Source organism: Psychrobacillus sp., from assembly GCF_032154225.1.
GTDB lineage: Bacteria > Bacillota > Bacilli > Bacillales_A > Planococcaceae > Psychrobacillus.
In genome coordinates, this window is record NZ_JALDYF010000015.1 from 1 (window position 1) to 96,077 (window position 96,077).

At 35.7% G+C, this 96,077-nt stretch carries 87 protein-coding genes, 1 other RNA gene and 2 pseudogenes; 28 read left to right on the top strand and 62 right to left on the bottom strand.

Annotation, left to right across the window (positions count from 1 at the left end):
* Positions 1-615: 615 nt before the first annotated feature.
* The 3 genes from RUH95_RS16175 to RUH95_RS16185 form a co-directional block, all read right to left on the bottom strand.
* Positions 616-756, bottom strand: coding sequence for a hypothetical protein (locus tag RUH95_RS16175; protein WP_313893933.1), 141 nt, complete (start codon positions 754-756; stop codon positions 616-618).
* 136 nt (positions 757-892) lie between these two features.
* Entirely contained in the window at positions 893-1,768 is an 876-nt protein-coding gene (locus RUH95_RS16180; protein WP_313893934.1) for a GNAT family N-acetyltransferase, read from the bottom strand.
* A 257-nt stretch (positions 1,769-2,025) separates the two neighbouring features.
* A complete protein-coding gene (locus RUH95_RS16185) occupies positions 2,026-2,460 on the bottom strand; it encodes a hypothetical protein (protein WP_313893935.1) in 435 nt (144 codons plus the stop codon).
* A 147-nt stretch (positions 2,461-2,607) separates the two neighbouring features.
* Between RUH95_RS16185 and RUH95_RS16190 the strand changes: the two are divergent.
* Positions 2,608-3,442, top strand: a pseudogene (locus tag RUH95_RS16190) (tyrosine-type recombinase/integrase).
* A gap of 76 nt (positions 3,443-3,518) precedes the next feature.
* Here RUH95_RS16190 and RUH95_RS16195 read toward each other — a convergent pair.
* Positions 3,519-4,139: a class I SAM-dependent methyltransferase gene (locus RUH95_RS16195; protein WP_313893936.1), complete on the bottom strand. Its 621-nt coding sequence runs from the start codon at positions 4,137-4,139 to the stop codon at positions 3,519-3,521.
* 191 nt (positions 4,140-4,330) lie between these two features.
* Here RUH95_RS16195 and RUH95_RS16200 point away from each other — a divergent pair, with 191 nt between their 5' ends.
* Entirely contained in the window at positions 4,331-4,909 is a 579-nt protein-coding gene (locus tag RUH95_RS16200; RefSeq protein WP_313893937.1) for a hypothetical protein, read from the top strand.
* Positions 4,910-5,188: 279 nt separating this feature from the next.
* Here RUH95_RS16200 and RUH95_RS16205 read toward each other — a convergent pair whose 3' ends face one another.
* The 7 genes from RUH95_RS16205 to RUH95_RS16235 all read right to left on the bottom strand — a co-directional run bounded on the left by RUH95_RS16205 (position 5,189) and on the right by RUH95_RS16235 (position 8,528).
* Positions 5,189-5,341, bottom strand: coding sequence for a hypothetical protein (locus tag RUH95_RS16205; protein WP_313893938.1), 153 nt, complete (start codon positions 5,339-5,341; stop codon positions 5,189-5,191).
* Between the two features lie 116 nt (positions 5,342-5,457).
* Positions 5,458-6,150 (bottom strand): DUF5694 domain-containing protein, encoded by a 693-nt coding sequence (locus RUH95_RS16210; protein WP_313893939.1) that lies wholly within the window; start codon positions 6,148-6,150, stop codon positions 5,458-5,460.
* Between the two features lie 164 nt (positions 6,151-6,314).
* Positions 6,315-6,851, bottom strand: a complete 537-nt coding sequence (locus RUH95_RS16215; RefSeq protein ID WP_313893940.1) for a nucleoside/nucleotide kinase family protein — start codon at positions 6,849-6,851, stop codon at positions 6,315-6,317.
* A 113-nt stretch (positions 6,852-6,964) separates the two neighbouring features.
* Positions 6,965-7,222 carry a hypothetical protein gene (locus tag RUH95_RS16220; protein WP_313893941.1) on the bottom strand — a complete coding sequence of 86 codons (258 nt, stop codon included), beginning with the start codon at positions 7,220-7,222 and terminating at the stop codon, positions 6,965-6,967.
* Between the two features lie 85 nt (positions 7,223-7,307).
* Positions 7,308-7,556 carry a hypothetical protein gene (locus RUH95_RS16225; RefSeq protein WP_313893942.1) on the bottom strand — a complete coding sequence of 83 codons (249 nt, stop codon included), beginning with the start codon at positions 7,554-7,556 and terminating at the stop codon, positions 7,308-7,310.
* 114 nt (positions 7,557-7,670) lie between these two features.
* Complete coding sequence (locus RUH95_RS16230) at positions 7,671-7,907, bottom strand: ATPase (RefSeq protein ID WP_313893943.1); 237 nt, start codon at positions 7,905-7,907, stop codon at positions 7,671-7,673.
* A 186-nt stretch (positions 7,908-8,093) separates the two neighbouring features.
* On the bottom strand, positions 8,094-8,528 hold the full coding sequence (locus tag RUH95_RS16235; protein ID WP_313893944.1) for a hypothetical protein: 435 nt from the start codon (positions 8,526-8,528) through the stop codon (positions 8,094-8,096).
* A gap of 911 nt (positions 8,529-9,439) precedes the next feature.
* On the opposite strand from RUH95_RS16235, the gene RUH95_RS16240 reads away from it, so the two are divergent.
* On the top strand, positions 9,440-10,219 hold the full coding sequence (locus tag RUH95_RS16240; protein WP_313893945.1) for an acetoin reductase: 780 nt from the start codon (positions 9,440-9,442) through the stop codon (positions 10,217-10,219).
* 219 nt (positions 10,220-10,438) lie between these two features.
* The gene (locus tag RUH95_RS16245; protein ID WP_313893946.1) at positions 10,439-11,077 is read left to right on the top strand and encodes a GntR family transcriptional regulator; all 639 of its coding nucleotides are present in this window, start codon (positions 10,439-10,441) and stop codon (positions 11,075-11,077) included.
* 538 nt (positions 11,078-11,615) lie between these two features.
* Here RUH95_RS16245 and RUH95_RS16250 read toward each other — a convergent pair.
* From RUH95_RS16250 to RUH95_RS16265, 4 genes are all read right to left on the bottom strand, one after another.
* Positions 11,616-12,398 (bottom strand): MBL fold metallo-hydrolase, encoded by a 783-nt coding sequence (locus RUH95_RS16250; RefSeq protein ID WP_313893947.1) that lies wholly within the window; start codon positions 12,396-12,398, stop codon positions 11,616-11,618.
* Positions 12,399-12,590: 192 nt separating this feature from the next.
* Entirely contained in the window at positions 12,591-13,520 is a 930-nt protein-coding gene (locus RUH95_RS16255) for an alpha/beta fold hydrolase (protein ID WP_313893948.1), read from the bottom strand.
* Positions 13,521-13,773: 253 nt separating this feature from the next.
* Positions 13,774-13,941 (bottom strand): hypothetical protein, encoded by a 168-nt coding sequence (locus RUH95_RS16260; RefSeq protein ID WP_313893949.1) that lies wholly within the window; start codon positions 13,939-13,941, stop codon positions 13,774-13,776.
* Between the two features lie 544 nt (positions 13,942-14,485).
* Entirely contained in the window at positions 14,486-15,385 is a 900-nt protein-coding gene (locus tag RUH95_RS16265) for a DMT family transporter (protein WP_313893950.1), read from the bottom strand.
* Positions 15,386-15,522: 137 nt separating this feature from the next.
* Here RUH95_RS16265 and RUH95_RS16270 point away from each other — a divergent pair, with 137 nt between their 5' ends.
* Positions 15,523-16,209 carry an ArsR/SmtB family transcription factor gene (locus RUH95_RS16270; protein ID WP_313893951.1) on the top strand — a complete coding sequence of 229 codons (687 nt, stop codon included), beginning with the start codon at positions 15,523-15,525 and terminating at the stop codon, positions 16,207-16,209.
* A 339-nt stretch (positions 16,210-16,548) separates the two neighbouring features.
* Here RUH95_RS16270 and RUH95_RS16275 read toward each other — a convergent pair whose 3' ends face one another.
* The 5 genes from RUH95_RS16275 to RUH95_RS16295 form a co-directional block, all read right to left on the bottom strand.
* Positions 16,549-17,025, bottom strand: coding sequence for a hypothetical protein (locus RUH95_RS16275; RefSeq protein WP_313893952.1), 477 nt, complete (start codon positions 17,023-17,025; stop codon positions 16,549-16,551).
* 63 nt (positions 17,026-17,088) lie between these two features.
* Complete coding sequence (locus RUH95_RS16280) at positions 17,089-17,370, bottom strand: colicin immunity domain-containing protein (protein ID WP_313893953.1); 282 nt, start codon at positions 17,368-17,370, stop codon at positions 17,089-17,091.
* Between the two features lie 117 nt (positions 17,371-17,487).
* Positions 17,488-17,712 (bottom strand): hypothetical protein, encoded by a 225-nt coding sequence (locus tag RUH95_RS16285; RefSeq protein ID WP_313893954.1) that lies wholly within the window; start codon positions 17,710-17,712, stop codon positions 17,488-17,490.
* Between the two features lie 299 nt (positions 17,713-18,011).
* On the bottom strand, positions 18,012-18,338 hold the full coding sequence (locus RUH95_RS16290) for a hypothetical protein (protein WP_313893955.1): 327 nt from the start codon (positions 18,336-18,338) through the stop codon (positions 18,012-18,014).
* 491 nt (positions 18,339-18,829) lie between these two features.
* Entirely contained in the window at positions 18,830-19,708 is an 879-nt protein-coding gene (locus RUH95_RS16295) for a DUF4349 domain-containing protein (protein WP_313893956.1), read from the bottom strand.
* 192 nt (positions 19,709-19,900) lie between these two features.
* On the opposite strand from RUH95_RS16295, the gene hutU reads away from it, so the two are divergent.
* From hutU to hutH, 4 genes are read left to right on the top strand one after another with little or no spacing between them, the layout of a single operon-like run.
* Positions 19,901-21,568 carry a urocanate hydratase gene (gene hutU / locus RUH95_RS16300; protein ID WP_313893957.1) on the top strand — a complete coding sequence of 556 codons (1,668 nt, stop codon included), beginning with the start codon at positions 19,901-19,903 and terminating at the stop codon, positions 21,566-21,568.
* Between the two features lie 6 nt (positions 21,569-21,574).
* The gene (hutI, locus tag RUH95_RS16305) at positions 21,575-22,834 is read left to right on the top strand and encodes an imidazolonepropionase (protein WP_313893958.1); all 1,260 of its coding nucleotides are present in this window, start codon (positions 21,575-21,577) and stop codon (positions 22,832-22,834) included.
* A gap of 1 nt (position 22,835) precedes the next feature.
* Positions 22,836-23,813, top strand: coding sequence for an agmatinase family protein (locus RUH95_RS16310; protein WP_313893959.1), 978 nt, complete (start codon positions 22,836-22,838; stop codon positions 23,811-23,813).
* On the top strand, positions 23,806-25,305 hold the full coding sequence (gene hutH / locus RUH95_RS16315; RefSeq protein ID WP_313893960.1) for a histidine ammonia-lyase: 1,500 nt from the start codon (positions 23,806-23,808) through the stop codon (positions 25,303-25,305). Before RUH95_RS16310 ends, hutH begins: the two co-directional genes overlap by 8 nt.
* A gap of 67 nt (positions 25,306-25,372) precedes the next feature.
* Here the strand turns inward: hutH and RUH95_RS16320 are convergent, their stop codons facing one another.
* The 4 genes from RUH95_RS16320 to RUH95_RS16335 all read right to left on the bottom strand — a co-directional run bounded on the left by RUH95_RS16320 (position 25,373) and on the right by RUH95_RS16335 (position 30,146).
* Positions 25,373-26,419 (bottom strand): ABC transporter ATP-binding protein, encoded by a 1,047-nt coding sequence (locus RUH95_RS16320; protein WP_313893961.1) that lies wholly within the window; start codon positions 26,417-26,419, stop codon positions 25,373-25,375.
* Positions 26,420-26,431: 12 nt separating this feature from the next.
* Positions 26,432-27,490 (bottom strand): oligopeptide ABC transporter permease, encoded by a 1,059-nt coding sequence (gene opp3C / locus RUH95_RS16325; RefSeq protein WP_313893962.1) that lies wholly within the window; start codon positions 27,488-27,490, stop codon positions 26,432-26,434.
* The gene (gene opp3b / locus RUH95_RS16330; RefSeq protein ID WP_313893963.1) at positions 27,487-28,416 is read right to left on the bottom strand and encodes an oligopeptide ABC transporter permease; all 930 of its coding nucleotides are present in this window, start codon (positions 28,414-28,416) and stop codon (positions 27,487-27,489) included. Before opp3b ends, opp3C begins: the two co-directional genes overlap by 4 nt.
* A 104-nt stretch (positions 28,417-28,520) precedes the next feature.
* Positions 28,521-30,146 carry a peptide ABC transporter substrate-binding protein gene (locus RUH95_RS16335; RefSeq protein ID WP_313893964.1) on the bottom strand — a complete coding sequence of 542 codons (1,626 nt, stop codon included), beginning with the start codon at positions 30,144-30,146 and terminating at the stop codon, positions 28,521-28,523.
* A 138-nt stretch (positions 30,147-30,284) separates the two neighbouring features.
* Here RUH95_RS16335 and RUH95_RS16340 point away from each other — a divergent pair, with 138 nt between their 5' ends.
* A complete protein-coding gene (locus tag RUH95_RS16340) occupies positions 30,285-30,659 on the top strand; it encodes a DUF3899 domain-containing protein (RefSeq protein WP_313893965.1) in 375 nt (124 codons plus the stop codon).
* Here the strand turns inward: RUH95_RS16340 and RUH95_RS16345 are convergent.
* The 12 genes from RUH95_RS16345 to RUH95_RS16400 form a co-directional block, all read right to left on the bottom strand.
* Positions 30,644-31,570, bottom strand: a complete 927-nt coding sequence (locus RUH95_RS16345) for a dipeptidase (protein ID WP_313893966.1) — start codon at positions 31,568-31,570, stop codon at positions 30,644-30,646. The two genes, RUH95_RS16340 and RUH95_RS16345, sit on opposite strands and share 16 nt — an antisense overlap.
* Before the next feature lie 484 nt (positions 31,571-32,054).
* Positions 32,055-32,957, bottom strand: coding sequence for a diguanylate cyclase domain-containing protein (locus RUH95_RS16350; RefSeq protein WP_313893967.1), 903 nt, complete (start codon positions 32,955-32,957; stop codon positions 32,055-32,057).
* The gene (locus RUH95_RS16355; protein ID WP_313893968.1) at positions 32,950-33,582 is read right to left on the bottom strand and encodes a chemotaxis protein CheC; all 633 of its coding nucleotides are present in this window, start codon (positions 33,580-33,582) and stop codon (positions 32,950-32,952) included. The genes RUH95_RS16350 and RUH95_RS16355 overlap by 8 nt, the downstream gene beginning before the upstream one ends.
* Positions 33,583-33,587: 5 nt before the next feature.
* Positions 33,588-33,947 (bottom strand): response regulator, encoded by a 360-nt coding sequence (locus RUH95_RS16360; protein WP_313893969.1) that lies wholly within the window; start codon positions 33,945-33,947, stop codon positions 33,588-33,590.
* Between the two features lie 183 nt (positions 33,948-34,130).
* On the bottom strand, positions 34,131-35,081 hold the full coding sequence (locus tag RUH95_RS16365) for a hypothetical protein (RefSeq protein WP_313893970.1): 951 nt from the start codon (positions 35,079-35,081) through the stop codon (positions 34,131-34,133).
* A 97-nt stretch (positions 35,082-35,178) separates the two neighbouring features.
* Positions 35,179-36,888: an adenine deaminase C-terminal domain-containing protein gene (locus tag RUH95_RS16370; protein ID WP_313893971.1), complete on the bottom strand. Its 1,710-nt coding sequence runs from the start codon at positions 36,886-36,888 to the stop codon at positions 35,179-35,181.
* 16 nt (positions 36,889-36,904) lie between these two features.
* A complete protein-coding gene (locus tag RUH95_RS16375; protein WP_313894017.1) occupies positions 36,905-37,969 on the bottom strand; it encodes an ABC transporter ATP-binding protein in 1,065 nt (354 codons plus the stop codon).
* Positions 37,970-37,985: 16 nt separating this feature from the next.
* Entirely contained in the window at positions 37,986-38,774 is a 789-nt protein-coding gene (locus RUH95_RS16380) for an ABC transporter permease (protein WP_313893972.1), read from the bottom strand.
* A gap of 6 nt (positions 38,775-38,780) precedes the next feature.
* A complete protein-coding gene (locus RUH95_RS16385) occupies positions 38,781-39,602 on the bottom strand; it encodes an ABC transporter permease (RefSeq protein ID WP_313893973.1) in 822 nt (273 codons plus the stop codon).
* A 23-nt stretch (positions 39,603-39,625) separates the two neighbouring features.
* The gene (locus tag RUH95_RS16390) at positions 39,626-40,555 is read right to left on the bottom strand and encodes a nucleoside hydrolase (RefSeq protein WP_313893974.1); all 930 of its coding nucleotides are present in this window, start codon (positions 40,553-40,555) and stop codon (positions 39,626-39,628) included.
* A gap of 208 nt (positions 40,556-40,763) precedes the next feature.
* Positions 40,764-41,813 (bottom strand): ABC transporter substrate-binding protein, encoded by a 1,050-nt coding sequence (locus RUH95_RS16395; protein WP_313893975.1) that lies wholly within the window; start codon positions 41,811-41,813, stop codon positions 40,764-40,766.
* 175 nt (positions 41,814-41,988) lie between these two features.
* On the bottom strand, positions 41,989-42,330 hold the full coding sequence (locus tag RUH95_RS16400) for a DUF2294 domain-containing protein (RefSeq protein WP_313894018.1): 342 nt from the start codon (positions 42,328-42,330) through the stop codon (positions 41,989-41,991).
* Between the two features lie 346 nt (positions 42,331-42,676).
* On the opposite strand from RUH95_RS16400, the gene RUH95_RS16405 reads away from it, so the two are divergent.
* Complete coding sequence (locus RUH95_RS16405; protein WP_313893976.1) at positions 42,677-44,650, top strand: methyl-accepting chemotaxis protein; 1,974 nt, start codon at positions 42,677-42,679, stop codon at positions 44,648-44,650.
* A gap of 55 nt (positions 44,651-44,705) precedes the next feature.
* Here the strand turns inward: RUH95_RS16405 and RUH95_RS16410 are convergent, their stop codons facing one another.
* The 4 genes and pseudogenes from RUH95_RS16410 to RUH95_RS16425 all read right to left on the bottom strand — a co-directional run bounded on the left by RUH95_RS16410 (position 44,706) and on the right by RUH95_RS16425 (position 50,055).
* On the bottom strand, positions 44,706-46,748 hold the full coding sequence (locus RUH95_RS16410) for a Na+/H+ antiporter (protein WP_313893977.1): 2,043 nt from the start codon (positions 46,746-46,748) through the stop codon (positions 44,706-44,708).
* Positions 46,749-46,793: 45 nt separating this feature from the next.
* Positions 46,794-47,729: pseudogene (locus RUH95_RS16415) on the bottom strand (MBL fold metallo-hydrolase).
* Between the two features lie 173 nt (positions 47,730-47,902).
* Positions 47,903-48,955: a calcium/proton exchanger gene (gene cax / locus RUH95_RS16420; RefSeq protein ID WP_313893978.1), complete on the bottom strand. Its 1,053-nt coding sequence runs from the start codon at positions 48,953-48,955 to the stop codon at positions 47,903-47,905.
* Positions 48,956-49,119: 164 nt separating this feature from the next.
* On the bottom strand, positions 49,120-50,055 hold the full coding sequence (locus RUH95_RS16425; RefSeq protein ID WP_313893979.1) for an HD-GYP domain-containing protein: 936 nt from the start codon (positions 50,053-50,055) through the stop codon (positions 49,120-49,122).
* A 141-nt stretch (positions 50,056-50,196) separates the two neighbouring features.
* Here RUH95_RS16425 and RUH95_RS16430 point away from each other — a divergent pair, with 141 nt between their 5' ends.
* The 7 genes from RUH95_RS16430 to RUH95_RS16460 all read left to right on the top strand — a co-directional run bounded on the left by RUH95_RS16430 (position 50,197) and on the right by RUH95_RS16460 (position 57,355).
* Positions 50,197-50,499 (top strand): YunC family protein, encoded by a 303-nt coding sequence (locus tag RUH95_RS16430; protein WP_313893980.1) that lies wholly within the window; start codon positions 50,197-50,199, stop codon positions 50,497-50,499.
* 87 nt (positions 50,500-50,586) lie between these two features.
* Entirely contained in the window at positions 50,587-50,955 is a 369-nt protein-coding gene (locus RUH95_RS16435) for a hypothetical protein (RefSeq protein WP_313893981.1), read from the top strand.
* 161 nt (positions 50,956-51,116) lie between these two features.
* Complete coding sequence (locus tag RUH95_RS16440; protein WP_313893982.1) at positions 51,117-51,800, top strand: hypothetical protein; 684 nt, start codon at positions 51,117-51,119, stop codon at positions 51,798-51,800.
* Between the two features lie 485 nt (positions 51,801-52,285).
* Positions 52,286-52,507, top strand: coding sequence for a small, acid-soluble spore protein tlp (locus RUH95_RS16445; RefSeq protein WP_313893983.1), 222 nt, complete (start codon positions 52,286-52,288; stop codon positions 52,505-52,507).
* 789 nt (positions 52,508-53,296) lie between these two features.
* Positions 53,297-53,782 (top strand): MarR family winged helix-turn-helix transcriptional regulator, encoded by a 486-nt coding sequence (locus RUH95_RS16450; RefSeq protein WP_313893984.1) that lies wholly within the window; start codon positions 53,297-53,299, stop codon positions 53,780-53,782.
* Positions 53,775-55,499 carry an ABC transporter ATP-binding protein gene (locus RUH95_RS16455; protein WP_313893985.1) on the top strand — a complete coding sequence of 575 codons (1,725 nt, stop codon included), beginning with the start codon at positions 53,775-53,777 and terminating at the stop codon, positions 55,497-55,499. Before RUH95_RS16450 ends, RUH95_RS16455 begins: the two co-directional genes overlap by 8 nt.
* Positions 55,496-57,355, top strand: coding sequence for an ABC transporter ATP-binding protein (locus tag RUH95_RS16460; protein ID WP_313893986.1), 1,860 nt, complete (start codon positions 55,496-55,498; stop codon positions 57,353-57,355). Before RUH95_RS16455 ends, RUH95_RS16460 begins: the two co-directional genes overlap by 4 nt.
* A gap of 58 nt (positions 57,356-57,413) precedes the next feature.
* Here the strand turns inward: RUH95_RS16460 and RUH95_RS16465 are convergent, their stop codons facing one another.
* Positions 57,414-58,109, bottom strand: a complete 696-nt coding sequence (locus RUH95_RS16465) for a YqjF family protein (protein WP_313893987.1) — start codon at positions 58,107-58,109, stop codon at positions 57,414-57,416.
* Positions 58,110-58,922: 813 nt separating this feature from the next.
* Here RUH95_RS16465 and qoxA point away from each other — a divergent pair.
* From qoxA to qoxD, 4 genes are all read left to right on the top strand, one after another.
* Positions 58,923-59,834, top strand: a complete 912-nt coding sequence (qoxA, locus tag RUH95_RS16470; RefSeq protein ID WP_313894019.1) for a cytochrome aa3 quinol oxidase subunit II — start codon at positions 58,923-58,925, stop codon at positions 59,832-59,834.
* Between the two features lie 63 nt (positions 59,835-59,897).
* Entirely contained in the window at positions 59,898-61,847 is a 1,950-nt protein-coding gene (qoxB, locus tag RUH95_RS16475; RefSeq protein WP_313893988.1) for a cytochrome aa3 quinol oxidase subunit I, read from the top strand.
* Positions 61,844-62,440, top strand: coding sequence for a cytochrome aa3 quinol oxidase subunit III (qoxC, locus tag RUH95_RS16480; RefSeq protein WP_313893989.1), 597 nt, complete (start codon positions 61,844-61,846; stop codon positions 62,438-62,440). The genes qoxB and qoxC overlap by 4 nt, the downstream gene beginning before the upstream one ends.
* 2 nt (positions 62,441-62,442) lie before the next feature.
* Positions 62,443-62,724 carry a cytochrome aa3 quinol oxidase subunit IV gene (gene qoxD / locus RUH95_RS16485; protein ID WP_313893990.1) on the top strand — a complete coding sequence of 94 codons (282 nt, stop codon included), beginning with the start codon at positions 62,443-62,445 and terminating at the stop codon, positions 62,722-62,724.
* A 27-nt stretch (positions 62,725-62,751) separates the two neighbouring features.
* On the opposite strand, the gene RUH95_RS16490 is transcribed toward qoxD, so the two are convergent.
* Both RUH95_RS16490 and RUH95_RS16495 read right to left on the bottom strand, forming a co-directional pair.
* Complete coding sequence (locus RUH95_RS16490; RefSeq protein WP_313893991.1) at positions 62,752-62,985, bottom strand: hypothetical protein; 234 nt, start codon at positions 62,983-62,985, stop codon at positions 62,752-62,754.
* Between the two features lie 75 nt (positions 62,986-63,060).
* Positions 63,061-64,527: a hypothetical protein gene (locus tag RUH95_RS16495; protein WP_313893992.1), complete on the bottom strand. Its 1,467-nt coding sequence runs from the start codon at positions 64,525-64,527 to the stop codon at positions 63,061-63,063.
* A gap of 159 nt (positions 64,528-64,686) precedes the next feature.
* On the opposite strand from RUH95_RS16495, the gene RUH95_RS16500 reads away from it, so the two are divergent.
* Positions 64,687-65,481, top strand: coding sequence for a VLRF1 family aeRF1-type release factor (locus RUH95_RS16500; RefSeq protein WP_313893993.1), 795 nt, complete (start codon positions 64,687-64,689; stop codon positions 65,479-65,481).
* A gap of 117 nt (positions 65,482-65,598) precedes the next feature.
* On the top strand, positions 65,599-66,432 hold the full coding sequence (locus tag RUH95_RS16505) for a S1C family serine protease (RefSeq protein ID WP_313893994.1): 834 nt from the start codon (positions 65,599-65,601) through the stop codon (positions 66,430-66,432).
* Between the two features lie 49 nt (positions 66,433-66,481).
* Here RUH95_RS16505 and RUH95_RS16510 read toward each other — a convergent pair whose 3' ends face one another.
* The 12 genes from RUH95_RS16510 to RUH95_RS16565 form a co-directional block, all read right to left on the bottom strand.
* The gene (locus tag RUH95_RS16510; RefSeq protein ID WP_313893995.1) at positions 66,482-67,240 is read right to left on the bottom strand and encodes a hypothetical protein; all 759 of its coding nucleotides are present in this window, start codon (positions 67,238-67,240) and stop codon (positions 66,482-66,484) included.
* Between the two features lies 1 nt (position 67,241).
* Positions 67,242-71,042: a DEAD/DEAH box helicase gene (locus RUH95_RS16515; protein WP_313893996.1), complete on the bottom strand. Its 3,801-nt coding sequence runs from the start codon at positions 71,040-71,042 to the stop codon at positions 67,242-67,244.
* A gap of 270 nt (positions 71,043-71,312) precedes the next feature.
* Positions 71,313-72,737, bottom strand: a complete 1,425-nt coding sequence (locus tag RUH95_RS16520; protein ID WP_313893997.1) for an NAD-dependent succinate-semialdehyde dehydrogenase — start codon at positions 72,735-72,737, stop codon at positions 71,313-71,315.
* A 30-nt stretch (positions 72,738-72,767) separates the two neighbouring features.
* The gene (locus RUH95_RS16525; RefSeq protein WP_313893998.1) at positions 72,768-73,985 is read right to left on the bottom strand and encodes an iron-containing alcohol dehydrogenase family protein; all 1,218 of its coding nucleotides are present in this window, start codon (positions 73,983-73,985) and stop codon (positions 72,768-72,770) included.
* Positions 73,951-74,886, bottom strand: a complete 936-nt coding sequence (locus RUH95_RS16530; protein ID WP_313893999.1) for a 3-hydroxyacyl-CoA dehydrogenase NAD-binding domain-containing protein — start codon at positions 74,884-74,886, stop codon at positions 73,951-73,953. Before RUH95_RS16530 ends, RUH95_RS16525 begins: the two co-directional genes overlap by 35 nt.
* An 18-nt stretch (positions 74,887-74,904) precedes the next feature.
* A complete protein-coding gene (locus RUH95_RS16535) occupies positions 74,905-76,179 on the bottom strand; it encodes a TRAP transporter large permease (RefSeq protein WP_313894000.1) in 1,275 nt (424 codons plus the stop codon).
* Positions 76,180-76,674 carry a TRAP transporter small permease gene (locus tag RUH95_RS16540; protein WP_313894001.1) on the bottom strand — a complete coding sequence of 165 codons (495 nt, stop codon included), beginning with the start codon at positions 76,672-76,674 and terminating at the stop codon, positions 76,180-76,182. It lies immediately after the preceding gene.
* A gap of 225 nt (positions 76,675-76,899) precedes the next feature.
* Positions 76,900-77,922, bottom strand: a complete 1,023-nt coding sequence (locus tag RUH95_RS16545; RefSeq protein ID WP_313894002.1) for a TRAP transporter substrate-binding protein — start codon at positions 77,920-77,922, stop codon at positions 76,900-76,902.
* Between the two features lie 408 nt (positions 77,923-78,330).
* A complete protein-coding gene (locus tag RUH95_RS16550; RefSeq protein WP_313894003.1) occupies positions 78,331-79,284 on the bottom strand; it encodes a transketolase family protein in 954 nt (317 codons plus the stop codon).
* Positions 79,284-80,126, bottom strand: coding sequence for a transketolase (locus tag RUH95_RS16555; protein ID WP_313894004.1), 843 nt, complete (start codon positions 80,124-80,126; stop codon positions 79,284-79,286). The genes RUH95_RS16550 and RUH95_RS16555 overlap by 1 nt, the downstream gene beginning before the upstream one ends.
* Before the next feature lie 110 nt (positions 80,127-80,236).
* Positions 80,237-81,457 (bottom strand): diphosphate--fructose-6-phosphate 1-phosphotransferase, encoded by a 1,221-nt coding sequence (locus tag RUH95_RS16560; protein WP_313894005.1) that lies wholly within the window; start codon positions 81,455-81,457, stop codon positions 80,237-80,239.
* A 68-nt stretch (positions 81,458-81,525) separates the two neighbouring features.
* Complete coding sequence (locus RUH95_RS16565) at positions 81,526-82,521, bottom strand: LacI family DNA-binding transcriptional regulator (RefSeq protein WP_313894006.1); 996 nt, start codon at positions 82,519-82,521, stop codon at positions 81,526-81,528.
* A gap of 263 nt (positions 82,522-82,784) precedes the next feature.
* Here RUH95_RS16565 and RUH95_RS16570 point away from each other — a divergent pair, with 263 nt between their 5' ends.
* The 4 genes from RUH95_RS16570 (at position 82,785) to RUH95_RS16585 (ending at position 87,499) form a co-directional block, all read left to right on the top strand.
* A complete protein-coding gene (locus RUH95_RS16570; protein WP_313894007.1) occupies positions 82,785-84,215 on the top strand; it encodes an NAD-dependent succinate-semialdehyde dehydrogenase in 1,431 nt (476 codons plus the stop codon).
* A 142-nt stretch (positions 84,216-84,357) separates the two neighbouring features.
* Positions 84,358-85,353, top strand: coding sequence for a zinc-dependent alcohol dehydrogenase (locus RUH95_RS16575; RefSeq protein WP_313894008.1), 996 nt, complete (start codon positions 84,358-84,360; stop codon positions 85,351-85,353).
* A gap of 6 nt (positions 85,354-85,359) precedes the next feature.
* Entirely contained in the window at positions 85,360-86,397 is a 1,038-nt protein-coding gene (locus tag RUH95_RS16580) for an NAD(P)-dependent alcohol dehydrogenase (RefSeq protein ID WP_313894009.1), read from the top strand.
* Positions 86,398-86,434: 37 nt separating this feature from the next.
* Positions 86,435-87,499 (top strand): tartrate dehydrogenase, encoded by a 1,065-nt coding sequence (locus tag RUH95_RS16585; RefSeq protein ID WP_313894010.1) that lies wholly within the window; start codon positions 86,435-86,437, stop codon positions 87,497-87,499.
* Between the two features lie 401 nt (positions 87,500-87,900).
* Here RUH95_RS16585 and RUH95_RS16590 read toward each other — a convergent pair whose 3' ends face one another.
* The 7 genes from RUH95_RS16590 to RUH95_RS16620 all read right to left on the bottom strand — a co-directional run bounded on the left by RUH95_RS16590 (position 87,901) and on the right by RUH95_RS16620 (position 95,767).
* Positions 87,901-89,757 carry a hemoblobin-interacting domain-containing protein gene (locus RUH95_RS16590; RefSeq protein WP_313894011.1) on the bottom strand — a complete coding sequence of 619 codons (1,857 nt, stop codon included), beginning with the start codon at positions 89,755-89,757 and terminating at the stop codon, positions 87,901-87,903.
* 352 nt (positions 89,758-90,109) lie between these two features.
* Positions 90,110-90,304: non-coding RNA, 6S RNA (gene ssrS / locus RUH95_RS16595), on the bottom strand.
* Positions 90,305-90,371: 67 nt separating this feature from the next.
* Entirely contained in the window at positions 90,372-90,860 is a 489-nt protein-coding gene (locus RUH95_RS16600; RefSeq protein ID WP_313894012.1) for a YhcN/YlaJ family sporulation lipoprotein, read from the bottom strand.
* A gap of 112 nt (positions 90,861-90,972) precedes the next feature.
* Complete coding sequence (gene glpK, locus RUH95_RS16605) at positions 90,973-92,466, bottom strand: glycerol kinase GlpK (protein ID WP_313894013.1); 1,494 nt, start codon at positions 92,464-92,466, stop codon at positions 90,973-90,975.
* Between the two features lie 25 nt (positions 92,467-92,491).
* Positions 92,492-93,322, bottom strand: a complete 831-nt coding sequence (locus RUH95_RS16610; RefSeq protein WP_313894014.1) for an MIP/aquaporin family protein — start codon at positions 93,320-93,322, stop codon at positions 92,492-92,494.
* A 207-nt stretch (positions 93,323-93,529) separates the two neighbouring features.
* Positions 93,530-94,084 carry a glycerol-3-phosphate responsive antiterminator gene (locus RUH95_RS16615; protein WP_313894015.1) on the bottom strand — a complete coding sequence of 185 codons (555 nt, stop codon included), beginning with the start codon at positions 94,082-94,084 and terminating at the stop codon, positions 93,530-93,532.
* A gap of 45 nt (positions 94,085-94,129) precedes the next feature.
* Positions 94,130-95,767 carry a glycerol-3-phosphate dehydrogenase/oxidase gene (locus RUH95_RS16620; protein ID WP_313894016.1) on the bottom strand — a complete coding sequence of 546 codons (1,638 nt, stop codon included), beginning with the start codon at positions 95,765-95,767 and terminating at the stop codon, positions 94,130-94,132.
* Positions 95,768-96,077: the final 310 nt, after the last annotated feature.

Here is a 96,077-nt window from a genome sequence, read left to right on the forward strand (position 1 = left end):
GGTTAAAATGGCTTCAGCAAGTGGCGAATCGATGAAATCCAGGTTCACAAATAACGAAATTCAAACCATGTTAGAAGAATCAGGTTTGCTTATTTAAGAACATTTGACACCTAATGCAATACAGGAACTTTTCTTTAGAGATCGTACAGATTATTTATGTGCTTTTGAGACAGTCCATTTTATCCATGCTGTAAAGAGGTAATATATAATTTTAAATACTTTTCATTGCCTCAATTATTGAGCGGTATTTTTTGTTTTTCTTATTGAAGTAAAGCCCCTGTTAGTTTAAGTACATCTCTTCACAAACTCTGTAAATTAAGCCAGCTATTCTCCATTTGTATATCTATTGTCTCCCATCATTTAGTTAGAACTTTCTCCTGGTTTTGCATTTGAATTAACTGCTTTCTAACTATTGTTATTAATTTTCTTATTTCTCCTGTCAACTAATAAAGCAAAGGCGATAATAATAAAAAGAATAATAAGAATTATTAACCAAATCAAACTTATCTCTCCTTTATTGACAGTATATTCGAACTTAAAAATACAATCATTTTAAAGGATTTTCTTATTCAACTAAAACGTTGCGCTAGTTGAACAAGAATAGCTTAAAAGCAATCATTGTTTTCTTTTTCTAAATAGTATTAGCCCCATAATAATTAGAATAATAGAAATTAATAAGGCTTGACCAATTCCAATTGGTGTAAAAAAACTTAAAAGTAAAATAAGAATTCCTAGTATGATTAATCCGATACCCATTAAATTTTTCCACCTCTTCTCTTTTTTTGCTACCATTATCACACAAAAGATTCTTCAACTAAACTGCACCGTTAGTAAAAAAGCTTTACTTCTTATTGAAGTAAAGCACCCTCTAGTTGAAGAAGAAAAGCGAAGTTTATAAAGAATTTTTAAGACGATGAAATGATTTTGTTTGAGCAAATGGTTCAAACCCAATAGACTTGTAAAATTCATATGTTTTAGGAGAAGTACAAACAACAATGGCCGTGTTTGCTCCCTTATCACGCAAAGCATTAAGAGCTAGCTTACAAACGGAACTGCCTAATCCCATTCTCCAAAATCTCGGATCCGTTCCCACAGGCTCCAGTAAACCTACTTTATTAATTTCATCAAACCAAATTAAACAAAATGCTGCGAACTCACCATTAGGGGATTCTATTACCCAATCAAGAGAAGAATCGTAAGGATATGTATTCATAACATTCCGGTAGCTTTCTTCTGTGACTCTTGATCCCGAGAATGAAGCCCTCTGTACTCCCACTCTATTTGTTAAATCCCCGCCCCCCTTGATATGTCGTGCTTTAAATTCATTTGGCAAATTTACAGGGAAATGACAACTATCTAATGAAATTTTTGAGAGGACTTCAGGAGTTTCTTCTAATGGGTTGAATAAAGAATCTTCTAAGGCTGAAATAAGATGAGACTCCGTTTCAAGAACGGTTACCCTTTGTTCATTGGTTTCAGTTATTTTTTTAAACCAACTAATTACATCCTTGGATAATTCAGTGAAATTAGGGTCAACTTGAAACATTAAACTGCCAGGTAGTTTTACCCATCCCCAAGCCACTGGTTTTTCATCCATCTCCCAAATTGCAGTAATCCATTCATCTTCACGCCCAGCGTGTCGATGGCGTTGCCAAGCTAAATCGCCAATATGGTAATTAGATTCCAGTGTCCATATAGCTTGTGTAAGTTTCTGCATTCGTTTTAAATCACTTGAATCTTTATAAGTTCGAATTACAGGTTTACTCATTTATTTAATCTCCTCGATTCTTCTTGGTATTTGTAACCAGCTTTTCGATATTCCCCCTTTTGTCTTCCCTGTAAAAAAATCGTATTTAATCATCTTAAACTTACTACTGATGGCTGCTAAAGATTTCTTACTAATGCCTTACTTTAACAAGATAAGAGTAGACCCTTTATTAAACTAAACTGCTGCGTTAGTTTAATAAGAGAGAAGACCTATCTAAGTAGCTCAATGATCTTCAAGTAAAGCACCGTTCAACAAAGTTACTTACTATTATTATGCAGATCAATTGACTCTTCAAAGTCATCCCATTTTACATTTACCTTTATAACTTCATCTTCATGTACTTTTGCCCCGCCTCTTGAACTACCTGAAGACGAGAATGTTCCTGATGATGGAGGTTCCGTAAACTCTTCAATGCCACTCCCATGACCACTATTGGTTTCATAGGAGTATTCAAGTTTTTGTAATGAAGACAACTCTTCTAAGGAACCTTTGTATTTTAATATAAACCTAAAGTCATCTTCGTTCGCATAAGTTTTTTGTCCGTCTCTTTCTCCCCATTTTTCTGTCCCATTATAGGTGTATTCAGCTTCCCAATGCTCACTTTCCCCACTAAATATATAAGCAATGAATGTTGTTTCTGAACAAGATGTTAAAAGCATTAGTGTAAATATTAAAGTAATTATTTTCTTCAAATCAACTCTCCCCCTAATGAACATTAAATTGAATTATCTCCATGACACACTTCTAAAAATACCTCTTATTTAAAATACATCCTATGTCTATAATTCTATTAAGTTGGCAATAATCCTTTTAATATTACTATTTTAGGGGGAATCGAATTGTTACTGTCAAAAGCATGGTCCTCGTTTGAAGCGGATGAACGAATAGAGGGCTTTTCACTACAAACGTTAAAAGCCTACGGGTTACAATTTTTGCTACTAATCGATTATTTTAAGTATAGAGAAATAGAATCACTGGATACAAATCAACTGAAGGAATATCTCTCTATAGCCGGCAAACATTTAAAACCGGCCAGTCTTGCACACCGAATCCGCTTTATGAAATAATTTTCCCGTTGGTCCCATGAAGAAGGCCACCTGAGTAAAAATCCAACTTCCAAAATTAAAGAACCCAAAGCAGGTAAACGGATACCCAAGTATTTGACTGAAACGGGAGATAGAACACCTTCGTGAATCTTGTCATTCTCCTATGGAAAAAGCGATTTTTGAATTCATGTTTTCTACTGGTTGTCGTATCGGAGAAATAGTTGCGTTAGAAAAGAACCATATTAATTGGTCCAATCAATCTGCTATTGTTAGAGGAAAAGGAGACAAGGGAAGGGAGGTATATTTTAATACACGCTGTGATATATGGCTTAAACGCTATATTGAAAGTCGTTATGACCATAATTCAGCTATCTTTGTCACAGCAAGACAACTACATAAAATGAGTGTCGCTCAAATGCGATACATCATTAAACGAATCTCTAATCGTGCAGAAATTAATAAAGAGATTCACCCACATCAACTTAGACACAGCTACGCAACTCATTTGATGAATAATGGAGCCCCTATTGAAGTCATACAAAGTCTTATGGGGCATGAGAAAAGTGAAACGACTAGGATCTATGCTCAATTAAGCGGAAGGTTAAAGAAAGAGTATTATCAGAAATAATTTTATATATAAAGGAGTAACGTCATTATGACGTTGCTCCTTTTGACAAACGCACCCGTTAGTTGAAGAAGAACAATCAATTTATTTTAGAAATTATTATTTTTCTATACATTCCATTCATCATAATTGGTATATCTTCTTCTACTTTTATGCTTTTATTTTTTTTAGGGATTAATTCTTCAAAACTCCGACCAATGTCCGTTCCTAATACTTCAATAATTGGTCTTAATATCGTCTTTAGTAACGAAAGTTTTTTATTTTTAGGTGCAAATTTATCAAAAATGATTATTTTTCCTTCGTGTTTTAAAACCCTTGTGATTTCTTGGAAACACTTATTAGCATCAGGTACAACCGAAAGGATAAGACTTGCTACCACATAGTCGAAGGAATCGTTGTCAAAATCCATATTTTGAGCATCCATTTCCAAAAATTTTATCGTAGTATCCTTGAACTTTATTTTTGCCTTTCCAAGCATATCTGGCGAGTAATCAATTGCTGTTATATCTAAGTTAGAAAAATTGATTAACTCTAAATCAGCACCCGTTCCTACACCAACAAACAAGATTTTTTGTTTATTATCGAATGGGATTGTTTGGAATATTTGTTTTCGAGCACTTAGAAATATACCTGAATTAAAAAACTTATCATAAATTGGAGAACCAATCTTATAAATAATTTTATTCCATGAATTGTTCAAATCACTACACCCCCATTTTTTTCTTGTTCAACTAAACTGCACCGTTAGTTTAAGTGTAACATTTCACAAACAAAACAATCTCACGAAAAATCAACCCTAGCCTTTAACATAGCCATTATAAAAAGAAAATATTAGGTTTGGATGAATCTAATTATAAGTGAGAATAATTATTATAGAAAGTAGGGGATAATATGAAAAAAGGTTTAATGGTTATACCCATGGTTTTACTAATTGCTGCAGGTTGTAGTGACGAAACGGTAGATGTGGTAGAACAAAGCAATAAAAAAGAGGACACAGTGGTGGTAGAAAAAGAAACTCCAAAAGAAACAACAACTGTTGAATCTGGTACGACGAAGAAAGTAGCGAAAGATGAACCAAAAGAAGTGACGCCAGCTACAGGTAGCGTAGAAGATGGCGAACCGATGGATGACATTTCAGAAGAGGACTACCTTAAATCTTATTATGACTCAGCAGAAAAAGTGGGGTACGTTACCAACATCGAAAAAACGAATGCTGGAAACCAATTAACAGTGGACTTTGCTGAGTTTGTTATTGATAACTCACATGATGTTGGTTTTTATGTTGCAAATAAAGAAGTAGGGAAAGTTATAGTCATTGTGGGAGATAATGTTCAGTTGTATGTGTTGAACGGAACTGAGCTATCAGTTACTTCAATTGAAAATATAGCAAATAAAAAAGGAGCGCTTTTTGCGTTTCTTTATGATGATGCTAATAAACTGTTCATGATAGAAGAAAAATATTTACCTTAAGTACTAAAAAAGACCTTTATGGTCTTTTTTCTATAACCAACAACTTATATAAGAAAGAGAAATATTTTTCTGGAATTCTATTAATAAAAAGTTATGTTAAAGGTAAAGGTTGATTTTAAATACACATAATAAATGAGCTAGGATATTTTCTCCTGGCTCATTTTACTTTGATATTGTTTTTTACTAAAGCACCCGTTAGTTGAATAAGCACTTTCTCATTTATTACACGTTATGGTCGAAATGTGTCCATAGTTTACTTCATCGTTTACTTTGTATTTTTTATTTTTTATTTTTTCTAAATAAAAATGTAATTATTATACCTACAATAAGAATCATAATAGCCGCTTTTTCGCCAACAATATTTTGTCCATACAAGAGAACTGGACTAGCAACCATAAGTATACCAATAAATCTAACAATACTATTAATCATCTATCGTTTCACTCCCATTTTCTTCATAAACTAACCTGCCCCATTAGTAAAAAAGGCTCTACTCCTTCTTGAAGTAAAGCACCCGTTAGTTGAAGAAACACTTTACTTTTTCTTCATCAATGAACACTGTTTTGAAATGGATTTATTACATTCCAACCATTTCCCTCGAAAAATTTCTTTAGCATCCATAAATGGTCCATTCCAACTATAAGTAAAATGCGCTCTTCTGTATCAATTGCTATCTCAGTAACGTTTTTAAAAATTATTAATTCTCTCTCAATCCACTTGTTTAAATAGGAAACACCAATAAATTCATTGTTATTTTCAACAGTTACGTAAGACAGATATATTTTTTCTGTTTCTTGAACTAGTGCTTCATCGTTTATTTTCTTATATGTATTTAATAGATTCGAATTCAAAATAATATCTGTTAATTTTTCGCTATAAGTACTGAATTTATCACTAATATTTGGATAATCACTTAGAATTGCTTCGTTAATACTTATTACATCTTCCTGAGTGAGCTTACCTTCCCAATTTACCGCAAATATTTCTTGATGTTGAAGTTTTCGGGCAATTCTAAATCCTAATTGTTCAATTTCATTTATTGCATAATCCCCATTTTGCTTTTTATACAAATCATTTAATTGTTGTTGTTCTTTTCTTTCATACTCAACGGCAATCTTTGTTGGTTTATATTCACTTAAGAAGTCGACTATTTCTAGAACTTCTTCTCCTTTTCCCTCTATTACTTGTTGCAATGCTTCGAAATGAAACGTTCCCACAAGCAAGATTTCTTTCTTACCCATTTTATTCCTCCTATCTAATAATTATCCTATCACTCATTGATCCTCTTGTTTCACTAACCTGCCCCGTTAGTAAAAAAGGCTTTACTTTTTCTTGAAGTAAAGCACCAGTTAGCACAATTACCAACCACCAAGAAAGTAGTCGTATTAAATCAAGTTTTTCCTATTTACTCCAAACTATTAGAGATAATATTTACAATTTCAGATATGGATAAAGTCCCATCGACAATGATTTCAGAATTTGGTTTTATCGTTATTAACATCTCAAGATAACCCCGTCTTCCTTGCGAAATATAATTTTTCATATCCATCAAAATATTCTCAACAGAATTATTCTTAAAATCTCTAGTTACTCGACGTGCCATTGCGATATCCAAAGGAGTATCAATAAACACAGCTAAATCAATGAATTTACTTGTTTTAGAGTGTTTATAAGCAAACGGAAAGTCCAGCACAATGTAATCTAGCGATTCAGTAAGTAACGTCTCTAAATCCCTAATAAAAGGAGCCAAGTTCCACTCGTCATAATTAGCTCCATTGTCAACCCAATCTATAATGTCATCAGGACCATCAAAATCATAGTCATCAAAAAAAAGTGTTTTAGAATTTTGTAATCTTTCGTTTAGGTGTGTCGCTATTGTCGTTTTTCCTCCACCAGAAACCGAAGCTATGGCAATAACAAGTGGTAGTTTTCCTTTTTTCATAAAATCCCCCTCATTCTCAAATGGTCTTCTTTCACTAAACTGCTTCGTTAGTAAAAAAGGCTCTACCCCTTATTGAAGTAAAGCACCCGTTAGTGAAATAAGAATAACTTATATTATTTCTTCTTATTAGGATAAATTAAGTTATTTTCTACAAAAATCCTACAGTTAATTTTAAAAAAACCACCCATAGCTACTTTAATACTTTTTCTTTCATCATTACTTTTTAGTTCACCATTTAAAATAGCTCTTAAAGCAAGTCCAAGATTTTCATCCTGTAATTGTCCGTTTACATATAGCTTTTCTCCTGAAAACCAGCTGTTCACCACTTGAATATGGTGACCATCGTGCATAACTTCAAATGTTTTTTTCATATTAATATTAACCTCCTTAAAGTATCTTCAAGTAAAGTATTAAATTTCCTTGTTAAACTAAGCACTCGTTAGTTAAACAAACCATCTAACCTAAATATACAATTTCGCCATTTTCTTTTTTTGCACGAATCGTGATTTTCCCAACACACTGCTCTGGATTGTTATAACCACTTTCAACTTCTTCAAATAACGTAGATAATAGAGTTTCTATTTCACCTAGTGTTGTATCTTTAGAAAGTTTATGTACACCCATTAGTTCAACACCTTTAAAAGCGTCTTCTATACCCTGAACTTCAATTCCTCCAAATGCTTTAACTTCAATTTCTATTTTCATGTATATTACCTCCTTAGAACTTTAATACATTTACGAATTAACTTTAAAATTGTTTCACTACCCTATAGTTCATAAAGAAAAAAGGCTTTACTCCTTCTTGAAGTAAAGCACCCGTTAGTTCAATTTCTTGTTTCTTATTTTAACGATTCGTTCCACACTAAATCCAACTACTAACCCGATAGCAATTGGAAGTAATGCAATTTCTGCATCAAGAATCGAACCGTCTTTTAATGGCTCATTTTGAAACACTTTGAACTCTAATGCAGCTATATTAAATATAAAGCCTATTACATAAAGTAATACCATTGTTCCTAATGATGATAATAGTGGAAGCAATAAACTTTTATTCATAAAAGACCTCCTTTTTATTAAATAAACCTGCATAGTTAGTTTACCGTGAAAAGCTTCTCTAAATGGTGCCCCTTGTTCTACTAAAGCACCCGTTAGTTTAACAACATTTATTTACAAACTGAAGTATCTATCAAGGGTAAAAAGAAGGTAATTACATCTTTTTTTATTTATAACTGTAAACATAGGCTATTTACTTGTTAATATTAACTTTCGTGTTTTAGCATCATATATTTTATAACTAATTTCAAACATATGGTCTTTTGTAACTGTCACCTCACAATAATAAGGGATTGACTTTCCATAAGCATCAAGTGCAGGAATATCTCTGAAACTAAACACTTCATCTGTATTAAGCATTTTAAAGTCCGCTTCAGAAGTACGACCTGATGAATCTATTTCGATAACACATTTCCCACTGACGACATCATATTCCTTTAGCACAACATATTTAAGGCTTGGGAGAGTAATCACTAAACATAAAACACCAAGTGATAAGGCTACAAGGATTTTACCTACATTTAATATTGTGTAATCTTTACCACTATACATAGCAATAAATGTAAATACTGCAACTATTAATAACAAAACCCCAGTAATTAGTATCGCATAATACATTAACATTTTTTCACTTCCTTTAACAATTAAATGGAATATTATATTACCTCTTCTTCCACTAAACTGCGGCGTTAGTTCAATAAGAAAAAGAGTTACCTATGGCAACGCCATTCTCTTTTACTAAAGTGCACCGTTAGTTTACCAAAACTACTTGTTTATTTTTCATCAAATCATTGATTTTTATTTTTTCTACTTAAACCAAATACTGTGGAAGAGAAAATAAATATGGCTGTACATAACCACATAGTAATTCCGTTCCATTGTCCACCAAAAAGAGTTATATTAGTTAAAATTATAATTTGCATCAAACAAATTGAAATATATAAAATTATGTTATATCGAATATGTTTATCCCCCTTAAATTTTATACGATTAAGAAGAGAATAAGTTACATTTTTAATTCAAAAAATACATATCTGCTTATTGAACTAAACTTCTGCGTTAGTTCAATAACTTCAACAAAAAAACGAATTCCACATCGGGAATTCGTTCTTTTTTCATTATACTAATTCCAACCACGCCACAGCTTCCCAATGCCATGAGTGCTGAGCATGGACAATTTCAAACAAGAAGATGTAGTAGAATCGCCTTACTCATTTTAAATTACGTAAAAAGAGTTTATCCTTTAACCGTTCACTTTTACCTAACATAAATTAAATTTCAAAAAAAATAAAGATTAAGAAAATTTGGTAAGTTAATTAATAGGTATTATTTTAACAATTGCAGTGAAACAAAACAATTGAAAATATAGTCATTCTATATTACTATTTAGATGTTATAGATTATCGATAATATTTTATGTATTAAAGTTTTACTTTAGCAATAGTTAATAATTTGCCCATTATGTCGATTATCGAGTAGTTTTTAGTTATGTAATCTTATAACATCATATTTTTTATTTTGGGGAGGATATATCCATGAGTAATCAAAAAGTAGCTGTAATCACAGGTTCTGCACAAGGTATTGGTAAAGGTATTGCTGTGCAATTAGCAAAAGACGGCTTCGCTATCGTACTAAGCGACTTAAACGAAGAAGTTTTAAAAGCAACAGAACAAGAGTTTAAAGATCAAGGAGTTAACGTAACTTCATTCGTAGGTAACGTAACTAAACCAGAAGATCAAGAAGGCTTAGTTCAACACGCTGTAATCACATTCGGTAACCTTGATGTATTTATTAACAATGCAGGTGTAGAAGGACAAGTTGCTCCTTTAACAGCCGTAGATCCTAAAGCTGTAGACTTTACTTTAGATGTAAATATTAAAGGTGTAATTTACGGTATTCAAGCTGCTGCTAACCAAATGAAAAAACAAGGTACTGGCGGTAAAATCATTAACGCTTGTTCGATTGCAGGTCAACAAGGCTTCGAAATGTTAGGTGTATATTCAGCTACAAAGTTCGCAGTTAAAGGGTTAACTCAAACTGCCGCAAAAGAACTTGCACCATTCAAAATCAATGTAAACTCTTATTGCCCTGGTATCGTAGGAACAGGTATGTGGGAACGCCTTGACGAAAAAATGATGGAGCATATGGGTACGAAAAAAGGTGAAGCTTTCGAGAAATTCACTCAAGGTATCGCATTAGGCCGTCCTCAAACTACTGAAGATGTAGCTCATTTAGTATCATTCTTAGCGTCATCAAAAGCAGACTACATTACTGGTCAAAACATCTTAACTGATGGCGGTATGATCTACAATTAATCATTTTGTTTGTAGTATTGAACGAATAAATATTGTTTTCTTTAAATAACTCTCTTGCTTTAGACAGCAAAAATAAAAACGGATGTGGAAACAAGCAGTTTTCCACATCCGTTTTTTTGTATAAACATTTGACAATACTTTCAATAACAATTTTAGCTACCACATCTCTACACTGAAATATGTTAAAATAAACGATAATAAGTTTATTGGAGTGGTTTAATGGGGGTTAATGAAAATCCTATTTCGAAAAAAACAATTTCGGACCAAATAGCAGAAAAATTATTATTTCGTATATTTTCTGGTTACTATGAACAAGGTCAGCGCTTAGTAGAAGCGGAAATCGCAAAGGAGTTACAAGTAAGTCATGCACCTGTGCGTGAAGCTCTTTACTTGTTACAAAAAGATGGTGTAGTGGAAAAGGTACAGCATAAAGGAGTAAGGGTAAAGACAATCTCTGACCAGGAGTTGAAAGATTATTTAGAAACACTTTATGCCCTATTAGATGTTGCACTTACAAAGTGTGAACCAAAATGGACAAGTGATATACAAAGCGAATTGTTACTTCGTTTTGAAGAGATGAAGCAAAAAAAATCTGCTGAAAATATTTACGAATATGTCCTTTCGTTAGCTCACTTGTTAAAACTGTTTTTCGAAGTTACAAACAATATTGCAATGCTACGATTCTTTAACGAAACGATTTTCGTTACAAACGTTGCTGCACAGACAAAATGGAAAATAGAACTTCTCGAATCTTACCACCATTCTATACATACGTTCGTTCAATGTATAGAACTGTCGGATTTTGAAAAAGCCCGCGCTGCTATTAAAGACGTCATTTTATGGCACCATTTCGATTAATTTTAAATAATTTAAAAAGCATAGCTAATAAGGTGCTAAACCTCCTAGCCATGCTTTTTTTATGTTAACTTTGAAATTAATTATAGTTTGATTGGCTCCTGAACTAGCTTGTCTGTTCGTACAGCTTATCCGTTATATAGGAAAGTGCTTGAAAATATCTTCAAATATCACTCTATTTCTCAATCTAATAAAACGTCATTACTTCACTCTTCATTAAAAAAGACCAAACCCTCTAAATTTAAGTTTGATCTTTTCATAAATATTAAACTAACTCCAGCCAAGCCACCGCTTCACAATGTGGTGAGTGCTGATGGTGGACAAACTATAATTCAATTAGATGTATTAGAGTTCACCTTACTACCGATTAAATCTGGTACATCTACTTCATTAAATCCTTCCCTATTTAAAAAAGCTATGTTAAAGGTAAAGGATGATTTAAAATGCACATAAAAAACGAGCTGGGAAATGCATCTCCAAGCTCATTGTATTTAGATTTTCGTATCTTTACTAAAGCACACCGTTAGTGAAATAAGTACGGTTAAAAATGCACACTAAATCCATTGAATTTATGAATACCTGTACCAAATTTAGTTAATTCATTTTCTCTCAAAAACTTAACTGCATTTTTTACTTCCTTTAAAATTTTTGGCTCAAGCCCTAAAGTGTTATGTGAACCATAAACCATCGAAACGTTTGGAATCTCTGATATTCTTTCCAATGAATTTACTAAATCATAAGGATTTGTAGAAGGATAAAAAGCATATATAGGGGTTTCATCATAAAGTAAATCTCCCGTAAACAAATACCCGTTTGTTTCATCGAAAATGGATATATGACCAGGAGAATGCCCTGGAGTATGATAAATAATTAATCTTCTATTCCCCAATTCAATTACATCGCCATCTTTCAATAAGCCTGTAGGTTCACCTTGAAATGGTTGATATTTATCGGGATTAAACGTTTCTGGTGTAGGCAATGTTATATCTCTACTAATATCTTTTCTTATTTGTTCTATTGACAAGCCTTTAATTCCATTCACTAACCAATCTTTATCGCTTTCATGGACATAAATTATTTCATATTGTTCATGACTTCCGATATGGTCAGTGTGAACATGAGTAGTGATGACTTCAATTGGTAAAGTAGTTAATTGGTCTGTTATTCTTTTTATATTATCGATTCCAAGTCCTGTATCGATTAGTACCGCTTTCTCTGTACCCAATAATAAAAATGAATGTACTTTCTCCCAATGTCCGTATTCACTGATTGCGTATGAATTTTCATCCAATTGTTTAATTGTAAACCACAAGTCATTAATCATTAATAGCCTCCAAAATGTTATGTCGTCGCTTTCTTACTTCTTCTTCAAAACAATCCAATAATCCTTTGCAAATAAGATAGCTTCTTAAACTAAACTGCTGCGTTAGTAAAAAATGCTCAACTCCTTATTGAAGTAAAGCACCCGTTAGTTTAAGTACAATCATTCACAATCTATCAACGATTTCAGTAATTTCTATAAAAATCTTTTTAAACCCTGAATTACTATATCAGGTCTATCGAGATGAATACCATGGTCACTATGGTCTGCTATGATAAGTTCTCCTTTAGTAGATAATTGAGATAATCCTATTTGCAGTTCTCTCCAAACCTTTTCATATTTTACTGCCTCTTCTTCTGGAATATTATATTGAACAAAGGCATTAACCGAAGCCTCTATGTCTCTTGCTATAACTGTTAGTGGAATGTTAGGGAACTCACCAAGTTCTTTTATACTTTCACTACTTGATTCCCAGTTTTGGAACTCTTCTGCAACAGTTTTAAACATATTAGGATTAGTGATAAATTCCTCAAATCTAATCACTTCATTCTTGGTAAGTATGACGTGACAATCATCAATTGACTGATTATAAAGATTTCTAAGTTCCTCTTTTGATTTATATGAATTGTCCAGATTACTTTGTACCATTTGGTCTATTGATATTAGAGAATTCATTACTGGAATATCAAGATTATATAAACGATTAAAATTTGGTGAAGTTGAATCCAATAAAATTAGTCCATTAACTTTATCTGGGAAAAGCATTACATAATGTAATGCACATAGTCCTCCAAAAGAATGTCCCATTATAGTGACCTTTTCCTTTATACCTAATGACTCAATAAATTTGTTTAACTCGTATGATATATTTTTAGTTGTCCTTGGATTTTTTGAAATCATACTACTACCATAACCAGCCCTGTGATACATAATTATAGTAAAGTCTTTCATTATGTTTTTAACAAAGGGAAACCAGTTGTAAATTGAACTTCCTATTCCTATTTCTATAAGGAGAATCTTCTCCCCCGTGCCAAAAACTTTATATTCTAAATCTAATTCAGCATTTTCTAATTTCTCCAAAACTACACCCCTTTTTAACCACACTTTTTCAATATCCTTGTTCAACTAAACTGCTACTTTAGATCAATAAGAAAAACGCTTTACTCCTTATTGAAGTAAAGCACCCGTTAGTTGAAATAGAAATATTTTATATTTCCACTTTACTTGAAGCCATTTACCCAAAACCAATAACGACCAGTATTTTTTTGTTGTTTGCAATAAACATTATAATAGGAATAATTAATAATATAAGATATAAAGCGATAAATGAAGATGATTGAAGAATTTTCTTCATCTCAACTATTGTCATACAAATCATTCACATTCCTAAAAATAAATAAGGAAAAATTAACCCTTTCTGATAAGACTGAAACTTTTCCTCTCCTAAAAGAACTTTAGTTTTTTCAGGTAAAAAGTAATCCTTTTTCATTAGGTAGCTAAACCCCATAATTAGCACCGGAATTCCAAAGAATATACCAAGCATCATTTAAATCCCCCCTTCTTTTGAATAACCAATAGCTTTAATTCAATAACAAAATACTCCATTCCTTCTTAAAGTAAAGCACCCGTTAGCACAATAAGGGGGATATTCAGACTTATGCGGATTTACAAAGATAAGGCTTCAATTTTTAGACACGATTTTATTCATCAAAGACGATGGTGCAACATTACTTCAAATACTTCAAAACCTTTGCTATTACTGACTTTTAACAAGAGTGCATAAAACAACGCATAAACAATGTTCATAAGAACAGCCACGAACGTTGATTTCAAAACATTCGTGGCTGTTTGGTGTATTTCCAATCTTTCATTTGGGAACGTTATTAAGTTTATTTATGTATACGTTATAATCTTTGTTGTATTAAAGAAATCGTTTCTTTACAAACTTGTCCTTTTAAATTATAAGTATATCGCTCTGCTCCTATAAAGAATGTGATGTCTTACTTATTCAACTTTAACTTTTCCATTCAAAAGAAGACTCTCATTCCATATCCATTTATCTTTGCTGGCACTTCAATGTAAATTTTTTATTACTTTGTTTTATTTAGAAGATAGCCAGAATTGTCTACCACATCTTTTTTATAATTGTTATTTACAAGATAGATACCGATCAAAATAAATATTCCCCCAGCTATAAGAGAAGAAGATATAGGTTCATTTAGCAATAAACTTCCAGTCAAAACACCAAAAAATGGAGCTAAAAATAAATAAGAACTTGTTTTACCTGGATCGCCCTTCTGTAAAAGGAAATACCAAACCGCAAATTGAACAATAGAAGACATTATGCTTAACCATAAGAGAATAAGTAATGAATGTTTATTAATATGAAAGAATGGTTCTTCAAGTAATAGACTTAAAAATATAAGAATGCCCCCGCCAAATAGCATTTGATATGCAGAAAGTACCCATGTGTCAAAATGTTCTCCCCATCTATTAACTAATAACGTGGAAATAGCCCAAAAAACAGATGAAGCTGCACCAAACGCTATACCTATTCTAAAATCATTTATTCCTCCTAACGTAATTCCTACACCTATGAAGCCTAAAACAACTCCAATCCATTGATACCATCTATAACGGTTTCCCATAAAAACAGTTCCCAAAATAATGACTAGTAACGGATTCATAAAAGTTAAAATGGAAGATTCGCTGGCTGTTATAGTTCTTAGACTTAGAAATATACATCCCATTACTCCTGCCGTTTGTAAAGTTCCTATAATCGCCGCTCTTCCCCAATTTTTCATACCACTAGGGTGTGTTCTTTTTAGTACCTTCACGATAATAGCCATAATAAATCCTGCCAAAAAGAAACGTATTCCAGCCAATAACAAAGGAGAAGAGTAGATTAATCCTATCTTACCTATGGCAAAAGATGAACCCATTAAAAAAGTAGTTAATATAACTAATGTAAAAAAGATAGATTTTTTCATATATACCGAACCTCCCAATCAAATTTTCCTTTAAAATTAAAAATTTCCACCTCACTTGCGAAGAGGTTTCTTTAGTATTATTATAAAGGCAATATAATACGATATTCATCGAAGTATGGATTACAGAGGTGTTCAAAATGAGTACATATCCGAATATTTCAGCACTGACTGCTCTGCTAACAGAAAAGTCAAGAGCAGCCATACTGGCAGCTTTAATGGATGGGAAATTCCATACAGCAAGTGAACTAGCATATATGGCTTCCATTAAACCCCAAACAGCTAGTTTTCACCTTGCAAAACTAGAAGAAAATAACCTTGTAATTTGTGAAAAAAATGGACGGTTTCGATATTTTCGATTAGCAAATGACGAGGTAGCAAATACCCTGGAGATATTTATGTCCATATCTCCTCCACCTGAAGTTCGATCTTTAACCCAATCTAGTCAATTAAAACGATTAGAAAATGCAAGAACTTGTTATGACCATTTAGCTGGACGTGTAGGTGTTAACATAACAAATTTAATGCAAGAGGCAGGATATATAGAGAGAAACAATAACAAATTTATTGTAACAGCAAAGGGAGAACTCTTTTTTAGAGACTTAGGAGTAGATTTAGTTGGTTTATCTAAAAAGCGTCGTTCTTTTTCTCATGCGTGTCTTGACTGGAGTGAACGTACTCATCATATAGGGGGTGCTTTAGGAAATGGTTTATTTGAAAGGTATATTGAATTGGGTTGGATAGAAACTAAAGCAAATTCTCGAGAAATCATTATTACTCCCCGAGGAAAATCTGGCTTTAAAGACTTTTTCGGACTAAAAATTTAGATTTGAACCCCCTTGTTTAGCACCAATATTTTACAGACAATAAAAAACACTCTTTTTATGAAGGTGTCGTACTTTCTTTATAACATTCTAGTTAATGCTTATTACGCTAATTTGCCCCGTTAGCCATCCATGAAGCACAAGAATCACCACTTCACCACAGAAAATGAAAGATTATAATGTTCTTTCATGGGAGTAGAAGAAAAAAGCTACCAAAGCGTCGTTTGGTAGCTTTTCTTAACTTAGCGTTGTAAATCCCCATAATTTTGAAGGTACTCCTTGTTGCACTAAACTGCTGCGTTAGTAAAAAAGGCTTTACTCCTTATTGAAGTAAAGCACCCGTTAGTTCAATAAGAAGTTACATTTTAATTGTTTTTTCGCTTCTTTTACGATGGTTGTAATTAGAGATTCCCTTGTAATTCCCTCTACATTATCGCCATATCGATAGTCGCCTATCATTTCACTAATCTCATACCATACATTTAATTCTTCGCTAACAAATTCTTCACGAACTACCTGATAAATTTCATATGCATAGTTAATTGCATTAGATTCATTATCTATTATTTGTTTTAGCAAATACCAGAAGTAATACTTAGAACACTCAACCTGTGAAGGTTCTTCCATACCTAATTCTCTTACTGCCCTATAAAAATAATCTTCTACCTCAAAAATATTTAGAGTTTCACTTAGGGAAGAAAGTATATTTAGGGATGTAGATGTATCACTATTTTCTAACATTTTGATAGCCCAATTAACATAATCGACAGGTTCCACTTTCTTTTCGAATATTTTATAATACAACATTTTAGTTTCCATCACTTACTCCTTTTATTTTCCTCTTCTTATTGAACTAAACTGCTGCGTTAGTTCAAAAAAACTTTAAGGGTTATTCATTAAACTATTTAATTTAACCAATGCATCACTTACTTCTCTTCTTAGTTGTTGTTCGGAAATTTCAAAGGCAGTTTCTTGTCCAGGAAGGCATTCGTGCCAATAACAATCAACTGCTTCAAAAACTCCATTTAAGACTTCGAATAGCGTGTTACCCATTCTTTCTGTCTCGTTTTTAAATGTATATAGGTAGTCACGTTCAAAATCTTCAACAGTAATTATTTCATTTATAAAATCCTCCATTAACCTTTTATACTTATAAGCAAACATTTCTTTACCTCTTTTATAGATTTTTTTTGAACCCATTCTAACGAGATTCCTTTTCCAAGTAAACTGCGGCGTTAGTTGAATAAAAACAAAGTTATGTTCTTATTGAGGAATCGCCTGCTAATCTTGTGTAAGTATTAAAATAATAATAACAAACGTCATTCCTATAACACTGATTAAGGATGCAACTTTTATATAACGAATTGCACCATCAGAAATTTCAGGTTCTTCTTGGTACATCCACCGTTTTCCCCAAAATAAACTTTCTTTTGGATTGAAATAACTCCAGATTAACACCCCATATAATGGAATAATTATAATAAAACCTATAATTATATCTCCCATCTTCACATCTCCCTCCAAAAATCAAAAATTAATATACGATTGAATTTTCTGATGGTTTCAAAACACTTATCTGTACTTGAACTATTCCTACATAGAGCATCCATATATATACATGCTTATTCAACTAAACTGCTTCGTTAGTTTAAGTGCATTCTTTCACAATCTTTATAGTGGTCGTAACATAAGTTTCCATTAAATCCACACTTTATTCAGGTTCAACTTTACCGAAAATAACCGATTATCAGTCGTTTTGCATTAATCCTCCTTGGATCAACAGCCCGATTAAAAGAAAAAGATATTCATTCACCTGGCATATGTCCAATTACTTCATTAGTGTCAGTGTCGACGAATATTAATGGTGAAGCTACTCTATCTTCTAAAGAAACAATTAATATTTCTTTCCCTATATAATTTATATCTAGAGTTTTATAGCTATCATCAGCAATCGTTTTCCTTATTGATGCACTTTCCCAGTCTTCTTTAGAATAACTCCATCCTTGCTCATCGCTGAAATTCCACACAGTTGCTCTTATCTCTTCATAAACCTCATTGTCTTCATTGTTATTCGAACAACCGACAATTAGCAGTGACGAAATAATTATTAAAAATATAAATTTAATCCTCAAACTTTTCCTCCTTTTATTGAGCTAGCCAGCTAAACTCCTTACCTTCTATCTCCTAATTTTATCTATTTCAATAAAATCCTTTAATTCGCAAAAAAACACCACTATCATAGCGATAGTGGTGTAAACTATAATGCACTGTTACTAGTTTCATTTTCAGGTTTTGAAAATATATATCCTGAGATCGAAACCAAAGCGACAAGTATAGATAAAAACATTACAAGAAGTATTTCTTCTATTTGCATAAAAGGACTTATTCCAAAAATAATTAAGAACGATAAAATCATTACGACAAGGAAAAATAGGTTATATCTCTTTTGTTTTTCAGTCGGTACAAAATAAAAGATAGGCCCAAAAATAAGAGAACTAACGCAAAAGAATAGAATGAATAAAATATACATAATTTCCTCCTAGATATTCTGAATTTCACACTCCCTAGTTCTTAATATATGCATAGATTACCTTGGTTAATTCAATAGATTTGAGATTATATATTATTTTTTTTGCTCGGACATTCTTCTTTTAACAACCCAATACACAACATACCCAACACCAGCTAAAATAAGAAGCACTGGTAAATTCCCAAGGAAAAACACAATAATTGCTGACCCTGTGGCTAACAGTCTGTTTGTACTTGTCACGAATTGCTTTTTCGTTTTCTCCCAAGTGTTCAATTCTTCATTGTCTAGCTTCGGAACAATTACCCGGCTTTCAATCATAAACAGTTCAACCGTCGAAAAAGACGTCTGATTTTCAAGGTATTTTATCTGCCCAACCATCACTTCAATTTCTTCTTGTACCTTTGCCAAGTCGGCAGAAATTTTCAGTAAATCCTCTGTTTTCTCTGCATTTTTCATAAATTCAAGCAATCTTTCCTCAACCGCACGTTTCGATTTCAAACGCGATGACAAATCTACATATTGCTCCGTAACGTCTTGCCCTGTCACATTGCGTTCCAATATTTTAGAGACTCCTTCCTCTGCATCTGATAGAAATGCCTCAAAATGCTTCTCAGGTATTCGAACAGTCATCTGTCCGCTCTTCGTTTGCTCATCTTCTTGAAACGTATTTGACTCGACTATATAACCACCATACTTTTTCACTTTTTGTTCGATATTACTTTGTGCTTTTGAAAGCTCTTTTACATTTGCTCTTATCGTTGCTTGATGAATAATCATGCGCTCAGTAGTAGTGACCCCATCTGAAACAACAGATTCCTCTACAGGAGCTTCTTCCCTCTCCATTGCCATTTCATTCGAAAGTTGCTCAGAGTCTTCCGATTTCTGCTCCATAGCCTTTTCAGAATCACTACTGCAAGCAGCCAATAAAACAAACAAACTTCCAAGCAATAAATAACAAAACACCTTCTTCATACTCCATCTCCCCTTTTAAATAAGCAGACGACTCTACACAACAAAAGTTACAATTTTCTGAAATTCATTACTCTACTACGCTAATAAAGCATCTAATTAGCAGATGAGAAATTTTTACTTTTTTCTCAAAAACGCTTAAATTTTTAGAAAGTTTCGATAGAATAGAGTTATAAATTGAAGGAGGGGTCTACAGTGGGAAAAGCAAATGAAAAAATTATTCGATATCGTGGAACAGAGTTAAATACAAAAGGGTGGCTTCAGGAAGCTGCACTTCGAATGCTGATGAACAACTTAGATGCAGAAGTGGCAGAGCATCCAGATGAGCTTGTTGTGTACGGTGGAATTGGGAAAGCTGCACGTAATTGGGAAGCATTCGATGCAATCGTTCGCTCGTTAAAAGAACTTGAAAACGACGAAACATTACTCGTGCAATCTGGAAAACCTGTTGCCGTATTCAAATCTCACGCAGATGCACCTCGCGTACTTATTGCAAATTCAAACCTAGTACCTGCCTTCGCCACATGGGATCATTTTCATGAACTCGATAAAAAAGGGCTTATGATGTACGGACAAATGACGGCTGGTAGTTGGATTTATATTGGCTCTCAAGGAATTGTACAAGGAACATACGAAACATTTGCCGAGTTAGCAAAACAGCATTTCAATGGCTCTTTAAAAAATACGATTACACTTACTGCTGGATTAGGAGGAATGGGTGCTGCTCAACCACTTGCTGTAACAATGAATGGTGGAGTTTGTATTGGTATTGATGTGGATGAAACACGTATCGACCGCCGCATCGAAACACGCTACACAGATGTGAAAACGCATACATTGGACGAAGCCATTCGCTTAGCAGAAGAAGCAAAACAAGAAGGTAAAGCTCTTTCAATTGGGCTAGTAGGGAATGCATCGGATATTTTACCTGAAATGATTGCACGTGGTTTTATTCCTGACGTATTAACTGACCAGACATCTGCTCATGATCCGTTAAATGGCTATGTACCATCACAAATGAGCTTAGTAGACGCATTGAAATTACGAACAGAAAATCCTGAGAAATACGTAACTTTATCAAAAGCATCGATGGATAAACATGTGCGTGCAATGGTAGACATGATGGATAAAGGTGCAGTGACATTCGATTATGGGAATAATATTCGCCAAGTTGCAAAAGATGAAGGATTTGAGCGTGCATTCGATTTCCCTGGATTTGTTCCTGCATACATTCGTCCACAGTTTTGCGAAGGAAAAGGACCTTTCCGTTGGGTAGCATTATCAGGTGATCCTGAGGATATTTATAAAACAGACGAAGTAATTTTACGTGAATTTAGCTATAACACTCATTTATGTAACTGGATTAAAATGGCGCGTGAAAAAATCGAATTCCAAGGGCTTCCTTCTCGTATTTGTTGGTTAGGTTACGGTGAGCGTGCTCGCTTTGGAAAAATCATTAATGATATGGTCGCTTCTGGTGAATTAAAAGCACCAATTGTTATTGGGCGAGACCATCTCGATTCAGGTTCAGTAGCTTCCCCAAATCGTGAAACAGAAGCGATGAAAGATGGCTCTGATGCAGTTGCCGACTGGCCAATTTTAAACGCAATGATCAACGCTGTTGGCGGAGCAACATGGGTTTCTGTTCATCACGGTGGTGGCGTTGGAATGGGCTACTCCATCCATGCAGGAATGGTCATTGTCGCAGACGGCACAAAAGAAGCAGAAGCTCGACTTGAGCGAGTATTAACTTCAGATCCTGGAATGGGCATTGTACGTCACTTCGACGCTGGATATGAGCTTGCAGAAAAAACAGCGCGAGAAAAAGGTGTTCACATTCCGATGATGGAACAGGAGGGTTAAGAAGTAATGACAAAACCTATTTGGATTAAGCATGCAGCGCAGCTCGTCACATTGCAACATGAATTAGCTGGCCCTCGCATAAAAGAAGCGATGAGTCATTTAGCTATCATTGAAGACGGAAGTGTATGGCTCGAGGACGGCATCATTCAAGCAGTTGGTACTACTAAAGAGCTTGAAGAAACATATACAGCTCGTTCCGATGAAGCAGAAATCGTTGATGCAACAGGTCATCTCGTAACACCAGGTCTTGTTGACCCCCACACTCATGTAGCATTTGGTGGAAGCCGCGAGCGAGAGTTTGAAATGCGCTTAGAGGGCGCAACATACATGGACATCATGAATGCTGGTGGCGGAATTCACGCAACAACTCGAATGACACGCACTGCAACGGAAGATGAACTAGTTCGCCAAACGACTAAAAGATTAGATTCATTTTTAGCACACGGCGTGACAACTGTCGAAGGAAAAAGCGGCTACGGTCTTGATTTAGAAACAGAGCTAAAGCAATTACGTGTGATGAAACGATTGCAAGCCGAACATCCAATGGATATCGTCCCAACGTTTATGGGTGCTCACGCTGTTCCAACTGAGTATAAAGGACGAGAAGAGGAATATGTAGATCTCATTATTAATGAAATGCTACCAGTTGTTGCAAAAGAAAATCTCGCAAAGTTTAATGATGTGTTTTGTGAGGTAGGTGTTTTCACTCCTGAACAGTCCGAGCGCATTTTAGAAGCTGGCAAATTGCATGGGCTTGTTCCTAAAATACATGCGGATGAAATTGAACCTTATCAAGGGGCAGAGCTTGCTGCAAAGGTTGGGGCTGTTTCTGCAGAGCATTTATTAAAAGCTTCAGATGAAGGTATTCAAGCAATGGCGGAACAAGGTGTTATCGCTTGTTTATTGCCAGCCACTGCACTTTATTTAAGAGAAACAGCAGCAAGAGGAAGAGTAATGATTGATGCAGGAGTACCCGTTGCGATTTCTACAGATTGCAACCCAGGTTCTTCCCCTACAACTTCTATGCCTCTTGTGATGAACTTAGCATGTATTTCTATGCGTTTAACACCTGCTGAAAGCTTGTGCGCAGCAACTTATAACGCAGCATGTGCTATTCAAATGGAAGATAAAGTCGGTTCTCTCGAAGTTGGAAAGCAGGCAGATATCGTTCTTTGGAGCGTTCAAAACTATCAAGAATTACAGTATTTATTTGGTGTGAATCATGTACAGTCTGTTTGGAAAAAAGGAGTAAAGGTGGTCGGTTAATATGAAGCTTGTTCAACCTGAATGGCAATGGAAAAAAGAACAAGGCACCGGCGTTCATCAATGGATCGAACAAAATACATCTCCAGAAAACCCGGATGTTGTCTTGTTTACAGCTCCTATTTCACGTTCATCGATAAGCGTGTCCGGTGCGTCTCAATATCCAGACGCATTTAGACGCGGCTGGAAAGGCTTTAGTGTGTATAATCTCGATGAAAATATCGATTTGTCTACCCTTCAAGTGACCGATTTAGGCGATGTTCCGATGCACACAACCGATATTATCGAATCACATCGACGAATCGAAGCTGCCGCTGAACATATATCAACAACTTACTCAAACAAGCATATTTGCTTAATCGGTGGAGATCATTCTGTTACCGCCTGCTCCATTCGAGGAGTTCAAAAAGCTTTTCCAAATGAAAAAATTGGTATTATTCAGCTAGACACTCATTTAGATGTTCGAGATCCTGCAGAACTTGGACCAGCAAATGGGACACCAATTCGCCAATTAATTGAGGGCGGCATTGTAGAAGGAAAACATATTTACAATATTGGGTTACATGGCTTTTTTAATGCACCAGAACTTGTACAGTACGCAAACGCGCATGGCATCCATATGATTACGTTACGAGCAGCACGCAAACAAGGAATTATCCAGACGATTCGTGAAGTAATGGAAGCTTTAAATGAATCAGTTGATCACATTTATGTCACTGTCGATATGGATGTGTTAGATATATCCGTTGCGCCAGGTGTTCCTGCATCCACACCTGGTGGAATGACCGCATACGAACTGTTTGACGCATTACTCGAAATTGGGCAGGCAGAAAAAGCAAAACATATTGACTTCGTTTGCTTAGACCCTACAAGAGATACACTCGCACAGGCAACAGTAAAAATAGGGGTATATACATTTTTGCAATGGCTTACAGGTATTCAATTAATCCGACAACGTAAAGGGAGTAATAGCAATGATTAGTTTAAAAGGACATGGACTTACGCTAGAAAACATGCGTGCCATCTTATATAGAAATGAAGAAATCACACTAGATAACCAAGCAATAGAAGCCGTTATAAAAAGTCGCAAAGCAGTAGAAAAAATCGTAAAAGAAAATCGCACAGTATACGGTATTAATACTGGCTTCGGAAAATTTAGCGATGTAAGTATTGAAGAAGCAGATGTACACGCACTTCAACTTCATCTTATTCGCTCACATGCATGCGGCATCGGCCAACCATTTGAAGAAATCGTTTCACGCGCAATGGTCGTTCTTCGACTTAATGCATTATTAAAAGGATTTTCAGGAATCCGTTTAGAAGTGCTTGAACGACTTACATTCATGGTCAACAATCATATTCATCCTGTTATTCCACAACAAGGATCACTTGGAGCATCAGGCGATTTAGCTCCTCTCTCCCATCTAGCATTAGTACTAATTGGAGAAGGTCTTGTCTGGAATGGCGAAAAACATATTCCTGCTAATGAAATATGGGAAAAGCATAAATTAACACCAATTGTTCTAGAAGCAAAAGAAGGACTTGCACTTATTAATGGCACACAAGCGATGACTGCTCAAGGCGTTGTAAACTGGTTAGAATCAGAAACACTTAGCTATCAAAGTGAATGGATTGCCTCCATGACAATGGAAGCATTACACGGAATCAGAGATGCTTTCCATCCCGCTATTCACGAAGCACGCGGCTATCCAGAACAAGTGGCTGTCGCTGGGCGTGTACTAGATTGGCTCGAGGGAAGTAAACTTGTGACGAAACAAGGAGAGAAGCGTGTGCAAGATGCATACTCTCTACGTTGTATACCACAAATTCACGGTGCTAGCTGGCAAGTGCTTGCCTATGTAAAAGAGAAATTAGAAATTGAAATGAATGCGGCAACAGATAATCCATTAATCGTAGAAGATGGAGAAGTCGTTATTTCAGGTGGAAACTTCCATGGTCAACCGATTGCTTTTGCAATGGACTTTTTGAAAATTGGTGTTGCGGAGCTTGCAAGCGTATCTGAAAGACGTATCGAACGCTTAGTCAATCCACAGTTAAACGAAGGCCTGCCACCTTTTTTAAGTCCACAACCTGGACTCCAATCAGGCGCAATGATTTTACAATACGCAGCAGCAAGTTTAGTATCTGAAAATAAAACACTTGCGCATCCTGCTTCTGTCGATTCGATTCCTTCTTCTGCAAATCAAGAAGATCATGTAAGCATGGGGACAATTGGAGCAAGGCATGCTTCTCAAATCATTCAAAATGTACGCAGAGTTGTTGCAATCGAAGCACTTTGTGCAATGCAAGGTGTAGAATATCGCGGAGTAGAACTCATGTCACCGGCACTTTCGGAAAAATGGCATGAAATGAGAAAGTTTATTCCATCCATTACAGAAGATCGTGTTTTTAGTATAGATGTAGAGAAATTGAATAGTTATTTGAAAGAAGAAACCGCAAAAAAAAGAGCTTGAATCTAGTATTTCTCACATTGAACTTAATCTCTTTTAATATTATTAAAAGGAACCCCGGTTAAATTTCTTAACTTGAGGGTTCTCTTTTTTGGAGTGGTTTCTTAGCTTCAACCATTGCAGAAAGGTATTGCTTAGGTGTTCGTGTATCTTGTAACCAACACGCAACGGTATGTGTATCACATACGACCAAATCCTTTGGCGTAAAGGAATGACATACCTTCATTGTTTGAGGGCATCGTGCAGCAAATGAACAGCCTTCTCCCAGTGTAACTAAGTCGGGTGGGGATCCTAAAATTGGTATCAACGGTAAGGATTTGTCCTCATTTAGATTAGGCATTGAACGCAGTAGTCCCAAGGTATACGGATGCTGTGGATTATAAAAAATTTCATCAAGTGTCCCTTGCTCCACAATTTTCCCCGCGTACATAACCGCTACACGATCTGCCATATTTGCAACTACTCCTAAGTCATGGGTTATAAGAATAATGGAGGTATCCATTTTTTGCTGCAAATTTTTCATCAAATCTAAAATCTGCGCTTGAATAGTAACATCCAGTGCAGTCGTAGGTTCATCTGCGATTAAAATCTTTGGATTACAAGCAAGTGCCATCGCAATAACAACACGTTGTCGCATTCCCCCTGAAAATTGGTGTGGGTAATCAACTAATCTTACTTCTGCATTAGGTATTCCAACCAACTTCAACATTTGAAGTGCCCGTTCTCGTGCTTGCGCTTTCGTTAACTTTTGATGTTTTTGTAGACCTTCCATGATTTGTTTTCCAACTTTCATCGTTGGGTTTAGGGATGTCATCGGGTCTTGGAAAACCATCGATATTTCAGCCCCCCGAATATTCGACATGTCTTTAATTGAAAGATCTAGTAACCCCTTTTCTCCATAAACAATCTTACCTTCCGTAATTTCAGTATTATGTTTTGGTAATAAGCGCATAATTGATTTTGCTGTGACAGATTTACCCGATCCAGATTCACCAACGATTGCGAGTGTCTCTCCTTTGTTTAACTCAAAGGTAACTCCCCTAACTGCTTTAATGCTCCCTGTTTGGGTCTTGAATGATATATGCAAGTTATCAACCGTTAAGATTTTTCTATTCACCTTTAACCCTCCCTATTTTTTCATCTTAGGATCTAGTGCATCTCGCAATCCGTCTGCTAGTAAGTTAAAACAAATCATAATCGTACTAATGATAAGCGCGGGAAAAATTAGCTTATAAGAGAAATAACGCATTGACTTATAACCATCCTCGATTAATACACCTAGTGAAGCAAGTGGTGCTTGTAAACCAAGCCCAATAAAACTTAGAAACGCTTCAAAAAAAATAGCGGTAGGAATTGTAAACATAACCGTGACAATAATCGGGCCCATAACATTTGGTAGCAAGTGTTTCCAAATAAGCCGTGGGTTAGATGCTCCAAGCGTCCTTGAGGCTAACACAAACTCTTGCCCTTTCAATTGCAGTACTTGTCCTCTTACAACTCGAGCCATACCGACCCACCCGGTAATAATCATAGCTAAAATAATCGACCTCACACCAGGTTCCATAATGAGGATAAAGAGAATAATGATGATTAAATTCGGTATCCCCATAAGTACTTCAATAACCCGTTGCATGATGTTATCGATACGTCCACCATAAAATGAGGAAATCCCACCGTAAAGTACACCGATGATTAAATCAAGAAAAGCAGCGACCAAAGCAATAAAAAGAGATATTTGAGTACCTTTCCATGCTCTCGTCCATATATCACGACCAAATTCATCAGTTCCAAACCAGTAATTCGTTTGGATTTCTCTTTTTGCATATTGATCTATTCCTTTTGAATCCTTTCCATCGAGACCTAACCACTCTAAGGCCTGCACTTTTGGTGGTAAATTGGAGTGTTCAATATTTTGGCTTCGATAAGTAAAGTCATTAAAACTTGGACCTATGATTGCCAAAATGATTAATAAAATAAGTAGAATGAGAGATATCATTGCACCTTTATTTTTAACTAATCTCCGAAATGCTTCTCTCCAGAATGAAACAGAAGGTGTACCAATTTCCTCACTCTTCTTTTGATCGAGTGGGGCTTTCACAAAAAGATCAGCTGTAATCTCATTTGGGATAGGATCATTTTTCAAATTGAAATCCTGTTGAATCTGAACTATTTTTCCTCCCTCTTTCATACCGATTCCCCCTTATAGTTAATGCGGGGATCTAATAACCCATAAATAATATCAACTATGAACACTACAAAAATGAATAATGCACTGTAAAAAATGGTAACACCCATAATGACGCTATAGTCTAAAACTAGAATAGAAAGTGTAAATTGTTCACCGAGACCTGGTACAGCAAAAATCTTTTCAATCACTAACGTCCCTGTCATAATGGATACGGCAAGCGGCCCTAACATCGTAACAACTGGAATAAGCGCGTTTCTAATAACATGCTTTACAATAACTCGCTGTTCCATTATCCCTTTTGCTCTCGCGGTAACTACATAATCTTGTCCGAGGACTTCCAACATTTCGCTTCGAATAAACCTGGCAACAGTTGCTGTAACTGTTACGGACAAGGCAAACGAAGGTAGTATTGTACTGGAATATCCCTCCCACAAAGCTACAGGTAGCCATTCTAACTTTACACCTATATAATACTGGAGCAGAGCTGCAAAAACGAAGGATGGTATAGACATTCCCAAAACAGCAATGGTAACTGAGCCGTAGTCTAAAATTGAATTGTGTTTTAATGCTGATACAATACCAAGTAATAAACCAATAATAGTCCCAAACACTAGTGCTTGCAGACCGATAAAAGCAGAAGGACCAATGCGATCGCTAATCATACTTGAAACAGTTCTACCTTCATGTTGGAAGGAATAACCCAGATCCCCTTGAATCAAATTCCCAAGGTAACGTATGTATTGAATTCCTACTGGTTTATCGAGCCCATATTTTGCATCTAATATTTCAAGTTGATGCTCTGTTAATTTTTCAGGGTTAGTAAAAGGGGTACCAGGTAGAAGTTGCATGAGAAAGAAAGTAATTGTGACAATTACAAAAAGCGTTAATAACATATAACCGGTTCGCCGTAATAGGTATCGCTTCATTCGAACGCCTCATTTCTCTAAGTTTCCTAAACTTCTAAATGAAAAAGTACGAGGATGCCAAAACACAGCTATACCCTCGTACTTATAGCTTTATGACCTTTTAATTACTCTTCAATAGAAGTCCATTTATAAGAAAACGATGCTCCTGTTGGATGTACTAGTAGCTTTTTGATTTTATTTCTCATCAATATTGCAGTACCTTCTTGGTAAAGTGGAGCAATCGCTGCATCCTCAACTAATAGGATTTTTTCTAGTTCTAATAGCATTCCATATCGTTTTGAAAGATCCGTCTCATTTCTCGCTTCTGCAACTAATGCATCTAACTTCGGATTGTAGTAATCCATACGGTTAGCCGAACCACCCTTAAGCCACATATCAAGGTAGGTCATCGGATCACTATAATCAGGCCCCCAAGAAGAAAGAGATATATCGTATTCTATTGCTTTTTCAATAGTAAGTCGTTGAGCAAAAGGAACGGCTTTTATTTCTAATTTAAGACCAGGTAAATTGTCTTCAAGCTGCGCTTGAATGTATTCAGCAACTTTTTTATGATCATCTGAATCCGCAATATTAATAGAAACCGTTACTTCAGTTTGACCAGTTTCTTTTAAACCTTTCTCCCATAACTTTTTAGCCTCTTCAATTGTCCCGGTATTAATATCACCATTTAGTTCACGGAAATCTTTTCCGTCTGGTGATTTAAAGAAGCCCGCTGGAACCACTCCATTTACTGCTGTAGAACCGTCTTTTAATATAACTTCAACCAAGCTTTTTTTATCAATTGCCATATTAATAGCTCTACGAATATCCTTGTTTCCTAATACTGGATGATTATGATTGAAACGTAAAAAGATAATTTCTGGTTCTAACAAGTTTGCAAAATTCTCATCATCTTTATATTCATCGACTAAAGCAGAAGTTAGCGTGACACGATCTACTTTATTCGTTTCATACAAGTTCACTCCAGTTGATGGATCTTTTACTACGTATACATTGATCTTATCCAATTTAACTGAATCTGCATCCCAATACTCATCATTTTTTTCATACTTCCAGCCTTGCTCATGTGTCCATTCAATTAGTTTAAAAGGACCGTTGAACAAAATATCTCCAGCTTCAAGAGCATATTGATCTCCTTTTTCTTCCACATACTTTTGGTTTTGGGGCAAAAATGTTGGAAATGTCAGTAACATTTGGAACAATGGATTTGCACTTTCTAATGTTACTTCAAGTGTTTTTTCGTCTATCGCTTTAACCCCAAGTTCATCTGCATCTTTTTCTTCATTCATAATTGCTTCGGCATTTTTTATACCAGCAGTTACGAACATATAATTATAAGGAGAGGCATCCCTCATTACACGCTTCCAAGCAAATTCGAAATCTTGTGCTGTGACAGAATCTCCGTTACTCCACTTTGAATCACGCAATGTAAATGTGTGTACAATTTTGTCTTCGCTTTCTTTATGTTCTGTAGCTAATGCTTTAATCGGCATATGATTTTCATCTTGGCGATATAATCCTTCATTAACATTATTCAATACTGTAAACGCTATACCATCATGTGCTTTTGTAGAGTCGAGCGTAGGGATATCCGCTGCAACCGAAACATTCAATACTTGATTGGTCTTTTTATCTTCTGTTTTTTCTGAATTACTAAAGTTGCATCCCGATAGTATTAGTACCATGGCCAAAAAGACCAATAGTACCTTCGTCTTTATCATTCTTCTCATATACCTGCCCCCTAATTAATTTATATATTTTCTTTTAATCATGATTTTAGTAAAATTCAAGACATTTAAAATTGAATATTCGGAAAATTTTCGTGATATAATAGTCTTAAAGAATAAAAACAGAAGGGAAAACACTTCATGAAATCTAGAAATATACTATTACTAACTTCATTATTAGGTTCATTTTTACTATCTTTCTTCCTTCATCAATCTTGGAACTTCAATAGCTGGCTAGATACACTTTTTTTAGTCGGCCTTTTACTTTTAGTAATCACTGCAATCATGGTTTTGGTAGAGGTAGAATTTTTTGTTACATTCATTAATAGTTTTACCTACTTTTTTGGACGAATAAATAAAAAAGAACAAATCATACTAGAAAGCGAAAAACGTACACACGAAAGAATCAACTATCAAAAGAACTTTCCATCCAGAAAACCACTCTTTCAGATTGGCATTCTACTATGTGTTATTAGTTTACTCATTTCAACAACCATATATTACTTTGGAAGGTGACTTACAAAGTTGTTATACGCAAAGCCCTTCACTTGATCTTCCGAATAACTTTTTAATAGTTCGTTTAGTAGATTTTGCTGCATAGAAGCATCTTCCAAATTAATAATTTTAGCTTCAATTCCATCAAAATCAGAGCCGAGACCGATATTTTTCTCCCCACCTAACGAGCAAAAATGATCAATATGTTCTATTAAGTGACCAAGCGTGACATTCTCATTACCTTTCACGAACTCTGGACAATATACCATATGAACCATCGCGTCCTTTTCAAACATCGCTTTTGCTTGCTCATCCGATAAGTTTCTTACATGATCCATGATAAATCTAGAGTTAGAATGACTTGCTACTGGATATTTCGCAACTTCTATCACATCCCAAAATGCTCTTTCACATAAATGGGAAACATCCGTTAACATCTTATGTTCATTATTAAATGCTACTACTTCTTGCCCAAATGAGGTTAGACCCGCACCTCGCCTTTCCCCAGCTCCATCAGCTGCTAAATTGGCGTTATTCCATGTCAGACCTACAGAGCGAACACCCAACTGGTGCAAAATAGAGATTTTGTGCAAATCATTGCCGATAGCATCTACTCCCTCAAGCGTTAGCAAAGCACCAATCTCATCCTCTTTTAAGCTTTCAATATCAGACCACTCTTTTATTAGTTTCATATCTGGATTATTTCCTAGAACATCTGTGTAAAAATAATGAATTTGATCAAGTGCTACTTGAAATTTTTGATCATCTTTTATACTCGGATAAACAAAAATTGCAAAAGCTTGAACTTTAACTCTTCCTTTTTTTAACCTTTCCTTATTAGCCTCAAGCTCTTTAGCATCTTTAAACTTAAGCTTTCCACGTGATTCATAAAGCTTCATTAATACGTCGCAATGCAAATCAATAACGTTCAATTGACCATCCTCTTCCTCAGACTTTTTTATTAATTACAGAAATGTTTCTTCTGATATTCCATAAACCATAACTAAGGTAGCTTTATTTCATATAGGAATTGTACATTAAATAAAATAAATACTCAATAAATAAAATAAATATTCCGAACATTCAAAATAAAATAAAGACACTTGAAATAATTATACAAAAATAAGAAAAGCCAAGCGGAAATTTCTTAACTACGCAGTTTCCAGCTCGCTTCCAAAATCCATATTGAGCTACACGATAAATGGTTAAAATCTTTTAGCTTCTCGGAAGTGGCCGCACCTCCTTGCAATCTCTTATGCGACGAGTAACCGAAGAAACAAGTTTGTAGAAAGAGATTCTTCTTATTGTGTAGTAAAAAACCGAGCATTTATCGTTTAAAATAGTTTTCCAACTAAAAAATAGTTTTTCCTATACACAATACAAAACCCACTTTCTCTAAAAAAGTGGGTTCATCTATTATAACTTTGCATTCTTCTTATCCATATACATTCTACGATCTGCCGTATTTAGCAACTGTTTAGAAGTTATACCATCATGTGGAAAACATGCATAACCAATACTAGCTGTGACTGAAACAAATTTATCATCAACTTCGAATGGCTCTTGCATCAAATTATTTATACCCAAAATATGTTGTTCGATTTCGTCTACAGAGTTAATATTTTCTACTAGTAGTACGAACTCGTCCCCACCAAGACGTGCAAAAACGTCTTGCTTTCGCACAAGCCGATTAAAACGCTCCGCAAACATTTGGAGTAGCTGATCTCCTTGAACATGTCCATATTGATCGTTCACATCTTTGAACCCATTCAAGTCCAAAAATAGCAATGAAAATACGGCTTCTTTTTTTTCAATTAAGCCTTCCAAACGATCTGTAACAAATTTACGATTTGGTATGTTTGTTAAGTTGTCATAATAAGCAAACCTTTTCAACCTTTTCGTAAATTCGATTGAGTCCTGCAAAGATTTGTTCAGTTTTTGAATTCGTTCATAATGATTCGCCACATCATGTATTTCAATCATTAAATATATTTTGTTCTCGAATTCCAAATGACGTATTCCCATGTTTTGTCTTGGCGGTTTTACATCTTTGTAGCTATACTCGACGAAGTATTGGTGCATTGCCGCTGAGCAAAAACTTCTCTGTCCATTCAAGATAGCTTTACTGAACATATACGCATAAATATTCTTATCTAAACGTGGAATTACCTCCGTTATTCGTAAACCCTTTACATCTTCCTCCGATTTACCTGTATATCGGGCAAGCCAATCATTCCACATAAAAATTTTTAATTGATCATCCAATAAAATAACACCATTGTCTAGTTGATTGACAATCGACAAATATAAATTATTCATTTACACCCCTACTTATCTCATCAACTTTCTGCAATAAAAACTCTACAGACTCCAATGTAAACTTGATCAAGATTAATCCGATTACTTTCGATTCATCAATACTAAAATTTACATAGAGTAACAATAAGTGACTTTCATTTGAATCAAAAAAGGTTTTTCCATATTCTTCTGCACCGTGTAAAATCACTTGTGGCACATCATACTCTAACTTCATTTCAAGTATATTACCCATACCACCCATGATCGAATTTAATATAATATTGCCTATTTCTTTTACCACATCAAAATCTTCATCATCAAATGATGACTCTTGGACTTCCAACGTGTATTCTTCCCCTAGACAAAGAGCAGTAACGTATTTAATCTGTTCTGTTGGAAATACAAATTCTGCGCTACCCGAAAAAATATTACCAAACTTCAAAGAAGTAGATAATATTGTTCCGTTTAGTATGGGATCAAGATTTGCTTGTTCAATTACATTTAATCCATTTAAAGAAAGTAATTTCACTTCTGGAACAGATAAATAAATTCTTTTTTGAAGAATTTCTGATAATAAGTTAGCAGCTTCTCCAACAAATACATTATATAACTCTTTCATTATGTCTTCTTGTGTGGCCGTAAGCATTTACATCACCTCTCCATCAACAATTCAATCTCCTTGAGTTTGTCGGAATTTATTGGTTTATTTATAAACTGCAATGCTCCTGCACTCAAAACTTCTTCCCGAACTGTTGATTGTACATCGGCAGAAAGTACAATAATTTTTGCATCTGGATAATTACTAATAATATGCACGATTGTATCTTGCCCGTTCATATTCGGCATCAATAAATCCATGAATACAAGATTTGGTTGAATAGCTTCAAATGCTTTTATTCCTTCAATACCATCATTTGCAGTTACATACTCAGCATCTGGATAGATTGTTTTCAATATTTTAATCGTTGTTTTTTGTGAGAATACGGAATCATCAACTACTAATATTTTCATAAAACTTCCCCACCTTCATCAAAGAAAAATAAGTACAATTTATTTTTAGGGCATATTTACTCCATTGTACGCTAAAAAAAAAATCATCTCATGAATAATTCTATCTATAAACGAAAAATTGATAAAATGATAATAGTACCAATACCTAGTGGCTGCTGTTAAAAATCCAGTTATAACTTGCGCTTATCGCTCTAATATTTGTTCAATATCACTTTCCACTTTTCCCCGTTTCGCTTCACTCTCGTTCTTCATTTCTTCTAACTGATTACAAATTTTACTTAGTTCACTTACGGTACGTTCAATACGATCGACGGAAGCATGTATTTTAGAATGTATCGACCATGCAGAAAAAATATCGTCAAATACATAATCTGCAAACGTGACAAAAGTATCTCTTTCTACCATCAAATTAGTAGCCTGTATCTGTTGCACATCCAATAGCTCCGTTTGAAATCTTTGTAGCGCTAACTGCGCCTCATGAATTGCATTTTCCGATTCATTTAGTTCACTATGTTTAAGTGCCGTAGCTAATAAACCCCCGCCCAAAAATGTGTCCCATGTTGAATATCCTTCCGCATTATCAAGTGATTTCAATGCTTTCTTTAACGCCATTTTCGCTTTTTTTCCTGCTACAAGTGCCTCTTCTACTTCTCGGATACTCGTCACAACTATCGTTTTTTCTTCATAGAGTTGCTCTAATTTCCTTCCCTCTTCTTCGTTATTCTGAAAGATCCATTGCTCTTTTTCCTTTATAAGCTGCTCCCATTGAAGATCAAGTAATTGCCAATCCAACTTTTGCAATTCTGTTTCATTGTCTCGGACGTCACTTTCTAAGTCAGCTAACATTTTTTCCACTTCACGAAACTTCGCTTCTACAGTAGCAAGCTCTAATAATTCTTTTTCTCGAACCTCATCTTGTTTTCCTGTCCACGTTCGAATCATATTTATAATAGAAAAGTGATCTAAACTATTAACATCTTTTTGCTCTGCTTTTAATTCTTTTAAATATCTTCTCTTTTTATCCAAGACAGTTTCTAATTGTTCCTCTAATACCTTTTGTTTTCTAAGCTCTTTGTCTCTTTTATTTATTTCAAACTTTAAAGTCGCTTGTCTTTCTTGTAATTGTGTCCACATGATAATAAATAGCCCCCTTTTTTTAGAATACGGACTGTAATGGAAATAGTTTCAAAAAAATAGCCGCCTCAGTAATAAATACTGAAGCGACTATTTTCTATTCAACTATAAACGGTACTATTTTACCTTCGTTCACCTGAATCAAGCCTTGATCCGTTATTTTTAAAGCTGGACTAACCGGCAAGGAAAGTGTACTTAACGACATGATAACGTTATAATGATCATAACCTAAGGATTTAAGATTTTTTGTAAAGTGTTCTACTTCATCCGCAATAATTTCAAGCGGCGCTTCTGATAGAATGCCCCCAACAGGAAGTGGTACTATAGAGAGAATTTCACCATCTACAACACAACACATTCCACCTTGGCCTTTAATTACTTCATTTGCAGCAATGAGCATATCTTGTTTATTGCGACCAACAACAAGAAGATTGTGGTTATCATGTGAATAAGTCGTAGCTACAGCACCTTTTTTTAATATATCTCCTGTAATAAGACCATGTGAACGATTGCAGTTCTTTCCATAACGCTCGAAAGTAGCGATCATAGCATGTGGGCTTTCTTCCCAAAGAGGCTTATTACTTTTAACTTGTAGCTCTTCATGAAGTTCTTCCGTAAACGTTGATCCATTCTGGACCTTCATCACACGAAACGTATGTGAACCATCTTCCGCTTTGACTTTCACATCAAAGTCAGATGCCTCTAACTGTTCCAGTTTTACACTTTCATAGAATGAAGCAGGAAATTGACGACCAGTTACTTGCTGTTCATACTCCTGTGAAGCATCAAAAACAAGCTTACCGTTTTTATAAACACAATCAATCGACAAACTTTCCACATCCGACACAAGAAGGAAATCAGCTATTTTACCTGGAGCAATTGAACCACGATCATATAGCTTCATCCTTTTTGCTGGAGTATAGGTGCATGCGTAAATTGCCTTTTCCGCAGACATTCCCATACCAATTGCCTTTTTCAAAATATTATTCAACTGACCTCTTTCCCGGAAATCATCCGTCATGATGTCATCGGTAATAAAGCAGAAATGCTCGTCTACTTGCATTTCGTTCAAGTAATCCATTACTTCACGCGTCATCGATTTTTCTTGAATTTCAACAAACATTCCAGCGGCAATTCGTTGTGCCATGCCTTCTACTGTTTGATGCGTGTGATCAGAATCTACACCTGCAAAAATGATTCGTTGCAACTCTAAATCTAGAAGCTTCGGTACATGTCCTTCGATAATAAGATCTGGATATTGTTTGCGAATATGAGAAAGAATATGGTTGGTTTTACTGTCTGGTTTCGAAATAACATCGTAAAAGTTCATGATTTCACCAAGACACGCAATGTTTTCCGTTCGCAGCAGCTCATCCATATCTTCTATTTCAATAGATCCACCAGTAGTCTCCATTGATGTTGCAGGAACAGAGCTTGGAATTGCATAGAACATATCAGCGACACAATTTTTACTCGCCTTAATCATTTCTTGAACGCCTACTAAACCAAATACATTCGCCATCTCATGAGGTTCCGGAACAATAGTCGTTACGCCATTTTTTATCAAACCATATGAAAATGTAGAAGGTGTCACCATCGTGCTTTCGATATGCAAATGAATGTCAATAAGTCCAGGAATCATATACTTCCCTTTCCCTTCAACTATTTGCACTGTTTCAAACGTCTCAAGTCCACGCTCACCAATATATAAAAACTTCTCATCTACTACAGCTACATTACCTTTAATAAACTTTTTAAAAGCGCTGTTATATACGTGTACATCTTTAATAAGTAAATCAATTTTCACGCAAGCATCTCCTCACTTAATCGACTAACACCATTTCATTTTTTGGGAATTCTAGTATTACTTCTTGGCCCATACTTAGTGGCTGAGCCATTTCTTGATTGACTACAAAATCACCAATTTCCGTTCCAACAACGTATTGATAACTTCTACCAAGGAAAGTTGTTACATTCACACGTCCAAAAAGACCATTTTGAGGCAATGTATCAACAGAATCTTTTGCACGTATCTTCAAGTTATCTGGACGAATCGCTCCAGTTTTCCCTGTCGTATTTTTCATTTGTTCATCCTTTTGAATAACAAATGCATAATCGCCTTTTTTCATTTCAATTTGATTGCCTTTTACTTCTACTGTGTCAAAATCGATAAAGTTTTTAAATCCTATAAAATCAGCTACAAATTTCGTTGAAGGATATTTATAAATCGTCGCTGGATCACTTAATTGCTCGATAACACCTTTGTTCATAATTGCAACTTGATCGGAAATAGAAAAACATTCTTCCTGGTCATGCGATACATAAACCGTTGTAATCCCAAGCTCTTGCTGTATACGACGAATTTCTACGCGCATACTTTCTCTTAAATTTGCATCCAAGTTACTAAGGGGTTCATCAAATAATAGAAGATCCGGTTCAATAACAAGCGCACGTGCAATTGCTACACGCTGCTTTTGACCACCAGATAGCTCTTTTGGATATCTTTTCTCAAAGCCTTGTAGATTCACGATATCAAGGACATTCATGACACGTCTTTCAATATCGGCTTTCCCAACTTTTCGCAACTTCAGTCCAAAAGCAACATTATCGAATATCGTTAAATGTGGAAACAAAGCATAGTTTTGAAATACAAAACCAAAGTTTCGTTTGTTTACCGGAACTTTCGTATAATCTTTCTCTTGGAATAAAAACTTTCCTTCATCTGACTGCAAAAAACCAGCAATTAAACGAAGCGTTGTCGTTTTCCCGCAACCACTTGGTCCAAGAAGAGAAACTAACTTCCCTTTTTCAATTTCCAAATTAAAATCTTTTAATACATGCTGTTTATTATAAGAAACTGCTATATTTTCTAAAGTGAATAAAGACATCACTCATCGCCCTCCATTATCGTTTTGTAAAGTAAGACAGACCCATTAACCGTTCAACCGCAAACATAAAGATTGCTGTAATAATCATCAGTAAAACGGAAATCGCTGCAATCGTTGGATCAAAATAATTTTCCACATACGTCAGCATTTGAATCGGTAATGTACTTACGCCAGGACCAGTCATAAACACGGAAATATCAACATTATTGAAAGACTCCAAAAATGCGATCATAACAGCTGCAATGATTCCTGATTTAATATTTGGAAGAACAACCTTGAAAAATGCCCCGACCTTACTTTGCCCCAAACTTTGAGCCGCTTCCTCGATTGAAAAGTCAAAGTTCGCCAAACTCGACGAAATAACTCGAACAACAAATGGAAGCATAATAATTGTATGACCTATGAATAAACTTGTATAAATCGAAAACTCGTAAGCAACTACAACATAACGCAGTAAAGCAAAACCTAGAACAATCCCAGGAATTAAAATCGGGGAAACGAATATTAAATTCAAAATGGCCTTCCCTCTAAACTCATATCTACTTAACGCATAAGCTGCTGGTATACCAAGCAATAGTGCAAGCAAATTCCCTGCAAGTGATACAAAAATGGAAGTCTTAAACGTGATGAAAAACATTTTTACTTTAAATATATTTTCGTACCATCTAAATGAAAATTCCTCTGGTGGAAACTTTAATATATTGCCACCTTCAAATGATGTGATTGATATGATAAGCAAAGGCCCCAGTAAAAACAAAAATACTAGGAATGTAAACAGGGCCAGTCCTCTATTTTTATCCTGCATACACCTCTACCCCTTCGGATTTAATTTTCTTGCTAATAAATTCATAAGCGAAATTATGACAACCGTAACAACAATCATAATAACCGCAACAATAGACGCCACTTGCCATTCATTTAACGTAATCGCATTTTGATACAAGAAGGTCGATATTACTCGCTGCTTGCCCCCAAGAAGGGCTGGCGTTGTATACGCGGTAAAACTTCCTACAAACACTAGAATACTTCCGATAACAAGACCTGGAACACAAAGAGGAATAACCACTTTGGTAAACACTCCTATTTTAGAAGCACCTAAGCTTTCCGCAGCTGTTAACAAATCAGGTTCGATATTTTCCATTACCCCAACGAGTGTAATAATAATTAGTGGGAGGAATAAGTGAACAAGTCCAATAATAATAGCAGTTGGTGTGTACAAAATGGAAATAGGCTCATTGATTATGCCGATACCAGTTAACACATTATTCAGCACACCATTTTTACCTAGAATAATCATCCAGCTAAAAGAGCGTACAACCGGACTTGTTAATAGCGGGAAAATTGTTAATAAAAGAAGAAGCGCTTTTTTGCGAGGCCCAACTTTAGAAACAAAATAAGCAGCTGGGAATCCTAATATAATACAAATAATCGTTGTAATGATACTCACTCGAAGTGTCGTAAGTAAAATCCCCATAAAATAAGGATCACTAAAAAATTGTAAATAGCCTTGTACCGTAAACCCGTCTTCTGTAAAAAATGTAGTTCCCATTGTCATAAAAATAGGAACAAGCATAAATACCGTTAAAAACAGAACACCCGGTAAAAGGAGTAAATAAACATACCCTTTTTTCATAATAAACCCCCTGTTCGTTGAATTTATGAGTTGATAATGCGAATAAACAGGTCAAAGAATGCTTTTTCATCCACATCGACACACACATCTAAATTAGCAGGTTGTTGCAGTCTGTTCTGAAAATCACAAACTAACTGTCCATCACAAAGTTCACTTTTTGTTTCAACATCTACAAAATAGCGCTCTGTCTTCACAAGACTTTTTTGTATTGCAACTCCTACTGCCAATGGATCATGCATAGCACAACCAGATACACGATTGCGCTCGAAGTATTTTTTACGATAATCTGCTGTACTTTCATTTATGTAGGAAGCAAGCGTTTCATTCTCCAACGCTTCTATATGCTCATCTTTTAAAAGAACATTTCTCGTTACATCCAATCCAACTTGGATAATTGATTCAAAACCAGCTTTTAATACGACTTTTGCTGCTTCTGGATCAACATATACGTTATATTCAGCGGTTGGAGTAACATTTCCTGGACCTTTAACAACGCCACCCATAAAAATAACTTCCTTCACATGCTTCACCATTTCAGGACATTTCTTAATAGCAATCGCTAAGTTCGTTAATGGACCAGTCATAACTAAAGTTACTTCCCCAGGGAATCCCAAAACAGAATGAATAATAAAATCAGGAGCGAATCCTTCATCTGGCTTCTTTTTAGGTTCAACATCTTTCAATGCCCCACCTAATCCATCCTCACCGTGCACCGCATGTTCAAAATAAGTTTCCCGAACAAATGGCGTATTCATTCCTTTAATTACTGGGATATGTTGCTCATCTAGCAAATCCAAAATTTTGCATGTGTTGCGTGTTGCTGTTTCAAGAGACACATTTCCATTTACTGTCGTGATGCCAAGAATATCAAACTGGCGACTTTTTACAGCAAGGATGATGCCAATCGCATCATCCAGTCCAGTATCCACATCAAGAATCATTTTTTGCTTCATAATCGAACACCTCTTCTTTAGCTAATTAGAAAGTATAAGCTTTCATACTTAGTAGTTGTCTAGCTTCAGCGCCCAGCCCCTCGGGTCAAATGTGAAAAATCTACGGTGGCTGGAAAGCTACCTCCTCGCTTTTCCCCATTTTGCTCCTGCGGATACTCGTCGAAGAAGAACGTGCCTACCGGGGCTGACATAGGCGCTTACGCTTTTCTTACTGAACTAATTCTCTATTCCATCGGTCAATCCAAGTTTTTGATTGTTCATTTACATACTTCATATCTAGTGTATTTAAGCTTTTAATAAGTTCTTCACCATAAGTCATATTTACTGCTTCTTCCTCCGTTAAAACAACTTCCGTATTAACTGGAGAATCCACTTTCTCTTTTGCGGATTTTTCTTGTACTTCTTTACTCAACATATAGTTAACGAATTCTTGTGCTAGATCTTTTTGATCACTATCTTTTACAACGTTTACCGTATTCATTACTGCATATCCACCTTCAGATGGCGTAACAAATTTTGCATTCGGCACCGCTTCTTGTAAACTTGCGAAGTACATACCCATAATTGGTCCAGCTACTATTTCGCCTTGCGAGAACATATTAACGAATTCAGAAGTTTGTCCATATTCTTTCACTACATTTGGCATTACTTTTTTCATCTCATTAAATGCTTTATCCTCATCAAATTCTTTAATTCCAGTAATTTTAGAAGCAGCATCTAAAAACATAGGTCCTGTCGTAGATGTGATGCTCGGAATTGTAATTTTGTTTTTCAAATCTTTATCCCATAAGTTTTCCCATGAAGTAATGGGTTGTTTCACTTCATCCGCATTATAAGCAATTCCGAACTGAGCAATTGTATAAGCAGGTCCGTATCCTTCACCGACTGGAGCTTTTGCTACATCATATATTTTCTCTAGGTTCGGTATTTTGCTACTATCAAGTTTTTCAAACAAATCTTCTGTAACACCTTGTTGTGCGTAGTAATCAGACAAGAAAATGATATCTACATCCGTATTACCTTGACGAACTTTATTTAAACGATCTGCATTGTTTCCTGTATCCAAAACGATTTTAACATTATGCTCTTTTTCAAAAGGCTCATAAATATTGGCACGGAAGAAGTCCTCCGAGAATCCCCAAGTTGAAACGATCAGTTCCGCTTTCTTATTTCCTTTCGTCTCTTCTTTCGAAGAACAAGCTGCAAGAACTAACATTAATATAGATAGTACTAAAAAACTCTTCATAACTTTTTTCATTAATAAAACCTCCATTTTTAAAATTAGTTTGTGCTAAAAAATGAAAAAAAGACAATCTCAAATAGACCATACATGTCTACCTAAGATCATCTTTTCTTTGTAAACAAAGATAAATGCATCCCGATGGTTATATTTTTTGGCGTTCCTCCAGATAGATCCGAAAAAAATCCAAAAGCTACTCTTTTATAACAATATTGGTAAATGCCAGTTGCGTAGGAGAATCATAATCTCTCAGCACAGCTTCAATTTGCCAACTCATTTCTTCTTCTAATTTTTGCTTCAACTTCTTTTTAAACAAAAGAGACATATGAAAATCGACCTCCAGCTTTAAGCTAGGAACTTCACCCTCTAAAGCAGTAGATCTAGGAGCACGTCGATGTTTGGCTTGAAACGTAATCACATTATTCTCCATCGTCACCTTTAATAACGAAGTACCAAATCCAAAAAGTTCCTTCGACACATCATTGTAGATATGTGAAATTTTTTTCTTCGTTTCATTAACGTCTAATGAATTGATTAGAGTCACCACCAATCTCATTTATAATTCAAGATTATACATACTATTTATCATTTTCACAACACATTATTCGGATTTAGGTCTTAAAAATTTTTTATTCCCATAAAATAACCATGACTTAGAACAATATCCGAACTATCATATATAATACTCGACTTCACTTGCAAGTTACCTACACGCGACTTTTCACAAAATAGACACAAAATACCTATGTCATATTAATCAAATTAAATGTAAAATAATCATTATTCATATTATAGGTACAAAGATGCTTATTTTAGGATAATTTTTTAATTAAATTGGACCGTTTTACTTTTACTTACAATTAGAAATGGGGGGTTTCTACATGAAGAAAAGATTTATGCTATTCAAAAGTTTAAAAGGAAAACTAATATCATCTTTTTCATTAATGTTAATCATTCCATCGATAATTATTGGAACTCTTTCTTATACAACCGCCAAAGAGGCTGTTAGTACGGAAATAATTTCTGGAATTGAGCAAAACATTAACTTGTTAAGTTCTACCATCGACAACACGATCACGACTAAAATGTACGACGTTAACATTTTAGCGGAAAAAGTAACATCGAGTCAGTATATGAGCGAGAGTAGCCCTGACGTACGAAAACAATTTGTTCAATACAGCTTACTACATCCGGAATCAGAAGCCGTTTATTTAGGTACAAACACCGGATTATTCATATTAGAACCGGCAGCACCTCTACCAGACGGATATGATCCGAGAGAAAGAGACTGGTACAAAGATGCGATTGCTCAAAAAGGAAAAGCAATTATTTCTGATCCGTACGTTTCCGCATCCACAAAAAATATCGTTGTAACTATTTCTCAAACGACTAAAGACGGATCTGGCGTTATTGCTATTGATATTGCCTTAAATCATATTCAACAACTTGTAAACCAAGTAAAAATCGGAGATACAGGCTATGCTCTTCTTCTGGATGGACAAAAGAACTTTCTAGCCCACCCTACTGCTGAAATCGGAAGTGCAGCAGATGGTTTCTACGATAAAATGTATAAGCAAAGCAATGGAGAATTTGGATATTCCATAGATGGACAAGATAAAATAATGGATTTTATAACAAATGAATTAACCGGTTGGAAAATAGGAGCAAATGTATTTGTTTCTGAAATCAATGAAGCTGCTGCTCCTATTTTACAAAAAACGATTATTGTTATCTTAGTTGCATTTCTTATAGGTAGTGCGGCCATTTTCTTCATCATCAAGTCTATTATTCAACCGATTAAAATGCTACAGGAAAAAGCAATTACGATTAGTAATGGCGATTTGACACAGCAGATTACTATACAGTCTGACGATGAAATCGGACATTTAGGTCAAGCATTCAACGATATGCAGCAAAATCTGCGGAATTTAATCCAAAAAGTAGAACAGAATGCAGAATTAGTAGCTTCTTCTTCTGAACAATTATCTGCAAGCGCAGAGCAAACAAGCAGCGCTACAGAGATGGTAGCGACTTCAATTCAAGAAGTAGCTAGAAGTGCAGAAAAACAAACAGATGCTGTTGATACAAATGCTCAATCTTTGGCCGAAGTATCGAAAGGTGTATCTCGAATTGCGGAACATTCTTTAAAAGTATCAGAGCTAACATATGAAACGACTACGCAAGCAGAGATAGGCGGACAAGCAGTTACAAATACCGTGAACCAAATGACGTCGATCCACGCTTCTGTTATTGAATCTAACACGAAAATAAACTCTTTGTCGGAACGCTCAAAAGAAGTACGTTCTATTTTAAATGTTATTACAGGAATAGCAGAGCAAACAAATCTACTTGCTTTAAACGCAGCTATAGAAGCTGCTAGAGCTGGAGAGCATGGCAAAGGATTTGCAGTCGTTGCTGATGAAGTAAGAAAACTAGCCGAGCAATCGCAACAATCTGCTAAAGAAATTCATGAAATTGTTATTGGAATTCAAGAAGATACAGAAAGCTCCGTCCAAATCATGGAACAAGTAACGAACGATGTACAATCTGGAGTAGAAATTTCAAATGAGGCAATTGATAAATTTAATCTAATCGTCCAAAGCATGAAAGCAATTACTCCTCAAATGGAAGAAGTTTCTGCCACTGCACAACAAGTGTCGGCAGCTATTCAAGAAACTACCGTTTCTGCAAATGATATAGCTATTATAGCCCAAGGAAATGCGGCAACATCGGAGGAAGTAGCTGCTTCTGCCGAAGAACAATTAGCGTCTATGGAAGAAATCTCCTCCTCTGCTCAAGCACTTTCCTTTATGGCAGATGAATTAAAAGAATTACTATCTCAGTTTAAATACTAAAAGCTAAAGGTACCGACTTCTAAAAACTAAGAAGGCGGTACCTTTAATCCTGTGTTTATGAATGAGAATGAACACTATTTTCTTCCATCCAATAGGCTTCTCTGATATTAATCTGCTTACGAATTTTCCGCGTTACTTCTAATGTAATTTCTCCACTTTCAAATAAGCTTTGTATTTCATCACGTTCTACTTGAAAAGCCTTGTCCTGTAATTCTCTTTGTAGTTGAGAATAATTTGCTTTACCTCTACTTTTATCTGAAATTTTGAACTTCATAATCATTTCATTATATTCACCAATGATCAGCAAACAAATCTCTTCATTCTCTGGGGTCATTTGATCCTTCAAATACTGTATAGCTACTTCTGCCATCTCAATTTTCAGTTGAATTATCTTTTTATTTTTTGTGCGTATATTTTTGATTCGTTTCTGGTTTTTAGGTGAAAAAAGATGGAAAAGATTGTGCACACTTCTTTTTGCTATAGTCCAAATGAACAAACCCCTATATTGCATTCGATTTGTTACCGCCACTTTCATACGATGAATATGTTCTTCCAATAAATAAATAATATCACGGTCGACCTGTCCAGCGTCTTTCAGTTTCCTTATATAACTGCCTTCCTCATCAAGTGCATTTATCCTAATGTTCATTTCTAATAATTTCAAACGACTCGTGTCTATCTCACTCAGTTGATGCAATCGATTTCGGATTTGATTATAGGACGTAATGACAGACACCGCTGCTTCTCGGTTGTCATCATTCATCAGTTCACGTATGGAACCAATCGCAGCATCAATCGATCGTACTAAAGCAATTCTTTCCATTTCCTCTTTTAGCCCTTCCGTATTTCCTTTTTCTGATTCTGCAAGTAACGGCAACAGAATACTCGCTAATACTAATGTAACTAGGATAACCCCTGCAGCAATAAAGATGATTAACGATCGTTCAGGAAATGGATTTCCATTCGCTAAAAAATATGGAATAGTAAAAGCTCCAGCTAATGTAACTGCACCTCTTACTCCTGATATTGTCGTAATACTAATAAATCTCAAAGTTGGCTTCGGAAGTTGCAGCTTTTTAAGCAACCAGCCACTCCACCAAACCGCATAAATCCAAACGAAGCGAAGAATTAAAAGTGCAGCTGTAATAATTAGTATGAACTTAGTTACTTCATAATTATTAAACATTGGACTTTCAAAAATTTCACTCATGACGCTTGGAATTTGGAGCCCTAACAATACAAACACTAAGCCATTCAAAATATAAATTAGTACAGACCATGTACTTTTAGAAACGACCTGTAACTGCATCGAGGGAGATTGTTCGCGATCTCGATAAATAGCATGAACAATTCCTGCTGCTACTACTGATAAAATTCCGGAAAGATGAAAATGCTCCACTATGTAAAAAATTACGAATGGAGTTAAAATCTGAATAAGCATATGAAGTGTTACATCTTCCATGCCAAGTCGTCGAATAAATATCTTCAATCGAATAATAATATAAGCAAGAACTGCACCACCTACAAATCCACCAATAGCAATAACTAGAAAGCTCCAGCTTGCTTCTGCCAATGAAAAAACTCCTGTTACAGTTTCAGCTACCGCAAACTTAAATGCAACTAAACCAGAGGCATCGTTCATAAGCCCTTCCCCTTCAAGGACATGCATAATCGTCTTCGGCATCTTCACTCGGCTAGAAATAGCTCCCACAGCAACAACATCTGTCGGAGAAAGAATCGCTGCTAAAGCAAAAGCGGCAGATAGAGGCACGGACGGTATAAGCCAATGAATTAAGTAACCTACAGCAAATACAGTAATAAATACAAGGCCAAGAGCAAGGAATAATATAGGTTTTCGTAGTTTCCATAGCGCATGCCTCGAAACGTTTTTCCCATCATGAAATAGTAATGGAGCAATAAATAAAACAAAAAACAATTCTGGCTCCATAGGTACGTGAATTCCTAATGGTAACCACGCAAGTAAAATACCCAGTCCTATTTGAATAAGCGGCACCGGTATGTATGGTACAAAGTGATTGATAAAATTGGAGAGCCCTATAATTCCAAGTAACATAAGTATGATTAAAAATAGCTCCATCCCGTGTCTCCTCTCCATTCTTCCTAATCCCGAATAAGCATCCTATTATTTCTTTAAATAATCCATCATTCCCATTGCACTAACTTCTATGTCTAATTCAATTACTTCATATATTGGATGATTATCTGAGATATTTTTTTCTAAGATGCTTTCTAACTGCGCCTAGTAATCGCTGAACTAACTCATCCTGCCCTTTTCTTTCGGCATAGACACTTCTCGCTTCCATTACGAAAATATCTAACCAGTTAGCTACTTGTCGAAGTGCTTCATTCGGATTATCAGTCATACCGTAATGTCCAAAGCAAATGAAATCCAACTCTATTTCTTTCATACGCTCAATCGGACTTTGCATTGCTTCTGGGTCAAATTGGTTTGGTAAAGTAGAAGGCAACAATAAATGAACTTCATTACTGATCAATTGTTCATAGCGTACTCCAACTGTGCCGCCCGTAAACATGCCATTACTAATTGGATCATAAATACTAAAATGATGCTTTGCATGTCCTGGGGTATCTAAAAACTCTAATGCGCATGTTGGTCCTATTTTCAAAGTATCCCCCTCATTTTTAATGAGTAATCGATCCTATAGGATAGGAACAATTGGTTCAAATAACTCGGAAAACCTTTCTCCATACACCGCTTTTGCACCAGCTACTAATCTTTCAGGATTTGCTTGATGCCTTGCTCCTTTTGGATGTACAACTACTTTCGCATTTGGACATTCTTTTATAAGAAGACCGCTCCTCCTGCATGATCTAGATGTATATGTGTCACGATTATGTATTTCACTTGATCTAACGAAACTCCTAGTGCTTCCAGTCCTTCTTTCGCATACTTCACAGATGGACTCGGACCAGTTTCTACTATTATAATGTCTTCTTCCTGAATAACATATGTTCCTGTCCGTTCAACCATACCTAGGTCATAGCAATCGATTAAGTGGATTCTTTCATTTAATTGGATAGGATTCTTTGGTTGCATTATGCATTCCTCCGTAGTAACGAATGTAAGATTGCAGGGTATTCCACTAATACACCTCTATTGACTATCTTATCATCCCTAAAATATATAACCAAAATCCAAGTTCTTTTGAACAAATGAAAAAGCCAGCATTCATCTTTCGAATGCTAGCCTTCTTTATTAAACGAAACGTATCAAAGAAGAAAAAAACCTAATCCCATAATTAAATACGCTGCGAAAAGAGTTAATCCTTCAAACCAATTCGATTCGCCATCGTTCGAAAGATTAATAACAAGAAGTGCCGCCGTAATCATCGCAACCAATTCAGGCAGTGTAAAAACGAGTACCATTGGTTCTGACATGAAAAGAGACAAAATAACAAGTATCGGCGTTACAAACATAGCTATTTGCAGCGTCGAACCAACTGCAATCTCCACAGAAATGTCCATTTTATTTTTGACTGCCATCGTAATAGCAGAGACATGCTCTGCAGCATTTCCGACGATTGCGACAATAATGACACCGATAAATAGCTCCGTCCAACCAAATTTATCACCGAGCATTTCAAATGTATGAACTAACTGTTCTGACACAAATGCAACAACTGAAGTTGCCAGTAAAAGTATCCAAATTGATTTACCTTTCGTCCACTCAGGCACCTCTGCTTCGATTTCAGGTTGATCAGAGGAGGCAAATACACCACGATGAGTGACAAGTTTAAAAAATAATCCAGCAAGATACAAGGCAATCAAAACGGTTGAAATACCAAGACTTAAGTATAATGTCTTCTGAGGATTCATCGTCATCGAAAAAATTTCCGGAATAACGAATGCTACAATGATTGCAAAGATTAGTAATCCTGAGTTGTATCTTGCATCATGAACACTAAATTTTTGACGTTTAAATTTGATTCCACCCGCAAAAAACGAAAGCCCAAGTACAAGCAGCAAATTTCCAAGAACAGAACCAGTTAGCGAAGCTAGAACAATACCAACCATCCCAGCCTTCAATGTGAATATGGAAATAATTAGCTCAACTGCATTTCCGAAAGTGGCATTCAACAACCCACCGATTCTTGGTCCACTTACAATGGCAAGACTTTCTGTTGCCCTCCCTATATATCCAGAAAGCCCAATAATACTTGCACAGCAGAGAAAGAACATCCACATATCCGACCAACGAAAAAATGCACCTGCGAGGACTAACGGGACACCTACATAAACAAGAAAGGCAAATAACTTATTCAAACCAACCACCTCTTAGAAAATGAGTTACTCTCCTTATCTTTCCCTTTTTAGAAAATAAGAAACCCCATTCCATTAGAAACTTTCAGCTAATAATTATCTCCCCAAAAAATAAAGGAATAGCAGATGCCTCGAGCTAGCCAATTACATCTACTTTTACCATCTCACTACCATTTAAATTGTTTTTCCTGTAATAGTTTTATAAACTCATCCACTACATGCGGATGAAACTGAGTACCCCGTCCATTTCCAAGTTCCTCTACTGCCTGTTCTATCGTCAATGCCCTCCTATAAACTCGATCAGTCGTCATGGCATCAAAAGAATCAACAACTGAAACAATCGATGCTTCAATTGAAATTTCATCACCCTTTAAACCAAACGGATATCCTTTTCCATCGTATCGTTCATGATGCTGTTCTATTATAAAAGCAGAGTCACGCAACCACTCGATTTCATGATTCCGTATCATTTCAGCACCCTTAGTCGTATGTGCCTTCATAATTTCCCATTCATCAGCGGTAAGTTTTTCTTCTTTATTGAGAATTTCTAAAGGAACTGCCAACTTCCCTATGTCATGGAAGTAAGCACCCCATCGTAACATTCCGGAACGCTCAACAGGTTGCCCCAATCTTTTCCACAATTCAATAGAGTAATCCTTAATCCTAGCGCTATGTAAATAGGTATACCCATCTACTTTTTCTATCTCTTTCGCATCACGCTGTATCACTTCGGTATCATTAAAATTTTCATCGTATATTTCCGTAGTCATTTCTATTAAAATGTCCATTTCATCTTCGACATAAAAGGATAGTAATTGGGAGTACTCAGAAGCATCAATACATTCTCCAGCATTCACTACAAACTTTCGTCCTTCATATTCAACCGCTAACTCTCCATTTAATACCGTATACTTCTCCACAATATCCTTTCCTACTTGACTTGTATAACGCACCCAAAAAAGACTCTTCGATTTTACCGTAAATAAACTATAAGCAATATCCGAAGTCTTCCCAATATACGTATTAATTGCATGACCAACATCATTCCGAAACAAAGAATCTTTATTTTTAATATCTATTATTTGATGAAGTTCTAATGTCATAAATACCTCCAATAAGTACCTATATTAAGGACTATTAACCTAATTTCACTGTATCGCTTATTCTCATTTTTGTCATCATTAAACACGTTTTTTCTACCACTAACATAAAATATGTAGTGAATGAAAGGGGTGATGGATAAAATGATGAATTTGAAGCCTATCTCGATCGAAGGCTATACCTTTTTAGCTATTTCTGTTGAATTACCGAAAACAAATTTACTCGTCGTTACCAATGACAATGGATACATTATGTGTGGTGCACTAGATGTTGCATTGCTCAATGAAAAATTGAAAGACCGTAAAGTGATTGCAGGAAGAGCAGTAGGTGTGAAAACTATTGACCAACTTCTCGATGCACCATTAGAATCAATCACATATGAAGCCGAAGATCGTGGAATTACCAAAGGTATGACTGGTAGAGAAGCACTGTTGAAAATGATTTAACTAATATAGAAGCTTTTAAATTAACTAGTAATAATCTCTCCATTCCATCTATATACTAACTATAGATTCAGTTTGGGGGGCTTTTTTTTGAACAAAGTAGAATTTAAGAAAGACTTTGAGATTGGTTACGACAAAATGGAGTTTTCAGCAAATGATGATCAAACGTTTATTTCTATTGAAAATAAATATTCCGTCCCATCTTCCATGGTATCCCCTACTATCGTCCATATTAAAGGTTCATTATTCGAAGAGCGAAGATGGGGTTGGATATTCACCGATTTAGTAGAAGTTGAATCGGATATTAATGCACCTGTTTCTATTAAGTTGGACAGGTTTGAAATTGACGCAGAAAACTTTAATGAAGAATCTTTTGTCCAGCATTTAATAGAAGAAGCAACTGAAAAGATTAAGGAATCCAACTACAACACAAGCCTTAAAACAATGACAATCATTTAATTACACTCCTTCGACCTAGTGCTACTTATTCAAAAGTTCTTTGCTAATCCTGATTCGGAATGAATTAGTCACCTCAATGGTTAAATGAGAGTATCTTAGCATAAGACCTTTTCAATGTAGATCAGCAGAGAAATAAAAGATAAAGGGAGTGGATTTTTTTAATGAATCCTTATTCAAATGGATTTTTTATTTATCCTCAAGAACCTGCAACTCACTTTTTCCCTAGGAATTGGCATCCGTATCATACTGTACCCACCATGTACTTTTCGAATCAACTACCTAACCCTTGCATAAGCGAAGCTGAGTTTGATTTTATTAGTATGAATCGACTTCTATGGATGGAGCATATCAACTGGACTAGGTTGACGATCACAAGTATCGTATTCAACTTACCCAACTTACCATCTGTTCAAGCACGTCTATTAAAAAATGCTCCTGATTTAGGGAATTCCATCCGACCTTATTACGGTGATCAAATTGCAGATCGGTATACCGAACTCATGATGGAACATTTAGTGCTTGCAGCCGAATTAGTAACGGCTGCTGTAAATGGGGACACAAAAAAAGCAGCAGAAAAGGAGAAAGAATGGTATCGTAATGCAGATAATATTGCACTTTTTTTAAGTAGCATTAATCCTTATTTAGGAATAGAAGAAGTTCGAAAAATGTTCTATGAACACTTGGCATTAACTAAACTTGAAGCAGTATATATGATCCAGAAAAACTATCCCAAGGATATAGAGATGTTTGATAAAATCCAAGCTGAAGCCTTAGCAATGTCCGATATGATAGCAAAAGCCATTGTCATACAATTTCCTTATAAGTTTCAAAAAAATGGAGGTTAGTCATTTAACTATGAAAAATCTGCATTTTTTCCATACTGTATAAACTGCAATAGCTTACATTTCTGTCTAATGTAATTTGTTAAGTTTCTCTTTACTTTCATTTAACTGCTCTTGAAGTGTGGTAATTGGCTCCAAGTTCCCTCTACTTTCGATAGCCATTATGAACCGAACGATCTGCACATTCGATCATATTTTAGGCATTTTCAATGGAATGTTCCGTGGGATTAGTTAAAGCTTGCCCTACAGCCAACGTGACATTATCCACGGAATTGTGTAATTGAGAGATTACATTATCTTCTTTCCAACTCATTTGTGTGTGATCTTCCATAACATCGTTCTCTTTAGTAACTTTTAATAATCAATTCATCTTTACTATGGAAAAACGAAACTATTTGTATACGTTAGAAATATAATCCTCCTATATTTTTTATGGTTTTGGGAACAATATCTCAAGAAAGACTATAAACAATGAAGGAGGACAAATGATGTCTATACACAAACCAGGTCCAAATGATTCTGCTAGTAATAAAAATAGGCTAAAGAAAACAATCAATAATATGGAAGCCGCTGAAGAAGCAATGGAGTTTGCAGAAGGCAAAGAGCTTGCCGCTATCAAGGAGAAAAACGCACGACGTGAAGAAAGCATTGAAGGCTTGCGAGCTGAAATACTCGCAGAAGCTAAATCTCGAATAAACGGGTATTTGTAAAAAAGCTGCTTTATCTTTACTATCTACATTATTAAATCATTCATACATGCAGACATTTTGTATTATCAAAATGTCTGCATTTTTTTAAGTAAGTATATAAAAATATTCCATGAACACAGGGTTTGCAGTACATATAGAAGAAAAGAGAGTATATAGATTGGCGGAGTGAATTTCGTTACAAGCGGACGTGTTCGGCGAGCGTTTCACTACATTCCTCCTGTTTATGAGAGTATATTCATGTTCTTACTACTTAAGCTCTTTTATGTATTTGGAAGAGAAAAAATTCATCTGCACTTCTAGGTAGTAATAGACCGACAATTTTCGAACCAAGTAAATTTGTCATCGATTCCTCCACTTTATAACCAAATGTAGTAGTGTCACTTTCTAAAAAACTACAAAGAGTTGCCAAAATTTTATCTTTGGCGACCATCAAAGAATATAGAAAGAGACTTGCTTCTCCTATCCCCAAAAATATTTAATTACTTAGCAAGAAAGTTTCTGGCGAGCGGAAGTCGAACATTTGCCATACGATGAACGAAGTAAAAGCTTGTTGGAAGCGGCGCATCCACTTCCAACAAGCTTTTAAGATTTTACCGTTCATCGTATAGCTCAATGAAAAGCATGAAGCGATCTAGAAACTGGGTCGCTAAGATGTTTTTGGCTTTAAAGGACCGTGGATTTTTTATGCAATACTTAAACCTTGACACTATTTATAAACAAGAGTAAATTTAACTTACATTTAAGAACTGTTCATAAATGAACTATTCAAAACAGAACGGAGGCATAACAATGAAAGACCATAACCATTTAGAACTTAAATCATCTACATTCCTTCATTCATTTTGGCGAGTTAACAGAAGCATGATGCGATTTGCACATAAAACTGCTTTAGAAAACGATTTATCTATGCCACAATATTCTGTCCTAATGATCATCGCTCCACAAAAAGAAATGACACAAAAACAGCTTGGTGAAATATTACAAATGCCCAAAAGCACCTTAAGTCAAGCTGTCGATGGTCTAGTACAAAGCGAGTGGATTCAACGAAAACCAGTTGAAGACAATCGCCGTGAAATGCACTTAATACTTAGCGAAAAGGGCATTTCATTGTTTAATCAAATAAAATCACACAAAAATAGCATCCACCAAACACTTGAATCTATTATCAGTACGATGGATACAAAAAGATACGAAGAACTACAAGCAACACTTACACATATTGCCGATTTACTAGAAAGTGAAACACATACGAAAGGGTGCAAAAAAAATGATTAAAATATTAAAGCATCTATCTGTATATAAATGGATTGTCCTCGCAATCGTTGGATTAGTTTTCATCCAATCTATGACCGACCTTTATTTGCCAACTCTTATGTCAGATATTATTGATAAAGGTGTAGTACCTGGTGACATTCCTTACATTTGGAAAATCGGTGGATTCATGCTTTTAGTTGCCGCACTCGGCGCAGTTGCATCTATTATTGTTAGTTTTTATTCTTCTAAAGTTGCAATGGGGCTTGGGAGAGATATTCGCCGCAAAGTATTCAATCACGTCGAACAATTTTCTTTACAGGATTTCGATAAGATTGGAACAGCTTCACTTATTACAAGAACAACGAATGATATTAACCAAGTACAACAAGTAGTCATAATGATGCTTCGCATGGTCATCAGTGCCCCATTAATGTTTGCTGGTGGGATTATTATGGCAGTTTCCAAAGATGCTAAATTATCGCTTGTCATCGTTCTTACAATGCCTGTGTTAGTAGCAGCCGTTTTATTAATACTTTACAAAGGTGTACCCCTTTTCAAAACTGTCCAAACACGACTCGATCGCCTAAACCTTGTCATGCGTGAAAACTTAACAGGAATTCGTGTTATTCGTGCTTTCAATCGGGAAAAACAAGAAAAATCGCGTTTGCAAAAAGCAAACAAAGATTTGACCGATGTTTCTATTAAAGTAAACAAAGTTATGGCATTTTTAATGCCAGTAATGATGCTGGTGATGAATATAACCGTCGTATTAATCATTTGGTTTGGTGGAATTCGCATAGATGGTGGAGCTATGCAGATTGGTGATTTGATGGCCTTTATTCAATACGTTATGCAAATTATGTTCGCGCTTGTTATGGCATCTATGATGTTCGTCATGATTCCTAGAGCCGCCGTTTCAGCAAACCGTATTAATGAGGTACTTGATATGAAAGCAAATGTATTAAATGAAGGAACACAAACAGCTACGAAAGAACGTGGAACACTTGAATTTGATAACGTATCTTTTAGCTACCCTGGAGCAGAAGAAGCAGCATTATCAAATATTAGTTTCCGTGCAAAATCAGGAGAAATTACCGCTATCATCGGAGGAACCGGTGCCGGGAAATCAACACTCATCAATTTAATCCCTCGTTTTTATGAAGTGACGAGCGGTGCGATCCGAGTTAACGGAGTCGATATTCGGGACGTTTCACAAGACGAAGTACGCTCGAAAATTGGATTTGTTCCACAAAAAGCATTACTCTTTTCTGGAACAATTAAAGAAAATATTCTTTTCGGAAAACAAGATGCAACAGATGCAGAAATCGAACATGCCGCACGTATAGCACAAGCAGAAGATTTCATCCTCCGAATGAACGATGGATACGATTCAGTCATTGCACAGGGTGGTTCAAATGTATCTGGAGGACAAAAACAACGCCTTTCTATTGCAAGAGCACTCATCCGAAAACCAGACGTTTATATTTTCGATGATAGTTTTTCAGCACTAGATTTCAAAACAGATGCGCAGCTTCGAGCAGCATTGAAAGATGAAACGAAAAATGCAACGACAGTTATTGTTGCTCAGCGTGTAAGTACAGTAGTCGATGCTGATCAAATCATCGTGCTTGAAAAAGGTGAAATCGCAGGAATTGGTACACATAAAGAACTTCTTGAAAATAACCCTGTGTATCGCGAAATCGTCGAATCACAGCTCTCAGAGGAGGAAATCGCATGAGTGAGCAAAAAAAATCGCAACCTCAAGGCGGCGGAATGGGTCCTGGCGGAGGAAATATGATGATGATGACGGGACAGAAGGCGAAAAACTTTAAAGGAACATTAAAACGTCTTCTTTCTTACTTAAAACCGCGTCGTACTTCATTAATCGCAGTATTTATCGCTGCTATTTTAAGTACCGTATTTTCCATTGTAGGACCAAAAGTTATGGGTAACGCTATTACAGAACTATTTGAAGGTGCGTATGGTAAGTTTACAGGAGTTCCAGGTGCAGCAATTGATTTCGATGCAATTGGCAGACTTTTGCTGCTCCTAGCAGGCTTATATGTTGTCAGTAGCTTGTTTAGCTATATTCAACAATATATTATGTCGAGTGTCGCTCAAAAAACGGTGTATGATTTACGAGAAGACATCAATCAAAAACTAGAAAAACTACCACTCAAATATTATGACGGGCGTCCAAACGGTGAAACATTAAGCCGCGTAACGAATGATATTGATACAATCGGAAGCACGCTCCAACAAAGTTTGACACAATTTATCACTTCCGTTGTCACGATAATCGGTATTATCATTATGATGCTTACAATAAGTCCGATTTTAACGCTAATCTCTATTATTAGCTTACCATTATCAATATTTGTCATTCGACCAGTTTTAAAAAGATCACAAAAACATTTTGCCGATCAACAACGCACTTTAGGTCAATTAAATGGACATATCGAGGAAATGTATACAGGACATGAAGTTGTAAAAGTATTTGGTCATGAGAAAAAGGCGATTGCCCAGTTCGATGAAGTAAATGAAGAATTGTATGAAGCTGGTCGTAAAGCTCAATTTATCTCGGGTATCATTATGCCGATGATGTCTTTAATCGGGAATTTAAGCTATGTCCTAATAAGTGTTGTCGGTGGTATATTAGTGACACAACGAGCTATTTCGATAGGTGATATCCAAGCCTTTATTACGTATACTCGCCAATTTACACAACCAGTTATGCAAACGGCAAACATTGCGAACATCGTGCAGTCAACCGTTGCTGCTGCTGAACGTGTCTTTGAATTACTCGATGAAGAGGAAGAAGTAAAAGAAGTAACTGTCGAAAGCTTAACTGCCCCAAAAGGAGCTGTTACATTCGAACATGTTGACTTTGGCTATGGAGATGAACTCTTAATAGAAGACATGAATATCGACGTGTTGCCTGGTCAAACAGTTGCAATTGTTGGACCAACTGGGGCCGGTAAAACGACGCTCATTAATTTATTGATGAGATTTTATGAATTAAACAATGGGAAAATAACAATCGACGGACATGATACGAACCAAATTTCTCGCACTGATCTACGCACAACGTTTGGCATGGTGCTTCAAGAAACATGGCTCTTTAATGGGACGATTAAAGACAATATCGCTTTTGGTAAAGATGGAGCTTCCGACGAAGAGATTTTCGCCGCCGCTAAAACTGCCCGTGCAGACCATTTTATCCGTACATTGCCAGATGGCTACAATACTGTATTAAACGAAGAAGCATCTAATATTTCACAGGGACAAAAACAGCTTTTAACAATTGCACGAGCTGTTCTTGCAAATCCACCTATTATGATTTTAGATGAAGCTACTTCTAGTGTGGATACACGTACAGAATTGCTTATTCAACAAGCGATGAAACGCTTAATGGAAGGACGAACAAGCTTTGTCATTGCACATCGCCTATCAACTATCCGAGATGCCGATTTAATCTTGGTGATGGATCAAGGGAAAGTAATAGAACAAGGAACTCATCACGAGCTATTAAAAGATAACGGCTTCTACGCTGATCTTTACAATAGCCAGTTCTCCAATACAACAGCTATTTAATTAAAAAAGGTATCAGCCTTGAAACAATTTCTAATTGTGACATTGCTTGATACCTTTTTTATTTTTCTATAACTGGTAAAAAAAAATGGGCTTTTTTCCATTTTGAATAACGAGCAATCGGATGACCTATAAGAAAATCTCTCTTTATAAAAGAAGCCATTGTATTTTCATTAATTGTTCCGGTGACTTTTTGCAAGACCCATGGTGAATGACTTATATCTATTCGAAATAAACGACCTTTCGCTTTCGTCCATAAATGATAACGTTCCGTCAGCCACCCTTCGAACTGATCACTTTCAATCAGATCGGACTTTGGTTCAAACATAGTAATAAGTGTTTCAGTAAATATTTCTCTTCCTATATATTTACTCAGCATTGTAAATGTATTCTCTTCTCTTATTAAGTCCATCTTTGCCTGACGATAAGGTAGAAAGTCACCAAGAGTAGTCACTTTCACAATTAAAGGGTTACTAGCATCTAAGCTAAAGAAATGGACACCTACCTTCCCTTTAAAGGTGACATATGTACGAACATTAAGTTGTAAAAATGAACTTACCCCAGGTACTGGCGGAGTAAATCTTGTACGATTCCCTTTCACTTTGAAAAATACTAAACTAATCCACGCCATATCATTGTAAAGATCGAGTTCTAACTCTAAAGGGACATGTTCACGCACAGCATTCGGAAGAACCGGCCAATGTAAAAATAATACATCATGCCACTCCTGTGTCATTACCCAAGGTCTTTTGTACAATTTAATCCCTCTTCCTTTAACATACTAATACTTATTGTTTCCTAAAGCAGGTATATTCAAACAAAACTGGTATACCATTGTGCTACAGTTTCCGACTCGTTTCAGGCTTCACACTAGGCTATACAATGAACGCGGAAAATTTAAAAGAGTGTTGGAAGTGGCTTCGCCCCTTCCAACACTCTTTTTGTTCGGTCATCGTATGGCAAATGCTCACCTTCAACTTCCACGCCAAGTAGTTAAATGCTTTTGGCAATAGGAGAAGCAAGGTGTATTCTAACTCATTTGAAGCCGCCAAAGATGCAATTTTGGCAGCTCTTGTGTTTTTTACAAAGAGATTCGATTCGTTGCTTACTGTTTAAAAATAGAGAAATAAGTACTTCATAAAAATACTAGAAAGAATATGATTACATTCTTCTAAACTAGCTGTGTGGAGTGGAATCCATTTTATCCACTCATTTACCTTTTACCACTTAAAATACCCCTAAACTCAGTATTCTTCGTACATTTTCATATACTTTCTTATTCTTTTAAGAAATACGGAAGCACCCTTTACTTCTAATACTATTACACAAATTATTATGTTGGGTTTAAATGAATATTTACCCATTATAGTGTCAATTCATTGACGTTCATTACAATTTGGTGAACTAATAGTGAACTAAATAAGGCAACAAGATGAACGTTGTGTGAAGCCGACTATCTAGCTATTGTTTTATAAAAAGTTCGTAATAAGATAATAGGTGCTAGCCAAATACAAATGACTATGTGCTTGCTTACCAAGCTTAATTAATTGAAAGGGGTACAACTATGAAGATGAAATTGAAAGCATCTTTTCTTTTAATGGTTTTCACTATACTAACTGTGCTAACAGGTTGTGAACCATTACTAGTTTTAGATCCGAAAGGACCTCAGGCAAAAACACAAGCAGATGACATCATGTTATCTATTTGGACAATGGGCATAATTGTCGTTGTTGTGTTTGCCATTTTAATATTTGTGTTAATTAAGTACCGTGCTTCAAAACAAAGTGAAGATTACGAACCTCCTCATATAGAAGGAAGTCCACTTGTAGAAGCAATTTGTATAGGAATTCCGGTAATAATCGTAATTTTCCTTTCTATTGTTTCAGTCAAAAGTAACTATGAAGTAGAAACAATTCCAGCAGGATACGAAGACCAGGAACCATTAATTATCTACGCTTCTTCTTCCAACTGGAAATGGCATTTTAGTTATCCAGAACAAGATATTGAGACTGTGAACTACTTGTATATTCCAGCAGGACGTGCCATTGAATTTAAACTATATTCTTATGGACCGATTACAAGTTTTTGGATTCCACAACTTGGAGGACAAAAATATGCAATGTCTGATATGGTCACTACTTTACACTTAGCAGCAGATTCCCCAGGAGAGTTCATGGGAAGAAATGCAAACTTCAGTGGTTCAGGATTCGCTGAAAATATATTTGACGTTACAGCAATGTCTTCAGCCAAATTTGATGAATGGGTAACGGAAGTACATGACACTGCCAAACCTCTAACAGAAGAGAAGTTTGAAGAATTGTTAGAACCAGGACATCTCGGACGTTCGACATATACTGGAACACATTTAGAATTCTCACCTGCACCTGATCATAACCACGGTTCTACCGAAACAGAACAATCAGAACATGATAATCATGAAATGAATAATTCAGATGAGGATTCAAATCACACTCAACACTGATAACACATTTACAAATATAACTAGAGTGACAAGCAATATATTCCCGAAAGGAGTTACAAAAGTATGGATTTCTTCCAACGCTTTGCTGTACCACATCCAAGCTTTTTAATATACGGAGCAATGGTTAGTATTGCTCTAACAATGATTGCCCTCGTCATCGGTATCACGTACTTTAAGAAATGGGGATACCTTTGGCGTGAATGGATCACTACAGTAGATCATAAACGAATTGGTATTATGTATTTAGTCATTGCCCTTCTTATGCTATTCCGCGGAGGAGTGGATGCAGTAATGATGCGTTATCAGCTATCAATGCCTGATAACACATTTCTAGATTCACAGCATTATAATGAAGTTTTCACAACACACGGAATCGTAATGATTCTATTTATGGCTATGCCATTCATCACCTTCTTCTTTAACTATCTTATTCCGTTACAAATCGGGGCTCGTGATGTAGCATTCCCTCGTTTAAATGCATTAAGTTTTTGGTTATTCTTTATGGGTATGGGATTATTCAATATCTCATTCATAGTTGGTGGATCACCTGATGCAGGTTGGACCTCTTATTTCCCACTTGCAGGAAATGAATTTAGTTCATCAGTAGGTACGAACTATTACATGATAGCTATTCAAATAGCTGGTATGGGGACATTAATATCTGGTATTAACTTTATAACGACTGTTCTTAAAATGAGAGCACCTGGTATGAAGTTAATGAAAATGCCAATGTTCACATGGTCTGCATTTATCGCGAACGTAATCGTTGTTTTTGCTTTCCCTGTATTAACAGTACTTCTTGCTATGGGGACAATGGATCGATTATTTGGAACTAACTTCTTTACAACCGTCAATGGTGGTATGGATATGCTATGGGCTAACTTGTTCTGGGTTTGGGGACACCCTGAGGTATATATCCTAATCTTACCGGCATTCGGTCTTTACAGTGAAATAATCTCTACCTTTGCACGTCGTAATCTTTATGGCTATAAGTCAATGGTTGCTTCTATGGTAGTCATTTCAGTATTTTCATTTTTAGTTTGGGCTCACCATTTCTTCACAATGGGTCAAGGTCCATTATCTAATAGTATTTTTTCTATCACAACAATGGCGATAGCAGTTCCAACCGGAGTTAAAATATTTAACTGGTTATTCACGCTTTGGAAAGGCAAAATTGTATTCACAACGCCAATGCTATACTCTATGCTCTTCATTCCATTGTTCACATTAGGTGGAGTTACTGGAGTTATGCTTGCAATGTCGGCTGCAGATTACCAATATCATAATACGATGTTCTTAGTTGCTCACTTCCATAACGTAATTATTCCTGGAGTAGTTTACGCTATGATTGCAGGACTGACTTTCTATTGGCCAAAAATGTTTGGCTTCATGTTAAATGAGAGAATTGGCAAATGGACAGCATGGTTGATGTCAGTTGGGTTCGTGTTAGCCTTTATTCCAATGTATATTACTGGATTAGATGGTCAGGCACGGCGTATGTACACATATTCTGAGTCTACTGGCTTTAGTTTATTGAATATGGTTTCATTTATCGGTGCAGGAATTATGGCAATTAGTTTTGCTTTACTTGTTTACAATATTTACTATAGTATTCGTTATGCTTCAAGAGATATTGGCAATGACCCATGGGATGCACGTTCGCTTGAATGGGCAACTCATACTCCAGTACCTGAATATAACTTTGCAATTCTTCCACAAGCTACATCAACACAACCGTTTTGGGATGCAAAGAAAAATGGTCATGAAATATTTAATGGTAAAATAGAAAAAATTCATATGCCGAATAATAGTGGCTGGCCATTTATTATGAGTTGTATCTTCTTTGTTTTTGGATTTGCAATGGTATTTAGCATATGGCCTCTTGCCATCGTCTCATTAATCGGTGTTTTAGGTTGTATGGTTTATCGTTCGTTTGAGAAGGATCATGGTCGATATATCTCAGTTGAAGAAATTGAAGCAACTGAAGCAAAATTGCGAGGTGCTAAAAAATGAAGGTAGATAACTCGCTTCCGCTTGAATATAGTACGGAAGAAAATAACTTAAAAATCTTAGGTTTTTGGATTTTCCTTGGTGCTGAAATAATGCTTTTTGCAACACTGTTTGCAGCGTATTTCACATTAGAAAATCGTATTGGCAATGGACCATCTGGCGCAGAAATTTTTGAAATTACTCCTGTATTAGTTGAAACATTTCTACTATTAAGTAGTAGTTTTACTATCGGTCTTGCGATACATGCTATGCGTTTAGGTAAGAAAAAAGCTATGATGACTTTCTTTTCAATTACCCTACTACTTGGAGCTGGATTCTTAGGGTTTGAAATATATGAATTCATTCACTATGTTCATGTAGGTGCAACACTACAAACTAGTGCATTTACTGCTGCACTATTAACTACACTTGGGACACACGGACTTCACGTAACACTTGGTTTATTTTGGGGATTATTTATCCTAATGCAAATTAAAAAACGTGGATTAACACCTGAAACAGCTAATAAATCATTTATTTTCTCTCTTTATTGGCATTTCTTAGATATCGTGTGGATTTTCATCTTTAGCTTCATTTACTTGAAAGGAATGATGTAATTATGAAAGAATTATTCCCGCTTAAACAAGTAATGGGCTTTGTATTTTCCCTAGTTCTTACTGCAGTGGCACTTCTAGTTTACTTTACTGATATGCCATTTGCAGTTGGTATGACTATTCTTCTCATAACTGCATTCATACAAGCTGGTCTTCAGCTAATTGTGTTCATGCATGCTGGTGAAACGAATGATAAAAACTCCATCTATACAAACGTATACTACGGTTTACTTATTGCGTTAATTACCGTTTTCGGTACACTATTGATATTAGTTTGGGATATGTAAATAAAAAGTATTGAAGAGAGTGTCTTTTTAGACACTCTCTTTTTCACATTTTCTTGAGTTAGCAATCATTTCTTCAGAAGCAACTAAAAATAAACCAATTACAAAGATAAAGACAGCCCCCATTACCGTTCCAATACCAACACCAACTAATGTATTAAAGTCACTTACAAGAAATCCATATAGAAAAATCGCAATTCCAATTGTTAGTACAGTGCCGGCTACGTATCTTGTAGCAGTTAGCATATTTGAGTATGATTCCATTTCCAACACCCCTTCTTATCATCTATTATTCACCCTGTTCACAAAATTGTCAAACAAAATTTCGATAGATGACCTTTATCCTTGACAAGTAGGGAGAGGTAAATCTTCACCAAATATAGCTACGCTCTGCCTATCTGTCACAAATTCATAACCATTCCATTGCAATACATTTTCCACATATCCTAATCCGTCTGCATGATATCTTCCCGCAATTTTCTGTAACGCCATAAGCTCATACGTACCGCTTCTTGCATAGTCAACTGGATACAAACCACCAACTGGGTCTACCCAGCCTTCAATTGGGTCTTTAAGTGTTCCGTTTTCATTGTAAATCTCGGATAAATATTCCTTCCCTTTGTACATTAAATCCAATGTGTACTTCTTACTTGGACTTGCACTAACGACAGTTGCTTTGAAATTATTTTGATAGTTAACCTCGTATTTATGCCTTTCATTGTACGCATCTACATCAAATACTTGCTGCATTTTTCCTTCCAAAAAGGAAAACACATATGCGTAAATTATGCCTCCGCTTCCGCCTGTATCTATAACGATAAGAATGTCATCTACATGATTTCCTGTAAAATCACCAAGGAATATAGTTGGGTTATAGCCAGCATTTTCTTTAAGTGGAATGCTCTCATGCAAATTCGTTCTTTCATTCATAATAACTAGCGTAATGTTTTGCCAAAATGGGCTTTCTTCCGTCTTATCACCCATGAGATAAATAATGTCTCTGAAACCATCGCCAGTCACATCTCCTCTTTTACTATCTATAATAGTTTGAGTAGTTGACTCCAAATCGTTTAAAACTTGCTCCCTTTTGCTCAGTAACATCTCTTTCGAAGGATAAGGAGAGCGAAATGACAGGGCTTTATCAACGGAAAATAAATCCTCCTCTAAATCGCCTGATTTCTTTTGTGCATCTGATAAATAATACCAATAAAAAGAAAAATCATTAGTCTGCAATAATTTTTGATAGTATGCTGCAACCTTTTTAAAATAATATGGATAAACATCCTTCGCTAAGACGAGCCCCGTTTCACTAAAACGATACACCTCTACTTTATATGCCTCGCCTGTGTCATGTATCCAAACAGCCATTTCATATTGCCCATCTTGACCATATTGCCCTGGCATATCTTCTACTTCCAATTTGCTGTAAACCATATTATTCGTTGGCAACTTTACAAATCCACTGTCTGTCCATTGCAATAAATCTAATTCCGACCACATGCTACCGATTTGCCAGCCCACTACCAGTGTATTCACCCAACTGTTTGTGATAGGCACTGCCAATAAATCTGTTATTCCATACCCTCCTCCTTTTATATGGATTAGAGGAAGCCATTGATTATTACTGCTTTTTAATATCAAAATGTAGTTTTGCTCTTCATATTTGTACACACCGATTAATTCTTCCACTAGATCTCCGTCTATGTCCGCCAGCAATATTGCTGCACCTCCTTGAGGCTGCTGCAATTCCAAAATAGTTGCCGATTGTGGTAAAAAATTTTTCAGTACATTCACATAGTCGTTCATTATAAACCCCCAAATAAATTCTTTCTAACCTATCATATGTTTTATTTTTCACACACTATGCTTCAGTTAAAAACATTTGCACACATAATATTTCGTATTATTTAATACGTTTAAGGGGAATGCTATTAATGTGTGAAGATGAAGGAGGTTATAGGATATATGACAATAAGCGAAGAACTACAATCTTTAAAAGCATATCGCTATAGCAGTCGTTGTGTATTGAGCATTTATTTAAACACAAACCCAACTGACCCTGAACAATTTAAAGGCGCTTGGAGAATTGAGTTAAAACATGGCATGAAGCGGATCCGAGAATATTTAACTGCTTCTGGTAACGAAGAAGAAGTAAAAGCATTTAACAAAGTCATGAAAAAGGTCATGAATGAAATTGAAGCAAATCATAAGGAATTACGAAAAGGAGTTATCATTTTTGCCTCTGCAAAAGAGGATTTATGGTCAGTACATTACGTGCAAGTACCGGTAAAAACAAACTTTTACTTTGAAAATCACCCTGTAACAGAACAAATGGAATATATGTACAAAGCTTACCCCGAAGCAGGAATAATCATGCCTAGCTTCGGTGAAATCCGCATATTGGATACGGCAATGGGATTTGTCAGAGATGAGTTAACTTACAAATTTGATCCAGTAACAGAAGTTTGGAAAGAGCTGAAAAAAACGGATTCAACCGTTCAAAATGCATTAGAAAAAAAGAAAACCGCAGCATTGGAACCGCGACAATTATTTAATGTGAGTAGCTTCTTTAGAGGAATGGATACTACTGTAAAAAATCTAAAATTAAAGCGTGGCTGGACACAATTTCACATAGCAGGGGAAGCGGAAATGGCGAACGCATTTGCCGATTCTTTAAGAGAAATTCCTACAAGCTGCATTTACAAAAATTTAAATAATAGCAAGACAAGCGAGATCGTCAACCAAGTTTTAGAAAAATAAAAACAAATAGGTGCCGTGTATAAAATTCATACATGGCACCTATTTTAATCAAAATTAATCCTGACAAGTGTATAATCAAATACAACAATACGTATTTGATTATTAGGATGTGAATAGATGAACTCAGATGACAAACAGCAACCTTATGCTCCGAATAACGATCATTTTATTGAAGACATTGATGATGAAGAACTACAAGAACTTGTATTGGAAGCACAGCGAGAAGCACTTTCTAAAGAGGGATTAGAAAAAACAAAACATAAACCGAAGCATCCTTCTCCTAAGTGGCTATTCTGGATTATGGCTACTGTACTGTTTTTTAATACGTTCGCAGTAATATTTCAAATATATTCTATTCCAGCAATTGAGTTTTTAAAAACGTCTACTAGATTATCAGCACAAGGAGATATTGCTAGTTACAAAAAATCTGTTGTCGTTATTACAACAGAGGATAGCAAAGGTACTGGATTTTCTATTTCAAGTGATGGAACTATTTTAACCAACTATCATGTCGTTGATGGAAATGATACAGTCACCGTTATTTTCCCGGATGATGGCATGTTCAAGGCAAATGTTGTACATACTTATCCTTCTGTCGATTTAGCTGTATTAGAAATCAATGAAGAAAAATTACCATACTTATCTCTTGCCGAACAAACAACTTTTGTAGAGAACGATCCTATTTACTTTATCGGTAATCCACTAAGCTTCACTGGCATTGCAAATGAAGGAACAATTATCGATTATACACAGCTCTCCGACTGGGAAAAGCCTGTTGTGATGACGAAAGCACCCGTTTACCGTGGAAATAGTGGAAGTCCTGTATTGAATCGAGATGGTCTAGTAATCGGTGTTGTCTTTGCTACATTGGAGGATGATGTATACGGAAAAGTCGGGTTATTTATTCCGATTGATTATTACTATGAACAGCAACCAGAAGAAAGACCGTAAACAGTAAGTCTACGGTCTTTTGGCAATTCTATTATTGGATTTAAGAAAACTATAAGTACCTTTTTCTCCATTCAATCCGTTCTTTTTCATTCAATTGATTTTCAAGCGCTTCATCCCATTGCTCTCGCAAAGTATTCCAAACACGTGCATACATACTATCTTCTTCCGAATTGTATAAAATAAATTCAATACATGGAATTTGATCGATATGCAGCCTAGATGTGGAAACAACTTCAGATATAATAGTCTGAGCGTCTCCTTCTGTTACTTCTATATCATCTTTTTGAAGCGCTTCGATAACAATAGCTTCATCAAATTTTTGTGCCACTGTACGTTTATCTTCATTCGCATAACGATAAACGTCTATCTTTTTCGTTTCATCAGAAGCTATGTTTATGTCACCTGCCCAAAACGATGAATGGCTAGGACTATACAACTTATTCTTCGAGTCGACTTCTTGCTCCTCTTCAAATATTCCATTTTCAAGCTGTTGCAGCCCTTTATCAGTTAATCTATATGCCTTTTCATCTTTTACAATTAATCGAGTTCTACTCATTATTTCCATAAAGTCTTGTATAAAAAGCAGCTCTACAAGTAATAATTCGCTCAATTCCTCTGCCGATTCAATTGCTGCTTTTTGAAAAGCAATAAGTATCATTTTCATGAGTACGTCCATTTTAGTTCGCTTAACTGTTTTGAATTCAATCTCAATCGTATGAACAGGTATACTCCATGTTGCCGAATCCATAATTTTCACGTTTAAATTTTGTAGGATTTCTTTTCGTAATTGTTTCTCTGTTTCCAGCATATTATACGTTTCCTCCGACATAGCTACGGTATCCATTTTTCTCTTGAACAATTTTCAGTAGACGTCCGTACATTTTTCTTGAATCTTCCTGTCTCGCCCGCAATGTGAACATATCCGCACTTCCTATAACGACTAGCAACTCTCTTGCACGTGATAGCGCAACATTTAAGCGTCTATAATCTTTTGCAAATCCAATATCGGCTTTACGATCATCTGTATTTCGAACCATACTCAAGAGGATGACGTCCATTTCCATTCCTTGAAATTTATCGACCGTTCCCGTTCGGAAAGTTAAATGTGAAAAGCTCGTTTCTTGTTGAATTAAGCGGTCAATTCTCTTTACTTGTTCACCATAGAAACTAATAACCCCGACACTTTTTTTATCATCTTTGTTCATTCTGCCTTCTTTTTTAGCTTGCTCCGTTGCTTTATCCAAATCCATTAGCATTTTGCGAATTGCTTCTAATTCAGCTTGATTGTAACGGCTTGTGCCGCCTTTCACCTTCTCTTCAAAGTAGGCAGGTTTATTTGGCATGTCTAACCAAAGAAGATGATCTGTTCTTTTCACTAAAGGAGAATCGAGCAAATGATCACGCATAGAATCCGAGTCCGTTAAACCACATTGAAGACGATAATTCCCTTCTTCATAAAATGGCGTAATCGTCTCCATAATGCTTTCGTGCATACGGTATTGGATAGCAAGCATCGTCTTGTTGCTAACAGGTAAGTTTTTGAATAAGCGCTCAAATAAAGATTCTTTTAACAGCTTTTTCAGTTCATTCTTTTCTTCTGTATTATCATTCTCTTCAAGTAATTCCTCGAGTGTGTCCTCCCCTAAAAGTGGCGGAAGTTGGTGATGATCTCCTACTAAAATAACTTTTTTCCCTTTTAGCATCGGTAATAATAATTCAGGAGGAGTCGCTTTAGATACTTCATCGATAATAACAACATCAAAAGTTGGGTAATTATCCATAAACTCTTTTCTTGCAGATGCAACACAAGTTGTCCCAATAACATTTCCATGTTTAACGTAGAGTTTTCGAATTTCATCTAAATCGTATTCATTCGCATCTTGAAGTAATGAAAACCATTCCTTTTGAAGTGCTTGCGTAATAGGAAGTCTCACTTTCTCTTTTTTCAGCGACACTACTTTTTCTGACAATGAATTTATTTCTGTTAATGCAATGTCACGCTCTTCTTCTAGGTTTTGCTCCAATATTTCTTCTAAAGATTTTAATTGTCTTTGCTGCTCCAAGCCTTCCGAATTTAACCTTTTACTTTCAGCTTCTATTTCCTCGAGTGCTTCCGTACAAATTGTTAAATGCTTTGCCGTTGCTTCAGCAGTATTCTGCTTCTCTGCTAGTTGATTAGAATAATGCTTTATATTGCCATCCATTTTTACATAACTATCGTATGCACTTTGCTTTTCTTGTAATTCTAATTGCAAAGAAGGCAGTGAAAGATTATCTGGCAAACTTTCTAACTGACTTTGAATTTTTTCGCTTCTATCAAGCAACTCACCTAATTGCTGTTTTTGACTTGCTCCACTTTGCTTAAATTCATTTAAGCTGCGTTCAACCGTGCTTGTTTCACTTTTTATTTGCATCGCCAGCTCGTCTTTCATAGCACTGAACATTGTAGTAGTATTCGCCTTTTCCCTTTGTATAACGGCTCCTTTTTTCCAAACAAACTTCCTCCGCACATACAAACCTTCCAAAAACACAGTTAACTTCTCCATATTAAGATCATTACTGTCCGAAGTTAAAAACTGCTTCATGCGATCAATAAATTGATGAATCTCTTTTACCGAATACGAAGTATCAAATACCGCACTATTTCTATTTTGAAGCGTTTCTACAGGAAAGTTATGCTTTTTCAGCAACTTTTCCATGTAATCAATCGATGATAACAGCCTTTTATTCAATTCGTCCCATTCAGCAAACGACTTAATTGTTTCGATTAACGTCTCCAAACTTGTCATCCGCTGCTCAACTATTGAAGAAGGGGCAATGTCATAATGCGTTATTCTACTTTTCAATATATCCAATTTGCTAATAGCTTGAATCTCACCTGTAAACTCTTCCAATTGAACTTTTTTTCGTTGTGCATGTTGATAGTCATTTTTAATAATTTGCAGTGCACTTTCTATGTGTTTTATTTCTTCCGTTGTTTGGCAATAAACTAATTGATCTTGAATTTGAGTAATTTCAGAGCTTACTTGTGCTTTTTTTTCACTCAACTGTTGAACAGTCAGTTGGGAAGCAATTAATTGTTCCAAACGCTCAATTTCTTGCGCTACGCCTTCCGCTGTCTTCGTTAGGCCAGCTTCGTTGTCCAATAACTTTTCTTGCTCTTTTTTAACGATGATTAAGCTTTTTTTCAAGTTCTTAATCTCATCACTTCGCTCTAAATGTTCAACTTTTGCCTGTTGCTTTCGTTTGATCTTTTCCTTTAATACAACTAATTGAGTTTGCAATAATTGGATTTGATCTTCACAATTGTTCAACTCAGCCTCTAGCTGAGCTTCTCTAACATCATGAGATTGTAATTGTTCATTTAAATCGGCTAATGTTTGCGTTTTCCAATATAGTCCGACATTTTCCTCGATGAACTTCTTGCCTTCTTCTTCAATACTTTCCGTTCTTCCAAAACGTAAAATCCGAATATCTTTATGTGACAATAGCCTGCTAAGTGCGTTATCTACGGCCAAGTTAGACTGGGAAGCAACTAATGTACGAAACCCTGCCTTTGCATTTTGATAGCAGATTTCCGAAATAACGGTCGTCTTCCCTGTTCCAGGCGGGCCTTGTATGACATACAAATCTTCGGAATCCATTGCACCTCTAACAGCTTCTTGTTGAAATTCATTTAAATTATTATGAAATTCCAACTCCTCACGCTTATTCGTTACGCGTATCTTTGGGCGGTCTTCAAAAAGAATTTGTTCTAAATTGGGATTAGCTGCAAGTCCATTCTGTAGATCTTCAAACCCTTTTCGAAGTCTCCTAATTTGGCTAAGTGAAGCGAAATTACTGAACACTACTTCCATATTCAATTTCGGTTGCCACTGATTTCGCCTTGCCATATCTCTAAATTTCGGTCTAAGTTCAATTTCAACCGTTTTCTTAGATTTATCGGCTTTGAGCACTTCCCCAATATCTTGCTGGAAACCTTTCAAACTTACACTTAGACCTCTTATTTTATTCGTATCATTTCCACTTAAATCATTGCAAACAAGTGTCATCTTACTGAAATCTTCATTGAGCGTAAATCGTGAATAAGTAGCGGTAATATCTGCAACATCCGCATTTCGTTCCTGAATTTGCAAATATCCTTCCCAGCTCGCAATACGCTTCTTCACGTACTCTGATCTCTCTTCCGCAACAGGTAACTCCCGAATTTTTGTATGCAGTTGGATTGGCATTCCTGTACCATTATTACGTGCCGTATTAAATTGCAATTTTGCCGAAAGCCGTCTATTTGTCCGTACCCTTACTTTTGATCCTCTTACGTAAAAACCAGTCGCTAGCAATCCATCATTTTGCAGAATACATTCCATCACCGCGACCTTGCCATCTAACTTTTCTGTCAGCGTTTCATTTGTCTCGTTATCAAAATAAAGGGACAGTGAAGTATTTCCAAGCGAATTAGCTGGACGTTTTTCAATATGTACTTCAAAAGATTGCTGCATTTTGAAAAAAGCATGCTCATCATTAGACCATTCCTCGATACCTTTGCGTGCTTTATTCGTTATTATCAAATTGCATCGCATCGTTTCAACTAGGGTTGACGCTTGTCTCATGACCACACCTTCTTTCATCTATAATAAATTTCGTCTAAAAGTCTATAATATCCTTCGTATGCTTTAATTAACCAACCTCTCTATAATACAAAAAACCGGCTCCAATTGGAAACCGGTTTGAAGTAATAAAACAAAGAGCTTTGATCATTATTTTTCAACCTTATTATAATAACTTTAACACGGATATAGTAGAAAACAAAATAAAACCCTTGAAACAAACATACGACTAAAAGCTTGTTTCAAGGTTATTTCACAACTCTCACGTTATCTTTAAGCCTTCAATTGATAGGAAATTGTTTTGTAATCTAAATAATCATCTATTCCATGATTACTACCTTCTCGTCCAAGCCCACTTTCTTTTACTCCACCAAATGGTGCTTGTACAACAAACGGATATGGATCATTAACTCCAACCATGCCATATTCAAGCTGTTCCGCTACTCTATGACTTCTCGTTAAATCATTTGTATAAAAATATGATGCTAAACCGAACTCAATATCATTTGCTTTTTGAATAACTTCTTCCTCTGTTGTAAATTTAATAAGAGGAGCAATTGGGCCAAATGTTTCTTCATAAGTAATAATCATATCTTCTGTTACATTTCCAAGAACTGTTGGTGGGTAAAAGCTTCCATTTTCATAAAGTGAGCCTTCTAATGTTTCACTTCCACATAGTAAAGTTGCACCTTTGCTAAGTGCATCTTCTACCTGTGCCGCTACTTTCTTTACTGCATCCTCATTAACTAGTGGACCAATATTAGTGTTTTCATCCAGTCCATTTCCAACTATTAATTGCTTGCATTTCTCCGTAAATTTCGTTGCAAATTCTTCATAAATACTTTCCTGGACGTAGATTCTATTTGCACAAACGCATTGCTGCCCAGCAGAGCTAAATTTACTTTTAATTGCCCCATCTACAGCTAAATCTATATCTGCATCATCAAATACAATAAACGGTGCATGTCCGCCTAATTCCATTGATACTCGCTTAATCGTGTCGGCAGATTGTCTAATTAATATTTTCCCTACATTAGTTGATCCGGTAAACGAAATTTTTCGTACTTTTTTACTGTCCATCAAAGTGCCGACAATTTCATCCGAACTACCATTTACTAAATTAACTACACCTTTAGGAAAACCAACTTCGTCAAATATTTTAAATAATTCTAAAGAAGAAAGAGGTGCTTCTCTTGAAGGTCTTAAAATGGCTGTACAGCCTACAGCAAGTGCTGGACCTAGCTTTCTTGCGCCCATAGATAACGGGAAATTCCAAGGAGTAATTGCTGCTACAACTCCTACTGGTTGCTTAATAACTGAAATTCGTTTACTGCTACTCGATGCAGGAATAATTTCTCCATTTACTCTTCTAGCCTCTTCCGCGAACCATTTAAAATAGGCAATTGTACTATCAACTTCTGCCCTTGCATTAACGATCGCTTTTCCCATTTCTTTTGTAATTGTTTCAGCTAAATATTCCTTTTTTTCATTTAAAAGTTGAACTACTTTTTGCAAATACTCTGAACGTTGATCGCCGGTAAGTTCTGCCCATTTAGGAAATGCTTCCGATGCTGCAAGAATTGCTTTTTCAGTCTCTTTTGAGCCTACTAAGTCCACTTCGCCAACTATTGATTGGTCTAAAGGATTGCGAACTTCTAGCTTATTATTTGATTTGATCCATTCGCCATTAATATACATACGCATGCCCCATTCTGTACATTATTTGTGCTAAATTAATACTTTTTGATAAATTGAAACGACTTCATCCAGGCTTGCTTTCCTTGGATTAAATGGAAAAGTTCCAACGTCATCCATTGCATCTCTTGCTAATTCTGCAATCATTGAATGAGTAAAATCTATTTTTAAATGACTAAATGTAGAAGGTATATTCAATTGTGCATTGAATCTATGAACAACCTTTGAAACTTGGTTCGCCGCCTCTCTCTCATCAACATCTTTAAGAGAGGGATCAAAAATTCTAGCTATTTCAGCAAACTTTTCAATATTAGTTACTTTATTAAACTCTAAAACATAAGGTAAAATTACAGCATTCGCTATTCCATGTGGCACACCATATCTAGCCGACATCGGATGTGAACAAGAGTGCACGATACCTAATTTCCCATAGTTAAAGGCAAATCCAGCTAATGTGCTTGCTAAATGCACTTGCGCACGTGCCTCACGATCTTCATTGTCTTTATAGCTAGTTGGTAGGTTTTTCACTAACATTTTAATCGCTTGTATTGAAAAACTTTCAGAAAAAGGGTTTGCTGCATTTGAGGTATAAGATTCAATTGCATGAACTAGTGCATCCATACCTGTAGAAGCAACGATATGTGCTGGTAACGTATATGTTAATGTTGGGTCTACCATCGCATATTGCGGTTGAATGTATGGTGATGCGATAATATATTTTCTTTTAGCCTGTGGGTCGGTAATAACGGACACAGGAGTAACTTCTGATCCCGTCCCAACAGTTGTTGGTATTGCAATAATAGTTGGACATTTCTTCTGTAATGTTTTCTTTCCTCTTCTATAATCAAGAATATGCCCACCATTGCCAACGACTGCACTTACTCCTTTAGCAAAATCCATCGCACTTCCACCACCTAATGCGATAATTAGCTCACAATTTTCTTCTATATAAATAGCCGTTCCTTTCATGACTGTTACATCAAGTGGATTTGGCTCTACTTCGGAAAATATTTCACACTTAATACTACTATCATCAAGTATTTTTAAAACCTTATTCAAAATTCCAGAAGACACAATTCCTGGATCTGTGGCAATAAAAATCTTTGAATAGCCTTGCTCTTGAATAATTAGCGGTAAATTTTTATTCACACATTCCTCACCAAAAAAAAGATTCGTTGCCAATAAACTATTGAAGTTCGACGTGTGCAATTCCAAATTAGTCTCCCTTTCCTTTTGAGTGTTTAAATCCAATCAAGTTTTTATTTTTTAGCCATTCAACCAGTGATCCTAAGTCTTGATTATTTTGCTGACGAATTTCTTTTGCAGGCATTTCCCACTCATAAAATCCTTTGCCAGTTTTAATACCGAGGTCACCAGAAAATACTTTTTCTTGGAGAATTTTTGAAGGTTCTGTTCGATTATCTAGTTCCCGGTATAAATAACTAGCCGCATTTAGATGGATATCTAGTCCATTTAAATCTCTTTGAGCTAAAGGTCCGTTTAATAATAAGCGTATCCCAAGAGCATATTGTGCTACTAAATCAATATCTTCAGCAGTTGCAATGTCATTTTCTAATAATGATATTGCCTCCCTTGCCATCGCATGTTGAAGTCTATTCCCAATAAAACCTGGTATATCTTTATTGATAACAACAGGTATTTTTCCTAATTCCTTTAACCAATCTGTAATCTCTTGAACCACTAAAGTAGAAGTCTGATTGCCTTTTATTACTTCTACAATTGGAATTAGATTTGCCGGCATATAAAAATGCATACCGACAAATCTATTAGGAAATTTTAATTCACTAGACAATTTATTAATTGGTATCCCAGAAGTGTTTGTTGCTATAACAACCTCATTAGATAATTGCTCTTCTAATTCTTTGTATAATTCCTTTTTTAATCGCTCATTTTCAGGAATGGCTTCAACAACAAGTGATACATCCTTTAATTGTTGAAGACCTGTTTGAAGTACTAACCTTGAGCATTCATCCTCTGACCAATTTTGCTTTACAAACAACTCAATTTTTTCAAGACTTTCTCGCTCTTTATCTATTAAAACAACTTGGCATTCTTTCATAATGAAAAACTTGGCAATATCCAATCCCATCGTCCCTGCACCAACAACTGCTAATTGTTTAAAAATACTCAATATCTTCATCCCTCTCTTTTACTTCAATAATGACGGTAACCAAGTGGATAAAGCCGGAACATATGTGATGATAAGCACATCTAAAATTAAAATTAAAATTAGTGGAATTGCATACCGGGCAATTCGCATAATACTAACATTGGTGAGTTTGGAAACAACAAACAAATCAATTCCAACAGGAGGTGTTACTAATCCAATAGCTAAGTTACACACCATAATAACTCCGAAATGGACAGGATCAATCCCTAAATTCACCGCTGTTCCTAGCAATAATGGAACTAAAATTAGAATTGCCGCACCACCCTCTAAGAACATTCCAGCAATGAATAAAATAACGTTTACAAGGAACAAGAATGCATATTTACTTGTAACCAATGATGAAATAGATTCGTAGATCATATCTGGAACACTGTTAATACCGATGAAAAATCCAAATAATCCCGCTGCACCAATAACAAACATAATAACGGAACTATTTACTGCACTATCTTTTAACACTTTTCCTAATTGTGGTAGAGTAATATCTTTATATATAAACATACCTACAACAAGTGAATACACAACAGCTACTACTGAAGCTTCTGTCGGAGTGAAGACACCAGTGTAAATTCCTCCTAAAACAATAAGTGGCATTAAGATTGCCAATATTGCTTCTTTAAAAGCTTTTAGTATACTAGGGAAACTTTGCTTCTCTTCCCCAACATAACCGTTTTTCTTAGCAATAATCATTGCGCTAACTAATAAAGAGAAAGTAATTAGCATTCCAGGTATAATTCCCGCAATAAATAGATCTCCTATAGATACCTCTGCTGCAACACCATAAAGAATCATGGCGATACTCGGCGGTATAATAATTCCTAAAGCCCCAGCTACTGCTTGATTGGCTGCGGCATACTCAATTTTGTAGCCTTTAGCGATCATCGCAGGTATTAAAATAGAACCAATCGCAGCAGTAGTTGCAGCCCCCGATCCAGAAATTGCGGCAAAAAACATAGATGTCACAATCGCAACCATAGCAAGACCACCTGAGAAATGACCCACTAATGAACTTGCAAAATTAACAAGTCTTTTTGACATACTACCAATACCCATAATGTTTCCAGCTAGTATAAAGAATGGAATAGCCATTAGAGGAAATGAATTTAGTGAGACAAATATTCTCTGAGGAACAATTTCCATTGGAAGGGTTTCATGAAGAGATATCCCTATAACAGTCGACAAGCCTAGTGATACCGCTATTGGTACTCCTAAAAACATGAGTACAAATAATGAAATAAAGAATAAAATTAACATTTATTTTTCCTCCTTCCCAATGATTTCTTCCACTATACAAGCTAAAGAATTTAATAGAAGCAATACACCACCAAGTGGTAATGCTAAGTAAATATATTTCATAGATATACCTAAACCCGGAGCCGTTTGATTACTAAAGCTTTGGGCCATTGAATAACCGTATTTGATTAAAATGATAAAAAATACGATTGATATAATGTGAATAGTAATAACAACAACTTTTTTAGATAAATTTTCTACTTTTTCTAATAATATTTCTATTGCAATTAATTCATTATTTCTTAGAGCAATAGAAGAACCTATTAAAATCATGAAAATCATCAAAAATCTAGATAGTTCTTCTGACCAAGATAAAGAAGAGCCTACAACGAAGCGAGAAAACACTTGCCAGAAAATAATTGCTGTCATAACAGCTAATAGAAGAGTTAATAAATAACCCATTACTTTGTTTAAACGATCAATAAAACGTAAGTAAGTTCTTAAAATGGACTCCAAAGTTCACCACATCCCCTGTGTATTTATAAAATACTAGCATTCACTGTCATTTAACCATTTTCTAATGTAATTCAATTATCAAATTTACATAAAAGAATATCTCTTCTTAAAATGAAAGTGCTTTCAAATATTCACAGAAGAGATATTTCTCATAAAAGCCATATTACTTTACCTAAAAGCGAGTTCAAAATAGTTTGAGCTCGCTTTTATAAGAGCAGTAAAAGTTTAATAAGGAGTGTTTCGGATTTTCTCAATTAACTCCTCACCCAACTTAGGAGCCCATTTTGTATATACACTCTCTGCACTTGTTTTAAATGATTCTTTGTCAGGAGCAGTAATTATAATTCCTTCTGCTTTCAAAAACTCAAATGCTTCTTCAACTTTTTGCTTGTTAAATTCTCTACCTTTTACTTCTGCTACATCAGCCGCTTTTAATACCGCAGTTTGTTGTTCTTCAGTCAAACGATTTAATGTTGCTGTACTAATTGAAATTGGTGCTGCACTAAAACGGTCTTCAATCTCAGCTACATATTTCTGTACTTCATAAATTTTAGAAGATTTAATCGTAGCTGCTGAGTTAGAATGTCCATCGATTACACCTTGTTGTAAACCAGTAAATACTTCTGTCCATGCCATCGGTGTTGGTTCTGCACCATATGATTTCCATGTATCAATTTGAATCTCATTTTCTTGAACACGGACTTTCATTTTCTTAACATCTTCTACACTGCTAATCTCTTTATTTGAAGTTGTCGCCACGAAACCGTTTTCAACCCAACCTAAAATTTTCACATTCGTTGCAGTTTCGAACTTTTCATTCAATTCGTCGCCAATTTCACCGTCTAGAACACTATAAACATGCTTTGTACTATCAAACAAAAATGGTAAATCAAAAACATTAAATTCTGGAACCCAGTTACCCATAGGTCCTGCTGATTGAATAGCCATGTCTACTGAACCTAAACCCATAAGCTCGAATACTTCTCGTTCACCGCCAAGGGAGTTATTACTATGAATTTTCACTGTCATTTTATTATCTGTTAGTGCTTCTAATTCTTCTTTGAATGCAGTTGCCGTCAATCCAAATTTTGCATCTTCAGGTTCTGGAATACTTAAATCTAACACTATTTGTTCACTAGAATTTCCTGTGTCACCTTTAGTCTCCCCCTTAGCTTTCCCCTCTTCAGAACTACATCCCGCGATAAAAGCCATCATTAGAGCAACCATCAAAACTAAAAACTTCTTCATACATATCCCTCCATGTTTGTGAAATAAATTTATATCTTCAAACAGATAATATCTGTCCTAAAATATCGAATACAGATACTCTTCAAACCTAAGAAAAATCTTGTCCTTGGACTAAAATACTTTCATTTATTAATTTAAGAAAACCTTCTAAAGTACGTATTATGTACAAAGGTTCGTTTACCGTTCAGTCATTATTATGAAAATTTGGTCATTTTGTCAATGGCAACTCCTGTAAAACATTTAATAATTCTAACTTTTCTATTAATAAAATCGCGATTTTGCCTTGTGAAACCTTCCTGGAACTTATTAATTAAAAAAATTTTAAAATTCATAATGGAGTTAGCATAAGCCCCTTCTTTTAGGTATTAATATAAAAGAAGGGATTTAATAAACTATCGCTAAATGCTACTATTTCTTTCTCAAATTAACTCTTTGAGCTGCCTCTACAATAAACTTTGTGGAAATCTCGTATTTCTCCAATAATGCCTCGTTACTAGCAGACTCTGAATTGCGATCTTTAACACCAACAAATTCAATAGGAGTTGGTGCATTTGCTGCCAATATTTCTGCTATTGCACTACCTAATCCCCCATAAATGCTATGTTCTTCTACAGTGACAACTGCTTTTGTTTTTGTAGCCATCTCGATAATTAGCTCTTGATCAATTGGTTTTATTGAAGGTAAATGAACTACCGTCGATGATATATTGTTTTGGTTTAAAATTTCCGCAGCTTCCAGTGCACGACTTGTGGCAGTTCCAGTAGCGATAATTGTTAAATCCGTTCCCTCTTTTAAAACAACACCTTTATTTGGTTGGAATACATAAGAATCATCGAATAAGATTGGGTAATTATCTCGAGCCAATCTTATGTATACTGGACCATCATACTGATTAGCCCACTCCATCATTTTAGTCGTTTCAACAGAGTCAGCTGGTGCAAGTACAGTCATATTAGCTAAACTTCTGAAAATAGCAATATCCTCTAACGCTTGATGCGTTTTCCCTGTAACACCTGTCAATAATCCACTATAAGCACCAATCATTTTTACATTTAGTTTTGGTTGTGCAATTTGTACTTGAATTTGATCTAAAGCACGTTTAGACATAAATGCTGCAAATGTAACTGCCCATGGCTGAAGTCCCGTTGTCGCTAAACCAGCAGCAACGCTTAACATATTTTGCTCTGCAATACCCATTTGTAAAAATTTTTGTGGATGTTCTTTTGCTACCTTTTCAATTTTGGTTGAAGTAGCTAAATCCCCATCCAGTACAAAAACTCTTGGATCATTTACTGCAAGTTGGTAAAGTGTTTCACTAAAACTGTCACGCATCGATGCTGTTTTAAGTTGAGAAACTTGCATTATAGGTCACCACTTTCGTCTAATTCTTTTAATGCCAACGATAGTTCTTCGTCAGTAGGAATTCTAGAATGCCATAAATAATTATTCTCCATAAAGCTAATTCCTTTACCTTTAATCGTATCCGCAATAAGTATTGTCGGTTTTTGTTTCACTAGTTTCGCTTGTTTAAAACCTTCTAAAATTTCGTCAAATGAATGACCATCGATTCGAATAACATTCCAACCAAAGGCCTCCCACTTTTCTTCCATCAAGTCATTTGGAACAGCCCTCTCGGTAGTTGTTCCAGGCCAACCATATTGTTGAAGTTTGTTGTAATCTAGAATAACTACAAGATTGTCTAACTCGTATTTTGCAGCAATAAATGCTGCCTCCCATACCTGACCTTCTTGTGATTCACCATCACCAATCATGCAGTAAGTTCTAAATGATTGATTCTGTACTTTAGCACCTAACGCCATTCCAACCGCTGCTGAAATACCTTGACCTAAAGATCCAGTCGACATTTCGATGCCAGGTAAAATCTTCATATCTGGATGACCTTGTAGCCTAGAATTTAATGAATCAAAAGTATATAATTCCTCGCGATCAAGATAGCCTTTTTCTGCTAATACAGCATATAATCCTATCGCTGAATGTCCCTTTGATAAAACAAAACGATCACGGTCAGTTTTTTGTGGTTCAGAAGGTTCGACATTCATTTCATCAAAATATAGTGTTGTTAGTACATCAATTGCCGACAATGGACCTCCTATGTGACCTGCACCTGCATGATGAACAACTTTTAATAAACTTTTTCGTGCATCTTTCGATTTCTCTTTTAGAACAGCATTATTGCTTGGCATATAAATCCTCCTTATCATTTGAGAAAGCGCTTAACCAAAGTACTAAAAATAAAACTCCTTTGACTCACTCTCATTTCATCTAACTTTTCCAAATATCACTTTAGTTCATATTAGATACTTACATGCTGTTGTTCCAAATCAAAACTTGGTTTAACAACATCGCCTTTTACTAGTGGTTTAATATAATCTATAAATTCTTTATTCATTGCCTTTTTAGTTTCATCATACCAATGCTTCGGAACAGTTTTCTCAATGCCTGCGATTCTACTTAAAGGAACTGAACTATATTCAACCATATATTCTGATGTTTCTAATCTTGAAAGTGTAACCATGACACAATCTTCATTATTTAACGCTGCTTTCCATGCATTGTATCCTAAATTATATGCCTCGTTAACATCTGTTAAAGAAATATATCTAGAACTACTTCGTTGCCAAATACTTGTGTCAATACAACGAGTACCAATATTTAAATTATTGTCAATTTCATCTTTTAAAAGCCAGGATACCCCACCTAACTTTGGTCTATTCAAACTATCATACTGTAATGTTTTCGCTGCTATTAGTTGATCTTGATGATCTCTAATTCCCTCTGAAACAATAAGCAAAGTGTGATAGTCATTATTATAGTTATACTCAATCGTTTCAAGACAATTAATAAGACTAAACGGGCTTTCTGGTATGTATATTAATTGTTTACAATTTGACGACTTCTGCTCCGCTAACGAACATGAAGCCGCCAGCCACCCAGTATTGCGTCCCATTGTTTCCATAATAGTTACCTTTTTAGGTGCCTCATAGCTGACAATATCCAGTGTAATATCTTCTGTACACGCTATTAAAAATTTAGCTGCACTGGCATACCCAGGAGAATGATCAATCATATCCAAATCATTATCTATTGATTTAGGGACTCCGATAGTACAAAGCGGATAATTTAGTTCACGTGCACAATTACTAATTTGCTCTGCAACATACATGGATCCATTTCCACCTATATAAAAACAATGATTAATATTTAATACCTTGAAAATTCCGATTATTTTACGTAAATGAAATCCCTCTATTTTCAAGCGGCATGTTCCAAGCATCGCACCGGGAGTGTACTTAATTGATTTAAGCTTTTCTTTCGTCAAAGTATCCAAGCGGACTAAAGAATTATTCAATAAACCTTTCAATCCACCCTTTGCTCCATAAATTTTTATACTTGGCTTATTAGATTCCAAAATTGCTTCTACAATCCCGACCATTGAACTGTTAATTACAGCTGTTGGGCCACCAGATTGTATGATTATTACATTTCCATTAATTAAAATAATAATCACCTCCACGAAAGTTAAGCGCTTAACCTTCCTGCAAATTAATATAAATCAATTTTTCGGAATTTTCAACTATAAAATTAAATTTTTTTTACAGATTCCCTTTTAACTAATTCTGTTTTAAGAATAATCGTATGTTTTTCAGTATCTCCGTCTATCGCACTCATAAGTAATTTTACAGCTTCGTTAGCAATCGTTTTTTTGGGTTGATCAATAGTTGTCAGTGTAGGATTAATAATTTGAGCTATAAGTGTATTATCAAATCCCATTATAGACATATCTTCTGGAACGGCTAATCCCATTTTTTGGCTAGCTTTAATGGCTCCAACCGCCATCATATCATTACAAGCAAAAATAGCTGTAGGTGCAATTTTAGATTCACGCATTATTTGTTGGAAGCTATCATGTCCCGCTTGGATAGTAGATTCTTTTGCATAATAGACTTCCGTAGGAATGGTTAATTGATAATCTTTCATTGCATCTGAATAGCCTCTAAATCTTTCTCTATTACTCCAAATATCCCTAGCAATTATCGAAATTTTTTGATGGCCTTGTTGAATTAAAAATGAAGTTGCTTGATATCCTGCTTCATAGTCATTTATAGCAACTAAATTGACTGGCACCTCTGGATAATTCCTAGCTACAATAACGACTGGAATTTTTTCATCCATTAATTTTTGAACCGTTTCAAAGCGTTCAAAACCAGAAGCTAAAATAAAACCATCCACGTTTTTTTGCATCAATAAGGAAATATACGTATCCTCTTTTTCTTTAATATAATCAGTGCTACAAATTACGACATTGTAGTCATACTCATTTGCTTTATCTTCAATGTATCTAGCTAATTCCGAAAAGAATGGGTTAGCTAAGTCAGGAAGGATAAACCCTATCGTACGAGTATTTTTCCCCATTAGAGCAGATGCTATTAAACTTGGCTTGTAATCCAATTCTTTAATAATATCATTCACCTTTTTTTTCGTTTTATCGCTTATTCTCCCTGTATTATTAATAACTTTAGAGACTGTAGCAATAGAGACATTAGCTGCTTTAGCAACATCATAAATATTGACTTTCATAATAATTCTCCTCTTTTAATGTTTAATACTTCCTACCTTCAAACTCACATTTTAGTTCATTTATTAACAAAAAGGAAATACTTTTTTCCCATAAAATTCGCTGATTAGTTTTCTATCTCCAGTTATTAGCTATAATAGCCTATTATAATTGTTACTTTATTATTTAACTATTACAAATATATTTACATTGACTTTTTTTCTTTTTGCTATCTATAATCTTAATTAATCAACAATATTTTAAATTTTCAGAGGAGGAAATATAAATGACTATAAAAGGAAATATGATTATTAATGGAGAATCAGTTACAACAACCGACCAAATTTATGTCGTTAACCCTGCTACACTAGAAACAATCGGAAGTGTACCAAACGGCAATGAAAAAGAAGCACTATTAGCTACAGATGCAGCATTTGCAGCATTGGAATCTTGGTCTGCATTAACTGCTGGTCAACGCTCAGATTTATTATATAAATGGTTCCATTTAGTCGATCAGAACAAAGAAGTTATTGGAGAAATTATGACGAAAGAGCAAGGGAAACCATTAGCAGAGGCAATAGGAGAAATTGACTATGCAAATAGCTTTATTTCGTGGTACGCAGAGGAAGGTAAACGTATTTATGGCCAAACTCTTCCTTCATCTAGCGTGGTTAAGCGCTTACTCGTAACGAAACAACCAGTTGGCGTTATCGCAGCTATCACACCATGGAATTTCCCTGCTGCTATGATTACTCGAAAAGTTGCACCTGCACTCGCAGCGGGATGTACAGCAGTAATAAAGCCAGCTTCCCTTACACCACTTACTGCAATAAAGTTAATTGAATTAGCACATGAAGCGGGTATTCCAAAAGGTGTTCTTAATCTAGTTACAGGTAACTCAAGTGCAATAGTTGGGGAATGGATGAGAGATAGTAGAGTTCGTAAAGTTACATTCACTGGTTCGACAGAAGTAGGGAAAAAACTAATGGCGCAAGCTGCAAATACTGTTAAGAAATTATCATTAGAACTTGGTGGACATGCACCATTTATCATCACAGAAAATGCAAATTTACAATTAGCAGCTGAGCATTTGATTAAATCAAAATTTAGAAATGCTGGTCAAACATGCGTATGTGCTAATCGCATTTATGTGCATGAAAGTGTTGAACAAGAATTTACAAATATTTTTAAAGCGGAAGTAGAAAAATTAACTGTTGGTAATGGTCTAGACGAAGGCGTAGTTATTGGACCTTTAATTGACAAAAATGCTGTCAATAAAGTGAAATCTCAGCTAGCTGATGCTGTGAAAAAAGGTGCAAAAGTTATTACTGGTGGAGAAGAAATCCCTAATTCTAATGGGTTCTTCTTAACACCAGCTGTGCTGGTTAATGTAACTGATGATATGGAATGTATGTATGAAGAGACATTTGGACCCCTTGCACCAATTACAACTTATAAAACAACTGAAGAAGTAATTAGACGTGCGAATGATACACCATTTGGTTTAGCTGCCTATGTGTTTTCTGAAAAACTATCGGAAGCAATTCATATTTCTGAGAAATTGGAATATGGAATTGTCGGCCTAAATGATGGTGTACCATCAACAGCACAAGCTCCATTTGGTGGATTTAAAGAAAGTGGACTTGGTCGTGAAGGCGGACTTTGGGGCATCGAAGAGTATTTAGAAGTAAAATTCATATCAATTGGCTTGGAATAATCAATCAGAAGAACCGTTGATTTCCGTTTAGAACAGGAACCAATCTATTCATTTATTTTATAAATATAATCAGTAGGAGTGGATTCATATAAAAGCGCTACAAAAAACAAAACAAGGTGCAGGAAATATTGAAATTGTTCATATGGAGGAACCTGTATGTAAAGAAGACCAAGTAAAAATAGAAGTAGCTTATACCGGAATTTGCGGCACAGATTTACACATTTTACACGATACATTTAAAAGCTATCCACCAGTTGTTTTAGGTCATGAATGTTCTGGAGTAGTAGTTGAAACTGGTGCCAATGTAACTAGTGTATCCGTTGGTGATCGCGTAGCTGTGCTAGGTTCAACTCAACGTACTTGCGGAACATGTATTCATTGTAAAACAGGCTATTATATGTTTTGTGAGCTGCGTCGTGGAATGGGACATGGGGTAAATGGAAGTTTCACAAAGTACTTAGCAATCGAAGAGCATGTTGTGTATAAATTACCGGATCATGTATCTCTTCAAGAAGGAGCATTAGCAGAGCCTTTAGCTTGCGGGGTTCAAGCAATTGAGGAATTAACGGATATTAAGAGTGGCGACGTTGTCTTATTGTCGGGACCGGGTCCAATCGGACTTATTTGCTTATCCCTATTAGCTCTTAAAGGATGCAAGATACTCGTTACAGGGACAGATGTCGATTCACAAAGGCTGGAAATCGCACGAGAATTGGGCGCAGATAGAGTTATTAATGTCCAACAAGAAAATTTAGCTGAGATTGTTGCACTAGAAACAAACGGTTCTGGAGTTGACATTACAGTAGATTGCACAGGCGTACCTGTTGCTATCAATGAGTGTTTTAAACAATTAAAAAATCGTGGAAAACATATTCAAGTAGGGATAGCTGGCAAGGCTTTTACGATGGATTACGATGTTATCCTATACAAACAATTACAAGTATATGGATCTCTTGCTCATTCCTTTGAAACATGGGACCGAGTAATGAAGTTATATGAGCAAAATAAAATAAACTTAAAACCAATTATTACGCATACGATGCTTTTAGATGAATGGGAGCCTGCTTTCCAACTTTGTGAAGATAAAAAATGCGGTAAAGTTCTACTTAAATACGATAATCAACCAATATTGGAGTGATCAGAATTGAATGCTTTAGAAATGAAAGTCGCAAATTTAGTAGAATTATCAAAAGTGGAAGTCGGTTACGAAGAAATACCATCTATTGCTCCTAATGAGGTATTAATAAAAGTAGAAGCCGTTGGTATTTGCGGATCAGATATTCATTATTATAAACATGGGCATATTGGAAAAAGAACTGTACAATACCCCCATATTCAAGGACATGAATGCGCAGGAACCGTTGTCGAAGTCGGAAGCCATGTTACTAAATTTTCAATTGGGGATAGAGTCGCTGTTGAACCAGGTGTTCCTTGTCGAACTTGCGAAAAATGCAGAAGTGGAAAATATAATCTTTGTGATGAAGTAGTATTTTTATCTACCCCTCCATACAAAGGGACATTGCGCCAATATATTAACCATCCAGAAGATTATGTATTTTCGATACCCGATTCTTTAACATTTGAAGAGGCTACTTTAGCGGAGCCTCTTTCCGTAGGCATCCATGCTTTAAATCGTGCTAATTTAAAGCCAGGTATGAAAGTTTTAATCATGGGTATGGGACCAGTTGGTTTAATGGCAGTTGCAGCAACAAATTATTTTAATGCGGAAGAAATAGCTGTAACGGATATGGTTTCACACAAGCTAGAAGTTGCTAAAAGCTTGGGAGCTACCCAAACAATTGAAGTATCTAAACAAGAAATAGTAGAAAATTACTTTGATGTTGTAATTGAAACTTCGGGGGCTGAGCAAGCACTTGCCTCAGCTGTTAACTCCCTTAAAAAAGGTGGAAAATTAGTTAGCATCGGGTTCCCACGTCAACAAAATGTTACCCTAGATTTAACTACTATGTTGCAAAAGGAAATTGATTTGTTAACTGTTTATAGATATGCTAATGCATTCCCTTTAGCAATTAAAATATTAAACAAACTAAAAGATATTACTAGTAATATTATTACATCGACTTACGTTCTTGATGACATTAGCGGCGCAATGGAAAAGGCTTGTGAAACTCATTTAGATACAATAAAGGTTATTGTATACCTAAATGAAAGTTCATTATGATAGCAGTGGTTTTCCTTAAAAAAGGAGGAGTTTTTAGATGAAAACATATAAAATCGCTACGATACCAGGAGACGGTATTGGAAAAGAAGTAGTACCAGAAGCAATGCGAGTACTAGATACTTTAGCAGAATTAGATGGTAATTTAAAATTTGAATGGGGTATATTACCTTGGGGCTGTGATTACTATTTAGAAAATGGTGAAATGATGCCCGAAGATGGTCTCGAAATTCTAAAAAATTACGATCAAATTTTTCTTGGGTCAGTAGGTATGCCTGAACTTGTTCCAGACCATATTTCACTTTGGGGATTACTAATAAAAATTAGAAGAGGTCTTCAACAATCCATTAATATCCGTCCTGCAAAACTATTAAAAGGTCTTGATTCACCATTAAAAAATCCAGGTGAATTCGATATTATCGTTGTACGTGAAAACTCCGAAGGTGAATACTCAGATAGCGGTGGTAGAATGCACTCAGGTCAAGATGAAATTGCCATTCAAAATGCCGTTTTCACACGAAAAGGTACCGAGAGAGCAATGCGTTACGCTTGTGATTTATCCAGTCAAAGAAGTAAAAAAGTTACAAGTGCAACAAAATCAAATGGCCTTACCCATAGCATGCCCTTCTGGGATGATGTATTCCATGACGTTGTAGCTGAATATCCACAACTACAACAAAACAGTGTTCATGTGGATGCAATGGCAGCTTATATGATTATGAAGCCTTCTGAATTTGATGTTATTGTTGCTTCCAATTTGTTCGGTGATATTTTAACAGACATTGGTGGAGCAATTATGGGTAGTATCGGCATTGCACCAGCAGCTAATCTTAACGTAAGTAATGAGTTCCCTTCCATGTTTGAACCAGTACATGGATCTGCACCTGATATCGCAGGTTTAGGTGTTGCTAATCCATTAGGCCAAATCTGGACCGGAAAACTGATGTTAGACTATCTTGGTTATACTGAACTTGGTGAACATTTACTTAATGCAATCGAATACAGTCTAGAACAAGGCATCAAAACGGGTGATTTAAAAGGTAAAGCTACTACAAAAGAAGTAACGGATACAATTATTCATTATTTAAAAACTAAAGCAATGTGAGTTAAAAACTGTTTATTTTACAACTTATCATAAAATAAAAAAGAATTGTCGAGGGATAACTTCTCGGCCGTTCTTTTTTTAGAACTATCAAGTGTCTAAAAGCTAGGCTTTGGTTATTTGAAGTGATTTTCTGTCCGGGCTGTTCGAGCAATTTCCGAAAATCAAATAGTCCTTACTAACAAAAAATTGCATCCTCCGATTAAGTAGCGGTGCAAGCATTGTGTACATAACTGCCTCTCCTGGCCCATACATAAATTCGAATATAGGCATCAAAATTGCACTTGAAAGAACTGCCAAGAAACTTCCTGTTGATGATAGATACTTTTCCAAATTCGATCACTCCTTATTTTTTTACATAAAAAGAGCACCCAATTGGATGCCCTTGATGTTTAACAAATCTATTATGGGAGTTTTGGTAATACTTCAAGCGTTATGATAACATCTTGATAGCCCGTTGCTTTAAATGTCCATACCCATGTGAGACTAACTCCATAAAAACCATTAGCTAGTTTAAGTGTTCCATCATTAATTACTATCCTTCCCTTGAAGAAAATCGTGGAACCAATTTGGTTTTTTAAACCTAAACTTTCAAAGGCTGCTCTCCATTCTGGATCGTCTATAAACGTAAACTCAATAGGGGTATTGAAAGGCATTGTTGAAGGTAAAGGTGAAACTGTATTTACAACAGGCGGTACTTTCAAAATGATGGTAGTTATTACTTCTACTAAACCAGTGTCAGCAGTTTTTCCTGAAGCTTTATGTGTCACAGTATACACAACCGTTGAAGAACCATCTGCTTTAACCTTACCATCCATACCATACTTTAAAGGATTAGATGTTGATTTAACCGAAATAGTATAATCAGCGCCAACTGTTGGTAGAGAAACTGTTCCAGCTAGATTTGCAGCAGGAGCAAATGTTAAAGGAATGTTTGCTGCTTCTGTATTTACTAAATCTTGATTTTGTTGGTCTTGTTGTTCTTCTACTAATGTTTTAACGGCATTGATTTTCATTTGTGCGTAAGAAAGTGCTTTTACAACAGCTGCAGTTGTAGTTGCTGCGTTGATTTCAAATGTTCCATCAACTTTATATCCTTTTATTGATGTCCAGTTTGTTGGGCTATAATCAGTATCTTTATAAATTGCTAGCTCTGCAATCGCATCTGTCTTCGCCTTATCTAAGGCTAGAGCCATTTCCTGGGCTATTGTCAGAACTTTATCCACTTCTGCCTTTGCATTATCTAATACTTGTGTAACTTCTGTTGTTGTCTTCGCAGAATTGATAGCGTTTCTCCAAGTTGTTTTTAAAGATAAGATTGTTGTCCAGTTTACAACGCTATAATCTGTTTCGCTTTTATAATCCGTTAACTCTTTTATAGCGTCTGTCTTTGCTAAACGTAATGCTCGTTGTGCGGAAGTTTCTGATAATCCATCGTTACCTCCGCTACCAGTTGATGGTGATGTTACTGGTGGGGTCGGAACTTCTGGTACTACAGGTGCTGGCAATAAGATTGCTTGAAGTCTCTCCAACTCTTTTATTAATGCTTGATGGAAAGAATTTGTATTAGATAGTTTGGCCACTAGGGATGGAATATCCTCTGTCGCTTTTATCGCTTCTTCTTTTTTTCCTGCAAGAAGTAACTGTTGTGCACTTGCTGCTTTCATCATAATAGTTACAGGAATAACCAGTTCATCACGTTTTGCATCCGCTGGCTTTTTATACATTTCTAACAGTAGATGACGAGGTGCTTTACCCGTTAAACGATATAAAATAGACGTTCTTGATTTTAGTTGAACAGATAACTCGTGATAAGCTTTTTCAACTGCTAAAAAATCATTTTTTGCTTCTGCTTCTGTTATTTCTTTTAGTAAGGGCTCCAAATACTTCGATGCGTAGTTATAGGCATCGATATATGGGATAAGCCCTTTTACGATTTTCCCATCATATAATGCGTCTATTTCTTTCAACTTCGCTTGCTTTTCTTTTTCTGAAAGATTAGATGCTAGAATGATCTTTCTTGTTTCTTGGTAGTTCTTCTTTACACTGTTCAGCACCGAATCAAGTGAAGAACTCAGTACTAGTTCCCCTTTTAAAGCAGGTTCTACATAGGACAAAGCCGCTTTTTTCATTTCCATTGTTACATTATCAATCGATTGTTGAACGGAAGTTGTTTCTCCGTATGCGATTGGTGAAAAAGATAAAATGGTTGAAACTAATAAGATAGCCACCGCTATCTCTTTCCATAGTTTTCTTTTCATATTTTTTCTCCTTTTGGAGTATTTATATACACACTCACTTTAAGGATAAACTAAATTCAAATTAACACAATACTGACAAATGTTAGTAGTGACTTTATATCTATATATACTTTTCAATAAATTATAGTTTTGTATTAAAAAAAACGCTCCGATTGGAACGCTCTTACTTAGGTTATTCGATTTTTGTTACAAGGCTTAATGTTCCGACTGTGAACACAAATAAAAAATACACATTATAATAGGTGTAATGGTAGTAGTAATATTTAATAAACAAACCAAAGCTTTTTAACATTTAACAACAACAAAAAAGCACCCTCCGATTAAGGAAGATGCTTACTATAATGATTAATTTAAGTAAGCCGCCTTTGCCGTACTTTAATAAGAAAGTTTTAAACCACCACTTCTAAAAGTGGGTGTTCGCAAAAACTTTCGTGCGTGTCCTCATTGTCAAAAGAGAATAAGGCTTGTCACTCCAGCTTCTATATAAAACTCCCTGTTACAGCATAAAGGTTAAAACTTAATATCCATACGTACAATGCAGCCTATGTGTATATAATAAACCCATTTTACTTATTTATCAACGGAAATTGCTTCCACTTTCTATTTTACATAGTTTAATGCGAATCAGGGAATACTCTTTTTACAGTGTCAGAGAACTCATCAAAAAATCCCTCTACTGGTTCGCCTGCTCTTATTTTATCCCCGTAATCGGTAAATTCCTTTGAAAAGTCTGGGTTTGTTGAGACATATACATTTTTGAAGTCAGCGTTCGTTGCTCTTGCTTCATCTGCTATTTTTGTTTCCAATTCTTCTGTTGCATTTGTGCCATTTTTTAATACAACTGCGACATATGCGTTGTTATCGGTTACAAAAACGTTTGCACTTTCTACTTCCTCCAAGCCAACGATTTTGTCCGAAACATCATCTGCTAATTCGACCTTTTGATCAGTAGTCACTTCATCGTCTTTCACAATCGGTTCAGTCGTTGTTTCATCTACTGTTTCATTATTCTCAACGACTTTTTCATCTTTTTTATTCATGCCACAGCCCATTAACGAACCGATGAGAAGCAATGCCAAAGATATTTGTACTATTTTTTTCAATGAAAATCCTCCTTTTTTATTCCCGTCATGATAGCTTGCACTGTTTTATTCGGATTATTCATCAAAAAAAGAAACTAGGTATAGTAAAACCCCAGTTTCTTCTTAAATCATTTTATTTAAAAATCTGTGCTGCTTTCACAGCTTTTTGCCAGCCTTCGTATAAGCCTTCTCGCTTCTCTTGTTCCATTTCAGGAAGGAATGATCTATCATTCTTCCACTTTTTAGAGATTTCATTTTTATCTTCCCAATAACCAACAGCTAATCCAGCCAAATATGCTGCTCCAAGTGCTGTTGTCTCATTGATCACCGGACGATCAACCTGAACGTCCAATAGATCACTTTGGAATTGCATTAAGAAATTATTTGCTACTGCTCCACCGTCTACACGTAGCGTTTTTAGAGAGATACCTGAATCAGCCTCCATTGCATCCAAAACATCTTTTGTTTGATATGCAAGCGATTCCAAAGTAGCACGTACGAAATGTTCTTTCGATGTTCCTCTAGTTAGTCCAAAAATAGCTCCTCTTACGTCGCTATCCCAATAAGGTGCACCTAAACCAACGAATGCTGGTACTACATAAACGCCATCTGCTGATTCTACTCTATCAGCATATTGCTCACTTTCAGAAGAGTTTCTAAACATTCTTAACCCATCTCGTAGCCATTGAACCGCAGAACCTGCCACAAATATACTTCCTTCTAGGGCATATTCCACTTTCCCATCAATACCCCAAGCAATCGTTGTCAATAAACCATGCTCTGATTTAACAGCTTTTTCTCCCGTGTTCATTAGCATAAAGCAGCCAGTACCGTACGTATTTTTTACCATTCCACTTTCAAAGCATGCTTGCCCAAAAAGAGCTGCTTGTTGGTCTCCTGCAATACCTGCTATTGGTGCTTCATGTCCAAAAAAACGATCCTCATCTGTATGCGCATACACTTCTGATGAAGGGCGCACTTCTGGAAGCATGGAAGCTGGAACACCTAGAATTTCTAGTAGTTCTTCATCCCATTTTAAGTCATAAATATTGTACATAAGTGTTCTAGAAGCATTCGAATAATCCGTTACATGTCTCTTCCCACCTGATAATTTCCAAACAAGCCATGTATCAATCGTTCCGAATAATAGATCTCCGTTTTCTGCTTTTTCTCGAGCACCTTCGACATTATCTAAGATCCACTTTACTTTTGTACCAGAGAAATAAGCATCTATTAATAAGCCAGTTTTATCACGGAATGTATCCGAATGTCCATCCGCTTTTAATTGCTCACATATTTCAGCTGTTTGTCGTGATTGCCAAACGATTGCGTTATAAATAGGATCTCCCGTGTTTTTATCCCAAACGACAGCAGTTTCGCGTTGATTTGTAATTCCGATTCCTGCAATTTGCTCTGCATTTATATTTTTCTCTGATAAAACACCAGCAATTACAGCCAAAATAGAACTCCAAATTTCATCAGCATTATGCTCTACCCAACCTGATTTTGGAAAATATTGTGTAAATTCTTGTTGTGAGGAATGAAAAATATTCCCTTCTTTATCAAACAAAATTGCACGAGAACTAGTTGTTCCTTGATCTAGTGCCAAAATATATTTCTCTGTCATTTGATTTTCCCCCAATATTTAATATTTATAATCTCTCTGCGCTACCTTGTTTCACAGCTACTTTGATATCTTGCTTTAAAGTAAACTGTGCTCCTAAAAGAACTGCAAGTACAATTGCTCCTAATATCCAAAACGCCATGCTGTTAACACCTTTGAAAAATTGTTGATAAAAAAGTGCTCCAAATACTCCTCCGATGATAGGTCCTACAATCGGCACCCATGCATAACTCCAATCCGATGAACCTTTTCCTGAGATTGGAAGAAGGAAGTGTGCAATTCTAGGGCCTAAATCACGTGCTGGATTAATAGCATATCCTGTCGTTCCACCTAGTGATAATCCAATTGCGATAATAAGCGCTCCGACAATTAGTGGATTTAAACCTTCTGTAAATTCATTTGCACCTATCATAAGAATACCAAGAACTAAAATGAATGTTCCAATAATCTCACTTGTAAGATTAGAAAGTGGATGACGAATTGCAGGTGAAGTTGCAAACACACCAAGTTTTGCTCCAGCATCTTCCGTTTCCTTCCAATGAGGTAAATATTGAAAATAAACAATAACCGCTCCGACAATTGCTCCAATCAGTTGCGCTAAAATATACGCTGGTACATCTGCCCATGGGAACTCCCCAATAGACGCCAAACCAATTGTTAGGGCAGGATTTAAATGAGCTCCACTAAAGGCTCCTACTGCGTAGGCTCCCATTGCAACTCCAAGACCCCATCCAACAGTAATAACAATCCATCCTGAACCTTCCGCTTTGGATTTTTTCAGCAGGACACCACCTACAACTCCTGCTCCAAAGACGATTAAAATCATTGTACCAATCAATTCCCCTAAAAACGCTGTCATCTCTTTTCCCCCTTTTTGTAAGCGGTTACGAAAAAGCAAAAAAACTCCACATTTAATCCTCTGCCTATAGCAGAATGAAAAAATGTGGAGCTCAAAACTCAACCACTTTTTTATTAACCTACTAATAGTATATAAAAGTATTCAAACTATTGTCAATATATATTTTTTCTGTGAATAACTTGTTTTTCAAGAAAGTTATGTTGATTATTAACGAAATGCAGTCCATAGCTCAGTATTCGACGTAGTTACAGCTTTCGCTCCAGCATCTAACGCATCTTGAACATGCTCTACAGAACGGATTAACCCTCCGCTAATAATTGGAATTCCTGTTCTAGTATGAACTTCACTTATTAGCTGAGGAATAACTCCTGGTAATATTTCGATAAAATCTGGTTGTGTTCTTTCTATTAAAGAATAGCTTTTTTCTAGAGCAATCGTATCCAATAAAAACATACGTTGGATGGCAATGATTCCTTTTGATTTTGCTTTCAAAATCATATTCGCCCGGGTAGATATTATACCCGCCGGACGAATATCATTACAAAGAAATTCTGCCGCATAGTCATCTGTTTTTAAGCCTTGAATTAAATCTGCGTGGATAATTAATTTTTTTCCATACTTATTTGCTTCTGCTTTAATGGTCTTTAAGTTGCTTATATGCACTTCTAGTAAGACAACATATTCAAATTCACTAGTTAATAGCTGCTCTAACTGTTTTAAACTTCTCAATGCTGGTAGAATTTTTTGATTATGAAAAGGCATTTCATTTACCTCCTGTAACGTTCTATTTAATACTTATATCATATCTTATCGTACAGTTGTTGCGTGAGTGATTTCCTGCTCTAACTCTTGGTTGTATGCCGTTTTTTGTTCATCCGTCCAATTAAAGATAGAAGCCATTTCAGATATAACTTTGTCTTTCCATTCATATACAGCAGTAATATTAAATAATAATTGTCCAGTTCTTCTTATAAAGAAATCGACAGGCTTCGCAGCCATTTCATGATGAATTGCATACATTAACTGGGCATATAAGACGCGAGGAAGATTTTGTTCCGCTTTTGGCAAGTATGAAAATACAGTATCAACATTTGACCCGTATAGTTTTACAAGTTGAGTAGCTTCTTTTTCTGCTAAACCACTGCTTTGTCCTTGCTTCACTTTTTCACGAATAAATTGTTCCATTTTAGAAGAACCACCGATATTTCCACCTGAAATCGGCAATTTTTTCGTTATACTTGGTCCAAATTTGTGTTCTGTCGATAATTTTTGGACAACCATATTCACAACATTTTCTGCCATTTTTCGGTAACCTGTTAACTTCCCACCTGCAATTGTTATTAATCCACTTTCTGATTCCCATACTTCATCTTTTCTCGAAATTTCAGAAGGATTTTTCCCATCTTCATGAATTAATGGACGAACTCCGGCCCAGCCCGATTCTATATCTTTCTCCAACACATTTAACTCAGGGAACATATACTGAATGGCATTCAAAACATATTCTCTATCTTCTTTTGAAATGCTCATATCTTTTGGATCGCCTTTATAAAAAGTATCTGTCGTCCCTACATATGCTTTTCCGTCTCTTGGAATAGCAAATACCATTCTTCCATCAGGAGTATCGAAATACACTGCTTGATGTAGCGGGAAAATGGATTGATCAAATACAAGATGAACCCCTTTTGATAGGATCAAACTTTTATTACTCTTAGAACCATCCACGCTTCTTAAATCATCTACCCATGGACCTGTCGCATTCACTACTTTATTCGCTTGAATTTGAACATTTTTCCCTGTTAAAAGATCCTCAATGGATACTCCAGTTATTTTTTTCTGATCATTATATATAAACTTATCTGCCTTCGCATAATTGACGATAGATGCTCCTTTTTCAGCAGCAGATTTTATCACTTCTATCGTTAATCTGGCGTCATCTGTACGGTATTCTACATACAAACCGCCGCCAAGTAAGCCTTCTTTTTTAACAAGAGGTGCTTTGCGAATCGTCTCTTCCTTCGAAAGCATTTTTCTTCTTTCCGCTTTTTTAACTCCAGCCAAAAAGTCATAAACTCTTAGACCAAACGAAGTAGAAACTTTTCCGAAAGTTCCTCCTTTATGGAAAGGCAGTAACATCCATTCGGGTGTCGTAACATGGGGGCCATTTTCGTAAACAATTGCTCGTTCTTTCCCAAGCTCCGCTACTTCTTTAATCTCGAATTGTTTTAAATAACGCAATCCACCATGCACAAGCTTAGTAGATCTGCTAGATGTCCCCGACGCAAAGTCTTGCATTTCTACAAGCGCAACCTTTAAGCCGCGTGTTACAGCATCTAATGCGATTCCGGCACCAGTAATTCCGCCTCCGATTACTAATAAGTCAAAATATTCCTTCTCCATTGCATCTAATGTTGCGCTTCTTTCAACCGCTGAAAATTGAACCATTATCCTTCTCCCTTTCACTCTATCTTTTATAATAATAAAAAAAAGAGACCTTAACGCACACTATTGCATAAACGCAATAATGTCGTTAGGTCTCTCAAAAGCTCAAACCATAATTATTAACTTGCTTACAGTTTATCACAGACAAATCATTTTGTGAATTATTTTGACACGTCAGTTGATTATCCTATTTTTTGAAGATTTATATCTATAGGAAAGAACACCCCTCTTTCGTACTTTATATAAAATGCGTCTTAGTAGAGAGTTTCGGCAGGGATTTACGCTACAGGGAGGACGCTTTCCGTGGGGCGGG

What these genes read in the sequence shown, in the direction of transcription:
- RUH95_RS16175 (WP_313893933.1), bottom strand. Translation starts at nt 756, where the DNA reads ATGGGTATCGGATTAATCATACTAGGAATTCTTATTTTACTTTTAAGT.
- RUH95_RS16180 (WP_313893934.1), bottom strand. Translation starts at nt 1,768, where the DNA reads ATGAGTAAACCTGTAATTCGAACTTATAAAGATTCAAGTGATTTAAAA.
- RUH95_RS16200 (WP_313893937.1), top strand. Translation starts at nt 4,331, where the DNA reads ATGAAAAAAGGTTTAATGGTTATACCCATGGTTTTACTAATTGCTGCA.
- RUH95_RS16205 (WP_313893938.1), bottom strand. Translation starts at nt 5,341, where the DNA reads ATGATTAATAGTATTGTTAGATTTATTGGTATACTTATGGTTGCTAGT.
- RUH95_RS16210 (WP_313893939.1), bottom strand. Translation starts at nt 6,150, where the DNA reads ATGGGTAAGAAAGAAATCTTGCTTGTGGGAACGTTTCATTTCGAAGCA.
- RUH95_RS16215 (WP_313893940.1), bottom strand. Translation starts at nt 6,851, where the DNA reads ATGAAAAAAGGAAAACTACCACTTGTTATTGCCATAGCTTCGGTTTCT.
- RUH95_RS16220 (WP_313893941.1), bottom strand. Translation starts at nt 7,222, where the DNA reads ATGAAAAAAACATTTGAAGTTATGCACGATGGTCACCATATTCAAGTG.
- RUH95_RS16225 (WP_313893942.1), bottom strand. Translation starts at nt 7,556, where the DNA reads ATGAAAATAGAAATTGAAGTTAAAGCATTTGGAGGAATTGAAGTTCAG.
- RUH95_RS16230 (WP_313893943.1), bottom strand. Translation starts at nt 7,907, where the DNA reads ATGAATAAAAGTTTATTGCTTCCACTATTATCATCATTAGGAACAATG.
- RUH95_RS16235 (WP_313893944.1), bottom strand. Translation starts at nt 8,528, where the DNA reads ATGTTAATGTATTATGCGATACTAATTACTGGGGTTTTGTTATTAATA.
- RUH95_RS16240 (WP_313893945.1), top strand. Translation starts at nt 9,440, where the DNA reads ATGAGTAATCAAAAAGTAGCTGTAATCACAGGTTCTGCACAAGGTATT.
- RUH95_RS16245 (WP_313893946.1), top strand. Translation starts at nt 10,439, where the DNA reads ATGGGGGTTAATGAAAATCCTATTTCGAAAAAAACAATTTCGGACCAA.
- RUH95_RS16250 (WP_313893947.1), bottom strand. Translation starts at nt 12,398, where the DNA reads ATGATTAATGACTTGTGGTTTACAATTAAACAATTGGATGAAAATTCA.
- RUH95_RS16260 (WP_313893949.1), bottom strand. Translation starts at nt 13,941, where the DNA reads ATGATGCTTGGTATATTCTTTGGAATTCCGGTGCTAATTATGGGGTTT.
- RUH95_RS16265 (WP_313893950.1), bottom strand. Translation starts at nt 15,385, where the DNA reads ATGAAAAAATCTATCTTTTTTACATTAGTTATATTAACTACTTTTTTA.
- RUH95_RS16270 (WP_313893951.1), top strand. Translation starts at nt 15,523, where the DNA reads ATGAGTACATATCCGAATATTTCAGCACTGACTGCTCTGCTAACAGAA.
- RUH95_RS16275 (WP_313893952.1), bottom strand. Translation starts at nt 17,025, where the DNA reads ATGGAAACTAAAATGTTGTATTATAAAATATTCGAAAAGAAAGTGGAA.
- RUH95_RS16280 (WP_313893953.1), bottom strand. Translation starts at nt 17,370, where the DNA reads ATGTTTGCTTATAAGTATAAAAGGTTAATGGAGGATTTTATAAATGAA.
- RUH95_RS16285 (WP_313893954.1), bottom strand. Translation starts at nt 17,712, where the DNA reads ATGGGAGATATAATTATAGGTTTTATTATAATTATTCCATTATATGGG.
- RUH95_RS16295 (WP_313893956.1), bottom strand. Translation starts at nt 19,708, where the DNA reads ATGAAGAAGGTGTTTTGTTATTTATTGCTTGGAAGTTTGTTTGTTTTA.
- hutI (WP_313893958.1), top strand. Translation starts at nt 21,575, where the DNA reads ATGACAAAACCTATTTGGATTAAGCATGCAGCGCAGCTCGTCACATTG.
- RUH95_RS16310 (WP_313893959.1), top strand. Translation starts at nt 22,836, where the DNA reads ATGAAGCTTGTTCAACCTGAATGGCAATGGAAAAAAGAACAAGGCACC.
- hutH (WP_313893960.1), top strand. Translation starts at nt 23,806, where the DNA reads ATGATTAGTTTAAAAGGACATGGACTTACGCTAGAAAACATGCGTGCC.
- opp3C (WP_313893962.1), bottom strand. Translation starts at nt 27,490, where the DNA reads ATGAAAGAGGGAGGAAAAATAGTTCAGATTCAACAGGATTTCAATTTG.
- opp3b (WP_313893963.1), bottom strand. Translation starts at nt 28,416, where the DNA reads ATGAAGCGATACCTATTACGGCGAACCGGTTATATGTTATTAACGCTT.
- RUH95_RS16335 (WP_313893964.1), bottom strand. Translation starts at nt 30,146, where the DNA reads ATGAGAAGAATGATAAAGACGAAGGTACTATTGGTCTTTTTGGCCATG.
- RUH95_RS16340 (WP_313893965.1), top strand. Translation starts at nt 30,285, where the DNA reads ATGAAATCTAGAAATATACTATTACTAACTTCATTATTAGGTTCATTT.
- RUH95_RS16350 (WP_313893967.1), bottom strand. Translation starts at nt 32,957, where the DNA reads ATGAATAATTTATATTTGTCGATTGTCAATCAACTAGACAATGGTGTT.
- RUH95_RS16355 (WP_313893968.1), bottom strand. Translation starts at nt 33,582, where the DNA reads ATGCTTACGGCCACACAAGAAGACATAATGAAAGAGTTATATAATGTA.
- RUH95_RS16360 (WP_313893969.1), bottom strand. Translation starts at nt 33,947, where the DNA reads ATGAAAATATTAGTAGTTGATGATTCCGTATTCTCACAAAAAACAACG.
- RUH95_RS16365 (WP_313893970.1), bottom strand. Translation starts at nt 35,081, where the DNA reads ATGTGGACACAATTACAAGAAAGACAAGCGACTTTAAAGTTTGAAATA.
- RUH95_RS16375 (WP_313894017.1), bottom strand. Translation starts at nt 37,969, where the DNA reads ATGTCTTTATTCACTTTAGAAAATATAGCAGTTTCTTATAATAAACAG.
- RUH95_RS16380 (WP_313893972.1), bottom strand. Translation starts at nt 38,774, where the DNA reads ATGCAGGATAAAAATAGAGGACTGGCCCTGTTTACATTCCTAGTATTT.
- RUH95_RS16385 (WP_313893973.1), bottom strand. Translation starts at nt 39,602, where the DNA reads ATGAAAAAAGGGTATGTTTATTTACTCCTTTTACCGGGTGTTCTGTTT.
- RUH95_RS16390 (WP_313893974.1), bottom strand. Translation starts at nt 40,555, where the DNA reads ATGAAGCAAAAAATGATTCTTGATGTGGATACTGGACTGGATGATGCG.
- RUH95_RS16395 (WP_313893975.1), bottom strand. Translation starts at nt 41,813, where the DNA reads ATGAAAAAAGTTATGAAGAGTTTTTTAGTACTATCTATATTAATGTTA.
- RUH95_RS16405 (WP_313893976.1), top strand. Translation starts at nt 42,677, where the DNA reads ATGAAGAAAAGATTTATGCTATTCAAAAGTTTAAAAGGAAAACTAATA.
- RUH95_RS16410 (WP_313893977.1), bottom strand. Translation starts at nt 46,748, where the DNA reads ATGGAGCTATTTTTAATCATACTTATGTTACTTGGAATTATAGGGCTC.
- RUH95_RS16425 (WP_313893979.1), bottom strand. Translation starts at nt 50,055, where the DNA reads ATGACATTAGAACTTCATCAAATAATAGATATTAAAAATAAAGATTCT.
- RUH95_RS16430 (WP_313893980.1), top strand. Translation starts at nt 50,197, where the DNA reads ATGATGAATTTGAAGCCTATCTCGATCGAAGGCTATACCTTTTTAGCT.
- RUH95_RS16440 (WP_313893982.1), top strand. Translation starts at nt 51,117, where the DNA reads ATGAATCCTTATTCAAATGGATTTTTTATTTATCCTCAAGAACCTGCA.
- RUH95_RS16445 (WP_313893983.1), top strand. Translation starts at nt 52,286, where the DNA reads ATGTCTATACACAAACCAGGTCCAAATGATTCTGCTAGTAATAAAAAT.
- RUH95_RS16450 (WP_313893984.1), top strand. Translation starts at nt 53,297, where the DNA reads ATGAAAGACCATAACCATTTAGAACTTAAATCATCTACATTCCTTCAT.
- RUH95_RS16455 (WP_313893985.1), top strand. Translation starts at nt 53,775, where the DNA reads ATGATTAAAATATTAAAGCATCTATCTGTATATAAATGGATTGTCCTC.
- RUH95_RS16460 (WP_313893986.1), top strand. Translation starts at nt 55,496, where the DNA reads ATGAGTGAGCAAAAAAAATCGCAACCTCAAGGCGGCGGAATGGGTCCT.
- qoxA (WP_313894019.1), top strand. Translation starts at nt 58,923, where the DNA reads ATGAAATTGAAAGCATCTTTTCTTTTAATGGTTTTCACTATACTAACT.
- qoxB (WP_313893988.1), top strand. Translation starts at nt 59,898, where the DNA reads ATGGATTTCTTCCAACGCTTTGCTGTACCACATCCAAGCTTTTTAATA.
- qoxC (WP_313893989.1), top strand. Translation starts at nt 61,844, where the DNA reads ATGAAGGTAGATAACTCGCTTCCGCTTGAATATAGTACGGAAGAAAAT.
- qoxD (WP_313893990.1), top strand. Translation starts at nt 62,443, where the DNA reads ATGAAAGAATTATTCCCGCTTAAACAAGTAATGGGCTTTGTATTTTCC.
- RUH95_RS16490 (WP_313893991.1), bottom strand. Translation starts at nt 62,985, where the DNA reads ATGGAATCATACTCAAATATGCTAACTGCTACAAGATACGTAGCCGGC.
- RUH95_RS16495 (WP_313893992.1), bottom strand. Translation starts at nt 64,527, where the DNA reads ATGAACGACTATGTGAATGTACTGAAAAATTTTTTACCACAATCGGCA.
- RUH95_RS16500 (WP_313893993.1), top strand. Translation starts at nt 64,687, where the DNA reads ATGACAATAAGCGAAGAACTACAATCTTTAAAAGCATATCGCTATAGC.
- RUH95_RS16505 (WP_313893994.1), top strand. Translation starts at nt 65,599, where the DNA reads ATGAACTCAGATGACAAACAGCAACCTTATGCTCCGAATAACGATCAT.
- RUH95_RS16510 (WP_313893995.1), bottom strand. Translation starts at nt 67,240, where the DNA reads ATGCTGGAAACAGAGAAACAATTACGAAAAGAAATCCTACAAAATTTA.
- RUH95_RS16515 (WP_313893996.1), bottom strand. Translation starts at nt 71,042, where the DNA reads ATGAGACAAGCGTCAACCCTAGTTGAAACGATGCGATGCAATTTGATA.
- RUH95_RS16520 (WP_313893997.1), bottom strand. Translation starts at nt 72,737, where the DNA reads ATGTATATTAATGGCGAATGGATCAAATCAAATAATAAGCTAGAAGTT.
- RUH95_RS16535 (WP_313894000.1), bottom strand. Translation starts at nt 76,179, where the DNA reads ATGTTAATTTTATTCTTTATTTCATTATTTGTACTCATGTTTTTAGGA.
- RUH95_RS16545 (WP_313894002.1), bottom strand. Translation starts at nt 77,922, where the DNA reads ATGAAGAAGTTTTTAGTTTTGATGGTTGCTCTAATGATGGCTTTTATC.
- RUH95_RS16550 (WP_313894003.1), bottom strand. Translation starts at nt 79,284, where the DNA reads ATGCAAGTTTCTCAACTTAAAACAGCATCGATGCGTGACAGTTTTAGT.
- RUH95_RS16555 (WP_313894004.1), bottom strand. Translation starts at nt 80,126, where the DNA reads ATGCCAAGCAATAATGCTGTTCTAAAAGAGAAATCGAAAGATGCACGA.
- RUH95_RS16565 (WP_313894006.1), bottom strand. Translation starts at nt 82,521, where the DNA reads ATGAAAGTCAATATTTATGATGTTGCTAAAGCAGCTAATGTCTCTATT.
- RUH95_RS16570 (WP_313894007.1), top strand. Translation starts at nt 82,785, where the DNA reads ATGACTATAAAAGGAAATATGATTATTAATGGAGAATCAGTTACAACA.
- RUH95_RS16575 (WP_313894008.1), top strand. Translation starts at nt 84,358, where the DNA reads ATGGAGGAACCTGTATGTAAAGAAGACCAAGTAAAAATAGAAGTAGCT.
- RUH95_RS16585 (WP_313894010.1), top strand. Translation starts at nt 86,435, where the DNA reads ATGAAAACATATAAAATCGCTACGATACCAGGAGACGGTATTGGAAAA.
- RUH95_RS16590 (WP_313894011.1), bottom strand. Translation starts at nt 89,757, where the DNA reads ATGAAAAGAAAACTATGGAAAGAGATAGCGGTGGCTATCTTATTAGTT.
- glpK (WP_313894013.1), bottom strand. Translation starts at nt 92,466, where the DNA reads ATGACAGAGAAATATATTTTGGCACTAGATCAAGGAACAACTAGTTCT.
- RUH95_RS16610 (WP_313894014.1), bottom strand. Translation starts at nt 93,322, where the DNA reads ATGACAGCGTTTTTAGGGGAATTGATTGGTACAATGATTTTAATCGTC.
- RUH95_RS16615 (WP_313894015.1), bottom strand. Translation starts at nt 94,084, where the DNA reads ATGCCTTTTCATAATCAAAAAATTCTACCAGCATTGAGAAGTTTAAAA.
- RUH95_RS16620 (WP_313894016.1), bottom strand. Translation starts at nt 95,767, where the DNA reads ATGGTTCAATTTTCAGCGGTTGAAAGAAGCGCAACATTAGATGCAATG.